The 115,343-nt window shown below is 62.0% G+C and carries 102 protein-coding genes, 2 tRNA genes, 1 pseudogene and 2 riboswitches (1 of these 107 running past the window's edge); of the genes and pseudogenes, 45 read left to right on the top strand and 60 right to left on the bottom strand.

The window, feature by feature from the left end; all coding sequences use genetic code 11:
- On the top strand, positions 1-105 hold the final stretch of the coding sequence (locus ET418_RS14450) for a hypothetical protein (RefSeq protein WP_218043400.1). 501 nt of this gene lie to the left of the window's left edge; the window shows 105 of its 606 coding nt (coding positions 502-606); the start codon falls outside the window, past its left edge; its stop codon occupies positions 103-105.
- 136 nt (positions 106-241) lie between these two features.
- Here ET418_RS14450 and bamD read toward each other — a convergent pair whose 3' ends face one another.
- The 14 genes from bamD to ET418_RS14380 form a co-directional block, all read right to left on the bottom strand.
- Positions 242-1,540 carry an outer membrane protein assembly factor BamD gene (bamD, locus tag ET418_RS14445; protein ID WP_149308728.1) on the bottom strand — a complete coding sequence of 433 codons (1,299 nt, stop codon included), beginning with the start codon at positions 1,538-1,540 and terminating at the stop codon, positions 242-244.
- A gap of 6 nt (positions 1,541-1,546) precedes the next feature.
- A complete protein-coding gene (gene rpoD, locus ET418_RS14440) occupies positions 1,547-3,295 on the bottom strand; it encodes an RNA polymerase sigma factor RpoD (protein WP_149308726.1) in 1,749 nt (582 codons plus the stop codon).
- Between the two features lie 26 nt (positions 3,296-3,321).
- Positions 3,322-5,073, bottom strand: coding sequence for a DNA primase (dnaG, locus tag ET418_RS14435; RefSeq protein ID WP_149308724.1), 1,752 nt, complete (start codon positions 5,071-5,073; stop codon positions 3,322-3,324).
- A complete protein-coding gene (locus tag ET418_RS14430; protein WP_149308722.1) occupies positions 5,070-5,561 on the bottom strand; it encodes a CvpA family protein in 492 nt (163 codons plus the stop codon). The genes dnaG and ET418_RS14430 overlap by 4 nt, the downstream gene beginning before the upstream one ends.
- Before the next feature lie 209 nt (positions 5,562-5,770).
- Positions 5,771-6,214: a GatB/YqeY domain-containing protein gene (locus ET418_RS14425; RefSeq protein WP_149308720.1), complete on the bottom strand. Its 444-nt coding sequence runs from the start codon at positions 6,212-6,214 to the stop codon at positions 5,771-5,773.
- 8 nt (positions 6,215-6,222) lie between these two features.
- Positions 6,223-6,420, bottom strand: a complete 198-nt coding sequence (rpsU, locus tag ET418_RS14420) for a 30S ribosomal protein S21 (protein WP_149209338.1) — start codon at positions 6,418-6,420, stop codon at positions 6,223-6,225.
- Between the two features lie 290 nt (positions 6,421-6,710).
- Complete coding sequence (locus ET418_RS14415; protein ID WP_149308718.1) at positions 6,711-7,037, bottom strand: phosphoribosyl-ATP diphosphatase; 327 nt, start codon at positions 7,035-7,037, stop codon at positions 6,711-6,713.
- Complete coding sequence (hisF, locus tag ET418_RS14410; RefSeq protein ID WP_149308717.1) at positions 7,034-7,795, bottom strand: imidazole glycerol phosphate synthase subunit HisF; 762 nt, start codon at positions 7,793-7,795, stop codon at positions 7,034-7,036. The genes ET418_RS14415 and hisF overlap by 4 nt, the downstream gene beginning before the upstream one ends.
- 1 nt (position 7,796) lies before the next feature.
- Positions 7,797-8,528, bottom strand: a complete 732-nt coding sequence (hisA, locus tag ET418_RS14405; protein ID WP_149308913.1) for a 1-(5-phosphoribosyl)-5-[(5-phosphoribosylamino)methylideneamino]imidazole-4-carboxamide isomerase — start codon at positions 8,526-8,528, stop codon at positions 7,797-7,799.
- Between the two features lie 172 nt (positions 8,529-8,700).
- Positions 8,701-9,327 carry an imidazole glycerol phosphate synthase subunit HisH gene (gene hisH / locus ET418_RS14400; RefSeq protein ID WP_149308715.1) on the bottom strand — a complete coding sequence of 209 codons (627 nt, stop codon included), beginning with the start codon at positions 9,325-9,327 and terminating at the stop codon, positions 8,701-8,703.
- Positions 9,324-10,880, bottom strand: coding sequence for a bacteriohemerythrin (locus ET418_RS14395; RefSeq protein ID WP_149308713.1), 1,557 nt, complete (start codon positions 10,878-10,880; stop codon positions 9,324-9,326). The genes hisH and ET418_RS14395 overlap by 4 nt, the downstream gene beginning before the upstream one ends.
- 134 nt (positions 10,881-11,014) lie before the next feature.
- Positions 11,015-13,078 (bottom strand): glycine--tRNA ligase subunit beta, encoded by a 2,064-nt coding sequence (glyS, locus tag ET418_RS14390; protein ID WP_149308711.1) that lies wholly within the window; start codon positions 13,076-13,078, stop codon positions 11,015-11,017.
- Positions 13,075-13,956: a glycine--tRNA ligase subunit alpha gene (gene glyQ, locus ET418_RS14385; protein WP_149308709.1), complete on the bottom strand. Its 882-nt coding sequence runs from the start codon at positions 13,954-13,956 to the stop codon at positions 13,075-13,077. Before glyQ ends, glyS begins: the two co-directional genes overlap by 4 nt.
- Positions 13,957-14,083: 127 nt before the next feature.
- The gene (locus ET418_RS14380) at positions 14,084-16,069 is read right to left on the bottom strand and encodes a proton-conducting transporter transmembrane domain-containing protein (protein ID WP_149308707.1); all 1,986 of its coding nucleotides are present in this window, start codon (positions 16,067-16,069) and stop codon (positions 14,084-14,086) included.
- 446 nt (positions 16,070-16,515) lie between these two features.
- On the opposite strand from ET418_RS14380, the gene rho reads away from it, so the two are divergent.
- From rho to prfA, 5 genes are all read left to right on the top strand, one after another.
- A complete protein-coding gene (rho, locus tag ET418_RS14375) occupies positions 16,516-17,763 on the top strand; it encodes a transcription termination factor Rho (RefSeq protein WP_149308705.1) in 1,248 nt (415 codons plus the stop codon).
- A gap of 260 nt (positions 17,764-18,023) precedes the next feature.
- Positions 18,024-18,224 carry a 50S ribosomal protein L31 gene (gene rpmE / locus ET418_RS14370; RefSeq protein WP_149308703.1) on the top strand — a complete coding sequence of 67 codons (201 nt, stop codon included), beginning with the start codon at positions 18,024-18,026 and terminating at the stop codon, positions 18,222-18,224.
- A 126-nt stretch (positions 18,225-18,350) separates the two neighbouring features.
- On the top strand, positions 18,351-19,043 hold the full coding sequence (gene thyX / locus ET418_RS14365) for an FAD-dependent thymidylate synthase (RefSeq protein ID WP_149308701.1): 693 nt from the start codon (positions 18,351-18,353) through the stop codon (positions 19,041-19,043).
- A 222-nt stretch (positions 19,044-19,265) separates the two neighbouring features.
- On the top strand, positions 19,266-20,192 hold the full coding sequence (locus tag ET418_RS14360; protein ID WP_149308699.1) for a DUF1385 domain-containing protein: 927 nt from the start codon (positions 19,266-19,268) through the stop codon (positions 20,190-20,192).
- A 137-nt stretch (positions 20,193-20,329) separates the two neighbouring features.
- Positions 20,330-21,397, top strand: coding sequence for a peptide chain release factor 1 (gene prfA, locus ET418_RS14355; protein WP_149308697.1), 1,068 nt, complete (start codon positions 20,330-20,332; stop codon positions 21,395-21,397).
- Between the two features lie 139 nt (positions 21,398-21,536).
- Here the strand turns inward: prfA and ET418_RS14350 are convergent, their stop codons facing one another.
- From ET418_RS14350 to ET418_RS14340, 3 genes are all read right to left on the bottom strand, one after another.
- Positions 21,537-22,151, bottom strand: a complete 615-nt coding sequence (locus ET418_RS14350; protein WP_149308695.1) for a trimeric intracellular cation channel family protein — start codon at positions 22,149-22,151, stop codon at positions 21,537-21,539.
- A 177-nt stretch (positions 22,152-22,328) separates the two neighbouring features.
- Entirely contained in the window at positions 22,329-24,467 is a 2,139-nt protein-coding gene (ldhH, locus tag ET418_RS14345) for an L-lactate dehydrogenase (quinone) large subunit LdhH (protein ID WP_149308693.1), read from the bottom strand.
- Entirely contained in the window at positions 24,464-25,018 is a 555-nt protein-coding gene (locus tag ET418_RS14340; protein ID WP_149308691.1) for a LutC/YkgG family protein, read from the bottom strand. Before ET418_RS14340 ends, ldhH begins: the two co-directional genes overlap by 4 nt.
- Before the next feature lie 342 nt (positions 25,019-25,360).
- On the opposite strand from ET418_RS14340, the gene ET418_RS14335 reads away from it, so the two are divergent.
- The 4 genes from ET418_RS14335 to ET418_RS14320 all read left to right on the top strand — a co-directional run bounded on the left by ET418_RS14335 (position 25,361) and on the right by ET418_RS14320 (position 31,328).
- Positions 25,361-27,310, top strand: a complete 1,950-nt coding sequence (locus ET418_RS14335) for an L-lactate permease (protein ID WP_149308689.1) — start codon at positions 25,361-25,363, stop codon at positions 27,308-27,310.
- Positions 27,311-27,386: 76 nt separating this feature from the next.
- Complete coding sequence (locus tag ET418_RS14330) at positions 27,387-28,757, top strand: FAD-binding oxidoreductase (protein WP_149308687.1); 1,371 nt, start codon at positions 27,387-27,389, stop codon at positions 28,755-28,757.
- A 388-nt stretch (positions 28,758-29,145) separates the two neighbouring features.
- Positions 29,146-30,366 carry a (Fe-S)-binding protein gene (locus ET418_RS14325; RefSeq protein ID WP_246153107.1) on the top strand — a complete coding sequence of 407 codons (1,221 nt, stop codon included), beginning with the start codon at positions 29,146-29,148 and terminating at the stop codon, positions 30,364-30,366.
- Between the two features lie 242 nt (positions 30,367-30,608).
- Entirely contained in the window at positions 30,609-31,328 is a 720-nt protein-coding gene (locus ET418_RS14320) for a FadR/GntR family transcriptional regulator (protein WP_149308683.1), read from the top strand.
- Here ET418_RS14320 and ET418_RS14315 read toward each other — a convergent pair.
- From ET418_RS14315 to thiD, 3 genes are all read right to left on the bottom strand, one after another.
- Entirely contained in the window at positions 31,309-33,417 is a 2,109-nt protein-coding gene (locus tag ET418_RS14315) for a coiled-coil domain-containing protein (RefSeq protein WP_149308681.1), read from the bottom strand. The two genes, ET418_RS14320 and ET418_RS14315, sit on opposite strands and share 20 nt — an antisense overlap.
- A 105-nt stretch (positions 33,418-33,522) precedes the next feature.
- A riboswitch (cyclic di-GMP riboswitch) is annotated at positions 33,523-33,597 on the bottom strand.
- A 105-nt stretch (positions 33,598-33,702) separates the two neighbouring features.
- Positions 33,703-34,989 (bottom strand): phosphomethylpyrimidine synthase ThiC, encoded by a 1,287-nt coding sequence (gene thiC / locus ET418_RS14310; RefSeq protein ID WP_149308679.1) that lies wholly within the window; start codon positions 34,987-34,989, stop codon positions 33,703-33,705.
- 33 nt (positions 34,990-35,022) lie between these two features.
- Positions 35,023-36,498, bottom strand: coding sequence for a bifunctional hydroxymethylpyrimidine kinase/phosphomethylpyrimidine kinase (gene thiD, locus ET418_RS14305; protein ID WP_149308677.1), 1,476 nt, complete (start codon positions 36,496-36,498; stop codon positions 35,023-35,025).
- A gap of 72 nt (positions 36,499-36,570) precedes the next feature.
- Positions 36,571-36,677: riboswitch (TPP riboswitch) on the bottom strand.
- 398 nt (positions 36,678-37,075) lie between these two features.
- On the opposite strand from thiD, the gene alr reads away from it, so the two are divergent.
- The 13 genes from alr to ET418_RS14240 all read left to right on the top strand — a co-directional run bounded on the left by alr (position 37,076) and on the right by ET418_RS14240 (position 50,354).
- Complete coding sequence (alr, locus tag ET418_RS14300) at positions 37,076-38,209, top strand: alanine racemase (protein ID WP_420819527.1); 1,134 nt, start codon at positions 37,076-37,078, stop codon at positions 38,207-38,209.
- A gap of 72 nt (positions 38,210-38,281) precedes the next feature.
- Positions 38,282-39,310 (top strand): selenide, water dikinase SelD, encoded by a 1,029-nt coding sequence (selD, locus tag ET418_RS14295; protein ID WP_149308673.1) that lies wholly within the window; start codon positions 38,282-38,284, stop codon positions 39,308-39,310.
- Positions 39,310-40,548, top strand: coding sequence for an ASKHA domain-containing protein (locus ET418_RS14290; protein ID WP_149308671.1), 1,239 nt, complete (start codon positions 39,310-39,312; stop codon positions 40,546-40,548). Before selD ends, ET418_RS14290 begins: the two co-directional genes overlap by 1 nt.
- Positions 40,549-40,647: 99 nt before the next feature.
- A complete protein-coding gene (gene purH, locus ET418_RS14285) occupies positions 40,648-42,204 on the top strand; it encodes a bifunctional phosphoribosylaminoimidazolecarboxamide formyltransferase/IMP cyclohydrolase (protein WP_149308669.1) in 1,557 nt (518 codons plus the stop codon).
- Positions 42,205-42,288: 84 nt separating this feature from the next.
- Positions 42,289-43,563 (top strand): phosphoribosylamine--glycine ligase, encoded by a 1,275-nt coding sequence (gene purD / locus ET418_RS14280; RefSeq protein ID WP_149308667.1) that lies wholly within the window; start codon positions 42,289-42,291, stop codon positions 43,561-43,563.
- Positions 43,564-43,657: 94 nt separating this feature from the next.
- Entirely contained in the window at positions 43,658-44,170 is a 513-nt protein-coding gene (gene purE / locus ET418_RS14275; protein WP_149308665.1) for a 5-(carboxyamino)imidazole ribonucleotide mutase, read from the top strand.
- A gap of 84 nt (positions 44,171-44,254) precedes the next feature.
- Positions 44,255-44,518: a cytochrome c3 family protein gene (locus ET418_RS14270; protein ID WP_149308663.1), complete on the top strand. Its 264-nt coding sequence runs from the start codon at positions 44,255-44,257 to the stop codon at positions 44,516-44,518.
- Between the two features lie 205 nt (positions 44,519-44,723).
- Complete coding sequence (resB, locus tag ET418_RS14265) at positions 44,724-46,088, top strand: cytochrome c biogenesis protein ResB (RefSeq protein ID WP_149308661.1); 1,365 nt, start codon at positions 44,724-44,726, stop codon at positions 46,086-46,088.
- 17 nt (positions 46,089-46,105) lie between these two features.
- Entirely contained in the window at positions 46,106-46,960 is an 855-nt protein-coding gene (gene ccsB, locus ET418_RS14260) for a c-type cytochrome biogenesis protein CcsB (protein WP_149308659.1), read from the top strand.
- Positions 46,961-47,050: 90 nt separating this feature from the next.
- Positions 47,051-48,025: a glycosyltransferase gene (locus ET418_RS14255; RefSeq protein ID WP_149308658.1), complete on the top strand. Its 975-nt coding sequence runs from the start codon at positions 47,051-47,053 to the stop codon at positions 48,023-48,025.
- A 40-nt stretch (positions 48,026-48,065) separates the two neighbouring features.
- Positions 48,066-49,010, top strand: coding sequence for a glycosyltransferase family 2 protein (locus ET418_RS14250; protein WP_149308657.1), 945 nt, complete (start codon positions 48,066-48,068; stop codon positions 49,008-49,010).
- On the top strand, positions 49,003-50,190 hold the full coding sequence (locus ET418_RS14245) for a glycosyltransferase family 4 protein (RefSeq protein WP_246153105.1): 1,188 nt from the start codon (positions 49,003-49,005) through the stop codon (positions 50,188-50,190). Before ET418_RS14250 ends, ET418_RS14245 begins: the two co-directional genes overlap by 8 nt.
- 89 nt (positions 50,191-50,279) lie before the next feature.
- Positions 50,280-50,354 (top strand) — tRNA-Gly (locus tag ET418_RS14240).
- A 343-nt stretch (positions 50,355-50,697) separates the two neighbouring features.
- Here ET418_RS14240 and ET418_RS18195 read toward each other — a convergent pair.
- Positions 50,698-50,865 carry a hypothetical protein gene (locus ET418_RS18195; protein WP_188055594.1) on the bottom strand — a complete coding sequence of 56 codons (168 nt, stop codon included), beginning with the start codon at positions 50,863-50,865 and terminating at the stop codon, positions 50,698-50,700.
- A gap of 278 nt (positions 50,866-51,143) precedes the next feature.
- Here ET418_RS18195 and ET418_RS14235 point away from each other — a divergent pair, with 278 nt between their 5' ends.
- A complete protein-coding gene (locus tag ET418_RS14235; protein WP_149308656.1) occupies positions 51,144-52,070 on the top strand; it encodes a glycosyltransferase family 2 protein in 927 nt (308 codons plus the stop codon).
- A 492-nt stretch (positions 52,071-52,562) separates the two neighbouring features.
- Here ET418_RS14235 and ET418_RS14230 read toward each other — a convergent pair whose 3' ends face one another.
- The 3 genes from ET418_RS14230 to ET418_RS14225 all read right to left on the bottom strand — a co-directional run bounded on the left by ET418_RS14230 (position 52,563) and on the right by ET418_RS14225 (position 53,884).
- The gene (locus tag ET418_RS14230) at positions 52,563-52,988 is read right to left on the bottom strand and encodes a hypothetical protein (protein WP_149308654.1); all 426 of its coding nucleotides are present in this window, start codon (positions 52,986-52,988) and stop codon (positions 52,563-52,565) included.
- 288 nt (positions 52,989-53,276) lie between these two features.
- Complete coding sequence (locus ET418_RS18565; RefSeq protein ID WP_274596135.1) at positions 53,277-53,408, bottom strand: hypothetical protein; 132 nt, start codon at positions 53,406-53,408, stop codon at positions 53,277-53,279.
- A 104-nt stretch (positions 53,409-53,512) separates the two neighbouring features.
- Positions 53,513-53,884, bottom strand: coding sequence for a pyridoxamine 5'-phosphate oxidase family protein (locus ET418_RS14225; protein WP_149308652.1), 372 nt, complete (start codon positions 53,882-53,884; stop codon positions 53,513-53,515).
- Between the two features lie 104 nt (positions 53,885-53,988).
- Between ET418_RS14225 and pdxR the strand changes: the two genes are divergently transcribed.
- Together pdxR and ET418_RS14215 are read left to right on the top strand one after the other, a co-directional pair.
- The gene (gene pdxR / locus ET418_RS14220; protein ID WP_149308650.1) at positions 53,989-55,392 is read left to right on the top strand and encodes a MocR-like pyridoxine biosynthesis transcription factor PdxR; all 1,404 of its coding nucleotides are present in this window, start codon (positions 53,989-53,991) and stop codon (positions 55,390-55,392) included.
- Positions 55,393-55,711: 319 nt separating this feature from the next.
- Positions 55,712-56,446, top strand: a complete 735-nt coding sequence (locus tag ET418_RS14215) for a Crp/Fnr family transcriptional regulator (protein WP_149308648.1) — start codon at positions 55,712-55,714, stop codon at positions 56,444-56,446.
- 187 nt (positions 56,447-56,633) lie between these two features.
- On the opposite strand, the gene ET418_RS14210 is transcribed toward ET418_RS14215, so the two are convergent.
- Positions 56,634-57,548: a hypothetical protein gene (locus ET418_RS14210; RefSeq protein ID WP_149308647.1), complete on the bottom strand. Its 915-nt coding sequence runs from the start codon at positions 57,546-57,548 to the stop codon at positions 56,634-56,636.
- Positions 57,549-57,747: 199 nt separating this feature from the next.
- On the bottom strand, positions 57,748-57,885 hold the full coding sequence (locus tag ET418_RS18190; protein ID WP_188055592.1) for a hypothetical protein: 138 nt from the start codon (positions 57,883-57,885) through the stop codon (positions 57,748-57,750).
- Between the two features lie 50 nt (positions 57,886-57,935).
- Between ET418_RS18190 and ET418_RS14205 the strand changes: the two genes are divergently transcribed.
- On the top strand, positions 57,936-58,406 hold the full coding sequence (locus ET418_RS14205; RefSeq protein WP_149308645.1) for a DUF2844 domain-containing protein: 471 nt from the start codon (positions 57,936-57,938) through the stop codon (positions 58,404-58,406).
- Positions 58,393-59,658, top strand: coding sequence for a DUF3443 domain-containing protein (locus ET418_RS14200; RefSeq protein WP_149308643.1), 1,266 nt, complete (start codon positions 58,393-58,395; stop codon positions 59,656-59,658). Before ET418_RS14205 ends, ET418_RS14200 begins: the two co-directional genes overlap by 14 nt.
- Before the next feature lie 193 nt (positions 59,659-59,851).
- Here ET418_RS14200 and ET418_RS14195 read toward each other — a convergent pair whose 3' ends face one another.
- The gene (locus ET418_RS14195; RefSeq protein ID WP_149308641.1) at positions 59,852-60,523 is read right to left on the bottom strand and encodes a response regulator; all 672 of its coding nucleotides are present in this window, start codon (positions 60,521-60,523) and stop codon (positions 59,852-59,854) included.
- Positions 60,523-61,974, bottom strand: a complete 1,452-nt coding sequence (locus tag ET418_RS14190; protein WP_149308639.1) for an ATP-binding protein — start codon at positions 61,972-61,974, stop codon at positions 60,523-60,525. Before ET418_RS14190 ends, ET418_RS14195 begins: the two co-directional genes overlap by 1 nt.
- 253 nt (positions 61,975-62,227) lie before the next feature.
- On the opposite strand from ET418_RS14190, the gene ET418_RS14185 reads away from it, so the two are divergent.
- The 7 genes from ET418_RS14185 (at position 62,228) to ET418_RS14155 (ending at position 69,059) form a co-directional block, all read left to right on the top strand.
- Positions 62,228-62,497 (top strand): hypothetical protein, encoded by a 270-nt coding sequence (locus tag ET418_RS14185; protein ID WP_149308637.1) that lies wholly within the window; start codon positions 62,228-62,230, stop codon positions 62,495-62,497.
- Positions 62,498-62,550: 53 nt separating this feature from the next.
- Positions 62,551-63,159: a Spy/CpxP family protein refolding chaperone gene (locus ET418_RS14180; protein WP_149308635.1), complete on the top strand. Its 609-nt coding sequence runs from the start codon at positions 62,551-62,553 to the stop codon at positions 63,157-63,159.
- 73 nt (positions 63,160-63,232) lie between these two features.
- On the top strand, positions 63,233-63,607 hold the full coding sequence (locus ET418_RS14175; RefSeq protein ID WP_149308633.1) for a PDZ domain-containing protein: 375 nt from the start codon (positions 63,233-63,235) through the stop codon (positions 63,605-63,607).
- A 222-nt stretch (positions 63,608-63,829) separates the two neighbouring features.
- Positions 63,830-64,459, top strand: coding sequence for a CerR family C-terminal domain-containing protein (locus ET418_RS14170; RefSeq protein WP_149308631.1), 630 nt, complete (start codon positions 63,830-63,832; stop codon positions 64,457-64,459).
- Between the two features lie 15 nt (positions 64,460-64,474).
- Positions 64,475-65,683: a macrolide transporter subunit MacA gene (gene macA / locus ET418_RS14165; protein WP_149308629.1), complete on the top strand. Its 1,209-nt coding sequence runs from the start codon at positions 64,475-64,477 to the stop codon at positions 65,681-65,683.
- Positions 65,684-65,685: 2 nt separating this feature from the next.
- A complete protein-coding gene (locus ET418_RS14160; RefSeq protein ID WP_149308627.1) occupies positions 65,686-67,644 on the top strand; it encodes a MacB family efflux pump subunit in 1,959 nt (652 codons plus the stop codon).
- A gap of 5 nt (positions 67,645-67,649) precedes the next feature.
- The gene (locus ET418_RS14155; protein WP_246153102.1) at positions 67,650-69,059 is read left to right on the top strand and encodes an efflux transporter outer membrane subunit; all 1,410 of its coding nucleotides are present in this window, start codon (positions 67,650-67,652) and stop codon (positions 69,057-69,059) included.
- A gap of 113 nt (positions 69,060-69,172) precedes the next feature.
- Here ET418_RS14155 and ET418_RS14150 read toward each other — a convergent pair whose 3' ends face one another.
- From ET418_RS14150 to ET418_RS14135, 4 genes are all read right to left on the bottom strand, one after another.
- Positions 69,173-71,593, bottom strand: a complete 2,421-nt coding sequence (locus ET418_RS14150) for a transporter substrate-binding domain-containing protein (RefSeq protein ID WP_246153101.1) — start codon at positions 71,591-71,593, stop codon at positions 69,173-69,175.
- Between the two features lie 83 nt (positions 71,594-71,676).
- Positions 71,677-72,483, bottom strand: a complete 807-nt coding sequence (locus tag ET418_RS14145) for a hypothetical protein (RefSeq protein ID WP_149308623.1) — start codon at positions 72,481-72,483, stop codon at positions 71,677-71,679.
- 224 nt (positions 72,484-72,707) lie between these two features.
- On the bottom strand, positions 72,708-73,949 hold the full coding sequence (locus tag ET418_RS14140) for a DUF1015 domain-containing protein (protein WP_149308621.1): 1,242 nt from the start codon (positions 73,947-73,949) through the stop codon (positions 72,708-72,710).
- Between the two features lie 261 nt (positions 73,950-74,210).
- A complete protein-coding gene (locus tag ET418_RS14135) occupies positions 74,211-75,080 on the bottom strand; it encodes an NlpC/P60 family protein (RefSeq protein WP_149308619.1) in 870 nt (289 codons plus the stop codon).
- 267 nt (positions 75,081-75,347) lie between these two features.
- On the opposite strand from ET418_RS14135, the gene ET418_RS14130 reads away from it, so the two are divergent.
- Positions 75,348-75,746, top strand: coding sequence for a hypothetical protein (locus ET418_RS14130; protein WP_149308617.1), 399 nt, complete (start codon positions 75,348-75,350; stop codon positions 75,744-75,746).
- A gap of 85 nt (positions 75,747-75,831) precedes the next feature.
- On the opposite strand, the gene prfB is transcribed toward ET418_RS14130, so the two are convergent.
- From prfB to ET418_RS14085, 9 genes are all read right to left on the bottom strand, one after another.
- A protein-coding gene (gene prfB, locus ET418_RS14125) for a peptide chain release factor 2 (RefSeq protein WP_188055590.1) occupies positions 75,832-76,951 on the bottom strand; the annotation gives its coding sequence in 2 pieces (ribosomal slippage) (positions 75,832-76,881 and positions 76,883-76,951; 1,119 coding nt in all).
- Between the two features lie 168 nt (positions 76,952-77,119).
- Entirely contained in the window at positions 77,120-78,676 is a 1,557-nt protein-coding gene (gene lnt / locus ET418_RS14120; RefSeq protein ID WP_149308614.1) for an apolipoprotein N-acyltransferase, read from the bottom strand.
- Entirely contained in the window at positions 78,673-79,530 is an 858-nt protein-coding gene (locus ET418_RS14115) for a hemolysin family protein (RefSeq protein WP_149308612.1), read from the bottom strand. Before ET418_RS14115 ends, lnt begins: the two co-directional genes overlap by 4 nt.
- A gap of 14 nt (positions 79,531-79,544) precedes the next feature.
- Positions 79,545-80,216 (bottom strand): diacylglycerol kinase, encoded by a 672-nt coding sequence (locus ET418_RS14110; protein WP_275937961.1) that lies wholly within the window; start codon positions 80,214-80,216, stop codon positions 79,545-79,547.
- 35 nt (positions 80,217-80,251) lie between these two features.
- On the bottom strand, positions 80,252-80,671 hold the full coding sequence (gene ybeY / locus ET418_RS14105) for an rRNA maturation RNase YbeY (RefSeq protein ID WP_149308608.1): 420 nt from the start codon (positions 80,669-80,671) through the stop codon (positions 80,252-80,254).
- Entirely contained in the window at positions 80,613-83,069 is a 2,457-nt protein-coding gene (locus tag ET418_RS14100; RefSeq protein ID WP_149308606.1) for an HD family phosphohydrolase, read from the bottom strand. The genes ybeY and ET418_RS14100 overlap by 59 nt, the downstream gene beginning before the upstream one ends.
- Positions 83,070-83,201: 132 nt before the next feature.
- Positions 83,202-83,483, bottom strand: a complete 282-nt coding sequence (locus tag ET418_RS14095; protein WP_149308604.1) for a DUF503 domain-containing protein — start codon at positions 83,481-83,483, stop codon at positions 83,202-83,204.
- A gap of 10 nt (positions 83,484-83,493) precedes the next feature.
- The gene (locus tag ET418_RS14090) at positions 83,494-83,781 is read right to left on the bottom strand and encodes a hypothetical protein (protein WP_149308603.1); all 288 of its coding nucleotides are present in this window, start codon (positions 83,779-83,781) and stop codon (positions 83,494-83,496) included.
- 179 nt (positions 83,782-83,960) lie between these two features.
- Positions 83,961-84,347 (bottom strand): carboxypeptidase-like regulatory domain-containing protein, encoded by a 387-nt coding sequence (locus tag ET418_RS14085; RefSeq protein ID WP_149308601.1) that lies wholly within the window; start codon positions 84,345-84,347, stop codon positions 83,961-83,963.
- Positions 84,348-85,029: 682 nt separating this feature from the next.
- On the opposite strand from ET418_RS14085, the gene ET418_RS14080 reads away from it, so the two are divergent.
- Together ET418_RS14080 and metH are read left to right on the top strand one after the other, a co-directional pair.
- Entirely contained in the window at positions 85,030-86,676 is a 1,647-nt protein-coding gene (locus ET418_RS14080) for a methyl-accepting chemotaxis protein (RefSeq protein ID WP_149308599.1), read from the top strand.
- Positions 86,677-86,795: 119 nt separating this feature from the next.
- The gene (gene metH, locus ET418_RS14075) at positions 86,796-90,257 is read left to right on the top strand and encodes a methionine synthase (RefSeq protein WP_149308597.1); all 3,462 of its coding nucleotides are present in this window, start codon (positions 86,796-86,798) and stop codon (positions 90,255-90,257) included.
- A gap of 88 nt (positions 90,258-90,345) precedes the next feature.
- Here the strand turns inward: metH and ET418_RS14070 are convergent, their stop codons facing one another.
- Both ET418_RS14070 and ET418_RS18560 read right to left on the bottom strand, forming a co-directional pair.
- Positions 90,346-90,996 carry an outer membrane protein gene (locus tag ET418_RS14070; protein WP_149308595.1) on the bottom strand — a complete coding sequence of 217 codons (651 nt, stop codon included), beginning with the start codon at positions 90,994-90,996 and terminating at the stop codon, positions 90,346-90,348.
- A 139-nt stretch (positions 90,997-91,135) separates the two neighbouring features.
- A complete protein-coding gene (locus ET418_RS18560; RefSeq protein ID WP_188055588.1) occupies positions 91,136-92,860 on the bottom strand; it encodes an Ig-like domain-containing protein in 1,725 nt (574 codons plus the stop codon).
- Positions 92,861-93,226: 366 nt separating this feature from the next.
- Here ET418_RS18560 and ET418_RS14060 point away from each other — a divergent pair, with 366 nt between their 5' ends.
- Positions 93,227-94,018, top strand: coding sequence for a formylglycine-generating enzyme family protein (locus ET418_RS14060; protein WP_188055586.1), 792 nt, complete (start codon positions 93,227-93,229; stop codon positions 94,016-94,018).
- A 168-nt stretch (positions 94,019-94,186) separates the two neighbouring features.
- Here the strand turns inward: ET418_RS14060 and ET418_RS14055 are convergent, their stop codons facing one another.
- The 7 genes from ET418_RS14055 to ET418_RS14025 form a co-directional block, all read right to left on the bottom strand.
- Entirely contained in the window at positions 94,187-95,674 is a 1,488-nt protein-coding gene (locus ET418_RS14055) for a sensor domain-containing diguanylate cyclase (protein WP_188055584.1), read from the bottom strand.
- A 360-nt stretch (positions 95,675-96,034) separates the two neighbouring features.
- Entirely contained in the window at positions 96,035-96,397 is a 363-nt protein-coding gene (locus tag ET418_RS14050) for a nitroreductase (RefSeq protein WP_149308587.1), read from the bottom strand.
- 74 nt (positions 96,398-96,471) lie between these two features.
- The gene (gene arsS / locus ET418_RS14045) at positions 96,472-97,431 is read right to left on the bottom strand and encodes an arsenosugar biosynthesis radical SAM (seleno)protein ArsS (protein ID WP_246153097.1); all 960 of its coding nucleotides are present in this window, start codon (positions 97,429-97,431) and stop codon (positions 96,472-96,474) included.
- Between the two features lie 307 nt (positions 97,432-97,738).
- On the bottom strand, positions 97,739-98,215 hold the full coding sequence (locus tag ET418_RS14040) for a DUF4124 domain-containing protein (RefSeq protein ID WP_149308585.1): 477 nt from the start codon (positions 98,213-98,215) through the stop codon (positions 97,739-97,741).
- Between the two features lie 55 nt (positions 98,216-98,270).
- The gene (locus tag ET418_RS14035) at positions 98,271-98,570 is read right to left on the bottom strand and encodes a hypothetical protein (protein WP_149308583.1); all 300 of its coding nucleotides are present in this window, start codon (positions 98,568-98,570) and stop codon (positions 98,271-98,273) included.
- Positions 98,571-98,726: 156 nt separating this feature from the next.
- Positions 98,727-99,164 (bottom strand): bacteriohemerythrin, encoded by a 438-nt coding sequence (locus ET418_RS14030; protein ID WP_149308581.1) that lies wholly within the window; start codon positions 99,162-99,164, stop codon positions 98,727-98,729.
- A 135-nt stretch (positions 99,165-99,299) separates the two neighbouring features.
- Positions 99,300-99,500: a hypothetical protein gene (locus tag ET418_RS14025; protein WP_149308579.1), complete on the bottom strand. Its 201-nt coding sequence runs from the start codon at positions 99,498-99,500 to the stop codon at positions 99,300-99,302.
- A 385-nt stretch (positions 99,501-99,885) separates the two neighbouring features.
- Here ET418_RS14025 and ET418_RS14020 point away from each other — a divergent pair, with 385 nt between their 5' ends.
- Positions 99,886-101,313 (top strand): putative bifunctional diguanylate cyclase/phosphodiesterase, encoded by a 1,428-nt coding sequence (locus tag ET418_RS14020; RefSeq protein WP_149308577.1) that lies wholly within the window; start codon positions 99,886-99,888, stop codon positions 101,311-101,313.
- Between the two features lie 162 nt (positions 101,314-101,475).
- Here ET418_RS14020 and ET418_RS14015 read toward each other — a convergent pair whose 3' ends face one another.
- From ET418_RS14015 to ET418_RS13985, 7 genes are all read right to left on the bottom strand, one after another.
- Positions 101,476-101,667, bottom strand: coding sequence for a hypothetical protein (locus ET418_RS14015; protein ID WP_149308575.1), 192 nt, complete (start codon positions 101,665-101,667; stop codon positions 101,476-101,478).
- 241 nt (positions 101,668-101,908) lie between these two features.
- Entirely contained in the window at positions 101,909-104,365 is a 2,457-nt protein-coding gene (locus ET418_RS14010; protein ID WP_149308573.1) for a methyl-accepting chemotaxis protein, read from the bottom strand.
- A gap of 68 nt (positions 104,366-104,433) precedes the next feature.
- Positions 104,434-105,204, bottom strand: coding sequence for a substrate-binding domain-containing protein (locus ET418_RS14005; protein WP_149308571.1), 771 nt, complete (start codon positions 105,202-105,204; stop codon positions 104,434-104,436).
- A gap of 183 nt (positions 105,205-105,387) precedes the next feature.
- On the bottom strand, positions 105,388-107,082 hold the full coding sequence (locus ET418_RS14000) for a DUF6178 family protein (protein ID WP_149308569.1): 1,695 nt from the start codon (positions 107,080-107,082) through the stop codon (positions 105,388-105,390).
- A 174-nt stretch (positions 107,083-107,256) separates the two neighbouring features.
- Entirely contained in the window at positions 107,257-108,216 is a 960-nt protein-coding gene (locus tag ET418_RS13995) for a Tim44 domain-containing protein (protein ID WP_149308567.1), read from the bottom strand.
- 28 nt (positions 108,217-108,244) lie between these two features.
- Positions 108,245-108,478 (bottom strand): DUF6290 family protein, encoded by a 234-nt coding sequence (locus ET418_RS13990; RefSeq protein WP_149308565.1) that lies wholly within the window; start codon positions 108,476-108,478, stop codon positions 108,245-108,247.
- A 590-nt stretch (positions 108,479-109,068) separates the two neighbouring features.
- Positions 109,069-109,551, bottom strand: a complete 483-nt coding sequence (locus ET418_RS13985; protein ID WP_188055582.1) for a cohesin domain-containing protein — start codon at positions 109,549-109,551, stop codon at positions 109,069-109,071.
- A 316-nt stretch (positions 109,552-109,867) separates the two neighbouring features.
- Here ET418_RS13985 and ET418_RS13980 point away from each other — a divergent pair, with 316 nt between their 5' ends.
- The 4 genes from ET418_RS13980 to ET418_RS13965 all read left to right on the top strand — a co-directional run bounded on the left by ET418_RS13980 (position 109,868) and on the right by ET418_RS13965 (position 113,598).
- Positions 109,868-111,271, top strand: a complete 1,404-nt coding sequence (locus ET418_RS13980; RefSeq protein ID WP_149308562.1) for a ParA family protein — start codon at positions 109,868-109,870, stop codon at positions 111,269-111,271.
- A gap of 160 nt (positions 111,272-111,431) precedes the next feature.
- Entirely contained in the window at positions 111,432-111,722 is a 291-nt protein-coding gene (locus ET418_RS13975) for an ArsR/SmtB family transcription factor (RefSeq protein ID WP_149308560.1), read from the top strand.
- Positions 111,723-111,882: 160 nt separating this feature from the next.
- Positions 111,883-112,743, top strand: coding sequence for an SDR family oxidoreductase (locus tag ET418_RS13970; RefSeq protein WP_149308558.1), 861 nt, complete (start codon positions 111,883-111,885; stop codon positions 112,741-112,743).
- A 180-nt stretch (positions 112,744-112,923) separates the two neighbouring features.
- Entirely contained in the window at positions 112,924-113,598 is a 675-nt protein-coding gene (locus ET418_RS13965) for a Rossmann-fold NAD(P)-binding domain-containing protein (protein ID WP_218043399.1), read from the top strand.
- A gap of 45 nt (positions 113,599-113,643) precedes the next feature.
- Here ET418_RS13965 and ET418_RS13960 read toward each other — a convergent pair whose 3' ends face one another.
- Both ET418_RS13960 and ET418_RS13955 read right to left on the bottom strand, forming a co-directional pair.
- Positions 113,644-114,150 (bottom strand): hypothetical protein, encoded by a 507-nt coding sequence (locus tag ET418_RS13960; protein ID WP_149308556.1) that lies wholly within the window; start codon positions 114,148-114,150, stop codon positions 113,644-113,646.
- A 145-nt stretch (positions 114,151-114,295) separates the two neighbouring features.
- Entirely contained in the window at positions 114,296-114,487 is a 192-nt protein-coding gene (locus ET418_RS13955; RefSeq protein WP_149308554.1) for a putative signal transducing protein, read from the bottom strand.
- A gap of 434 nt (positions 114,488-114,921) precedes the next feature.
- Here ET418_RS13955 and ET418_RS13950 point away from each other — a divergent pair.
- Positions 114,922-114,996, top strand: a tRNA-Glu gene (locus ET418_RS13950).
- 154 nt (positions 114,997-115,150) lie between these two features.
- On the opposite strand, the pseudogene ET418_RS18320 reads toward ET418_RS13950, so the two are convergent.
- Positions 115,151-115,343, bottom strand: a pseudogene (locus ET418_RS18320) (hypothetical protein); the annotation flags it as partial.

Below are 115,343 nucleotides of genomic sequence, written 5' to 3'. Positions count from 1 at the left end.
AACACGACCATGCTGATCGTCCTCGGCGCGATGTTCGGCGTGCCCATGCTGGTACGTTATTTCCGTTCAAGACGATTGTCCCTTCAAGGGGCCGGGGTAGAGTGATTCGGATCCAGGCCCGGTTCGTCTGCGGGTAAAAGACAACAACCCGCAATTGTTCCGTGGACATAACGCAAACGACCTCCGGGGGGAAGCCACCCCGGAGGTCGTTTGGTATCATGTTATGGTAGTTGTTATGCGATTATTTCCCCTGCACCACGGCGGCGCTGGAGGCGAAGGTTTCCTTGCGTTGCAGTTGCCCGTTGAACACCTCCACCCGGTACCGCACCTCCTGCCCGATGGCGCTGTCGCCACGCACACGCAGGTTGAGGTAGTATTCCGACATCTTGCCGGTTTCCAGGGGATCGATCTTGAACGACAGGGCATCGGCCCCCTCCCGGTGGAACTGGGGGTTCTCGGCGTCCGGGAATTCGAACTGGGGCGGCAGGAACAGCCGTCCGGTCAACTCCTGGGCCGTTTGGGACCCGATGTTCAGCACGGTCATGCGGTAGCGGACCTGTCCGCCCGGAACGATGCTCTGGCTGGCCGGTCGGGCGACGACACGCACCAGCGGCGCGGTGATGGTCACCAGGGTCTCCTTCGTCAGAGCAACATCGTCGAAGCGTGCGGAAACCGCCTTGAGCGACACGCTCTTGCGTTCGCCATCCACCCGGTCGGAGGGGATATGGAACGAGATTGCGCCCTTGAAGGATTGCCCCGCCGCGACGGTCACACGGCCTGGCGCCGCGCCCGGCGTCGTCTCGGCCGACAGTTGTGCACCGTATTCCGCGGGGGCGCTGACCTCCAGGAGGTACTCCTCGCTGTTGCCGGTGCGGTTGGCGATCTCGAAGGGGAGCGTCCCGTTCTGGCCCGCCTGGGCGATCCGGCTCTTCTCCACAGTGATGGCGGTGGCGGTGCGGATCGTCTCCTTGGCGGCCTTTTCAGCCGCAATCCGTTCCCGCTCCCTCCGTTCCAGTTCGGCCTTCTCCCGGGCGATGCGTTCCTGTTCGGTCTTGAGCCGGGCCAGGCGTTCCTGTTCCTGCCGTTCGGCGATGGCCCGCTCGATGGCGAGCTGCTCGTTGCGCACCTTTACGGCGGCCATGTGCAGCGCCCTGTTCTCCGTGAGTTTTTCGCCCTTGTGCAGGCGAGCCCCCAGGGTGAGCAGGTCGTCTTCGATGCTCGACCGCAAGGGGGTAGCCGGAAATTCGCTGGTGAACTGGTTGACGGTTCGGGCTGCCAGCGCATTGTCGCCCGATTTCAGGCCGGAACGGGCCAGGAGCAGCAGGGAAACGTCCTTGAGCGGGGTATCGGGGAAGACCAGGGTAAGCTGTTTGACCTTGTCGATGGCCAGGAGGTAATCCTTCTTCTGGTAGGCGTTGAAGGCCTCGACAAAGAGGTTGGAGTCGTCAAGCTCCGCCGCCGGGGCGCAGAGCGCCCCGGCGAGCAGAAGGAAAAGGGCCAGCGCCGGGATGACGAGGGAGGTGATCGCTGAACGACGCATGGGCAGTTACTCCACGAAGCTTTTGAGTTTTTTGCTGCGGCTGGGGTGGCGCAGCTTGCGCAACGCCTTGGCCTCGATCTGGCGGATACGTTCGCGGGTGACCTCGAAATCCTGGCCGACCTCCTCCAGGGTGTGGTCGCTCTTCTCGCCGATGCCGAAGCGCATGCGCAGGACCTTTTCCTCGCGGGGGGTCAGGGTTGACAGCACCCGGGCCGTCTGCTCGGAAAGGTTGGCCTTGATGACCGCCTCGATAGGCGATATGACGGCCTTGTCCTCGATGAAATCCCCCAGGTGGGAATCCTCTTCCTCGCCGATGGGGGTCTCCAGGGAGATCGGTTCCTTGGCGATTTTGAGCACCTTGCGCACCTTGTCCAGGGGCAGTTGCATCCGCTCGGCGATCTCCTCGGGGGAAGGCTCGCGGCCGTTCTCCTGGACCAATTGGCGGCTGGTGCGGATCAGTTTGTTGATGGTCTCGATCATGTGGACCGGGATACGGATGGTGCGGGCCTGGTCCGCGATGGCGCGGGTGATGGCCTGGCGAATCCACCAAGTGGCGTAGGTGGAGAACTTGTAGCCGCGCTGGTATTCGAACTTGTCCACCGCCTTCATCAGGCCGATATTCCCCTCCTGGATCAGGTCCAGGAACTGAAGGCCGCGGTTGGTGTATTTCTTGGCAATGGAGACCACCAGGCGCAGGTTGGCCTCGATCAGTTCCGACTTGGCGATCCGGGCCTTGGCCTCACCCTGCTCGATGGCTTTCAGGGCGGTGGAGAGGTCGCTGGCCTTGAAACCGGACTCCTGCTCCACCTTCTGCAACTTGCGGGCCGCGTTGCGCAGGCGTTTTTCCAGCTTCTGGGTCTCCTCGACCCCCAGCTTGAGCTTTTTGAGCTCGGAGATGGCCTTCTCGTCCTCCTGGTGGAGTTTGTCAACCAGCACCCTCAGCTTCTCCGCCGGGATGATGGTCTCCAGATCGATGAGTTCCGTCCCCAGTCGCTCCACCTTGATGGAGAGCTCCTTGAGGCGCTCGGCGATCTTGTTGATGTGGCGGTCCTTCAGGCGCAGGGACTTGAGCAGGTCGGCCTGCCGTTCCTTGGCTTCGCGCCCCTTTTTCTCGAACTCTTTTTTCTTGGCCGCCGACTTGGCCGCCCCCAACTGCTCGGCCAGTTCGGTCAGAAGCTGGTCCTGGGCAGCGATCTCATCGATGACCGCAAGGATGCGCGTCTTCTGCACATCCTCCTCGTCCTCCTCCAACTCCTCTTCCTCGACCTCCTTGCTGATCTCGGAGGCGTTCATCTGGAATTTGCGCAGTTTGTCCCCCAGTTGCAGGACCTCGCGCACGGTGATGGGGGTATTGAGGATGATGCCGGCCACGTCCCGCTCGCCGTCCTCGATGCGCTTGGCGATCTCTACCTCTCCCTCGCGGGTGAGCAGGGAAACCGAGCCCATCTCGCGCAGGTACATGCGCACCGGGTCGCTGGTCCTGCCGATGGAGCCGGGCTCGAACTCGACCTCTTCGGCCTCCCCCTCGGCATCCTCGTCCTCTTCAAGGTCTATCTTCATCTTGGGGATCTTGACTTTTTGGGCGGAGTCAACAATTTCGATATCCATATCCCCGAACATGCCCATGACGTCATCGATCTGATCGGTGGCGATATCGGGCGGGAGTATGTCATTGACCTCGTCGAAGGTGAGGAAACCCTTTTCCTTGCCGAGGTCGATCAATTGTTTCACATCGTCCATGTTCTTCTTTGCCATTTTTCACCTCAAATGCAGCCCGTGGGCTACAGCTTCGATTTTCTGGTACGCAAGGCGTCGGCCTGCTGCAAGAGCGCTCGGTATGCGTCGCTGTCCGGATCCAGGACCGCCAGTTGTGCGGCGATGTCGCGGATGGAGTGGAGCGCACGCTTCTCTTTGTTGCGCTTGTAGTTGGCAAGGACCGTTCGCCAGTCTATATCAGCCAGGTGATCGTCGTTCACGAGCACCTGGGAGAGAATCCGCCTCTGGTCGGGATCTTCCAGCCGATCCAGGAGGTTCTGCACATCACTCGAATCATCGTTGCTGTCGAGCGAAACGAGTACCGCTTCGGCCACCTGTCGGTGCGGTTCCTCGAAAAAGTTATCCACCCCGAATGCGCGGATTTCGCCCCGCGCCTCGGGATACCTGATCAATAGGGCCAGCAGGGTGTCCTGGGAACGGTCCCCCTGATGTGCCGGGGGTTGGCTTCCGGCGGGCATATCCCGTGCCGTGACCTGCATCCCTCCCTGGCGCTTGCGGAAGGCGTGCACCGTGATGCCCAGCAGGCGGCAGATTTCCTTCTCGTACAGGTCCCGCTCCACCGGATCGGCGATCTTCTTGAAGCGGGGGATCACCTCGTCGATGACCCGCACCTTGTTGTCCACGCTGTCCGGTGGGATGCGGACCAGCAGGGAGCGGACAAAGTGATCGAATATGGGCCGCGCCTTGTCCCGGCAGGTCGTGAAGGCCTCCACAGGGTTTTTGGCCAGAAAACTGTCCGGGTCGTCCCCGCTGGGCAGGGTGATGACGTAGGCCGGCATGCGCTGGTCGAGAAACAACTCCATGGAGCGAAAGGTCGCCTTGAGGCCGGCGGCGTCGCTGTCGAACAGGGTGTAGACCCTTGCCGCGTGGCGCTTGATCAGCCCCGCATGGATTGTCGTCAACGCCGTGCCGCAGGTGGCGACCACATTGCGTATCCCGGCCCGGTACAGGGCCAGGTGATCGAAATACCCCTCCACGATGATGACGCTGTTCTCGGTTCTGATGGCCGGCAAGGCCATGTCCAGGCCGAACATCACTGCGCTTTTGTGATACAGCGGCGATTCCGGCGAGTTGATGTATTTGGGGAGCGACGTATCCAGCACCCGTCCGGCAAAGGCTATGACGCGCCCCTTATGGTCGCGGATCGGGAAGATCAGGCGATTGCGGAACAGGTCGTGCCAGCCGTTGTCCCCTTTACGTAGTATACCCAGTTTTTGGGCAGTTTCCAGGTCCGCGCCATGGGTTTTGAGATGTTTGGCCAAGCCGTCCCACCGGTCCGGGGCAAAGCCGAGCCGGTAATCGGCGGCCAGGGCCTCGTCCACGGCCCGATCCTTGAGATAATTCCTGGCAGCCTGTCCCGCGGGCTCCTTGAGGAGCACCGTCCGGAAATACTCTTCGGCAAGCTCGTTGATCCGCTGGAACTGCTGCCGTTCGTCCTGGGCGTGCCGTTCGGCCGGGGTCAACTGCCGTTCCTCGATCTCGATCCCGGCCTTCCGGGCCAGGAGCTTGACCGCTTCCGGGAACCCGACCCCCTCCATTTTCATGACAAAGGAGAAGGCGTTGCCCCCCTCGCCGCAGCCGAAACAGTGAAAGATCTCCCGGGCGGGGTTGACGTTGAACGATGGGGTCTTTTCCCCGTGAAACGGACACAGCCCCACATAATTCGCCCCGGCGCGTCTCAGTTGGACGTAATCCGAGACAACCTCAAGTATGGAGACGCGTTCCGCAATCTCCCGCACCTTTTCTTCGGGGATCATTGTTGTGTGGTGGCTCCGCTCCGCCAGTGTGAGAGTATTTTATCGCCCGTCTGCGCCAGCATGCTGGCCGATTCCGTGTTCTTGATCCTGGCTTTCAGCTTTTCCGGCATGAAGCCTGCTGTGGCGGTGCTGAACAACAGGCTGAGCAACAGCACCCCCTCGGCCGTCCCGATCAACAGTCCTCCCACCCGGTTGAGGCCCCCCAGCATGACGAGGCGCAGGGCGGTGGTGACGATGTTGCCGACAACGTGGACGATGATGCCCGTTATCAGCAGGATCAGGATGAAGGCCAGAAAGGCGCAGATCTGCATCGGCAAATGCGTGATGGCCCGTATCGGCTGTGAAACGGCCGGATAGAAGTGATACGCCAGCCAGGCGCCCAGAAGCAGGCCGGCCAGGGAGGACGCTTCGTTGACGAGTCCGCGAGCCAGTCCCTTGAGAGCAAAAAAGAGGAGAACCGCTAGAATAATGATATTGAAAGCATTCATCGGGGAACCATGTGCCGGCTGTCGGGCAGAGATATCGGCCTGTGCGCGTCCTCCCGGTGGTTGTTGCTCATGGGGGGCGTCACATTACTCCTGATTGGTACAGACGTCATTGCACAGACAATTGTTACACGGAAGGGGCGATCAAAAGATAGCCCCTTCCGTGTAACAGAATACAGAACTTCGATCACCGGAAACCACCGGCAGGCACATCAGGAGAGGAGCCGCCTGACCGTGTCGCTGACGGTCTTCCCGTCAGCCCGGCCCGCCGTCAGGGGGGTAAGGGCCTTCATGACCCTGCCCATATCCTTGATGCCGTGGGCTTCTGTTTCCCCGATGACCTTGGCCACCAGTTCGGCGATCTCGTCGCCGGTCAGTTGGGCAGGAAGGAAGCCGAGCAGAACCGCCAACTCAGCTTCCTCCTTTGCCACCAGATCGGGACGGTTGCCCTCGCCGTAGAGCCGGATCGACTCGCGGCGTTGTTTCACCATGGAGGAGATGACCTCAATGACTCCCTGATCGTCCAACTCCCGCTGCTGCTCGATCTCGCGGTTCTTGATCGTGGAGCGGACCATGCGAACAGCCGAAAGGCGCAGGTCATCCCGCGCCTTCATGGCTTGTTTCATCGCTGTATCAAGTTGTTCCTTGAGTGTCATGTCTTGTCCTAATCTACCATCTTACGCTGTTTCTTGAGGGCGCGCTTACGTGCGGCGATCGCCTTTTTCTTCCGTTTGATGCTTGGCTTCTCGTAGTGCTCGCGTTTGCGAACCTCCGAAAGAATCCCCGCCTTTTCGCACTGTTTCTTGAACTTCTTCAGGGCGAGTTCAAATGGTTCATTTTCCTTGATCTTTACTCCCGGCATCCATAATCCCCCCCCTCATTGTAAAGTGGCACATCCTGATACGTATGAGGCCGTTATGTAAGAATTTCGCAAGATTGTTATCATAACAGCAAATATTCCATTGTCAATATAAAAGTCGATACAACGACCTGACACGGGGAAAAGGTCAACATCCGCCACAGAGACACAGAGACACGGAGAACGTCAAAGGCATAACCTTTTTTCAGGGGGGGGCCGGCGCTTTTCCCCAGTTTTGGGTTTTCCTCTGAGTCTCTGTGTCTCTGTGGCAGATTTGAGATTTTATCGGGATGTTATGCCGGGCGGGAGTTCTTCTCCTCGATGCCCGACATGCCGAAACGCCGGCGCAGCTCGGCGAAGATCTCCTCGGGGGGGATGTCGCAGTACCCCAGAAGGACCAGGAGATGGAAGACGAGATCGCTGGTCTCGTAGACGATCTCATCGCGCTTGCCCCCTTTGGCGGCGATGACCACCTCGGTCGCCTCTTCCCCGACCTTCTTGAGGATCTTGTCGATCCCCTTGTGCATCAGGGATGCGGTATAGGAGTTCTCCGTGGGGTTGTTCTTGCGGTCGAGGATGACCTGGTACACCGCCTGGATGATGTCGTCGCGTTCGTTCATAATCTTACCGCCACCCCTTTATCGTGAAGATACTGTTTGGCCTCGCCGATGGTGTACTCCCGGTAGTGGAAGATGGAGGCGGCCAGACAGGCCCCGGCCCCCGCCTTCACGAAGCCGTCGTACAGGTGTTCCAGGTTTCCCACGCCCCCCGAGGCGATGACCGGTATGGAGACCGCGTCCACGATGGCCCGGGTCAACTCCAGGTCGTACCCGTCCTTGGTGCCGTCCCGGTCCATGCTGGTGAGGAGGATCTCACCCGATCCGTACTCCTCCATCCTCACGGCCCATTCCACGGCGTCGATGCCGGTGGGCGTGCGGCCGCCATGGGTGTAGACCTCCCAGCGCTGTTCTCCCGGCACGCGGCGGGCGTCGATGGCCACCACGGTGCATTGAGAGCCGAAGCGCTCGGCCGCCTCCTGGACGAATTCCGGCCGCTGCACGGCGGCGGTGTTGATGGAGGTCTTGTCCGCCCCGGCGTTCAACAGGCGGCGGATGTCGTCCACGGTGCGGATGCCGCCACCCACGGTGAGCGGCATGAAGACCCGCTCGGCGGTGCGGCGCACCACGTCGATGATGATGTCACGCTCGTCGCTGGAGGCGGTGATGTCCAGGAAGGTCAGCTCGTCGGCCCCCTGCCGGTCGTACATCTCGGCGATCTCCACCGGGTCCCCGGCGTCCCGCAGTTCCAGGAACTGTACCCCCTTGACGACCCGGCCCCCCTTGACGTCCAGGCAGGGGATGATGCGTTTGGTCAGCATGTCAGGCCTCTCCCTTGGTGATGGCGATCGCTTCGGCCAGCTTGATGGCGCCGGTGTACACCGCCTTGCCGGTGATGACCCCGGTGACGCCGCTCTTCTCGATGGCCATGAGGTTTCTGATGTCCTCCAGGCGGGAGACCCCGCCCGAGGCGATCACCGGGATGGCGACGGCTTCGGCCAGAGCCCTGGTGGCCTCCAGGTTGGGCCCCTGCAACATGCCGTCGCGGCTGATGTCGGTGTAGATGATGGCCGCAACCCCGAACCCCTCGAATTTCCGGGCCAGGTCGGCGGCGCTGATGTCGGTCACCTCGGCCCACCCCTGGACCGCCACCATGCCGTTCTTGGCGTCGATGCCCACCACGATTTGACCGGGGAAGCGGCGACAGGCCTCCTTCACCAGGTCCGGGTTGCGCTGGGCTGCCGTGCCGATGATCACCCGGGACAGCCCCAGGGCCAGATAGGCCTCGATGGTGGCCAGATCGCGGATGCCGCCCCCCAGTTGGGCCGGGATGGCGATCGCCTTGATGATGGCCTCGATGGCCGACCGGTTCTTCGGCTCGCCGGCAAAGGCGCCGTCCAGGTCCACGATGTGCAGCAGTTCGGCTCCCTGGCGCTGCCACTCCAGGGCCTGGGCGGCCGGGTCGTCGTTGAACACCGTATCCTTATCCATCAGCCCCTGTTCGAGGCGGACGCAACTTCCTTCCTTGAGATCAATGGCGGGTATGACGATCATGGGTACCTTTCGTTCGGCAGGTTGTTGAAAAACAGCCATCTCGCCGCCGTCCTCGAACGCCCTTTCGTGCGGCGTAGCGCTGCTACGCCTCCTCAGGGCCTTCTGCGGGTGCGACGATCTGACTATTTTTGAACAACCTGAGTTTTCACAACTTAATTAGACGTTAATCAGATCAATCCTTCATCGCGGCGAAGTTCCGCAATATCCGCAACCCCACGTCCTGGGACTTCTCCGGGTGGAACTGGGTGGCGACGATGTTGTCCCGCCAGACCGAGGAGCAGAACTGGATGCCGTAGTCGGTGGTGGTGGCGGTGACGCCGTCGTCGTCCGGCTTCACGTAGTAGGAGTGCACGAAGTAGACATTGGCGTTGTCGGCGATCCCCTCGAAGGCGGGGGGGCGGCGCTTGAAGGAGAGCTGGTTCCACCCCATCTGGGGGACCTTGAGCTTTTCCCCCCCTGCCTCCATCCCTTCGGGGAAACGGAGCACGTGGCCGGGGATCACCCCCAGGCCCTTGTAGAGGCCGAATTCGGTGCTGTCGGTGAAGAGGAGTTGCATGCCGACGCAGATCCCCAGAAAGGGGCGCCCCTGGGCGATGACCGAGAGGATCGGCTCCACGAAGCCGGCGGCCTCCAGGTTGCGCATGCAGTCGCGAAAGGCGCCCACCCCCGGCAGGACGATCTTTTCGGCTTCCAGCACCACCCGGGGATCGGCGGTAACCACCGCCTCGAAGCCGACCTTTTCGAAACCCTTCTGGACGGAACGGAGGTTGCCCATCCCGTAGTCGATGATTGCTATCATTTTATTCCGCTCGCAGTGAGGTGGGGGCCGTACTTCCGGTCGACACCCTTGATGTGGTTGATGAGCCAGTCCTGGAGGAACACGATCACGTCCTGGGTCAGGAGGGTCTCGCCGGCGTTGAACTTGCGTTGGAGATCGAGCACCTGGTCCACCAGTTTGGTATGGTGCTGTTTGTGCTGGGCCGCCTCGGGGTAGCCCGACGTGCGGAAGGCATCTTCCTCGGCGCCGAAATGGGAAGCGGTGTATTCGATCAGGCGGCCGAGGATCGAGCCGATGGCCTCCTTGCTCCGTTTTTGCTGCATGGCGTCGTGCAGTTCGTTGACCATGTCGAACAGCTTCCGGTGCTGCTGGTCGAACAGGCTGACCCCGGTGGCGAAGCTGCTGTCCCACTCCATGACCTTGGCGAGGCGGAAGTGGCCGACCAACTGGTGCAGTTCATCCACCTGCTCCGCAAGCTTGCCGGTGGCCGCGGTGGTGCTCCGGGCGTTCTCTACGTTGCCGTTGACCACGTCGGTGATCATCTGGATGTTGTTGGTGATCTCCTGGGTGGTGGCGGTCTGCTCCTCGGCCGCGGTGGCGACCTGGCTGATCTGCATGGTCAGGTCGTTGATCCTGTTGAGGATGTCCTCCAGCGCCTCCCCGGAGCGGGTGGTTTCCGCGGTGCCCCGCTTCACCTCACCGACCCCCTCGGACATGGAGCCGACGGCGGCCTGGGTTTCCTCCTGGATGGACTTGATCATGGTGCTGATCTCTTTGGTAGCTTTGGTGGTGCGTTCCGCCAGGGCCCGCACCTCGTCGGCCACCACGGCGAAGCCGCGTCCCTGCTCCCCGGCCCGGGCCGCCTCGATGGCGGCGTTCAAGGCCAGCAGGTTGGTCTGGTCGGCGATGTCCTGGATGGTGTTGACGATGGCCCCGATCTGGTCCGAGCGTTGCCCCAACCCCTCAACGGTGGTGGACGATTCGTTGACCCGCTGGGCGATGTTGTCCATCAGCCGGGCGCTGTTCTGGACCAGTTGGGCGCCACTGTGGGTCTGGTCCGTGGCCTTTTGGGCGTTTTCGGCGGCGAACAGGCAGTTGCGGGCGATATCCCCCGACGTGGCGGACATCTCCTCGCTGGCGGTGGCGATGGTACTCGCCTGCTGGGCCACATCCTCGGCCGCCAGGGCCATGGAATGGGTCGTGGAGCTGACCATCTCCACCGAGTCCCGGACCAGGTCCGCCACGGAGAAGAATTGCCGCATGGCCTTGTTCATGTCGGTCATCATGCTGTTGAAGGCAACGGCAAGACGGCCCAGTTCGCCGTCGCCCGTGACCTCCGCGCGCACCGACAGGTCGCCATCTGCGGCCTTTTCCAGGGCGCCCACCAGGCCGGCCAGGGGGCTGAAGGCGCGGCTGCTGATGATGCCGAGGACCAGTGACGTGGCGGCCACCATGGCCAGGCCGAAGAGGATGTCGAGCCAGAGCGCATTTCCGGTATTCAGGGTGACCATGGCCGTTACGCCCAGCAGGATGACGATGGTGTTGCCGATGATGACGCGTACGATAAATGACATAGGTACCAAGCTCCTTGGGGGATGATTGCACAGTTCAACGCGTTGTCACCGGCGTCGTTGCCAGTGATGCTAATAATAGTGGCTTCATAGGACCTATGGGACTCATAGGACTTATGAGTCCCAGAAGTCTTTTGCTACGCGATGCGGGAAAAGTCGGCGACCTGCCCGAACATGCGGGCGATGGCCGTTAAAAGGGCCAAGCGGTTGGTCCGTATCCGCTCGTCCTCGGCCATGACCATGACCTTGTCGAAGAAGGCGTCGATGGGGCCGCGCAGGGTGGCGATCTCGGCCAGGGCCTCCTGCCAGCGTCCAGCGGCAATGCCCGCCTCCGCCGAGTTCTTCACCGTCTGGAAGGCCGTGTACAACCCGGTTTCCGCGCTGTCCTGGAACAGGGCCGGATCGACCGGCGCGTCCAGCCCCTCCTTGATGATGTTGCCGACCCGCTTGAAAGCCCCGGTCAGCGGCTCGAAATCGGGGTGGGACTTGAATTGGGCCAGGGCCGCGATGCGGTCCCGGACCTGCACGAGATCATCGAAGCCCGCAGATACCGCCGCCTCGATGACATCGGCGGGGTAGCCGCCCGCCAGCAGGTTGACGAAGCGGCCGCGGAAAAACTCCCCGACCTCGGCTGCAGCCTGTTCCTTGGGACGCGTCAGTTTGGCGGCCAACAGGTCCAGTGCCCGGTCGATCAGGGCGGTCAGAGAAAGGCGGTAGCCCCTGTCCAGGATCGTGGCGATGATGCCGATGGTGGCGCGCCGGAGGGCATAGGGGTCGGCGGCGCCGGTGGGGATGAGCCCCACGCTGAAGCAGCCGCAGACCGTGTCCAGCTTGTCGGCAATGGAGACAAAGGCGCCGATGTCCGAGGCGGGCAGTTCGCCGCCGGCCTGGATCGGCAGGTAATGCTCGGCAATGGCGCCCGCCACCGCCGGTTCCTCACCCTCCAGCAGGGCGTACTCGCGCCCCATGATCCCCTGGACCTCCGGGAACTCGCCCACCATGCCGCTCACCAGGTCGGCCTTGCAGAGCCAGGCGGCGCGTGCCGTCTGCCCCTGGACCGCCGGGTTGAGCTGCCCCGCCAGCCCTTGGGCCAGGGTGCGGAAGCGTTCCATCTTTTCGAAGGAGGTGCCCAGTTTCTGCTGGTAGACCACCTTCTTGAGCGCCTCCACCCGGTCGTCCAGCTTGACCTTCTGATCTTCCTCGAAGAAGAAGCGGGCGTCGGAGAGCCGGGCCCGCAGAACCCGCTCGTTCCCCTTGACCACCACCGAGGGGTCCTCGGTCAGGGTGTTGTTGATGGTGATGAAGCCGGGCAACAGCTTGCCGCCCTCGTCCACGATGGAGAAGTAGCGCTGATGGCTGCGCATGGAGGTGATGAGCACCTCCTTGGGCACCTTGAGAAACTCGGGGGAGAAGGTGCCGTGCACGGCGCTGGGGTACTCGGCCAGGTAGACGATCTGGTCCAGCAACTCCTCGTCCGGCAGGAGGTGGCCGCCCGCGGCCTTGGCCACGCGGTGCGCCTCGCGGCGAATGATCTCCTTGCGCTTTTCCGGGTCCGGGATGACGAAATGCCGCTCGCATTCCTCCAGGTAGTGGGCAAAGTTGTTCACCGGAAAGGTGGTGTTGGCCATGAAACGGTGGCCGCGGGACAGGGTGCCGCTCTCCACGATGCCGAAGGAAAACGGCACGACGACGCCGTCGAACAGGGCCACGATCCAGTGGATCGGCCGGGCGAAGCGCACGTCCAGGTCGGCCCAGCGCATGGACTTTTTGAAGGGGATGTCGGCGATCAGCTTGGGCAGAATCTCGGACAAAAGCTCGTGGGTCGGCCGGCCGGTCACCTTTTTCGTCACCGCCAGGTACTCGCCCTTCTCGGTGACAACGGTCGTAAGCTCACCGACATCGACCCCCTGCCCCTTGGCAAAGCCTTCGGCGGCCCTGGTCGGTTTGCCGTCGGCGTCGTAGGCGGCCTTCACGGAGGGACCGGTAGCGGTGATCTCGGCGTCGGGCTGCAGGGAGGGAACCCCCTTGACCACCAGCGCCAGACGGCGGGGCGTGGCCAGGGTCTGCACCATGTCGAAGGTAAGACGGGCATTGGTCAGCTCCCGGCTGATCATGGCCTCCATCTCGGCCAGGGCGCGGGGGATGAACCCGGCCGGGATCTCCTCGGTGCCGATTTCGAGAAAAAGTTCTTTGGCGCTCATCGTGCGGCACCTCCTTTCAAGAGCGGGAATCCGAGACGCTCTCGCATCCGCAGGTATTCTTCCGCACAGGTGCGGGCCACGTTGCGTACCCGGCCGATGTAGGAGGCGCGCTCGGTGACCGAGATGGCGCCGCGGGCATCCAGCAGGTTGAAGGTGTGGGAGCACTTCATGACAAAGTCGTAGGCCGGCAGCACCAGCCCTTTTTCCGCCAGGCGGAGGCACTCCTGCTCATACTTGCTGAATTGTTCCAGGAGGAGGGACACATCGGCCTCCTCGAAGTTGTAGCGGGAAAACTCCACCTCGCTCTCGTGGTGGATGTCGCCGTACTTCACCCCTTCGGTCCACACCAGGTCGTAGACATTGTCCACCCCCTGCAGGTACATGGCGATCCGCTCGCAGCCGTAGGTGATCTCGCCCGAAACCGGCTTGAGGTCGATGCCCCCCGCCTGCTGGAAATAGGTGAACTGGGTGATCTCCATGCCGTCCAGCCACACTTCCCATCCCAGTCCCCAGGCCCCCAGGGTCGGCGATTCCCAGTCGTCCTCCACGAAGCGGATGTCGTGCTTGGCGGGGTCGAGGCCGATGGCCCGCAGGGAATCCAGGTACAGGTCCAGGATATTGATGGGGGAGGGTTTCTGGATTACCTGGAACTGGTAGTAGTGTTGCAGGCGGTTGGGGTTCTCTCCGTAGCGGCCGTCGGTCGGCCGTCGGGAAGGCTCCACGTAGGCCGCCTTCCACGGCTCGGGCCCCAGAACCCGCAGGAAGGTGGCCGGGTTGAAGGTCCCGGCCCCTTTTTCCGTGTCGTAGGGCTGCTGGATGATGCACCCCTGCTTGGCCCAGTAACCTTGCAGGGAGAGGATAAGATCCTGAAATGTCACGATTATGCCTCCGAAAGGGGAAAAGATTAAAAAGAACCGTTAAAATAGCAGGTATGGGGGCGCCGGTCAAGGATGAGCATGTGGGCCACTGTCGGTAATTCGCCGGGATATGGCGCCGCGGAAGGCGTCAATAGAAATAGGACAACGACAGGACGGCGATCAGCGCCACGAAGATATAGAGGATGTAACTGTTCAACTGGCCGTTCTGCAACCTGCGGATGAGGGCGAGACGCCGGTCCACGGCGCCAAGGAACGGGAGGATCCCCTTGTCCAGCACCACCTCCGGGACGTGGGACTCGAAGCGCTCCGGGCCCGGGAACAGCTTGTTGGTGGCCGGTTCGTGGCGTTCGGGGCGCAGAATCGCGGCGAAGATGCCCACCAGCATCCCGGCGAAGGATGAGGCCGTATACTCCATGGCGGCGGAGGGGGCGGCATAGCCGCAGTCCCACGTGCCGGTCTCCTCCAGCGGTTTCGCCTTGAGGCGGTTGATGTAGAAGACCGTCAGGAGGCAGACGAGCAGGAACAGGATCGCCGCCCCAATGCTCAGCCCGACCAGGCCGGCGGTGGTCTGGATCGACGGGAGCAGGGCGTCCCGTTGGGGGAACAGGGCGGCGATGACCGGCTCCAGGATGCGGGTGGCGCTAAACGGCAGCACCCCGATCAGGAGGCAGCAGACGGCCAGGATACCCATGGCGCCGGTGGCGGCCGGGTGCTCGTGGCGGGGGGGCAGGGGGCTGCGGGGCAGGCCTAGGAACACGGTGCCGTAGACCTTGACGAAGCAGGCCAGGGCCAGGCCGCCGGTCAGCGCCAGCGCCGGTACGGCCAGGGCCAGAAAGGCGGCGCTGCTGCCGGGCGAGGTGGCGAACCCGGTGAACATGCCGAGGTACAGGAGAAATTCGCTGACAAAACCGTTCAGGGGGGGCAGGCCGCAGATGGCCACGCTGCCGGTCAGGAAGGCCGCGGACGTGATGGGCAGGGCCCGGGCCAGGCCTCCCATGCGGTCGATGTCGCGGGTACCGGTGCCGTGCACGACGATCCCGGCCCCCAGGAAGAGCAGCGACTTGAACAGGGCGTGGTTAACCACGTGCAGCAGGGCTGCCGCCATGCCAAGGACGAACATGATGCGGTTGCCGGTGGCAAGGCCGCACAGGGCGACCCCCATGGCCATGACGATGATGCCGATGTTCTCGATGCTGTGATAGGCCAACAGGCGCTTGATGTCGTGCTGCCCGATGGCGAAGAGGACGCCGGCGACGGCGGAAACGATCCCCAGGCAGAGGAACAGCGCCCCCCACCAGAGGGGGGGCTGCCCGAAGAAGGAGAGTACCCGGATCAGCCCGTAGATCCCCAGCTTGAGGACGATGCCCGACATGAGCGCCGAGATGTTGCTCGGGGCGTTGGCATGGGCCCCCGGGAGCCAGACGTGGAGCGGCATGATGCCCGCCTTGATGCCGAAGCCCAGGAGGGCGACCAGGAGGATTGCCGTGGCCGCCGAGCCGTTCGGGTCGAGGGAGCCGGGGGGAGGGAAGAGCGAGCCGCCCATGGTGGGGGACAGGGCGAACAGGACGAACAGGGAGATGGTGGTCCCGTGGCTGGCCACCAGATAGTGGAGGCCGGCCCGGCTGACCTCCGGTTTGTCGTGTTCCAGGCACATGGCCAGGAACGTGCCAAGGGCCATGGCTTCCCAGAAGAACAGCAGCGTGATGCCGTTGGCGGCCAAAAGCAGCATGACGATGGCCGCCACAGCCACGCCGAAATAGAACGTGACAAGGGATTCGCCCCGGTTGTCCGGCGTGGTGGAGCAGTAACCGCAGCCGTAGAGGGAGATGCAGGTGGCGACGATGAAGAGGGGGATGAAAAAGAATGCCGACAGGGGGTCGAGGCGAAAGGCCAACTCGCCCATGGGGAAGTGCCACGCCAGTGCGTAGGCGCCCCCCGGCCCGTCTTTGAGAAGGACCCACAACGCGGCGCCCAGGCCGGCCAGGGCGCCGGCCGCCATGAAGCCGCCTGAAATTCTGCGGCCGGTAAAGAGCGGTACGCGGGGCCACAGGGCCGGGATGCCGGAAAGAAGGCAGAAAAGGGCTGCGACCAGTGCCAGTTCAAGGGGACTCATTAAAAGCGCCAATCCTTGCACAGAGGGCTTCTGCAATGAATAGTATACTGTTTTATAGCGCCTCCCTCTCGTCATGGTCAAGACAATTAACGGAGAAATAAGAGGTTTATCGTTTATTTTATTGTTGACAAGGCCGAGTTTTTAAGGCTAACGTTTTTTAAACCTCTAACTCGTTTCCTAAAGAAGAAAAAACTCGACCTCATATAAAAACAAAATCCCGTTTACGTAACTTATTTGTGCGAATCTCCGAGTGAATCCTTAATCAATTTAGCTGGTTCCCAATTTGTAGGAAGTTTCCTGCCCAGGCACGTTCCTTCCAGAGCCGCATTTGAGGTCAATTTTTCGAATTGGCGCTAGTGTGATTATAGTGAAAATCCCCGAAATCCATTGAACCCCATTTTATCCCACAGCCGCACGTATGTGTCGCGTTACACGCAGGAGAACCGATGAATTTACAGGAACTTAAAGGCAAAAAGATCAACGAGCTCAACACCATTGCCCGTGATCTCAACATTGAGGGTGCGTCCAGCCTGCGCAAACAGGATCTGATCTTTGCCATCCTCAACGCCCAGACCGAGCAAAACGGCATGATCTTTGGCGAAGGGGTTCTTGAAACCCTGCAGGACGGTTTCGGCTTTCTGCGCGCCACGGACTACAACTACCTGCCGGGCCCGGACGACATCTACGTCTCCCCCAGCCAGATTCGGCGCTTCAACCTACGCACCGGCGACACGGTCTCCGGCCAGATCCGCCCCCCCAAGGAGGGTGAGCGCTATTTCGCCCTGCTCAAGGTGGAAACGGTCAACTTTGAACCCCCCGAGGTCGCCCGGGACAAGATCCTGTTCGATAACCTCACGCCGCTCTATCCCGATGAGAAGCTCAAGCTGGAAACCGCCGGCGACAACCTCCCCATGCGGGTCGTGGAACTGGTGGCCCCCATCGGCAAGGGACAGCGCGGCCTGATCGTGGCCCCGCCCCGCACCGGCAAGACCATGCTGATCCAGAACATCGCCAACTCCATCGCCACCAACCACCCCGAGGTGTACCTGATCGTCCTTTTGATCGACGAACGCCCGGAGGAGGTAACCGACATGCAACGCTCGGTCAAAGGCGAGGTGGTTTCCTCCACCTTCGACGAGCCGGCGACGCGCCACGTCCAGGTGGCCGAGATGGTCATCGAGAAGGCCAAGCGCCTGGTGGAGCACAAGCGTGACGTGGTCATCCTGCTGGACTCCATCACCCGCCTGGCCCGCGCCTACAACACCGTCATTCCCCCCTCGGGCAAGATCCTGTCCGGCGGCGTGGACTCCAACGCCCTGCACAAACCCAAGCGCTTCTTCGGCGCGGCCCGCAATATCGAGGAGGGCGGCTCCCTGACCATCATCGCCACGGCCCTGGTGGACACCGGCAGCAAGATGGATGAGGTCATCTTCGAAGAGTTCAAGGGCACCGGCAACATGGAGTTGCACCTGGACCGCAAGCTGGTGGAGAAACGCACCTTCCCGGCCATCGACATCAACAAGTCCGGCACCCGCAAGGAAGAGCTTCTGATCGAGAAGAGTTCGCTCCACCGCACCTGGATACTGCGCAAGGTCCTGCACCCCATGAACGTGGTGGACAGCATGGAGTTCCTGCTGGACAAGCTCTCGGAAACCAAGAGCAATCAGGACTTCCTGGACTCCATGAGCAAATAGTTTCCGCCCGGAAAGGGTTCTTTTCCGCCCATGCGGCGTCAATCTTCGGGCTTGCTTCGTGCGGCGTACTGATGTACGCCTCCTTGCAACCCCTTGATTTCCTTGCCTGGACGCAAAAGCCCTCCTTTCCGAATCGGAAACGGGAAAAAAGTGTTGCAAAAATGAATCTGAATCATTACGATTATAGTTTGCGATAGAAACCGCCGACGACATCCATTTCTATACTGAGACTGAGAAGCATTCTTGAGGAGGAAGAGAAGATGAGAGAAGGTATCCACCCAATGTATTCCGAGGTGACCGTGAAATGCCTGTGCGGCAACACGTTCCAGACCCGTTCCACCAGCAAGGAGATCAACACCGAGATCTGCTCCGCCTGCCACCCGTTCTTCACCGGCAAGCAGAAACTGGTGGACACCGCTGGTCGCGTCGAGCGGTTCAAGAGACGTTACGGCCAACTGTAGTACACCATCGGCCCAATGCATTGAGGGGATATTGTCGTCAGGCAAATCCCCTTTTTTGTATTTTCGTATCCAGGGCGAGCCGTTAGCCCCGGGACACGAGTAACCTTACGCTCCGGGCAGGACACCATGAACGTTACCCTGATAGAACATACCCCCAATCCCGAACTGACGGTGGCCCTGGCGGCCCGCCTCTGCTATTCCCCCACATCCATCGGCGAATTGCGCAACAAGCTGGAATCGACGGACATCGAGAAGTTCCTGAACAAGATCATGTCCCTGGGACATTACTCGGTGCTGGAGCACATCTCCTTTACCTTCGGCATCGAAGGGATCTCCCGGGTGACCACCCACCAGCTGGTGCGCCACCGTATCGCTTCCTTCTCCCAGCAGTCCCAGCGCTACGTGTCCCACAAGGACGAGTTCACCTCCATCATGCCGGACAGCATCGCGGAGAATGCCGACGCGCGGCAGATCTTCGCCTTCATGTCCGAGACGGTGCACAAGGCGTACGCCCAACTGGTGGAGATGGGGATTCCCCCCGAGGATGCCCGCTACATCCTGCCCAACGCCACCGAATCCAAGATAATCATGACCATGAACGCCCGTGAACTACTGCACTTCTTCGCCCTGCGCTGCTGCCAGCGGGCCCAGTGGGAGATCCGGGAGATGAGCATCGAGATGCTTCGACTGGTGAAGAAGGCCGCCCCGATCATCTTCCGCGAGGCGGGACCGGGCTGCGTAGGGGGACCCTGCCCGGAAGGGCAGTTCTGCTGCGGCCAGACCGCCGAGGTGCGGGAGTTCTTCGCCACGCTGGAGTAATCACAGATATGGAATCTTAGAATCTGCCACGGAGACACAGAGAAAAACAGAGAAAAACAGAAGAGGTAAAAAACGAAAGCGAAGTATATGCCCCCGGTATTCATGTTTCAACTTTTTGCCTTTCTCTGTGAACCTCTGTGTCTCTGAGTCTCTGTGGCAGATGTATGATTTTGCTCTGCTTCCCCTGTCGCTCTATGGCAGATTTGCTTTAGGAAAGGTATTATGGAAAAGATAAATGTAGGCGGCCAAGCGGTTATTGAAGGCGTCATGATGCGCGCGCCCCGTTCCATGGCTATTGCCGTGCGCCGTCCCAACGGCGAGATCGTGGTCAAACGGGAACTGATTGTGCCGCTCTCCGAACGGTACCCGGTGGTCAAGCTCCCCATCGTGCGCGGTGCGGTGGCCCTGTTCAGTTCGCTGATCATCGGCATCAAAGCGCTCAACTTTTCGGCTAACGAGTCCATGTCCGAGGAGGAAAAGGAGGGGGACAAGGACAAGGGGAAGGGTGAACTCTCCTCCTGGGCCATGGCCGGCACCATGACCGTGGCCTTCGGCTTCGGCATCTGCCTGTTCTTCCTGTTCCCGCTCTACCTGACCAAGCTGATGACGCCGTACATCGGCACCAACAATATCGTCTTCAACCTGGTGGACGGCGTGATCCGGGTGATCGTCTTCCTGCTCTATATCTGGGGCATCTCCCGCATGGGCGATATCCAGCGGGTCTTTCAGTACCACGGGGCCGAGCACAAATCGATCTTCGCCTTCGAGGCGGGCGAGGAGCTGAAGGTGGAAAACGTGCGCCGCCACAGCCGCCTGCACCCCCGTTGCGGCACCAGCTTTCTCTTGATCGTCATGCTGGTGAGCATCGCCGTGTTCTCCCTGATCCCCAAGCTCTGGCCCTTTTACCTCAAGGCCGGTTCGCGCGTCGTGCTGCTGCCGCTCATCGCCGGCATCTCCTACGAGTTCCTCAAGTGGAGCGCCAAGAACGACGGCCATCCCCTGGTGAAGTTGATCATCGCCCCCGGACTGGCACTGCAACGCCTGACCACCCGCGAGCCGGACGACCAGCAACTGGAAGTGGCCATCCGCTCCATCAACGAGGCGCTGGAAGTGAACGCCGGGTACTCGGATGACCGCCTGGTTGTGTAAATAAAATTAAAACCTGCCACGGAGACACAGAGACACGGAGAACGCCAAAGGCACAACACTGCATGGTTTTCCTCTCCCGCTTTTTTCTGTGTCTCCGCGTCTCTGTGGCAGGTGTAAGAATCTAAGAGGTTTTAAACATGTTCGACAAGATAGAAGAACTTGAACGGCGCTACCAGGAAGTCGAGGCGCTGCTGTCCGATCCGGAGGTCATCTCCAATCAGCCGGAATTCCGCAAACTCTCCCGCGAGCACGCCGACCTGAGCCAGCTGGTGGCGGCCTATCGCCGTTGGCGCAAGGTGATGGAGGAGATCGGGGAGAACCGGGAGCTGTTGTCCGATGCGGACATGAAGGAGATGGCCGAGGAGGAGCTGAAGAGCCTGGAGGCGGAAAAGGAGCAACTGGAAGCCGATATCCAACTGCTGCTGCTGCCCAAGGACCCCAACGACAACAAAAGCGTTATCCTGGAGATCCGGGCCGGCACCGGCGGCGACGAATCGGCCCTGTTTGCCGGGGACCTGTTCCGCATGTATTCCCGCTTTGCCGAAACCAACCGCTGGAAGGTGGAGACCGTCTCGGCCTCCGAGTCGGAGCGGGGCGGCTTCAAGGAGGTCATCGCCTCCGTGGAGGGGGAGGGGGTCTTTGCCAAGCTCAAGTACGAATCCGGCACCCACCGGGTGCAGCGCGTACCCGAGACCGAGGCCCAGGGGCGCATCCACACCAGCGCCTGCACCGTGGCGATCATGCCCGAGGCCGAGGACGTGGATATCGACATCAGGCCCGATGACCTGAAGATCGACGTCTATCGCTCGTCCGGCGCCGGCGGCCAGCACGTCAACACCACCGACTCGGCCGTGCGCATCACCCACCTTCCCACCGGCACGGTGGTGGCCTGCCAGGAAGAACGCAGCCAGATCAAAAACCGGGCCAAGGCCATGAAGGTCCTGAAGTCGCGCATCCTGGACCACATGCTTCAGGACCAGAACGACAAGCTGGCTGCCGAGCGCAAGCAGCAGGTCGGTTCCGGCGACCGCAGCGAACGCATCCGCACCTACAATTTCCCCCAAGGGCGCATGACCGACCACCGCATCGGCCTGACCCTCTACCGTCTGGATTCCATCATGGCGGGGGATATCGCCGAGATCGCCGATGCCCTGCGCGCCCATTACCAGATGGAGGCGCTGAAAGCGCAGAGCGAAGGGAACTGACCAGGGTTTCGGTTCATATGATGGAGAAGGGGCGCTGCCGGTTGGTAGCGCCCCTTTGTGTTGTATGCGGAGTAACGCGGTTTTTTGTCTAATGTTTGAGATCACACCGGTGCGCCCGGTGGTCACCGGCGTTGGCCATTCATGTTGTCCTGTGTGCGGCCCGCGGCAGCGACCAGTTGTATCTCACCGCCAACAAGCGCAGGATAATGACGGTCGAGGCCGAAACCAGCGCTGCCGCGTCCGGCGGCACGGCGGTCCGTTGCAGCACGTACAGCAAGGCTCCCCCGGCCAGGCAGGCCGAAGCATAGACCTCCTTATGCAGAATCATCGGCACTTTGGCTGAAAGCAGGTCGCGGAGCATGCCTCCCGCCGTAGCAGTCATCACTCCCATCATGACGGCGCCGAAAAAACCGAGCTTAAAGGCAAGGGCCTTGTGGGTGCCGATCACCACAAACGTGCCTAATCCGACAGCATCGAAGTAGGTTAACGGATGGGACAGGAATATCAGCCGCCGGTGAAAGAGAAATACCAAGAGGGACACTGCGACCGAAAGATAGAGGTACGTCTCGTCCTTGAAGATGAAGGGCGGGGTGTCGCCCAGCAACACATCGCGCAGCGTACCGCCGCCGATAGCGGTGACGAGTCCCAGCACCAGCACGCCGAAGACATCCATATCCCGGCGAATCCCGGCTAACGCCCCTGATGCGGCAAAAGCGGCGGTTCCCAACAGGTCGAAGGTGTACAGCAGATTCATGTTAAATGCGCTCCGTATGTCTACCCATAAATAGAAAACTACATCGATATATACGCAAGCTTTGCGAAACTGCAAAGAGAAATCCACCGGGAGAGGCCGTGATTGCAGAAGGCCCGCTTTCGTCGTCAAACGAAAACGGGCCTTCCGGTACCTGCACACTATCCTGATAACCCCCCGCTAGCTCTCCAACTGCTCCGCCAGCAGTTCCGCCGTATGTTTTACCTTCACATCGGCCCGGTCCTGGTCGAACCCGCCCCTGATCTGCATGACGCAGCCGGGGCAGTCCATGGCCACGACCGGCGCGCCGGTCTCCTTGATGTTGTGGAGTTTGCGTTGCAGGATCGGCGCAGAGATCTCCGGCAGCTTGAGGGAGTAGGAGCCGCCCATGCCGCAGCACATGTCGCACTCGAACATCTCCTTCACCTCGTACCCTGCCTTTTTCAGCAACTCCCGCGGCGGCTCCGTGGCCCGCAGGGTCCGTTTCAGATGGCAGGAGTCGTGGTAGGTAAGGGCGCCGAGTTGCTGCCCCTCCTTCAGGGGGAGCCGCCCCGCGTCCACCAGCCGCTTCACCAGGGTGGAGAAATCCACGGTCTTTTCCGCCAGCGCCGTGGCCTGGGGCAGCCATTCCCTGTGGCCCAGGCTCTCCAGGGTGTCGCCGAACTCGTGGGCCAGGGCCACGGTGCAGGTGGGGCAGGCGGAGACCACATACTCCGCTGTGTCCGCCAGCAGGGCCTGGATATTGTCCACGGCGTTCTGGCCCGCCACCTCGTAGGCCCCGCTGTACCGGGCCGGGGCGCCGCAGCAGGTCTGTGCCTGGGGGAATACGACCCGGATGCCGGCCTTGTTCATGATTCTGACCAGCGCCTCCCCCATCTCCGGGTAGGCGAAGTCGATGAGGCAGCCGGCAAAGAAGACCGCCGTTTCCCGGCAGTCGGCGGGTTGTTGGATCGTGGGGAAACGGTCCCGGAACGGTTTCGCGGCAATGGCGGGGAGGCTGCGGCCATCGGTCAGGTCGGACAGGAACAGGGGGAGGTGGCGGATGAAGCCGCCCGAGTTGAACGGCTTGCCGGCGATGGAGGCGGCCCACAGCATGCCGTGGAAGAGCGAGCGGTTGTTGACGATCCCGAAGATCGCCTTCTGGGCCAACGGTTGCCCCTTCTCCATGACCAGGCGCCGCCTGATCTCCATGATCATCTCCGGGATGTCCAGCTTGCCGGGGCAGATCTCCTTGCAGTTGCCGCACTGGATGCACAGCCCCTGGATATCCTCGGAGTTGTGCAGCTCCTCGAACCAGGCGGTGAGGATGGTGCCGATGCCGCCGGTGTAGATGCTGCCGAAGACGTGCCCCCCCACCAGGCGGAAGATGGGGCAGACGTTCAGGCACGAGCCGCAGCGGATGCACTGGAGCGCCTGCTTGAACTTGGGGTCGTTGGCCATCTCGCTCCTGCGGTTGTCCATGAGGACGATGTGCAGATCCTTGAGGGCACCGTCGGTGGCGGGTGTGGGGCCGCTGATGATGGAGACGTAGCTCGTGAGCAGTTGGGCCGTGGCGCTGCGGGGGAGCGCCGTGAGGATCGGCACGATGTCCTCGAATTTTTCCACCAGCTTTTCGATGCCCACCAGGGCCACGTGGACTTTGGGCAGGGTGGTGACCAGCCGGGCGTTCCCCTCGTTGGTGACCAGCACGAGGCTGCCGGTCTCGGCCACGGCGATGTTGGCGCCCGAGATCCCCATGTCGGCCGCGAGGAACTTGGCGCGCAACTCCTTGCGGGCGACCTTGACCAGCCGCGGGATGTCGTTCTCGATGCGCTCGTCCACCTCCTTGCTGAAGAGGTCGGCCACCTCCTCCTTGGTCATGTGGATGGCCGGCATGACCATGTGGGACGGCTTCTGGCCGGCGAGCTGGATGATCCATTCCCCCAGGTCGGTCTCGCCCACCGCGATGCCCGCCTTTTCCAGAAAGGCGTTGAGATGGATCTCCTCGGTGGCCATAGACTTGGACTTGACCACGCTTTTCACGTCGTGTGCCTTCGCCACCTTCAGGATGTATTCCTTCACCTGCTCCGGGTCATTGGTCCTGAAGACCTTGGCGCCCAGGGCCGTGGCGTTTTTGGCAAAGGTCTCCGCCAGGAGTTCCAGATTGGCGGCGGCATGGGACTTGCGCTCGGCGATGGTGTCCCGCAACGCCTCGAAATCGATCCCTTCGTAAGCCTTGGCACGGTTGACCTTGTAGGCCTCGGAAAACTTCCCCAGCGCGCCGGTGAGGGTGGCGTTCCCCACGGCCCTGCCTATGGATTCCCTGAATTCCTTTTTCATAGGGTCGCCCCTCCCATGTCATCCACGCAGACGATCACGAGCCGCTCCGGGCCGTGGACGCCGATGGTCAGCACCCGCTCGATGTCGGCGGTCCGGCTCGGGCCGGTGATGAAGGCGATGTAGCGGCTGGCCCTGGGGTCGATCTTGCTCAGCAGGGCGGTTTTGTCGGGGAGGATGTTGCCGGTGGGGACCAGGGCAATATGGATGTCGGTCAGGGAGGAGGCCAGCCGCTGCTCCACGGCTGTCTGGTCCTGTACCAGGGTTCCGGTATCGGCCAGGGCCCACTCGGCCTGGGTGATACCGATGCGGGCGTCGGCCGCCGTTTCCCGGTTCACCTCGAACCTAATGCCGGCGACCTCCCGGAGCGGCTCCCAGTCCAGGCCTTCCAGAAAGGGGCTCTCGGCCCAGACGGCGCAGGAACGGCGGGGGGTGGCGGCGCCCCCCTCCTGGTGCAGGAACGGCAGGATGAACGCCAGCGCCCCATCCCGGTCTTTGAAACGGTAGACCTCCGCGCCAACCCCTTCGGCCCTGGCCTTGAATTGCTCGTACATCGCTTCGGTCTCCTTGTCTGCGGTCGTCTCTTGATGCCCTTTGGCGTCGCCGCCGTTGGGGAAACGCTGTATCGTTGCGCGGTCGTATCTTGTGATTTGAAATTTGTAAAACCAAATTATATATAAACCTAATTCATCTTAACTACCCTTGTCAACAGGCTTTATATGCAGATATAAAAAATAGTTGACAGAGGGTTTTAAAAAATATAATTGGTAATACAAGTTTACAAAACCTCATTTTATTTTTGTTCGCTCTCGTCAAACATCCAGGACAGGCGGACAGATGATGCCATTCAGAGAACGTTTGCAGACCATACCCGCGCAAGGAAGGAGTCGTTTGTCATGCCCTGGATTCAGACCTACACACCAGTAGCAGGCAGCCTGGGGATGTCGGCCCTGGTGGCCGCCGTCCCGCTCATCGTCATCTTCATCTGTCTGGCCGTGCTCAAGATGAAGGCCCACATCGCCGGCCCCCTGGCCGTGGTCTCGGCCCTGGCCATCGCCGTCGTTGTCTGGGGGATGCCGGCCAAGCTGGCCGGGCTGGCCTTTGGCCAGGGCGTCGCCTTCGGTCTCTTCCCGGTGTTCTACATCGTCATCACCACCCTGTTTCTCTATAACCTCACCGTCAAGGGGGGGCAGTTCGAGATCATCCGGGCCTCCCTGGCCGGGGTGACCGCGGACCGCCGCCTCCAGGCGCTCCTGATCGCCTTTTGCTTCGGCGCGTTCATCGAGGGGGCCGCCGGTTTCGGCACACCGGTGGCCATTGCCGGCGCCACCCTGGTGGGGCTCGGCTTCCGGCCGCTCTATGCCGCCGGGGTCTGCCTGGTGGCCAACACCGCGCCGGTTGCCTTCGGCGCCATCGGCATCCCGGTGGTGGCCCTGGCCGGGGTCATGGGCTACGACGATGCCGGCCTCATGAAGCTCTCCACCATGGTGGGACGCCAGTTGCCGTTCATCTCCCTGTTCATCCCCTTTTACGTGATCATGATCATGGTCGGCTTCAAGAAGACCCTGGAGGTCCTGCCGGCCATCGTCGTCTGCGGCGCGACCTTCGCCCTTGCCCAGTGGGGCACCGCCAGCTACCTGGGGCCGTACCTCCCGGACATCACCGCCTCCCTGCTCTCCATGGTGGCCCTGGTACTCCTGCTGCAGGTCTGGCACCCCAAACAGGTCTGGACCTTTGACCACGAGACCGGGGACGCCGTCAGGGAACAGCACAACTACACCGCGGGCCAGGTCTTCCGGGCCTGGGCGCCGTACCTGGCGCTGACCGTCATGGTGCTTTTGTGGGGCATCCCCTCCATCAAGACCGAGCTGGACAAGAGCGCCGTCCTGATTACGGTGGACGGGCTCCACAACGGGATCGTCAAGAAGGTCTCCAAGCCGGAAGACGGGCTGAAGAAGATCGCCAAGGTGAACGAGGAGATCGACCGGCAGGTGGCCCAGCTCTCCCCCGCCGACCCGAAGCAGGCCGCCCTGGCGGCCAAACTGACGGAGTTGAAGGGGCTTGAGGCCGCCTTTGCGCCGGTGGAACAGGGATTGACAGGCAAAGGGGCGGTCCTGAGCGACGAGCGGCTGAAGAGCTGCGACCTGGTTGCCAAGAAGATGACCGAGACCCAGAAGCTGTGCAAGGAGCTGGTGAAGGTCAACGCGGTTCCCAAGGACCGCTTCAAGCCGCTGGACAAGGCTGTGGCCGACCAGTTGCCCGTCAAGCTGGCCGCCAAGTACAATTTCAACTTCATGTCGGCCGCCGGTACCGCCATCCTGATTGCGGCGTTCCTCTCGGCCCTGATCTGCGGCGTGGGGATGGGCGACACCTTCCGCATCCTGGGCAAGACCCTCTACGACATGCGCTACCCGGCGGTGACCGTGGCGTCGGTGCTCGGCCTGGCCTATGTCATGAACACCTCGGGCATGACCAACTGCCTCGGTCTGGTGTTCACCAAGACCGGCCACTGGTTTCCCTTCATCGCCCCCTTCCTCGGCTGGCTGGGGGTCTTCCTGACCGGGTCCGACACCTCCAGCAACGTCCTGTTCGGCGGTTTGCAGAGGGCTACGGCCGAGCAGTTGGGCTTAAGCCCGATCCTGACCGGGGCGGCCAACACCAGTGGCGGGGTCATGGGCAAGATGATCTCCCCCCAATCCCTGGCCGTGGCCACCGCGGCCACCGGCATGGTGGGGGAGGAGGGGACCCTGTTCCGTTTCACCCTCAAGCATTCCCTGTTCCTGACGGTGGTGGTGGGGGTTATTGTGTACTTGCAAGCCTATGTGTTTTCGTGGATGATACCTTAAAGGCTGTAGGACTTATAGGACCAATGGGACTTATATAAGTCCTATGAGTCCCATAAGTTCTACAAAAGAGGCTACAATGGAACAATCCTTTATCAATGAGCTTAAGAGCATCGTCGGCGAGCAGTACACCCTGACCGACCGGGAATCCCTGGCGGTGTACGGCTACGATTCCACACCGGAACTGGAGAGCAGGCCCGCTGTGGTCCTTTTGCCCGGCTCGGCCGAAGAGGTGGCCCGCATCATGGCCCTCTGCCACGGTGCCGGGGTCAGCGTGACCCCCCGCGGCTCCGGCACCAACCTGTCCGGCGGCTCCCTGTCGGGGGGCGGGGTGGTGGTGCAGACCAGCCGCATGAATCGTATCGTGGAGGTGGACGAAGAGAACCTGACCGCCACGGTGGAGCCGGGGGTGATCACCAGCGCCCTGCACCGCGAGGTGGAGGGGCGCGGCCTGTTCTATCCGCCCGACCCGGGGAGCATGAACATCTCCACCATGGGGGGCAACGTGGCCGAGAATTCGGGCGGGTTGCGCGGCCTCAAGTACGGGGTGACGGCGGACTACGTCATGGGGCTGACCACGGTCCTGGCGGACGGGGAGCTGCTGCGCACCGGCGGCAAGACGGTGAAGGACGTGGCCGGTTACAGCCTGAACCCGCTCCTGGTCTCCTCCGAAGGCACCCTGGGGTTCTTTACCTCCATCACGGTCAAGCTGATACCCAAGCCCCGGGCCAAGATCACCATGCTGGCCCATTTTCCCGAACTGCAACAGGCCGCCCTGGCGGTGTCGGCCATCATCGCCGCCAAGGTCATTCCGGCCACCCTGGAGTTCCTGGACAAGGTGACCATCAAGTGCGTGGAGGATTATTCCCACGTGGGGCTCCCCCTGGATGTGGATGCGGTTCTGCTGATCGAGGTGGACGGCCACCCGGCGGTGGTGGCCGAGGAGGCCGCCAGCGTGGAGGAGATCTGCAAGCGCCACCGCAGCTCCTTCTTCCAGACCGCCAAGGACGCGAACGAGGCGCTCAAGCTGGCCACGGCGCGGCGCACCGCCCTGTCGGCGCTGGCGCGGCTCAAGCCGACCACCATCCTGGAGGACGCCACCGTGCCGCGCAGTTGCATCGCGCCCATGCTTCAGGTCATTCAGGAAACGGCCCGCAAGTACAACCTCACCATCGGCACCTTCGGCCACGCCGGGGACGGCAACCTGCACCCCACCTGCCTGACCGACGAGCGGGACAAGGACGAGATCGCCCGGGCCCACGCCGCCTTCGACGAGATCTTCGACGCCGCCATCGCCATGGGGGGCACCATCACCGGGGAACATGGGGTGGGGCTGGCCAAGAAGCGCTATCTGCCGCGGCTCGTGGGGGAATCGGGGATTCGGGTCATGCGGGGGATCAAGCAGGCATTAGATCCGAAGGGGATACTCAACCCGGGGAAAGTATTCTGATGTAGGACGGGCGAGGATTTTGCGCGATCTCTGCGTTGCCCTTCGGAAACTCGTTGTGCGGCGTAGCGTTGCTACGCCTCCGCCGGTTTCCTCGGGCGCCTTGACCTCGCACAAACTTCTCGCCCGGTAGGAGAATCAATCCTCGCCCCCCAGTCGGGGGCAGGGACGTCTTCTGCTTTTGACCTTAGTTTTCTGATGTAAAGGTGTCTGTTTGTTCCTGCCGGTTGTGGAGTTCCGGGTTCTGGCAAGGCGGACAAGGAGGCCCGAGGAGGCGTAGCAGCGCTACGCCGCACGAGAGGACTCCGCCGGCCAACGCCGCCAGGTTCCGGGAATCCGCAACCGTCCCCATAGAGGTAAATTAATGGACTATGTAAAACTGATAAATTGTATGCGCTGCGGGATGTGCCTCCCTGCCTGCCCCACCTACAAGGAAACCTTCCTGGAGACCGCCTCGCCGAGGGGGCGGGTGGCGCTGATACGCAAACTCCAGGAAGGGGAACTGGACCAGTCGGAGCGCCTTCTGGAATACCTCTCCCTCTGCCTGGACTGCCAGGCGTGCGCCTCGGCCTGCCCCTGCGGGGTCAATGCCGGGGAGCTGGTGGCGGAATTCACCTGCGAACGCAAGGGAGGGGAGGGGCTCTCCTTCATGGAGGATCTGATCCTGCGCCGGCTGGTCCCCCACCCCGACCGTCTGGAGGCGTCCCTGGTCCCCATGCGCCTCTACCAGCGCACCGGCCTGCAAAAACTGGTGCGCAAGCTGGGGGTCATGAAGCTGTTCCCGGAGCCCCTGGAACGCATGGAGGGGCTGCTCCCGAACCTGCCCGCCCGGCCGCTGCGCCAGACCATCGCAGAGGTCACGCCGGCCCGGGGTGAGGAGCGGGGGACCGTGGCCTTCTTCCTGGGGTGTGTCATGAGCCTGATCTTCAGCGAGGCGAGCCGGGCCACCGTCCGTCTGCTCTCCGAGCTCGGCTACCGGGTCGTCACCCCCCGCAACCAGGTCTGCTGCGGCGCGCCCAACATGCTCTCCGGCGACCTGGCCGGCCTGAAGGAGGCGGTGCGCAGCAACGTGGCCGTCTTCGGCGGGATCGAGGCGGATTTCATCGTCACCGACTGCGGCGGCTGCGGGGCCGAACTGAAGCACTACGGCCATCACCTGGAAGGGGACCCGGAGGCTGCGGCGTTCAGCGCCAAGGTGCGGGACATCTCCCAGGTCCTGGCGCTGCACCAGGAGGAGTTGCGCGCCAAACTCAAGCCGCTCCCCCTGACGGTCACCTACCACGACCCGTGCCACATCGCCCACTGTCAGGGCATCCGCCGGGAGCCGCGGGACCTGCTCCGACTGATCCCGGGGCTGGAGTACCGGGAGTTGGAGGCGGCCGACGCCTGCTGCGGCAGCGCCGGCACCTACAACATCGCCAAGCCGGAGATGGCCGACCGCATCCTGGCCCGCAAGATCGACACCATCCGGGCCACCGGGGCGGAACTGCTGGCGACCGGCAATCCCGGCTGCCTGCTGCAATTGAAGAAGGGGCTGGCGGAGCAGTTGCCTGGTGTGGGGATCGTGCATGTGACGGAGCTTCTGGCGCGCAGCCTGGACGGGGCCGCCTAAAGCCGGCAGGGTTGCAAACCTGTGTCATCTGTAGTAGATAGAAGGGGGGCCGTATACGGTTCCCCTTTTAGGTAACCGGAAAGAACGTCAACTTCAAATCCGCCACAGAGACACAGAGACACAGAGAACGTCAAAGACACAACCATTTTACAGGGATGAATCTAAAAACAGTTTATCCCTCTGTTTCTGATTTTTCTCCGTGTCTCTGTGGCGGATTTTAGTTTCAGCATGATCGGACCCCCATGAAATTTCAGCCCATAAAGCCCAAGAAGGTGTCGGCCCAGATCGCCGAACAGATCCGTTCCTCGATCCTGTCGGGGGAGTTCTCCCCCGGCGACAAGCTGCCCCCCGAGCGCGAACTGGCCGAGATGTTCGGCGTGTCCCGCCCGTCGGTGCGCGAGGCGCTCAATATCCTGGCTGCGGCCGGGCTGGTCATGTCCTATCAGGGAGGGGGGACGGTGGTTCTGTCCCTGGTGGAAACTTCGGGGGGGAACCCGCTCTCCGAACTGATCCGGTCGGAGCAGGAACGGGCGCTGGACGTGATCGAGGTGCGCAAGGGGATGGAATCCTGGACCGCCTTCTATGCGGCCCAGCGGGCGCTGCCCGAGGACCTGCGGCGCATGGAGGAGATCATAGGCGGCATGGAGCGCAACCTGGACGGCCTGAAGCCTTCCGAGGATCTGGATGCCAATCTCCACATCGTGATCGCCCGCGCCACGCACAACATCGTTTGGCTCCACCTCATGCAGAGCCTGTTCGACGCCATGAAGGAGTTTCAGCAAACCGTCTGGCGTGCGGTCTACCTGACCAGCGACGATCACCACCTGCTCTTCAGCCACCACCGCCGCATCTTCGAGGCCATCAAGGCAAGGGACGCGGAAACCGCCCGGGAGGCGATGATCGCCCACCTCACCTTCGCCGAGCAGCGCAGCAGCGCCTACGTCACGCGGCAGCAGGTATAGCAGCCCCTCCATCCCCGTCTTCTTTTGCCTCGACTGCCGGTTCCTCCATCCTGCAGATACCGATCTTTTCCAGTGCCTTGATCTGCCGCAGGGAATTGCGCGACAACTCGAAGCGGTCCATCATGAACCCGATGCTTTCGAAGTAGAAGATGGCGTCCTGCAGGGCGAGGGCGTAGTCTGCCGTCGCTTCCGGCTGCTGTTCCGGCAGGCAGATCAGGACCTCGCCGCTGTCGATCAGGTGCCAGGCGAGGTTGATGGTCGCCTTCCCCTCCCGCTCAACCACACAGACGTAGGCGCCGCAAATCTGTGACCGCCTCCCCTCCGGCGCTGCCTGGACCACGTTGGCCGAACCGTAGAGCTCAACAATGTCGTCGGCTGAATGGTAGGAGATGACCGCCACGTCCGGGGCATAGCGAAAGGTTGCCCCTCCTCCCCCGGCTGACGGGCCGCCGAAGCCGCTGAACCCGGAAAAGTCCGAGCCGGTATCCACCAGCCCCAGGGCCGCAAAGGGCGATTCCACGTGGCGCTCCACGGTCAGAGGCGCTTGGGAAGCGGAGAGAGGGTACACGGACGTGACCGGTGGCGGGGGAGGAGCAAGAGGAGCGGGGGCGTGCTCCAACTCTTTCAGTCTTTCCTCCAGGGCCTGTTTTTCCCGCTTGAGGCGTTCCACCGCCTTGTGGGCCTTTTTCTTGAAGTTGCCGGCAAGGGTGTCCCACACCTTTTTCTCGCCCATCACCTGTTCCAGCTTGGACGCAAGGGATTTCTGTTCGGCTTGGGCGCCTTTCAGCTCAAGCTCCCTTTCGGCCAGGAGCGTCTCGAAACGCTGTTGCTCCTCCCGTTTGCCCTTTTCCAGCCGCTTGACGCTTGCGTGCAGATCTGCACGTTCCTGTTCCAGGGCCTCCCGATCCTGCTGCCATGCGATGCCCGCGCTCTCCTTTACGACTGCCAGTTCGGCCCTGAGCGCCTCGCGTTCGTTGACCAGCACCTGTTGTTCCTTCATGACGTTCATCAGTGTGCCCTGCACGACACCGTTCTCGTGGCGGGCGGCCGCCAGTTCATCCCGCAGGGCCTGCTCCCGCTCCGTTGCCGCAAGCTCTTCCGCGGCCCGTGAGGCGGCCTCCTTGGAACGGTGCTCCTCGGAGCTCGAACGTTCGGCCGCGGCGTCCTGGTGGAGTCGGTCCAGTTCCCGGCGCAGGTCGGCCGACTCCTCTTCGGCCCGTTCCCGGCGGCGGTCCAACTCCTCCACTCTGGTCTCCGCGTCCCGGCGCTGGGCGCTCTCTTGGGTGAGGAGATCCTCAAGGGTGCGCAGCGCCTCGGCCTTGCCCTGCAACTCTGCATGCAACCCGGCAGTAACGCCGCTCTCCGGCGCGCCCTCCGGCTCTCTGCCGGCCAACTCCTCCCGAAGCGCCTTCTCCCGCTCCCGGTGCGAGGCGGTGTTCCTCTCCAGTTCCTGCTTTATGGCCGTGACGGTCTGCTCGGCCATCCGCTCGGTTTCGGCCTTGGCACGCTCCATATCCTTCAGCGCCGTCCTGAGGTCGGCAATCTCGGCGGAAAGTGCCGCAACCTCGGTCGACGGGACATCGGGCACGGGCGGTGCGGCTGGTGCGGCTGGTGAGGGCGATGCGGCTGGTGAGGGCGATGCGGCTGGTGAGGGGGGCTCCACGGCTGGTGCGGCGTTTTTGGCTGGTTGCTTCCCGCCGCGGGGCGGGGCGGGTGGGCGCATGACGCTGATGCCGTGTATGATGACCTGGCGCATGGCCGAGCTATAGTCGAGTTTCACCGGTTCCATGTCGAAACCCATGGACTTGGTGAACTTCAGGGCTTCGTTGACGAGGCGTTTCTGGTCGGCGTGCTTACGGGTATCGCAGGTGGTGGAAAAGATGACGGGGCGGTGGGTGGTCGTATCGAAGAAAGCGACATACGCGGAAAAGACATCGTTTTCCCGGGCGGTGCAGACGTAGGCCTCGCACAGGTGCCCCTGACACTGTTCCTCGGTTGGAACGGCGCTGTTGGAGGAACGGTAGATCTCGGCGACATGGGGCTCTTTGATCTCGATGTGGCTGAGGGATTGATTCAGGGAAAACGCCATACAGCACCCCCATGTAGTGCCGTTTCCCCAAGGGAGAGAACGGCCGGAACCGGTTTTGACCCCCCTTGGCCACCACAACATACACGGGTGCCCAGGATCTGATCTTTCGGCACCCGGCTGTCTCCGTGAGACCCATAGGCTATCCGTCCCGTCATCGCTGGCGGTTTAGTAGTATCGCTTATCAGATGGTCAGTAAATTACTAATTTATGTGGAATTAATTCTAAGCGTGGCCGCCGGTTTGTCAAGTGATATTTGGCAGTTCGGTGAATACGGCAGCCGGGCGCTCAGCGTTTCATTGCGTCGTCCATGACCTTGTAGGCGCAGAACTCTCCGCACATGGTGCAGGCCCCGTGGTCGGCGACCGGCGAGTTGGCGCGGAACTCCCGGGCCTTGTCCTCATCCAGCGCCAGGGCGAATTGCCCTTCCCAGTCCAGCTTCTTCCGGCACGTGGCCATCTGGATGTCCTTGTCCATGGCCCCCCTGACCCCCTTGGCGATGTCGGCCGCGTGGGCGGCGATGCGGGAGGCGATCACGCCGTCGCGCACGTCCTGCACGTCCGGCAGGCGCAGGTGCTCGCTGGGGGTGACGTAGCAGAGGAAGTCGGCCCCGGCGGCGGCCGCAATGGCTCCGCCGATGGCGCAGGTGATGTGGTCGTATCCCGGCGCGATATCGGTGACCAGGGGCCCCAGGACATAGAACGGCGCGCCGTGGCACAGGCGCTTCTGCAGCAGGATGTTGGCCTGGATCTGGTTCAGGGGCACATGCCCCGGCCCTTCGATCATGACCTGTACCCCGGCCTCCTGGGCGCGCTGGGTCAGTTCTCCCAGAATGATCAGTTCCTGGATCTGGGCCCGGTCCGTGGCGTCGGCCAGGCAGCCCGGGCGGAAACCGTCGCCCAGGGAGAGGGTCATGTCGTATTCCTTGGTGATGTCCAGGAGCTTGTCGAAGTGTTCGAAGAGCGGGTTCTCCTGGCGGTTGTAGGCCATCCACTCGATGGTGAAGGCACCCCCGCGGGAGACCACGTCCATGAGGCGCCCCTCGTTCTTCATCCGGTCCACCGTGGAGCGGGTCACGCCGCAGTGTACGGTGATGAAGTCCACGCCGTCCTCGGCATGCTTGATGATGCCGGCGAAGATGTCGTCCACCGTCATGTCCACGATGGCCTTCTTCTTGACCCGCACGGCGTCCAGGGCGGCCTGGTAGAGCGGCACGCTGCCGATGCAGGCGTTGGTCTCCGCCACCACGGCCCGCCTGATCTCGTCCACCGGCCCGCCGGTGGAGAGGTCCATGATGGCGTCGGCGCCGTATTTCACGGCGGTGCGGGCCTTCTCCAGCTCCTTCTGCATGTCGGTATCGTCCGAAGACGAGCCGATGTTGGCGTTGATCTTGGTGCGCAGGCCGGTCCCCACCGGCAGCGGGTTGCCGTTGGCGTGTTTGATGTTGTGGCAGATGACGATGGTGCCGGCTGCCAGGCCGTCGCGGATGAATTCGGGTGGGACCCCCTCCGCTGCGGCTGCGATCTGCATCTGTTCGGTAATAAGGCCCCGGCGGGCGTATTCGAGTTGGGTCATTGCGTGCTCCGTATCAAGGGTTGATGGTATGGGTCAGCGGTCGCCTTGCTGGGCGGCGGCAAAATGATTCACCGGGCTATGCCCCTTGCCCAGGGGATGGGCCAGGCGGATGGCGGCGGAGATGAACTCCTTGGCCTTTTCCACGGCGCTCCTGAGCGGCTCCCCTTGGGCGAGGAAGGCGGCGATGGCCGAGGCGTAGGTGCAGCCGGTGCCGTGGGTGTTGCTGGTGAAGACCCGTTCTGCCGCATATTCCCGGCATTCGTAGCCGTCGAAGAGGATATCCATGGATTGGCGGCCGGCGAGATGCCCCCCTTTGAGCAGAACGTTGGCCGGGCCGAGGGCGTGCAGGTCGCGGGCGGCCTGTTCCATATCCGCCTCGCAGCGGATCGCTCTCCCCAGCAGGCGCTCGGCCTCGGGGATGTTGGGGGTCAGCAGGTAGGCCTGGGGCAGCAACTGCTCCTGCATGATGTGGAGCGAGTCCCGATCCAGCAGGGCCGTGCCTCCCTTGGATACCATGACCGGGTCGATGACCAGCGGGATATAACCGGTGCGCTCCGCCAGCAGTTCGGCCAGGGCCGAGACGATGGCCGAGGTGTGCAGCATGCCGGTCTTGATGACGTCCACCGGGATATCGGCCAGCACGGTCGTGATCTGATCCACCACAAAGGAAGGGGGGAGGCCGTGGATGGCCGAAACCTCCTTGGTGTTCTGGGCGGTCAGGGCGGTCAGGGCGCTGGCGGCGTAGCTCCCCAGCAGGGTAATGGTCTTGATGTCGGCCTGGATGCCGGCTCCGCCCCCCGAGTCGCTGCCGGCCACGGTCAGGACCGAGCCGCGCGGGTAGGGGCAGGTACGGTTGAAGAGCAGTTTCAGTTCGGCGGCGGCGATATCGGGACGGGGACTGGACAGGACCGACGAGATCACCGCCACGGCGTCGGCGCCGGCGTCGATCACCCGGCAGGCGTTGCTGGTGGTGATGCCGCCGATGGCCACCACCGGGAGCTTGATGCGGTCGCGGATGGCACACAGGCCGCTGGTGCCCGGCATGTGGGTGATGACCTTGCTGTCGGTGGGGTACATGGCGCCAAAACCGATATAATCGGCACCCTCCTGTTCGGCCTGGAGGGCCTCGTCCAGGTTATGGGTCGATTTGCCGACGATCTTGCCCGGGCCGAGCAGTTCCCGTGCCTCGGCAATGCCGCCGTCGTCCTGGCCCAGGTGGACGCCGTCCGCATCCAGTTCCTTGGCCAGTCGAATGTCGTCATTGACGATGAAGGTCACCCCGAAGCGCTTGCAGAGCTGCTTCAGCTCGCGCCCCTCCTCCAGGCGGGTCTCGTGGCTTTTCTCCTTGGCGCGGTACTGCAGCACCGCCACACCGCCACGCAGGGCGATCCCCACCCGTTCCACCAGCTTGTCATCCTGGTCGGTGATCAGATACACGCCCCCAACCGGCGGGAATGTTTGCGCCGTATTGTTGATGACGAGACGAAACCGTTTGCTGCAGTCGCCCATGGCATATCCCTCGTGATAATAAAAAAGCCGCACTGTTGTGATACAGGCGGCCGGGTTCATGGATAAGATGAACAGTCGTGCAAGCCGCTTTCCTACGCCGGAATTAACCGGATCAGGTTCAAAGGGTCTGATTCCAAAAGGAACCATCTCAGCTCTTGCGAACTCCCCCAGGGCCTTGTAATTGTGTCTACGGTACTGGATTTAACCGTTCCTGTCAATCCCCATGACAGCAGCGGCAGGCTGGAGGCGGTGCGGCGGCTATCGGAAACAATTTCGTTTCCCTGCTTTATAGGAGACCGATGGTGACCTTGACCTTGCCGGTCAGCGCGATGGTGCTCTTGGGCATGGAGTCATCCATGTAACCTGAAGATATGCCTTAAAATTTGAAATAAAGTTAAATTTATTTCATGGTCTGCCGTGCCCGTCCGGCTCGTAACTGCAACGACAACGCCGATAGCCGGCACGGCCCCGGAAACGGCGGCCCCCTTTCACTTTACAGCCAGGGCCGGACGTGGTAATAACCCCTTCTAAAGACATTGTCTCGCCTTTGATTCCGAAACCAAGGAGTGTCATGGTCGTGTACGACAGCCGTCCCACATTCGCCGAGATCGATCTCGACGCACTGCGCCATAATTTTGAGCTTATCCGCGCTTCCATTCCCCGCCGGACCGAGATGCTGGCGGTGGTCAAGGCCGACGCCTACGGCCACGGCTTCATGGACATCAGCCGCGAACTGGAGGCGCTGGGGGTGAACGCCTTCGGCGTCGCCTTCCTGGCCGAGGGGATTCAATTGCGCAAGAGCGGCATCGACAAGCCGATCCTGCTGTTGGGCGGGGTGTATCCGGGTCAGGAGCGCAAATGCATCGGCTACAACATCTCCACCGCCCTCTTTACCCTGGAGCAGGCCCAGGCGCTTAACTTGGCCGCCGGCAAGCTCTTTCGCAAGGCCCAGGTCCATCTCAAGATCGACACCGGCATGGGGCGCCTGGGGATCACCTACGCCGAGGCCCCCGCGTTCCTGAACGAATTGAAGAAGCTGCCCAACATCACCCTGGAGGGGATCGTCTCCCATTTCGCCAGCGCCGATGAACTGGACGAATCGGGCCAGCATTTCACCCGCATCCAGGCCGAGCGCTTCTCCTGGGTGGTCGCCGAGGCCCGCAAGGCCGGCTTCTCCCCGCGCTACGTCCACATCGCCAACAGCGCCGCGGCCCTGCTCCGGGACAATGCCGGCTGCAACCTGGTCCGTCCCGGCATCGTGCTCTACGGCGCCATCCCTTCGCCCGATTTCCAAGGGAAGCTGGACCTCAAGCCGGTCATGCGCCTGAAAAGCAGCATCGCCATGCTGAAATGGGTGGAGCCGGGCACCACCATCAGCTATGCCCGCCGCTTCACCGCCGCCGAGCGGACCCTGATCGCCAGCGTGCCGGTGGGGTATGCCGACGGCTATCCCCGCACCCTCACCAACCGGGGGGAGGCGTTGATCCGGGGCCAACGGGCGCGGGTGGCCGGGACGGTCTGCATGGACTGGATCATGCTGGATGTGACCCATATCCCCGGCGTGGCCGTGGGGGACGAGGTGGTGCTGATGGGGACGGACGGGGCGGGGAATTGCATCCACGCCGAGGAGTTGGCCACCCTGGCCGGCACCATCCCCTACGAGATCTTCTGCGGCATCAGCAAACGGGTGCCCAGGATTTACCTGAAATGATTTAGCTGGGACCCATAGGTCCTATAAGACTCATAGGTCCCATAGGACCGATAGCACAAACAAAGGAAAGTCATGATCAAGCTGACGCAACTGGTAAAAGCCGCCGGTTGAGCCGCGAAACTGGGCCCTGCGGGCCTGGCGAAAGCCCTGGACGGGCTTTGGGATTACCGCGACGAAAACCTCCTTGTAGGTCCTGAAACCTCCGACGACGCCGGGGTCTACAGGATTGCGCCGGAGTGCGCCCTGGTGGAGACGGCCGATATCATCACCCCTCCCGTGGACGATCCCTTTACCTTCGGCCGCGTCGCCGCCACCAACGCCATTTCCGATGTGTATGCCATGGGCGCCCGTCCCGTGACCGCCATGAACCTGGTGTTCTTTCCCGCCTGCTCCCTGCCGGGGGAGATCCTGGGAGAGATCCTGGCCGGGGGGAACAGCGTGCTGAAAGAGGCCGGGGTCTGCCTGGTGGGGGGGCATACGGTGGAGGACGACGAGCTGAAGTACGGCCTCTCCGTGACCGGCCTGGTGGATCCCGCCGCCATCATCCGCAACTCCACCGCCCGGCCGGGGGATCAGTTGATCCTGACGAAGCCCCTGGGCAGCGGCATCATCGCCACCGCCGTCAAGGGGGAGATGGCCCCTGATGGGGCGGTGACCGACGCCGCGACCTGGATGACCATCTCCAACCGGGCCGGCGCGGAGCTGATGCGGGAGTGCCACGCCTCCGCCGCCACCGACGTTACCGGCTTTGGCCTGATCGGCCATTGCAGCGAGATGGCCCGCGGGGCCGGGGTAACCGTCCGCCTGCGGCTCGACGCCATCCCCCTCATGTCCGGCGTGACCGAGTTGGCTGGCGACGGCATGGTGCCGGCCGGCTGCTACCGCAACCGGGACCACTACGCCCCCCTGGTGAGCGGCCGGGACTCCCGCGACGAAGCCCTCCTGCCGCTCTTCGACCCCCAAACCTCCGGCGGGCTCCTCGTCGCCCTGGCGCCTGATGATGCGGCCCGATTCCTGGCCCAGGCCGGGGAACGCGGCATCTTTGCCCGCCAGGTCGGCCTGGTGTTGCCCCGGCAGTCCCATCCCATCGAGATCGTCTGATGCCCGGCTACGCCCTTGCCGTGGACCTGGGGACCACCACCCTGGCCGCTTCGCTCATGGATCGCGCCACCGGCCAACGGCTTGCCATGACCGGCAGCATGAATCCCCAGCGCCGGTTCGGGGCCGACGTGGTGTCGCGCCTGGCAGCCGCGGTCCACTCCGAAGAGGCGTTGCAGGAGATGGCTCGCCTGATCCGCGCCGAACTGCTGCGCCTGGCCCATGAACTCTGTACCGGTAGCGGCGTCCCGTGGGGCGAGGTGAAACAGGTCGCCATCGCCGGAAATCCGGCCATGCAGCATCTGCTGCTGAAGCTGCCGGTGAAGACGCTGGCCTTTCCCCCCTACCGCCCCCTGTTCACCGGCGGCAAACGGGTGACGGCAGGGGAGTTGGGGTGGGACGGCGCGGCCTCGGTCTATCTGTTCCCCATGCCGGGCGGGTTCGTGGGCGGGGACACGGTCGCCTTCCTCTACGGCGTCCAGCCGGGAGAGGCCGCACTCTGTCTGGACATGGGCACCAACGGCGAGATGGCCCTGACCGCGGGCGCAACCATCTGGGCCACCTCGGCCGCCGCCGGACCGGCCTTCGAGGGGGGCAACCTCTCCTGCGGCATGGCCGCCCTGCCGGGGGCCATCATCTCCATCCGCATCGAGGGGGAGCGGGTCAAGATCGCCACCCTGGGCAACCGGGAGCCGGTGGGCATCTGCGGCTCGGCCGCCATCGAGCTGGTCACGGAGCTTTTGGCCTGCGGGGTTCTGGAAGCGGGGGGGAGGCTGCGCGCCAGCGCCGAGATCCCCTCGAACCTGGGGCAGCGGGTGATCGAACAGGGAGGGGAGAGCGCCTTTGTGATCCACCGGGACGCCCGGGGGCTATTGCTCCTCACCCAGGGGGACATCCGCCAGATCCAGTTGGCAAAGGGGGCCATCCGGGCCGGCATGGAGGTGCTGGCCGAGCGTTCCGGTATACCTTTTCCGGGCCTGCGGGATGTGTTTCTGACCGGTTCTTTCGGTGCCGTTTTGCGCCCATCATGGCTTAAAACCATTGGAATTTTCGATGCAGGCATGGTACAAATTTCACAGTTTACCCCCGAAGGGGCGCTGGCCGGTGTCGAACGGGCCCTGGCGGCGAACGACGGCTTCGAATCCGTGGAACGGCTCGGCACGCGATTTCGGGTGGTGCCGCTCTCGGGTACGCCGCTGTTCGAGACCATGTTCATGAAACATATGGATTTCCCTTATTAGATTTTGCTACAGGGACAGGGAAAAACTGGGACTTATAGGACTCATAGGTCCCATAAGACTCATAAAACTTATAGGATAATAAACAAGGAGTTAGGTACCATGGCTAAGATCACCAGGGCGCTCATCAGCGTTTCCGACAAGAACGGCATCGTAGAATTCTCCAAGCAACTGGCCGACTACGGGGTGGAGATCCTCTCCACCGGCGGCACGGCCAAGCTGTTGCGCGAGGCGGGGCTGACCGTCAAGGACGTGTCCGAGTTCACCGGGTTTCCGGAGATGCTCGACGGCCGGGTCAAGACCCTGCACCCCAAGGTGCACGGCGGACTGCTCGGCATGCGTAGCAACCCGGCCCATGTGGCCATGATGAAGGAGCACGGCATCGAGAACATCGACATGGTGGTGGTCAACCTGTACCCCTTCGAGGCCACCGTGGCCAAACCGGGGTGCCTGCTGGCGGACGCCATCGAGAATATCGATATCGGCGGCCCCACCATGCTCCGTTCGGCCGCCAAAAACTACCCGGACGTGACCGTGATCGTGGACTGCACCGATTACGCCACGGTCCTGAAAGAGATGAAGGAGTCCAAGGGGGCCGTCTCTCCGGCAACCAACTACGGCCTGGCGGTCAAGGTCTTCCAGCACACCGCCGCCTATGACGGCGCCATCTCCAATTACCTGGGGGCGCGCCTCGGCGAGGAGCCCCAGGAATACCCGGCCACCTTCACCATCCAGGTCAAAAAAGCTCAGGACCTGCGCTACGGCGAGAACCCCCAGCAGTCGGCCGCCTTCTACGTGGAGAAGGACATTACCGAACCGTGCGTCTCCAACGCCGTGCAGTTGCAGGGCAAGGAGCTTTCCTTCAATAATATCATCGACCTGGATGCCGCCATAGAGACGGTCAAGGAGTTCGAGCAGAGCGCGGCGGTCATCATCAAGCACACCAACCCCTGCGGCGTGGCCCTGTCCGATACCCCGCTGAGCGCCTACCTCAAGGCGCGGGAATGCGACCCGGTTTCGGCCTACGGCGGCATCGTCGGTTTCAACCGCCAGGTGGATGCGGACATCGCCCGGGAACTGGCTTCCACCTTCCTGGAGGCGGTCATCGCCCCCGGCTACAGCGACGAGGCCCTGGAGATCTTCAAGGCCAAGAAGAACGTGCGGGTGATGCAGATCCCGCTCCTGGGAGAGTACGATGTCCGGGGGTACGACCTCAAAAAGGTGGTGGGGGGCCTGCTGGTCCAGGGGCGCGACCGGGGAATGGTGCGGGCGACCGACTGCCGCGTGGTGACCGAACGTACCCCGACCGCCTCGGAGTATGCGTCCCTCGATTTCGCCTGGCGGGTCTGCAAGCACGTCAAGTCCAACGCCATCGTCTTTACCAACCGTGACCAGACCGTGGGGATCGGGGCCGGCCAGATGTCCCGGGTCGATTCCTCCAAGATCGCCGTACAGAAGGCCCTGTTGCCGACCCAGGGCACGGTGCTGGCCTCCGACGCCTTCTTCCCGTTCCGGGACGGGGTGGACGCCGCAGCGGAGGCCGGGGTCACGGCCGTCATCCAGCCGGGCGGGAGTGTGCGCGACGAGGAGGTCATCAAGGCGGCCAACGAGCACGGGATCGCCATGGTGTTCACCGGCATGCGCCACTTCAGGCATTAAGAGCAATTCATAGGACCTATGGGTCCTATAGGACTTATAAGTCCTATTCAACCCAAGCAAATTTTCCGATTGAGGTGTAACCCTATGAAAGTTCTAGTGGTTGGCGGCGGGGGCAGGGAGCATGCGCTGGTATGGAAGATCGCCCAGTCGCCGCTGGTGACGAAGGTATTCTGCGCCCCCGGCAATCCGGGAATCGGCGAGTTGGCCGAGAATCTCCCCATCCGGGTGGACGAACTGGACAAGCTGCTCGCCTTTGCCCGGAGCGAGGGGATCGGCCTCACGGTGGTGGGGCCGGAACAACCGCTCTCCCTGGGTATCGTGGATCTCTTCGAGGAACATGGCCTCAAGGTCTTCGGCCCCCGGAAGAACGCCGCCATCATCGAGGCCAGCAAGGCGTTCTCCAAGGATCTGATGCAGAAATACGGCGTACCCACCGCGGCCTACGGCGTCTTTACCGAGGTCGGTCCGGCCGAGGCGTTCATCGACCGGACCGGGGTGCCGATCGTGGTCAAGGCCGACGGCCTGGCCGCCGGCAAGGGGGTCATCATCGCCCAGACCCGTGACGAGGCGGTGGAGGCCGTGAGGGATATGTTGAGCGGCAACGCCTTTGGCAGCGCCGGCTCCCGGGTGGTCATCGAGGAGTTCCTCACCGGGGAGGAGGCTTCCTTCCTGGCGATCACCGATGGTACGAACATCATCCCCCTGGCCAGCGCCCAGGACCACAAGGCGGTCTTCGACGGCGACAAAGGCCCCAATACCGGGGGCATGGGCGCCTATTCCCCCGCGCCGGTGGTGACCCAGGCGGTGCACGACACGGCCATGGCCGAGGTTCTCCGCCGCACGGTGGACGGCATGGCCGCCGAGGGACGCCCCTACCGCGGCGTGCTGTACGCCGGGCTGATGGTGAAGGACGGTCGGGTCAAGACCCTGGAGTTTAACGCCCGTTTCGGGGACCCGGAGTGCCAGCCGCTCCTGATGCGCATGAAGTCCGACATCGTGCCGGTCCTGATGGCCGTGGCCGAAGGGAACCTTGCGGGACGCTCCATCGAATGGCACGACAAGGCGGCGGTCTGCGTGGTCATGGCCAGCGAGGGGTATCCGGGCGATTACCGCAAGGGGGACGCGATCAGCGGCCTGGACAAGGCGGCCGAACTGGACGACATGGTTGTCTTCCATGCCGGCACCGCAGCCAAGGACGGCGCGTGCGTCACCAGCGGCGGCCGGGTCCTGGGGGTCACCGCCCTGGGGGCAACGGTGCAGCAGGCCATTGAACGGGCCTACCAAGGGGTCGGACGGATCACCTGGCAGGGGGTCCAGTACCGCACCGACATCGGGAAAAAGGCGCTCAACCGCGGGTAAATCATAGAACCCATAGGTTGTATAGGACGTATAAGTCCCATAGGACCCATAAGTCCTATGGAGTAAAGCATTTATTGGATTCTGGAGGAATATAATGACAGATTCACCAAAAGTCTTGCTTATCATGGGGAGCGATTCCGACCTGCCGGTCATGCAGACGGCCGGCGAGGTGCTTCAGAAATTCGGCATCCCCTATGAGATGCATATCGCCTCGGCCCACCGCTCCCCGGCCAAGGCCATGGCCCTGGCCTCGGAAGCTGCCGGGCGGGGCATCGAGGCGATCATCGCCGGAGCCGGGATGGCCGCCCACCTAGCCGGGGTCGTGGCCGCCAAGACCATCCTGCCGGTGATCGGCGTGCCCATGCCGGGCGGGGCGTTGAACGGCGTGGATGCCCTCTACTCCACGGTGCAGATGCCGGGGGGGATTCCGGTGGCCACCATGGCCATCGGCAAGGCCGGGGCCAAGAACGCCGGGCTGTTCGTCGTCCAGATGCTGGCCCTGAACGATGTGCGGCTTGCCGGAGCGCTGAAAGAATACCGCCGCGAGATGGAAGACGAGGTGGAACGCAAGGACGCCGCCCTGCAGGCGGCGGGCCGGGAGGCGTGAGCCGGAGGGCTTTTTGCTTGACATCCTTTTTTGCCATGTAGTAGTTTTAGCGAGTTTTTTACCATTTTCCCCAGGAGGAATAAAATGAAAAAAGTTGTTGTTGCGCTGTTTGCCTTGGTTGCGTTTGCGGGCACCGCCTTCGCCGCTCCTGAATTCATCGAGATGAAAAAAGGGGTTAAGTTCCCCCACAAGGCCCACGTTGCTGCTGTCGGCAACTGCAAAAAGTGCCATGAAACAAAACCGGGCAAGATCGAAGGCTTCGGCAAGGAATGGGCTCACAAAAACTGTAAAGGCTGCCACGCCGAAGGCAAAAAAGGCCCCACGAGCTGCAAAGAGTGCCACAAGTAATCATTCGGATCGTATCGTTTTAACGTAGCTTTGAGAGGGATAACGCTAGCCTGTTGTTATCCCTCTTTTTTTATGCTCAGGGGTGTAAATCGGAACGATTCCGAAAAAAAAGAGTACATTTTTTATTGTTCTTGCGCTAAAGTTACCTGCATCAAGCCTGCCGCCCGGGGCGGCGGGCCGTTGACATCATGATCGGGAGAGACCATTGGCAACCACCAACCGCAGCTTCGCTCAGGCACTTTGGGATTTTTTCTGTTCACTCAAACTCACCATTTCCCTGCTGATCTCCCTGGCCCTTACCTCCATCATCGGCACGATCCTGCCCCAGGGTAAACTGCCGCCGGAGTACGTGGCCTCGATCAGCCCCGTAAAGCTCCAAATCTATTCCAAGCTCGGCTTTTTCGACATGTACCACAGTTGGTGGTTCATTCTGCTGCTGTACGTCTTCAGCGTCAATCTGATCTGCTGTTCCATCAAACGCCTGCCGCACGTCTTCAAATTCATCAGCGAACCGAACCTAGTACTGGGCGAAAGTCAGCGCAACGGCTTTTCCCTGAAGCAGGATCTCAAGATTACGGCGTCGCTCGACAAGGGACGCGAGGCCCTAGCGGAGTTTCTCGGCAAGGAGTTCGGTCTTCCGGTCGTGACTGAGCAGGACGGTGAATACCATCTCTTTGCCCAGAAGAACGCCTGGTGCCGCCTGGGTGTGTATGTCGTCCACCTGAGCATCCTCGTCATCTTCGTCGGCGCCATCCTCGGATCGCTGTTCGGATATAAGGGGTTTGCCGCCATCGTCGAAGGCACCGGGATATCGAGCATCCAGACCAACAGCGGCGCCGAGATCCCCCTGGGGTTTGAAGTCCGCTGCGAGAAGTTCAACGTCACCTTCTACGACTCCGGTGCGCCCAAGGAGTTCAAGAGCATCCTGACGGTCCTGGAAAACGGCCAGCCGGTCAAGGGGCTCACCAATGTCCGGGTCGTGGTGAACGAGCCGCTCTCCTACAAGGGGTTCACCTTTTACCAGTCCAGTTACGGCCAGGCCACAGAGAGCAGCGACCACACCTTCTCGGTGCAGGCGCGCGCGGGCGGTTTTAGCGACCACCTCACCCTGCGGGATGGGCAGGCGACCGTCCTGAAGGACGGCACCACCTTCAAGCTGCTGGAGACGACCCCGGATATCCGCCAGTTCATGCCCAATTTTTCCGGGCCGGCCGCCAGGATCGAGGTAACTCAGAAGGGCGGGGTTCCCCAGACCTATATCGTGTTCAAGGACTTCCCCGATGCCAATGCCCAGCGGGGCGACGCGTTGCAGGTCGTGTACGAAGGCTCCAACGCCAAGATGTACACCGGCCTCCAGGTGGCCAAGGACCCGGGCGTCTGGGTGGTCTGGCTGGGATGCACCCTGATGGTGTGCGGCCTGTTCATCGCCTTCTTCATGTCTCACAAACGGGTCTGGATTGTCGTCTCCAAGGGGTATGCCCGCATGTACGGCAACGCCAGCAAGAACCAGGCAGCATTCCAGATGCAGTTCGAAGAGCTGTCCGACAAGTTTAAAAACCTGAAAATCTAGCGGAGGTTACCTAGTTTATGACAAGTTCACTGCTCTTCAACGTGACAACGCTCGCCTACATGGCGTCCATGGTTGTCTTCTTCGCATTCCTCGCCAGCAAGAACAAGGCCATCGGCCTGACCGGCAGCCTGCTGGCCTATGCCGGCTTCGCCGTCCAGACCCTGGCCATTGCCCTGCGCTGGAAAGAGTCCTACGACATGGGGTACGGCCATGCGCCGCTCTCCAACCTGTACGAATCGGTGGTCTTTTTCTCCTGGACCATCATCCTCATCTACATGTTCATCGAGTTGAAGTACAAATACCGTATCGTCGGCGCTTTCGTGGTCCCCTTTGCCCTGTTGGGCATGGCCTGGGCCCAGCTCGGCATGCACAGCGGCATCGAACCGCTCGTCCCGGCGCTCCAGAGCAACTGGCTCCTGTACCACGTCGTCACCTGCTTCTTAGGCTATGCGGCCTTCGCCGTGGCCTGTGGCATCTCCATCATGTACCTGGTCAAGGCCAAGAGCGAAGAGAGCGGGGGCGGCGCAGCCGGCGGCCTCATGGGCATGTTTCCGCCCATCCGGGTGCTCGACGACCTGAACTACCGGGCGATCATGATCGGCTTTCCGCTCCTGACCCTGGGTATCATCACCGGCGCGGCCTGGGCCAACTACGCCTGGGGCACCTACTGGAGCTGGGACCCCAAGGAAACCTGGTCCCTCATCGTCTGGTTCGTGTACGCCGCGTTCCTCCACGCCCGCTTCACCCGCGGCTGGGTCGGCAAGCGCGCCGCCTGGCTCTCCATCATCGGGTTTGCCGCCACCATCTTCTGCTACCTGGGGGTCAATCTGTTCCTGTCCGGGCTGCACAGCTACGGCAGCACGAAGATGTAAAACCGCCATTGTGTTGTTTCGGCAACATTTTTGGTGATTTTGTCCAGCGACTGTGATTATATGAGCCGGGAAGTAATTCCCGGCTTTTTTATGAACAAACCAACCATTTCCATCATTATTCCGGTCAAGCCGGGTTTCAGCGTAACGGCCGCCCAGCGGCTGGCAGCGGTGGAGTACCCGCGTGACCGCTATGAGATCATCGTGGCCGAGGGATACAGCCCGAGCCGCCAGAGGAATGCTGCGGTGGCCCAGGCCCAAGGGGAGATCGTCTGCTTCCTGGACGACGACTCCCTCACCGCCCCCGATTATCTCACCGTGGTCGCCGGGCACTTCGAGAGTCCCCGCGTGACGGCCGTGGGCGGCCCGTCCCTCACCCCGGCCAGCGACTCCATCCTGCAACGGAGCATCGGCACGGCCTTGGCCTCGGCCTTGGGCGGCGGCGGGATGCGCAACCGCTACCGGGCCCAGGGGGAGGCGCGTCTGACCAACGACAGCGAGCTGATCCTCTGCAACCTGAGCTTTCGCCGGGAGCGATTCCTCGCTTTCGGCGGCCTGGATGAACGGCTCTATCCCAACGAGGAGAACGAACTCCTGGACCGGATGCAGCATGCCGGGGAGGGGCTGATCCACGACCCGCGCCTGGCGGTCTTTCGCAGCCAGCGGCCGACTTGGCGCCTGCTCTGCCGCCAGTTTTTGAACTACGGCCGGGGCAGGGCCGAACAGACCATTATCAGCAGGCGTGTCCGGCCGGTCAGCCTGCTGCCGGCCCTGTTCCTGGCCTACGCCTTGCTCGTGCCGCTTTTCCCGGGGTCGCTGTTCCTGCTGCCCCTGGCCTGCTACGGGCTCCTGCTCCTGGTCGTTTCCGCCGGGGAGGCGGCCCGGGCGCGCAGCCTGGGAATGTTCCCGCGGCTGCCGCTCATCTACGCCATCATCCATCTGGCCTATGGGGCCGGCCTCTGGTGGGGGGCGCTGGGCGCCCTGGCGGGCAGACGGCCCAAGCCGGGGGGTGAGGTGGCCCTGCGGCAGGTGAAGGGGCTGAACGACCCGCCAGTCGCCGCAGAATGACTATTTCAGAACGCTTGGATACAAGGGGGACACGGTGAGTATGGAGTTGAGCATTGTCGTGCCGATCTACAACGAGGAAGAGAACGTGGCGGCGCTCTACGAAAGCATTCGTGACGCCCTGGCCCGGACCTCCCTGGAATACGAGACCATCTTCGTGGATGACGGTTCGAGCGACAGCTCGTTCACGCTGTTGAAGGAGATTGCCGCCCAGGACCAGCGGGTAAAGCTCCTGCGCTTCCGCCGCAACTTCGGCCAGACCGCCGCCATGTCCGCCGGCTTCGACGCGGCCAAGGGGGATGTCATCATCCCCATGGACGGCGACCTCCAGAACGACCCGGCCGACATCCCCCGCCTCCTGGCGAAGCTCCACGAGGGGTACGACGTGGTCTCCGGGTGGCGCAAGGACCGCAAGGACACCTTCATCACCCGCAAGATACCCTCCCTGCTGGCCAACGCCCTCATCTCCCGGCTGACCGGCGTGCATCTGCACGACTACGGCTGCACCCTCAAGGCCTACCGCCGCGAGGTGCTGGACGGCATCAACCTCTACGGCGAGATGCACCGCTTCGTGCCGGCCCTGGCTTCCCAGGTGGGGGCAAAGGTCGCGGAACTGCCGGTCAACCACCGCCCGCGCCTGTACGGAACGAGCAAGTACGGCATCTCCCGCACCCTGCGGGTCGTGCTGGACCTGATGACGGTCAAGTTTCTCATGGCCTACTCCACCAAGCCGATCCAGCTGTTCGGCAAGTGGGGGATCTACACCCTGCTGGCCGGCTGCCTCTCCGGCGGCACGACCCTGTACATGAAGATCTTCGACAACATGAGCATGAACCGCAACCCGCTCCTGATCCTCACCGCCTTCCTGCTCTTCATGGGGGTCCAGTTCATCGTCCTGGGCCTTCTGGGGGAACTGAACGCCCGGACCTACTTCGAATCCCAGGGCAAGCCGATCTACGTGATCCGGGACCGAGTCAACCTTGGCTGATGGCGGGCTGAGAATCCTCATGGTGGCGCCGACCCCCTATTTCGCGGATCGGGGCTGCCATGTGCGCATCTACGAGGAGGCCCGCGCCCTCCGCGCCCTGGGCCACGACGTGCGCATCGTCACCTACCACATCGGCCGGGACCTGCCCGGCATCCCGGTACTGCGCATCCCCCGCATACCGTGGTACAATCGCCTGGAAGCCGGCCCCTCCTGGCACAAGCTCTACCTCGACCTTTTGCTGCTCGGCAAGGCCACAGCCTTCAGCCTCCGCTTCCGCCCTCAGGTCATCCACGCCCATCTGCACGAAGGGGCCGCCATCGGCTGGCTGCTCAAGCTCGTGACCCGCGCCCCGTTGATCTTCGACTACCAGGGGAGTCTCAGCGGCGAATGCATCGACCACGGTTTTTTCCAGGCCGACTCCCGCGCGGCCCGCATCTTCCGCCGGGTGGAGCGGTTCATCAACAATAGCGCCGACCGGATCGTCACCAGTTCCAGCGCTGGGTACGCCGATCTTCGGGCGAACTGGGGGGTGGCCCCCGAACGCCTCGTTTCGGTCATCGACGGCGTGGATACGGACCAGTTCCGCCCCCATGACCGGCAGGAGGCGCGCAGCCGCCTGGGGATCGCCCCTGATGTGCCTGTGGTGGCCTACCTGGGCCTCATGAGCGCCTACCAGGGCACGGACCTGCTGTTGGACGCCATAGCGCTCCTGAAGGCCCAGGGGGCGCAGGCACGCTTCCTCATCATGGGTTTCCCCGTGGAGCGCTACCGGGCCGCGGCCGAGGCGTTGGGGATCGGCGACATGATCACCTTCACCGGCAAGGTGGACTACCGGGATGCGCCGCTCTTCCTCTCGGCGGCGGACCTGGCCGTGTCCCCCAAGCTGTCGTTGACCGAGGCCAACGGCAAGCTCTTCAACTACATGGCCTGCGCCCTGCCGGTGGTGGTCTTCGACACCCCGGTCAACCGGGAGATTCTGGGGGATACGGGCGTCTATGCGCCCCTGGGGGATACCGCCGCCTTCGCCGCCCGCATCGCGGACCTGCTGGCGGACCGGGACGGGTTGAAGGAGTGGGGGGAGCGGGTCCGGGCCAAGGCGGTCCAGGACCACGCCTGGCAGGCCAGGGGCGCCCGTCTGGCCCAGGTTTACCGGGCCGTTACCGGCGCGCCGAGGGCCTGACGGAAAGGGTTTTGTGTTTACATTGAAAAAAATTGTACAAAAAATGTTGACACACGGGCCTGATTTTGGTAGAAAACAAAACTCACCAAGCGGGAATAACTCAGTGGTAGAGTGCAACCTTGCCAAGGTTGAAGTCGCGGGTTCGAATCCCGTTTCCCGCTCCATTTAGAGCGCACAAGCCAGGCCAAAAGCCTGGCTTTTTTGCGTCCTGCGTTTGACTCTCCTGCGTTGTTTGTTGTCTTTTGAAAGCCGCTTCCCCGCGTAATCCGCGTCACAATCAAAAATGTTTGTATCGAAATGAAACATTTGAGGGAATTATGCTGTTCAATTTCTGTGTTTTCTTATGTGAAAACGGGGGGATGGGAAGATCGCCCACGGAGTGTTAATTTTTTTAACACTTTGAAATTGCATTGAAAAGTTGTTTTTTGTGATGTAGAAGAGGAAAAGGGTGTGTTTGGGTATTTGCCATGTTTGCAAAAGACGCGGCCAGAACTGAAGGAACAATAATTAAGTATCCTGTTCCTGGAATTGCCAACGAGATAAAGATTTGGGAACGCGCGTTAGAAAGATGGGAACAAGGCTGGGATTGTAAATTGTGTAGGTCTGATAATCATAGTTTTTCCAAAGGGCAATGAGTGGGGGTTTATCTTGTGCCCATTTTTCAACGGCAAACATGGGAACTCCTGATTATTCTTTTCTAATGTCGGCATACATGGTATACGAAGTTCCATGTATTTCCAAGCTCCCGTGTTGCTGAAACGGGGTCTCAAGGTGGCTTAACATAAAACTTCCGGAATTATGCAGTTGTGGTATATCCACCCTACATTTGGGGAATATACAACAATCCTGGGGCAGAATGTGCTGCAGATACAGCCATTTTGGTGTTTTAGAGCGAGAAACATGATAATTATAAAAAATAATAGCTGCTGTATATCCCCTGTTATGCGAGAAAAATGCAAAGAGATATGCTTTCGATATCAGTCATTGTGCCTTGTAAGGATGAAGAGCATATTCTTCCTCTGACGCTAGGCGCACTTATTAATGAAACTCGAAATGGCTATATTTCTGAGATTATATTGGTTGACAATCAATCAACTGACAGCTCAGTGGATATAGCAAGGAGTTTAGGAGTTAAAGTTTTCTCCTGTTCAGGTAATGTGTCGCAAGTCCGCAATTATGGTGCTCAGAATGCTGCAAATGGAATAATTGCTTTTGTAGATGCTGATGTAGAAGTAGTTGCAGGTTGGAGCTCATGGATAGTTAACTACTTTAATAGCTTCAAATACCCCAATAATATAATTATAGGTGATGTATATGGTGTGCGGAATGGTTGTTCTTGGGTCGAGAGAATATGGCATAAAAGTCTAAAAGAGAGACAAATTACAAAATACATAAATGGTGGAAATATTGCGTTAACAAAAAGATGCTTCATCAAAACAGGAGGATTCGATTCAAGCTTAGTTACTGGAGAAGATGTAGATTTTTGTCAAAGAGCCTCAGATAATGGCATAGATATAGTTAGAACTGAAAGCATGAAGACGATTCATCATGGATATCCTAATGATCTCAGATCTTTTTACATATGTGAACGATGGCATGGATTAGGAATGGTCAAATATTCAAAAACGATTATATCTAAGCCACTTCTCTTATCTTATTTTGTGCTAAGTATGCCAATATCTATTCCTTTATACTATAAATTATTTGGCCCTAATGCTCTGATCGTTCTTCCACTCCCAGCATTTATTTTAAGCTCAAGAAGACTTAAAAGTTCAAACTTATTTGACAAGTTAAAGCTAATGATATTGTTCATTATATATGGCTTTGCTAGAGCACACGCACTATTTGATATATTTAAGGATCGCATAACTAAGCGCTAGACCTGACCGGAAAAAGCCACGGCAGGTCAGCCCCCAACAGTTGGCCAAAGAGAAAATAAAAATTGATATGTTACGGAATTTCGCACGAAAAATGGGAAGGACCTTTATTTTTATACAAAAGACCGATCCTAAACCGTTCCCATACCACTTGAATTGATACGAATTTACTTGTACTTAACTGGACTTTGGACACACCGAAGAGATTAGTAACTGTCTATTATAATGTAATTAATTGCTTTCAAGACGTGTAACCATTGAGTTCTATTTGCTTTCGAATCCCGTTTCCCGCTCCATTTAGAGCGCACAAGCCAGGCCAAAAGCCTGGCTTTTTTGCGTCCTGTAGATCGGCTTCGGAGTTTAAGCTACATCGACGTCTGGTTTGACCCATCCCTTGTCGTAATATCGGTGTGTTACGATTGGTAGTTGGGTCACCCTTGACGCCGATGTAGGTCGGATTTAAAATCCTGTTTACAGTTATGATCGAAGCGTTACTTACGGTAATGAAGTAAAAGTGCCAGAAAAATGATCGTCAGCTAAACCGTAAGTATAGAAAAATTTGATGTGTTGCAGTAGCTCTTTGTTTTCAACAGGAATGTCTAATCTGAACGGTTGCGATCCTACCAATGGTCCTGGGGCAACTTTAAACGTATCTTTAGCTAAAGTATTTCCCCTCTCATCCAGAAGTGTAGCTGTCAGTTCAAATCCTTCGTAGGGTGTATCTATGCGGGTGTTGGTGAGGGTTCCTACAATGCGTATATCCGTATTGTTTTTTTCAGCCCTCCAAACCATACTTATATCGTGGTGGTTGTATTGGTGATCGGAAAAAGCCGGATTAATGTCGTGCGTTGTGCGGGTAGAGGTACATGCTGGAAGGAAAAATAGTAATAATGCCGAATAGTACATGATTTTCCGTAACATAGCGCCACCTCCTTTTTCTTTAACTTTATCACCGCGAGGAGGGATTGCAAGGTAACGCTTGATATAAAATAAATTGATATTAATGAATAGAATTTTTCCCGGTGCCGTGTTTGCCCTTCAGGGGAAGCGAAAAAACAGTAATTAAGACACGAATGAAACCTGCCGCACATTGGGCACCGGCCTCGCGCCCCGATAACGTGGATAATTGCTTTTGGCCGAAACAGCCAAAGGCGGCACTCAGGAGAGATAACGAGTTGTGCGGCGGCATCGGTACCGCGAAGCATTCGCTCACCACAAGCGACTCACCAGAACCATCAGCAGCGGCCCGGCTACGCAACAGGCGGCGATGAGGAGCAGGCCGATGAAGGCGATGGCCATGCCGTGCACTTCGTGGACAGGTCTTTCGTGGCAGGTCGTCATTGCTGTGTACCTCCTGATGCCAGTATAGCGCAAACGGTGCCGCAGCGGGGAGAGGTAAAAAGCCTGACCTGCCAGTCCCCTTGGTGACTGGCCTTTTTTTGTGCCTACAGGGTCTGGGCCGCCGATGCGATGGTGACCGCCAGGGTGGCCCGCGCCCAGGGGAAACGCGCCTTGATCACGTCGAAATCCGGGCCCGCGGTCACGAAGGCGGCCGTGCCCTTGATCAAGAAGCCGGTGCCGGGCCCCTGCTTCCCGGCCACCTTGGAGCTGCCCAGGGTGATCAGGACCTGGTCGTTGAAGGCCACATTGGCCTCAGTGCGCTGCATGTACCCGGCCGGGATCAAGAGCCGTCCCTCCGGGGAGACGATCAGGTAGCTGTTCCAGGTGTTGACCATGTGCGGCCCGTCCGGGCCCAGGGTGGCGATGGCCACTACCCCGTCCTGTTTCATCACTTCCACTAATTTTTCCGGAATCATGTGTAACCTCCTTGTTGGGTATAGTTTCCCTTTGCCGCCCCCCGAAGGGATGCGGTATACTGCTGTCTCTATGATGCAACTCATCCTTGATCCGCGGGGGCGTTATGTTCATCCTGAACCTCCATGACCAGACCCCTCTGTACCGGCAATTGTACCACCAAATCAGGGAACGGGTCCTGTCGGGGGAGTTGCCGGCCGACAGCCGGCTCCCCTCGGTCCGGGACCTGGCCGCCGAGCTTGCCACCAGCCGCACCACGGTGGAGAGCGCCTACCTGGAGCTGTACGGCGAGGGGTACATCTACAGCAAGCCGCGCAGCGGCTACTTCGTCTCGGCCCTGGACAGCGAGGCCGCGCCCCGCTCCCTCATCCCGGCCGCGCCCCGGCAGACTCCACTCCAGGACCCCCCGCACCCCTGCGCCTTCGACTTCCATCCCGCCCGGCTCGACCCGGCGAGCTTTCCGGCCGCCATCTGGCGCCGGCTCTTCCTGGAGACCCTGCGGGACAACGTCCGCGAACTGACCCACTATGACGAGCCCCAGGGGGATTGGGGGCTGCGCGTCGCCATCCGCGCCTACCTGGAACGTTCCCGGGGCGTGGTGTGCGACCCGGAGCAGATAGTGATCTGCGCCGGCCTGCAACAGAGCCTGGATATCGTGGCCGTTCTGCTGAAGGACGGCCACTCCGCCGTGGCGGTGGAGGACCCGGGCTACCCGTTGCCCCGCTCCCTCTTCCGCAATCACGGCTACCGGGTCATCCCCCTGCCGGTCGGGCCGGGGGGGCTCGACCTGGCGGCCCTCCGGGGAAGCGGCGGCACTGTCGCCTACGTTACCCCGTCCCATCAACTCCCCATGGGGTATGTCATGCCGGTGGCCAACCGGTTGCGGCTGATTGAGTGGGCCGCAACCGGCGGCAGGATGATCATCGAGGACGACTACGACAGCGAACTGCGCTATCACGGCAAGCCGATCCCCTCGTTGCAGGGACTGCGTCCGGACGGGAACATCATCTACCTGGGGACCTTCTCCAAGATCCTCTCCCCGACCCTGCGGGCGAGCTACCTCGTGTTGCCCCGGACCCTGCTCGCCCCTTACCACCACCGCTTCAGTCATTACTTCTCGACCGTGCCGCTCTTGGAGCAGAAGACCCTGGCCGCGTTCATGGAGCAGGGACACTGGGAACGGCACATCCGGCGGATGTGCATCATCTGCAAGCGAAAGCATGATGCCCTGCTTCACGCCCTGGAACGGCACTTCGGAAACCAGGCCGCCATTATCGGCCAGGGCGCCGGACTCCACGTGGCCGTACAGCTCTTGGGCCCTGGCCCGGACGAAACGGAGCTGATCGACCGGGCCCGCCACAGGGGCGTCCGGCTGTTCCCCTTTTCCGCGACCTGTGACGTCCCCCGGAGCGGCCCGCCCATGGTGTTGCTCGGCTTCGGCGGCATGAACGGCGACGAGATCGAACAGGGGGTCCGACTCCTTCTCCAGGCATGGCAGAGCAGCCCCTGACATCCCCACTATAAGGGAAAACTGCCCGTGCTGACAGGTGCAGTTATGAATATTTTTACCGGGGCAGATGGGGGCACCGGGGTGGGCCGGAGAAAACGCTGTTGCCGGTGCCAGGTGACCATGCCCGGAAACTGCACTTGCGCATGAGCCGAACAGCCCCCCATCCCTCCATAACGACTTGATTTTATAGTGGCTCCCCCCAGGGTGGCCGCCGATATCCGGGGCCGGCAAGCCAACCGGCAAAACTTTGCTATACTTATCATGTGTGAGCTACGAAAACGGCACCCCGGGGCGGGGATGCCCGGACAAGGAGCGAGTGATGATCAGAAGAGCGTTCGACCCGGAGTTGGCAACCAAGATCGTCAAGGAAGTCCCGCTGTTTATCAGCTTCTCCGACGAGGAAATCGCCGAGTTGCTGGAAAAAACAGCTATCTACAGCTATCACAAGGATGAGATCATAATCAGCGCCGACGAGCAGAACGAGCAGATGTACATCATTCTGAAGGGGCGGGTCAGGGTCGTTGACCTGTCGAGCAGCGGAGAAGAGCGGGTCATGGCGTTCCGTCACCGGGGCGATTATTTCGGCGATATGGGGCTTCTGGACGGCAAAACCGATTTTGCCACGGTGGTCGCCACGGAGCCGTGCAAGGTCCTGCTGATCAGGAAGAGCGCGTTCGACGAATTCTTCCTGAATAACAACAAGGCGCTGCGTCAGGTCATCACCGTGCTGTGCCAGCGTCTGCGGGAAAGCTGGCTCTTCCATAACGTCATCGGGATCAACGATGCCGAGTCCAAGATCAGGGCCACCCTGGCGCACTACAGCACGACGCTGGGGACCAGGAACAGCCACGGCATCATCATCAATTCCATCTTCTCCCAGCAAAGCATCGCCGACCGGGTTCAGATCACCCGGGAAACGGTTACCAGGGTGCTGCGGAAGATGAAGGAGCAGCACGAGATCGAGATGGTCGGGCGGCACTTCAAGCTGATGCCCACCTTTTTCGACAAATACCGCCAGTCCCAACTGTACAAGAACCTCTCCTCGGACTTTTAGGTCAGACGCAGGAAGGGGCCGGATCGCTTGATCCGGCCCCTTCGCTTTTTCTGTTCCCCGCCTCTTCTGTCTGCCAGCGATTGTTCAGAATTGCAAATGCCTCGGTCGGTCGGCATTCTTTTCAGGCTTCCTCAACGAGGGCCAGCCGGTTGATGGCGATGGCGGGACGGGATGTTCATTCTGCTGCCTAAACGGTTGCCGATGAAATCTGGGAGGTGTTTTCCGCATCATGGGCATAGCTGTTCGAACTGAGCTGCAGGTAGTCCTTCAGCGCCGAGCTGAGCAGCGCCTGCAGGCTGGCGACGGAATTGTCGCTGCCGGTGTCCGTCGTGGCTGACGCTGTTGCGGCGGACGACGAGGAAGCCCTGTCCAGAGCATCCAGCAGCGCCTGGAGCGTTTGGGCCACGGTATCCTGGGTATCGCCGCTGGTCTGGGTCGAGGATGGTGGGGGCGCGACACCCTCGGGCTGTTCCGGCGGCGGGGACGACAGCTTGTCCTCGATCCGGGAGAAGACCTGCTGGGCATCGGTCAGGTTGCCGGATTGCAGGGCGCTGCCCAAGCTCTGGATATCCTGGCTGAACGGGTCATCGCTCTGGCCGCCGTTCTGCGATGAGACATCCTGCTGGAGCGTTGCAAAGGCCGTCTGGGCGTCGGACAGGTTGCCCGACGTCAAGGCCGCGCTCAGGGCCTGGAAGTCCTGCACCAGGGGATTTGTGTCCGAAGAACTTGTGGAATCGGCGGCAGCCGTCGAGTCGGTGGAGAGCAACGAGGCAAGGTCCATCTGCTGCTTGGCAAACTCACCCTGTCCCTCCATGTGCTGCTGAATTTTGTCGAGGGCGTTCTGGGCATCGGTCAGGCTGCCCGATTGGAGGGCGCTGCCTAAGCTCTGGATATCCTGGGCCATGGGGCTGTTGCTATCGTTGTCAACGCTGTCCGTGCTGCTCGTGCCCAATTGCGCTGCCTTATCCGAGGCAAGCGCGGCGTATGCCTGTTGGGCGTCGGTCATGTTGCCCGACTGGAGGGCGGTGCTGATGTCCTGGAAATCCAGGGCAATCTTGGCAAAAAAACTGGAACTGCTGGAAGAGATACCTGCAATTGACATATGTAGACCTCCTTGTGGTATGATGAACCGGGTTGGAAGCGCCGGCCTGGATCAACGGGGACTCGTGACGCGGTTTGTTTGCACTATCCGTCCATAGGGGCTCCTTTCACGGTTGGGACGCCCGACCCGCGCCCTTCCCGGAGGCGGGTCAGACGTCTTTTCCGCATGGTACGTATCGTGTGTACGCGCGAAATGAGGATCAATTGTGAAGGAAAAGAGAAAGTTTTTGTGCAATCTGTCGCCATAGTGGCCACTTTTCCTTGATTGCTGCATATTCCATCCATAATCCTTCGCTATCCTCATGGCCAGCATCGTGAATTTCCGCCGCAACCGGCACAAACATCCCCTGTCATACGTTGTGATGACAGGGGAGAAAAGGTGGTTCCCATGAAACGCAGTACCCGGGGCCGATGGGCCTGTTTTGGCGTGGCCGTAAGTATGCTCGTTCTTCCCCGGCTGGGGGAGGCCGCGCTCGGTGGAACCGCCGCTTCGGTCGCGGCGGACCGCGCGGCCCTTGCGGCCGTGCATCGGGCCACCACGACCCGTAGCGCCTACACGGTCCAGGAGTTCCGGTCCGATTCGAGCACCGTACGGGAATACGTCTCCGTATCCGGTGTGGTGTTCGCCGTTGCCTGGAATGGCCGGACGCATCCCGACCTCACCACCCTCCTCGGTTCCTATTCCGGCGAATATCAGGCAGCCCTGCGGCAAACCGCGCGCCCACGTGGGCTCCGGCGCCAGCAGGTGCAGTCGGATGGGGTCGTTGTGGAGAAGTGGGGGCACATGCGGAATCTGCAGGGCAGGGCCTATGCCCCGGCATTGATCCCAACGGGGGTAACCATCGATGAAATCAAGTAACGTAGGCATGATGCTCCTTGTCATGGCCCTTGTCTCCGGCTGCGGTTCGGGCGGCACCTCCGACACCGGCAGTACCACGACCGGCACTACCAGCAGCACCTCCGGCACCACCAGTACCTCGACCGGCACCACCGGAACGACAACCGACACCTCCGGGAGCAATGTGCTCGCCGTCACCGTCAACGGCTCCCTCTGCTCCGGCAGCACCTCCGGCTCCTACGTCAACAAGCCGTGCGTCAGCGTGACGATCTGCACCCCCGGCACCTCCACCTGCCAGACCGTCAGCGACATCCTGCTGGATACCGGCAGTTACGGGTTACGTATCTTCAGCACCGCCCTGACCGGGGTGTCCCTTACCCAGGTAGCCAGCGCCAGCGACGGGTCGTTGGCCGAATGCGTCCAGTTCGGGGACGGGTCCGCGTTGTGGGGGCCGGTCATGACGGCGGATGTGGTCCTGGGTGGGGAGTCCGGCGTGCAGATGCCGATCCAGGTGATCAACTCCAGCTTCGGTTCCCCTCCCCAAGCTTGCAGCAGTGCCGATGCCAGCCCCACGGCGGCGGGATTCAACGGGATACTGGGGGTGGGGCTGTTTGCGCGGGATTGCGGTGCGGGTTGCGTCGACACGGCCGATAACGGGATGTACTACTCCTGCAGCGGATCGAGTTGCACCGCCACGACGGCGGAACTCGCCAAACAGGTGCCCAACCCGGTGGCGCTGCTTCCGCTGGACAATAACGGCGTGATCGTGCAACTCCCCACGGTCGCCACGAACGGGGCCGCCTCAGCCACAGGCTCGCTCACCCTGGGGATCGGCACCCGGTCCAACAACGTCCCCTCGTCGGTAACCACGTACCCTGCCGATGCGTCGACCGCCGAGTTCCTCACCACCTATAACGGCACCGCCTACAACAGCTTCCTGGACACCGGTTCCAACGGCCTGTACTTCCCTGCCACAAGCCTCTTATCCGCCTGCACCGTCTCCGGTTATTCCTCCTGGTTTTGCCCCGCGACGACCAAGAGCCTGAGCGCCGTCAACGCCGGGTATAACGGTTCGCCCTTCGGCACCATTGATTTCACGATCGGTAGCGCCGTCACCATGTTCAACTCGTCCTACATGGTGTTTCCCGCCCTTGGGGGCGCCATGAGCGGCGGCTTCGACTGGGGCCTCCCCTTCTTTCTGGGGAGAAACGTCTATGTAGGGATCGACGGAAAGGGCTCCATCCTGGGAACCGGGCCGTACTGGGCGTACTGATTGTCTTGGGTGTTCCTGGGAAAATGGAAGCCTGCGGGTCTCGTTTGCCTTCCCCCTTTAGTAAAGGGGGAAGGCGGCCCCGACACCTCTTCGGGCAGAGTCCCTCTGTAGAAAGTACAAACCCCACCGCAGCTGTCCGCCACGGTGGGGTTTGTTGTTAGGCGGGCCCGTCGCCACCCGGCGGCATGATCCGTTACAGCACCTCGAATTTGTACCCCACGCCGTACACCGAATGGATCAACTCCGCCTCGGGATCGACGCTGGCGATCTTTTTCCGCAGCTTCTTGATGTGGCTGTCGATGGTGCGGTCGCTCACGGTGCGCTGGTCGTGGTAGATCTGGTCCATGAGTTGCTGCCGGCTGTAGATGCGCCCCGGGCTGGCGACGAGGAACTGCAGGAGTTTGAATTCAACCGCCGTGAGATCCAGGTCATTGCCGGTGAGGGTGGCCCGGTAACGCGGCTCGTCCAGGACGAGCCCATGCGCCTGGATCGTCTGTTCGCTCCCGGCCCGGCGCAGGACCGACTTGACCCGCGCCACCACCTCCCGGGGACTGAACGGCTTGCAGATGTAGTCGTCGGCCCCCAATTCGAGCCCGAGCAGACGGTCGATCTCCTCGATGCGGGCGGTGACCATGATGATCGGCACGCTGGAGAAGGTGCGGATGTCCTTGCAGATCTCGATGCCGTCGCGGCCCGGCAGCATCAGGTCGAGGAGAATGAGGGCGGGCGCATGTTCCCGCACCCAGGCGACAACCTCCAGGCCACTGCCCAGGCGGTGGGCGTCGTAGCCGTTCTGTTGCAGATAATCGTGCAGCAGCGCCGCCAGTTTCTCTTCATCTTCTACAATCAGTATCTTGCCATTCATCAGCATCTCCCCGTCAACGGTAGTTCTATTCTGATCCAGATTCCCCCAAGCGATGAGGGGTGGGCGGTAATGGTCCCTGCGTGGGCCTCGACGATATTGCGGCAGATGGCCAGGCCGAGTCCGGCGCCCCCGGCGGCCCGGTTGCGGGAGGCCTCCACCCGGTAGAGCCGTTCGAACAGCCGTTCAAGGTCGCCGGGCGGTACGCCGGGGGCCGAATCCTCGATATCGATGGCGGCAAGTTCTGACTGGTACGTCAGGCGGACGGCGATCGTGCCGCCCGGATCGGTATATTTCAGGGCATTGTCGAAGATATTAACGAAAAGCTGGCGCATGCGCTCGGGATCGCCGAACACTACGTCCGTTCCCTCCCCGAGGATCGTGGCGGCCACGGTAATCCCCCGGGCGGCGAACTGGGGGCGGTAGGTGGCGAGCACCGCTGTCAGCAGGGCGTCCAGTTCCAGCTCCACCTTGCGGTAGGTCAATGCGCCCACGTCGGAAAGGGAAAGTTGGTAGAGGTCGTTCACCAGGTGCTCCAGGCGCAGCACCTCCCCGTGGAGGGAGTCGATGGCGTCCGGGGTTGTCGGGCGGATCCCGTCCTGGATCGCCTCGATTTCGCCCCGCAGGATGGCCAGGGGGGTGCGCAGTTCGTGGGAGATGTCGGCAACCCACTGGCGCCGCGTCTGCTCGTTCTTCTCCAGGGTCAGGGCCAGGGAATTGAACCCCCGGGCAAGCTGACCCAGTTCATCCGTCGATGTTATGGGCACCCGGGTGGTGTACTCTCCGGACGCAAGCCGGTCGGTGGCCGCGGCCAAGGCCTTGATCGGCCGGACCAGGCGGTTGGCCAGGGGGAGGGCGAGCCCCGCGGCCAGGAGCACGATGGTTCCGGCTATCAGGCTCAGAGCGGATTGGACATCCTTGAGAAAGCGGCGCTGGAAGTCGTCCGTGAGCCGTTTGTGGGGCAGGAGCCCCAGGTAGCCCACGGTCCTGTTGTGGTATTGGAGCGGCTTGAGTGTGGTGTCGACCGGGATCTCCGCCGGGGCGAATACCGGCTGTTTGTTCCCGTCCAGCAGGAGGAACATCCTGCCGATCTCCCGGGGCGGACGGCCCATGGGTGGTGGAAAAGGCCGCGGCTCCCGGTCATGCTCCCCGGGCCGGGGGCCTCCCAGGGGCTGTCCCTCGGGGGGCCTGGGGTGACCTTGGGGGAATGTTTCCGCAATGAGCCGGAACCACTGCTCCGGTTCGTTCTTCAGGTAATCCCAGCCTCCCTGGGCGGCATAGCCCGCCTCCAGCCGCACCGCCAGCCGCGCGAACTGGGTCTGCTCCACGTTGTGCAGGTAGCGCCGAAACCCATGTTCCACGCTCCACTGCATGATGAAGAACGTACTGAGCACGGTCAGGATGGCGGCCGCCAGGATCACCAGGAACAGGCGGTAGGTGATGCGGATCTTCATCGACCAAAATCCCCTTGTCATCGTTACGGCGGTCCAGCGGGCCGACCATAAACAGGATAGGCGATTATTATCACAAACCGTGGGCGAGGACCATCTTCAGAATTGTATGTCCGCTTTTTTCATAATTGTTACATATTTCAACCATATTGGCTTGCTAGCCTTTTCCCATGGTTACGAATGCTTTTTGACGGCGGATCGACGGTTGCGCCGATGGCGTTGGCGGAACACTACCAGTCGCGGAAAGGAGTGAAGTATGGGAATACGCAGTATGAAACGGCTAGGCGCCCTGCTCGTGACGGGCGTCATGGTTTCGGCCCCGGCATGGGCCAGTGTGGGGCCTACCCCGGGCGAGCGCCGGGAGCCCCCCCAGGCGGCATTCGATGCCTGCAAGGACAAGAGTGAAGGGGCCGCAGTGGAGATCGTCACCCCCAATGGTGGCACGATCAAGGCGACCTGCAGAAAGTTTGCGGATCAGTTGGTGGCGGTCCCTGAAGACGCACCGCCCCCTCGGCCTCAGAACTAAACGGCAATGACGACAACCAACTAACGGTAGGAACAGGCGAGGGGAGAATCCTTATGAAACGGCAGATCATGGTGTGCGTCATGCTGGCGGCAACGGCACTAGGCGCTAATGGTGGCTGGGCCGGGGCGACGGGCGAAGGCGGACACAGGGGGATGGATGAGCGGGGCATGGGGGGGCCGGGGATGATGCCGCCGCCTCCGTCCGAGGAGATGGTTGTCCACATGGCGCAGCGGCTCAAGCTGACCAGCGACCAGCAGGTGAAGGTCAAGGCGCTGTTCGTGGCAGAGCGGGAAAAAACGGCGCCGCTGATGCAGAAGATGGCGGAATATCACAAGCAGCTGCGCGATGCCTCCCGTGCCGCAACGTTCGATGAGGCGGCCATCCGCGCCATTGCAACAAAGAAGGCCCAGGCCGAGGTCGAGCTGCTCGTTTCGTTCGAGCGGACGCGCAGCCAGGTCAATGCCCTGTTGACCCCGGAACAACGAGCCCTTGCCGACAAATGTCCACCACCGCCTCCTCACCGCGGCCATGGGCCTGAGGGGAGGTGCGGCTGTGGGCACGGGCCGGAGCAGATGCCGCCGCCACCCTGCGATGACGGCCCCGGCAAGGACGGTGACCGGATGCCGGGACCTGGTCCCGGCCCTGGCGAGGGACAGAGATAGGTGACGTGGGGATGGCCGCCACGAGGAGGCTGTCCCCATAATCCTCTACGAACAGCAGGTACGGGAGGCTGCGATGGCATTACCTTATCTTCGAGAACAGGTGCGGGAAACATGCCCGGTCAAGCTTGATATCCTGGGCATGGCCGTCACGGAAATAGATCATGTCTCCGCCCTGCGCAGCGGGATGGAATTGGTGGCCGGGATCATCGTCATGGCGGTCAGGTGGGGCGGCGCGGCCGACCTGGCCGGGGTGGCGACCGGCGACATCATCTCCGAGGTAGACGGAAGACCTACCAGAACCATCAAAGAGCTGAAGGATACCCTGGCGGCCCACGAGGCCCAGACGCCGATCAGGTTGCTGTTCCGGCGCGTCGGCGCGTGGCGATATCTTGCCCTGCCGTACGAAGAAGAGAGCCCTGGAGGAGATGGAGGCTCCTGTTGCTGCTGATCCCCAATCCGCACCAAGACGCTCGCTTCGTTGGCTCGTCTTCGACTCCCCCAACGGACCGGGCGCTTTGTTTTCTCACCGGTTTGCGCCGGGTATACCGGCCCCCTCGTGGCGACCTTGAACGCCTTCTCATCAACGCTGAAATAATCTCTTGACAGTTTTAAATGATAGTTTTAAATTAATGTTTGAAATGGTAATTTCAAATAAGAGTCGAGGCGTGCCATGGCCGGAAGAGATCCCGTCAAAACCAAGGAAAGACTCCTGGATGCCGCAACTGCAGTGTTTGTCGAAATGGGCTACCGGGATGCGACCGTGGCCGAGATCTGCAACAGGGCCGAGGCCAATATCTCCGCCGTCAATTATTATTTCGGCAGCAAGAAGGCCCTGTACCGGGAAGCGTGGCTCCATGCCTTTCGCGAGGCCATGCAGGTGCATCCGCCCGATGGGGGCGTGACTGCGGCCGCGCCTCCTGAGGAGCGGCTGCGGGGGCAGGTCACGGCGATCATGGCACGGATTGCCGACGAGAAGTGCCGGGATTTCGCCATCTCCCAGATGGAACTCACCAATCCCACCGGCCTTCTGGAGGACCTCATGCGCTCGGAGCTCGATCCCCTGCGGGAGAAGACCCTGGCCGTGGTGCGGGAACTGCTCGGGACCCACGCCTCCGATGTCCAGGTGCAGTTCTGCGAGGTGTGCATCCTCAGCATGTGCGTCAATCCGATGTTGATGAAAAGGAACAGACACGGGGGGGGCGGGAAGGCCGCTCATCCCATGGACGACCTCGAGGCGTTTGCGGATCATGTGGTGAAATTTTCCCTGGCCGGGATGGCAGCCATTCGCGGCCAGGCATAGAAACGGATCGATTCAATGACAAAGTTAGCGCGTAAACGAATTATCATCGCCCTGGGCATCGTCGCGCTCCTCGCGGGGGGCGGTTTTGGGGTCAGGCATTTTTTCTTCGCCAAGCCCAAGGTCACGTATGTCACCGCAAGCGCCTCCAGGATGGACATCGAGGAAAGCGTCCTGGCCAGCGGCATCCTGAAGGCCTTCAAGACGGTCGCGGTCGGCGCCCAGGTGTCCGGGCAGTTGAAGACGCTGCACGTGGCCCTGGGGGACCGGGTCAAAAAGGGGCAGTTGGTGGCCGAGATCGATTCGGTGACCCAGTTGAACTCCCTCAAGGATGCGGAGGCCCAGGTGGAGAACCTGCGCGCCCAGAAGCGCTCCTCCCAGGCGCTCCTGAAACAGTATGCCCTGGCCTGGCAGCGCCAGAGCCAGATGGCGTCCCAGGACGCCGCCTCCCATGCGGACCTGGAAAGCGCCCAGGCGTCGCTCGACAGTACGCGTCATACCATCGCCTCCCTGGATGCCCAGATCAAGAAGGCGATCATTGCCGTGGATACGGCCAAGGCCAATCTGGGGTACACCCAGATCAGCGCCCCCATGGACGGGACCGTCATCTCCATCGATACGGACGAGGGGCAGACCGTGGTCTCCACCCAGTCGGCCACCACCATCATCACCCTGGCTACCCTGGATACCATTACCGTCAAGGCCAAGATCTCGGAAGCGGACGTTATGCGGGTCAAGCCGGGCCTGACGACCTATTTCACCCTGCTGGGGGATGCGGACACCAGGTACTACAGTAAATTGCGGGCCATAGAGCCGGGGCCGGTTTCCAGCAGTACCAGCAGTACCACCACCAGCAGTAGCAGCAGTTCCACCAGCAGTTCGGCGGTCTATTACTACGGCCTGTTCGAAGTTCCCAACCCGGATAACAAGCTGCGGGTCTCCATGACCGCCCAGGTGTCCATCGTTCTGAACGAGGCGAAACACGCCCTCTGCATCCCCACTTCGGCCCTGGGGGACAAGCTGAAGGACGGCCGCTATACGGTGCGGGTCCTGAAAAACGATGCGCCCGATACCCGCACCATCCGGGTGGGCATCAATAACAGCGTCTACGCGCAGGTGCTGGAGGGATTACGGGAGGGTGACAAGGTCGTGGTGGGGGACAGCACCTCCGTGCCGGCGACCACCACCAGCCAGCACCCCGGGCCGCCGCCGGGCGGGAGACGCTGAGCATGGACCGGCCATTACTCGAACTCTCCCAGCTGGGACGCCGGTTCGTCACCGGAGGGCAGGAGATCCCGGTGCTGAAGGGGATCAATCTGTCCATCCATGCGGGCGAGATGGTTGCCATCGTCGGCGCCTCCGGCTCGGGGAAGTCCACCCTGATGAATATCCTGGGCTGTCTGGACCGTCCCAGCGAGGGGAGCTACCGGGTCAACGGCCAGGAGACCGGTGCCCTGTCCAGCGACGAACTGGCCAAGCTGCGCCGGGAATACTTCGGCTTCATCTTCCAGCGCTATCATCTCATGCCCCACCTGAGCGCGACCCAGAATACCGAGATTCCGGCGGTCTATTCCGGGGTCAAGAAGGCCCCGCGCCGGGCCAGGGCCCATGAACTGCTGGCCCGCCTCGGTCTCGAAGACCGCTGGGACCACCGCCCCAATCAGCTCTCGGGCGGACAGCAGCAGCGGGTGAGTATCGCCCGGGCGCTCATGAACGGGGGCGACGTCATCCTGGCCGACGAGCCGACCGGCGCCCTGGACAGCAGGAGCGGCCAGGAGATGATGAACATCCTCCACGAACTGCACGGCCGGGGCCACACCATCATCCTGGTCACCCACGACATGCAGGTGGCCAACAACGCCGAGCGCATCATCGAGATCAGCGACGGCGAGATCATCCGGGACCAGCCCAACCCGAAGGCTCCGGCAAAGGATAAGGCCACCCTGCCGGAGAAACCCCTTGGGGACGAGCCGGGCAACCCGCTTCAGGCCCATTGGGGGCGTTTCGCCGAGGCGTTCAAGATGGCCCTCATCGCCATGTCATCCCACCGGATGCGGACGCTGTTGACCATGCTGGGCATCATCATCGGCATCACCTCGGTGGTCTCGGTGGTGGCGTTGGGGCAGGGGGCGCGCCAGAAGGTGATCAACGACATCAGCTCCATGGGCACCAACGTCATCGATATCTATCCCGGCAACGATTGGGGGGACGAAGACGCCGGCAGCATCTACACCCTGGTCCCGGCCGATATGGAGGCGCTGAAGTCCCAGGTCTATGTGGACAGCGCCACGCCGGGCACCAGCGACAGCGAATTGGTGCGCTACCGCAACATCAAGGCCAGCGCCTCCATCAAGGGCGTCGGCGAACAGTATTTCCGCGTGCGCGGCTACGAGATTGCGCAAGGTTCGGCGTTCGATGCCGGGGATGTGAAGCGGCAGGCCCAGGTGGTGGTGATCGACCAGAACACCAGCAAAAAGTTCTTCGCCAAGGAGGACCCCATCGGCAAGATCCTCTTCCTCGGCGCGCTCCCCTGCCAGGTCATCGGCGTGACCAAGGAGAAGGAGAGCCCCTTCGGCAACAACCAGAACCTGGAGCTCTGGATGCCCTACAGCGCCGCCATGAGCCGGCTTTTGGGGCAGACGTACTTCAGCTCCATCACGGTCCGGGTGAAGGAGGGGGTCTCCAATCAGATCGCCGAGCAGAGCATCATCAAGCTGCTCAAACAGCGCCACGGCACCAAGGACTTCTATACCAACAGCAGCGACAGCATCCTCAAGACCGTGAAGAAGACCACCGCCACCCTCACCCTGATGATCTCGGCCATTGCCGTCATCTCGCTCATCGTGGGGGGGATTGGGGTCATGAACATCATGCTGGTTTCGGTCACGGAGCGTACCCACGAAATCGGCATCCGCATGGCGGTGGGCGCCCGGCAGAACGACATCATGCAGCAGTTCCTGATCGAATCGGTCCTGGTCTGCCTGATCGGCGGCTCCATCGGCATCGTGCTTTCCTATGGCGTGGGGATGATCTTCCACATGTTCGTCACGAGCTTTACCATGAAATTTTCCATCTTCTCCATCGTTTCGGCATTTCTCTGCTCATCCATGATCGGGGTCATGTTCGGTTTCCTGCCGGCGCGCAACGCCGCCCGGCTCGACCCGATCGAAGCGCTGGCACGGGAGTAACGACCATGATGACCGGATACCGCGCACCGCACTGCCGGGCGCTCACCCTGCTGCTCGCCGCTGCCCTGTTCACCGGCGGGTGCAGCCTGCTGCCCCGCAGCGACTATACGCCTCCCCAGGTTACCCTGCCCCACCAGTGGCAGGGGCAGGCCACCACCGGCACCGGGGTGGCAAGCGGCAAACAGTGGTGGAAGGGGTTCGACGACCCGCTGCTGGACGAGTTGATCGAGCGGGCGCTCACTACCAACAACGACCTGGCCGCGGCCGCCATCAAGGTCCGCCGAGCCCAACTCACCGCCCGCCTGACCAACACCAACCTGACCCCCTCCGTGAGCGTCGGGGCTACGAGCAGCATCAGCCGCGACCTGAAGAACCATGCCGACACCCAGACCCATAGCGTGACCGGGTCGTTGAGCTACGAGGTGGACCTGTGGGGCAGGCTTGACGCCACGCGGGACGCCAGCCGCTGGGAGGCCGAGGCCACGGAGGTGGACCGGCGGAGCACGGCCCTGTCGCTCATCGGCACCACGGCGGCGGATTACTGGCAGGTCGCCTACCTGAACCAACTCATCGCCACCAGCGAGGCGAGCATCGCCTATGCGGAAAAAAGCCTGGAACTGGTGGAGGTGAAATACCGTGCCGGCGCCGTTTCCAGTCTGGACCTGGTCCAGGCCCGGCAGGCCGTGGCCACCCAGAAAGCCGATCTCGCCTCGCTTGTGCGCCAGCGGGCCGAGGCGCGCAACGCCCTGGCGATCCTGTTCGACCAGGCGCCGGAGAACAGCGTGCCCGAGCGCACGGCGTTGCCGGACGGCCCGCTGCCCGCCGTGGCGGCCGGCCTGCCGGCCAGCCTGTTGGGCCAACGTCCCGATGTGCACGCCGCCGAACTGCGCCTGCGGGAATACCTGGCCAACGTGGACAGCACCCGGGCCAGCTACTATCCGGCGCTCACCCTGACCGGCAGCCTGGGCAGCAGCAGCACCAGCCTGGCGAACGTGCTGCAAAATCCGGTCGCCGCCCTGGGCGCCGGCCTGACCCTGCCGTTTCTCCAGTGGAACACCATGCAGTTGAATGTGAAGATCTCGGAGACGCAGTACGAGGAGGCGGTGGTCTCCTTCCGGCAGACCCTGTACGCCGCCCTGAGCGATGTGGAAAACGCCCTGGCGGGGCGCACCCAGTATGAAGCGGAGGGGAAACGGTTGGAAGAGGCGCTGGCGCTGGCGAAGCGGTCCGAGGAGTTGGCCGAGATCCGCTACCGCGCCGGCTATACCGCGGTGCAACTCTGGCTGGATGCCCAGGAGAGCCGGCGCAGCGCCGAGAAGAGCCTGGCGGCGAACCGCCTGAACCGGCTCAAGAACCTGATGACGCTCTATCAGGCATTGGGTGGGGAGACGGGGAATGCGTCACAGACGCAATGACCCCCCAAAAAAGAGCTTGTCCACGAAAAACACGAGCGCAGCTCAACGGGATAGGAACCATAATCGATGTGACGGAACGGTGAGGGGGCTGTCGACCAATCCGGGTAAATGTTTTAAATCCCCTGTAGAGCCTCCTGCAACGCCGACAACCGGTAGGGTTTTTGGATGAAGCCCGCCAGCCCCTTGCCCGCAAACTTCCGGGTAACCTCCTGCTCATTGTAGCCGCTGGATATGATCACCTTGACATCGGGCCGTATACGCCTGAGTTCGCGAAAACACTCCTCGCCGTTCATGTGCGGCATGGTCAGGTCGAGAATGACGAAGGCGATGTCGGGGGTCTCTTTGAAGATGGCTACCGCCTCCCTGCCGTCCCTGGCGGTGGTGGTGCTGAAACCCAGCTCTTCAAGCATTTCCGATCCGATGCCGAGGATGGTCTCATCGTCATCCACGATCAGGACCTTTCCCGCACCATGCCAGTCGTTCCGGCCGCTGTCGTGACCGGCCGGTTCGGCAGGGCGGCTGTCGGCAGGCAGCAGGATCTTGAAGGTGGTCCCTTTGCCCGGCTCGGTGTAGATTTTGATGGCGCCCTTGTGGCCCCGCAGGATGCCGAGGACGGCGGCCATGCCGAGGCCGCGGCCGGTGAACTTGGTGGTGAAAAAGGGGTCGAAGATCCTGGCGAGGGTCTCTTTGTCCATGCCGCAGCCGGTGTCGGCAATTTCCAGGTAGACATAGGGCCCTGCGGTGATGTCTTCATCGAGCCAGGTGTCTTTTAAATAACCGGGATCACAGTCCATGCAACCGGTGCTGACGGCGATGACGCCGCTTGTATCGCCGATGGCTTCGGAGGCGTTGATAATCAGGTTCATGATTATCTGGCGCATCTGGGTGGTGTCGGCTTCCACGAGCGGCAGGTCCCTGGCGAGGTCGAGACGCAATACGGCGCTCTTGGAGATGGATACCTCAAGCATGTGCAGCATCTCTGTCAGGAGGGAGTTCACGTTGATGTGCTCGACAACGAATTTTCCCTTGCCCGAGTAGGCGAGCATTTGTTTGGCAAGGTCGGCCGCCTGGGCGGCGGCATTCTCTATCCGGCGCAGATTCTCGACGGCGGGGGATTCGGCGGTGATGCGCATCAAGGCCAGATCGGCGTTGCCCATGATGGTCATCAGGATGTTGTTGAAGTCGTGGGCGATGCCGCCGGCCAATACCCCCAGGCTCTCGAGTTTCTGGGCGTGGAGGAGTTGCTGTTCCAGCTTCAGGCGCTCGCTTTCAACCCTTTTCCGGTCCTCGATGTTTCTCGATATGGCGATGATTCCATTGATATGGGGGTTGGAAAGCTGGTTGCAGGCGCACCATTCCACCCAGGTGTAGCTGCCGTCCTTGTTCCGGTACCGGTACTGCACGTTTGCGATCTTCTCCGGGGTTTTCAGGAGTTCCTTGAAGACGCGATCGACGCGCTCCCGGTCTTCCGGGTGGGCGAGGTCAAGGGGCGTGAGCCCCAACATCTCGTCTTGAGCATACCCGTGAATTCGCTCGGCCGACGGCGAGTTGTATTCAAAAGCTCCATCTTTACCGATAATACTGATGATGTCGGGTGACAGGGACATAATACTGCGGAAGCGCTCCTCGCTCCCCGAAAGCTCCCGGGTTTTCCTGGAAACGGCTCTCTTCAGCAACCTCAACCACACCAGCAGCCCGGCCACGAGGGCGGCAATCACCAGGGCCGAATAGCCCACATATCGGACGTACGGCGAAGCGCTTATGGGTATCCCCATCCATTTTTTATCGATGGCGCGGTATTCGGCAGGCGTGATGCCGGCAAAACCTTTCTCGACCATGGCCAGCAGATCGTTCCGGCCCTTGGGCACCGCACGGCGAAATTCGCCGCTGTAAAGCGGTGCCGTCTCCCGAAACTGATCCTGAATCCCCATTTTGTTCAAATGATATAAAGCCGGCGGGCGGTCGACGGTAAATACCTTCACCTTGCCGTCATAAGCCGCCTCAATGATCTTCTCGTAACTGGGGTATTCCACGATGTTGGTGACGCCATGTTTCCTGAGAACGTCAAGGACATTGCCGCCCGCCTTGGCGGCAACCATGAATCCCCTGGCGTCATCAGGCCCGCTGATGCCGGAGATATCTTTGTGGAAAAACAGCGGTACGGGGATAACCGCGTAGGGTTTGGTAAAGTCATATACTTTCTCGCGCTTCTCGTTGCGGAAGATCGTATCGATCACATCGAACTCGCCCGCGTCCATTCTGCGTTGGGCATCGCTCCAGTCGGTTCCGGTCAGTTCGACATGGATTCCGGTTCTCTTCTCCCAAAGGTTCCACTGGTCAACGGTAATGCCTTTCAATTGCCCCTGGTCGCCTTTAAAGACATACGGCGGGTAATTGTTGTCCATGACAACGCGGATTGATGTGGGGGAGGCGACGGAGTTCCCCGGGGAGGAGGCCATGCAGGTGGAAGCGGCGAGCAAAAAGGTCGATAATGCAAAGAATCGCAGAACGTAAGACGCAATGGGGATGATCATGGAGTTCACACGCCTCCTGGAGAATGTCGTTGCATGGCATGATTCAGGGCATTTGTGCTCAAAACGCGCCATATCTCCCGCTATCAGTGCTGGACGAATGCGAAACTGCCCCCCAGGGCGGTATAGGCATCCATCATCCTGCCCAGTCCCTTCTTCTCCGCATCCGTAATCGCCCGCACCCGCTCGTCCGATTTCCCGATGCAGGTGAGAGTCGCCTTGCGTGCCTTGATCAGGGCGCGCATGGCGTCGTAGGAGAGTTGGTCCACCGGGGCGTCGAAATACTCGGCCACCTTGCCGGGGGACTTCTCCTGCTTGACGGCCGTGGCAGGTATGGTGAAGGTCTTGGCGTCCGCCTTGATCCTGAAGCCGGTGATGTCCAGGGCCCGTTTGCCCACGGACTGGATGCAGAACTTGGGCCAGACGCTCCCGGACACCTCCACCAAGTAGAGGAAAAGGCCTTCGCCGAACCTGTCCCGGGGGGTCGATTCATCCAGATAGCGCAAGGGGCTTTGGGTCGTGTCCGCCTCTTTCCTGATACCGGGCAGTTTGCGGGCGCGGGGGTTGGAGGCCAGCAGCTTCCGCAACTCCTCGTATTCCGCCGAGTCCTTGGGCGCCTTGCTCAGTTGCAGGTGCGCCGTGGAGTAGTCCCCCTGGCTCACCGCATCGCGGACGGTATCCGCGACCGATTTTGAGGTGGCCTTGGATATGATGTCCGCCTTTTCCGACTCGGAGACGATGACCGCAGGTTCTTTCTTCTTGCCGGACTGGAGCGTCGAAGAGTCCCCTTGGAAAAAATGGTTGAGGGCGAAGAACAGGAGGGGGGACAGGAGTACGATGCCGACAAAGATGATCGTGTAGCGGGTTTCCTCGGGCAGCGGTTTCTTGAACATTACCGGTTCCTTCTTTACGGAAGATGTCACACGCTCAATCGGTTATACGCTTAATGGAAAAAATATCCAGAGGAATGGGAGGAGGGGAGGGGCGGTCCCGGCAGGCTCAAAGACCTTCTCCAATCTTGCGGAGCACCTCGATGGCCGAACACCCCCAGCCTTTGGCCGGGGGTGTTCGAAATGCTCGGGATGGGGCCGCCTTCTCGGAGGGGATGCCCAGCCCGTCAGGAAAGCAGGTGCACGAAGAGGCCGCTCCGCAGTTTGGGCTCGAACCAGGTGGATTTGGGGGGCATGATCCGGTCCTGGTCGGCCAGTTCGATCAGTTCGCGGATCGAGGTCGGGTAGAGGGAGAAGGCCACGGCGTACTCGCCCGAATCCACCAGCTTCACCAGTTCGTCGTTCCCCCTGATGCCGCCGACAAAATGGATGCGCTTGTCGGTGCGGGGATTGCCGATGCCCAGGATGGGGTCGAGCAGGCGGTCCTGGAGGATTGACACGTCCAGGCGGCCGACCGTGTCCGACTCGTCCACGATGGTGTCGCGGGCATGGAGTTGGTACCAGCGGCCATCCAGGTACATGCCGAACTGATGGCGCTCGCACGGTATGACCGGCACCGGGGACGGGAGGAGCGTGAAGGCCTCCTCCACCCGGGCCAGGAATTCGGCCGCGGTCCGGCCGTTCAGGTCCTTGACGGCACGGTTGTAGGGCATGATGTTGAGCTGGGTCTCGGGGAAGATGACGGTGAGGAAGACGTTGTACTCCTCCCGGCCGGTGTGGCCCGGATTCTTCTCCCGGCGCAGTTCGCGCACCCGGCCGGCAGCGGCGCTGCGGTGATGGCCGTCGGCCACGTACAGGCGGGGGATGGCGGCGAACAGGCCGGTCAGCCGGCCGATGAGCGTCTGGTCGGCGACGATCCAGAGGGTGTGGCTCACGCCGTCGTCGGTGGTGAAATCGTATTCGGGGGGGGCGGCCGTGATCCCCGAGATGATGGTCTCGATCTCTGCGCTGGAGCGGGAGAGGTAGAAGACCGGCTCGTCGTTGGCGTCCAGGTAATCGATGTGCTTGACCCGGTCATCCTCCTTGTCGGCCCTGGTGAGCTCGTGCTTCTTGATCACGCCGGACTGATAGTCGTCCACGCTGGTGCAGACCACCAGGCCGGTCTGGGTGATCTCCCCCATGCGCTGGCGGTAGACGTAGAAGCATTCCCGGTCGTCCTGGACCAGGATGCCGCGCCGGATGAATTCTGCCAGGTTTTTCCTTCCCTGCACATAGACCGGCTCGTCGTGGGGGTCGGTGCCGGTGGCGAGGTCGATCTCGGGCCGGGAGACGTGCAGGAAACTGGCGGGGTTGCCGGCCGCCATCTGGCGGGCCTCTGCCACGTTCATCACGTCATAGGGGAGGGCCGCTACCTTGTCGGCCAGATCTTTGGGGGGGCGCAACGCCCGGAACGGTTTGATAAATGCCATGGTAAAACCTCGTGGTCGTAGTCTGAATCCGATGATCCCGTCACGGATTCCATAGGAAGCTGAATCCGTGACGCCCGAACGGTTCCGCTCGCTTGGCATGCCTCAGTCCCGGCGCTGTGGGCCCGGGCTCCGTCGTGGCGGAGTACCCGCGACACGTGCGGCATGATACTTCCGGGCGGCGTTGGACTCCGGCATGACGCTCGCTCCGCCGTTCAGACGTCACGAATTCAAGGGCGTGGAACTTGTTCGTAATTGTTATTGTTATTGAAAATACCTGCGTGCGCCGATAAAGTGCCGCTCGAAATAACTTTCGTCAACAGCGGATACCTTGATGTCCTCGCCGCGGCGGGGGGCGTGCACGAACCTGCCGCTCCCCACGTAGATGCCCACGTGGCTGATGCTGTCGGCCGATGAGCCGAAAAAGAGCAAATCTCCATCCCGCAGGTCATCCTTCGCTACCTGGTCGCCGGCCTTGAACTGGTCCCGGGAGGTCCGGGGAATGCTGAGGCCGCACAGGTTGTAGACCGCCCGCACAAAGCCGCTGCAATCCATGCCGTCCACCACGTTCTCCCCGCCCCAGCGGTAGGGGATGCCCACGAAACGCTCGGCGGTGCGGGCGGCGATGGCCCCCATGTCCCGGTCGCCCCGCGCCGGTCTCGGCTGGACGCTCTCCGCGATCTTACCGGTCCGGGGCGTGCCCTTGTCCCGCGCCATTTTGGAGCTGTCGCTTAAACGGGGTGAGGTGATCTCTTCCCCGGCCGGTTTCTGCCACCCCGCTTCCCGGGGGCGGGCAAAGACGATCTCGTTGGGAGGGGCGATATAGTAGCCGCCGATCAGCCGGTCCGCCACCAGTCGTTTGGCCGCGGCGCGGGCCTTGTCCTTCGTGGCGAAGTCGCCGAAGCGCACGGCATAGATGCCGTTGTCCTTGCGGAAGTAAAAGGCCTCGATCCCCTTTTTCTGGAGGGTGTCGGTAAAGCGCTCCGCATTCTTGACGTCGGCAAAGGCGCCCATCTGGATGGCGTAGCCCAGGCGGTCGAGCCCCGATGGAGAGGCCGCGTGTCCGCAACCCGGGCTGGAAAGGAGTACGATGGCGAATAAAGCGATGATGGCTGGTTTGCAGGTAGAGAACATGGCTCGAAGATGGTCTTTGTTGTGACGTGATGAAAAGGGTCGAATGGAACTAGTATCCATAATTGACCACAGGGAGTAAAGAACTTTTTGCCCCGGTCGCCCGGCTGGCTCGTCCCGATGCGGGAGACTTGCCCCTCGTGACCCTGCAAGCAATGTTGCTTTGTGTAAAAAAATAATTGCAGTTGCAAATCGCCTGAAATATCATATAATAACAAACATTGGACAAAAGCTTGTTTATGTGCCTTGCCCTGAAGAGGGGGAAACACCATGACGACATATCCGATAACAACGGGGGGGACGGCGGCGGCAACGGACACGGCGATGGTTGTGAACCCGGTGTCAGGCGGCGTCGAAGCGGCCAATTCGACGCCGGATAGCCTGGCGGTCACCCCGGAGGCGAAAACCGCCGCGGCTGATACGGTAACCCTGCTGGGCAAGGACCGGTCCCAAGCCCAAGCCGCCATGAAAGACGCCTCGCGGGGCAAGAGCGACAAAATCGGCAGCCGGATCGGAGCGGTGCTCTTTACCTATAACTCGAAAGGCGACCTGCGCATCAGGTTCATGGACAGCACCAACACCCTGGTGTACCAGACGCCGCCGGTGATGATGGCGCGCATGATGGATCTCATGCTGCGTTCCGACTCTTCGGTGAGCGCCCTGGTCTAGACCCTGCCTGTCAGATAGAGTACCTAAAAAGCCGTTCTCCGGTCACCCCGGCAGAACGGCTTTTTTGTGTCGGCGGGCCGGCGTGCTAGTCCACATCGGCCGTCTGGCGGCGCACCCCCATGAGGTAGGCCACCACGAAATCGTCCAGGGCCCCGTCCAGCACCGCGTCCGGGTTGCCCGATTCCACGCCGGTCCGCAGGTCCTTGACCATCTTGTAGGGGTGCAGCACGTAGGAGCGGATCTGGCTCCCCCAGCCGATCTCCTTCTTCTCCGCGGCGATCTCCGAGGCCTTGGCGTTCCGCTCCTCCACCTCCCGCTCGTACAGTTTGGCCCGCAATACCTTCATGGCCGTGGCCCGGTTGAGGATCTGGCTCCGCTCGCTCTGGCAGGCCACCACGATGCCGGTGGCCAGGTGGGTGATGCGCACGGCCGAGTCGGTGGTGTTGACGTGCTGGCCGCCGGAACCGCTGGAGCGGTAGGTGTCCACCCGCAGGTCCGAGTCGGAGATCTTGATGCTGATATCCTCCTCCTCGATCTCGGGAAAAGCGTAGACCGAGGCAAAGGAGGTGTGGCGGCGGGCGTTGCTGTCGAAGGGGGAGATGCGCACCAGGCGGTGGATGCCCGCCTCGGCCTTGAGGTGGCCGTAGGCGTACTCGCCGCTAACGCTGAAGGTGACGGATTTGATGCCCGCCTCGTCCCCGGCCTGGAAGTCGGTGATGGCGGTCTTCCACCCCCTCTTCTCGCAGTAGCGCAGGTACATGCGCAGCAGCATCTCGGCCCAGTCCTGGGATTCCGTCCCCCCGGCCCCGGGGTTGATGGAGATGAAACAGGAGTTGCGGTCATGGGGGCCGGAGAGCATGCGCTGAAACTCGGCCGCCTCGACACCTTGCTGGAGGAGGTTGTTCATCTCCCTGACCTCGGCAAGGGTCGCCTCGTCCTGGGCCTCTTCGCCCAACTCGATCATTACCCGCACGTCGTCCAACTGCCGGGCGAGGGTATCCCAACTCTGGAGGAGCTTTTCCAGGGCGGTGCGCCTGCGGAGGACCTCCTGGGATTTGTCGAGTGCATCCCAGAAACCGGGTACCGCGATCTGCGCCTCGATCTCCTGAAGCGCTTCCCGCTTGTCATCTATGTCAAAGAGACCCCCGAAGTTTGGCGATCCGTTCTTCAAAGTCCTGCATTTTTGCTATTTCTTCACGAAACATGTTCTCGTACTCCTTGATGATTAGTTAATCCTTGTAAAAACAAACCGAGAGGATGGCTACCACCCCCGACCCTTTAGGCCCCAGAGGGTCCTCCTAAACTAGGAGGGGGGAAAACGCCCAGTTCTCCCCCTCCTTGATAAGGAGGGGGCAGGGGGTGGTTGATTGATTTTACTGTCGCTCCCGCCTGAACCGGGCCAACAGGACCACGCCCAGGGTAAGCATAGCACAGAACCAGGCCGGCGAGTCGCCTATTTTCAGATACAGAGAGTCGCCGCTCCCCGGCTGGATCTCGCCGGTGCACACCTCCTCCTGGAAGATGGTGCTCATGGCGCGGATGTGGCCGTTCTGGTCGATAATGGCGCTGATGCCGGTGTTGGCGGCCCGGATCAGCGGCGTGCGGGTCTCCACGGCGCGGAACACCGCGATGGAAAAGTGCTGGTAGGGAGCCGATGAACGGCCGTACCAGGCATCGTTGGTGATGTTCACCAGGATGCGGGCGCCGTTATTCACGTATTCCCGGGCCAACTCGGGAAAAACCCCCTCGTAACAGACCAGAAGGCCCGCCCGGGTCCGGCCCACATCCAACGGAGCGGCGCGTTCGCCGGGGGAGAAGTCGCCGATCCCCACCACCAGCTTGCTGACGAAGGGGAGCAGACGTTTGAGCGGCACGTATTCCCCAAAGGGGACCAGGTGTATCTTGTCCCCCCTGGCGCTGGTTTCGCCGTTGGGGGCAACGACGAAGGCGCTGTTGAGGAAGGTGCGGGTGCCGTTACGCAGTTCGTGGGCCGGGCTGCCGAAGAGCACGTAGGCGTTGATCTCACGCGCCAGGGAGCGGATCCGCTCCGCCTGCCGGAATTCGTCCTGGAAGAAGAACGGTGCGGCGCTTTCCGGCCAGACCACCAGATCGACCCCCCCACGTGCGGCCTCGCGGGTGAGCCGCTCGTAGATATCCATGGTCTGCCCCTGAAAGGCCGGGCTCCATTTCACATCCTGATCGATGTTCCCCTGGATCAGGGCCACCCTGAGGGGCGGGGCGGCGTTCTTTTCCTCACCGTTCAGACGGTTGAAGCCGTAGAAGAGGGTGGCGGTGAACAGGAGCAGGAGCAACAGGGCGCTCTTGGCGGGGTAGGGGACGTTCGCCCCGGAAACCGCACGCAGCACCCGGTAGAGGACCACATTGGTCAGCACGATCAACAGGGTGATGCCGTAGACGCCGCTCAAGTCCGCAATCTGTATCAGCGGCAGGATGCGGTACTGGGAGTGTCCCAGCATGGCCCAGGGAAAGCCGGTGAGCAGAAAGGAACGGAGAAAATCCAGGGCCACCCAGGCCACCGGCAGGGTGAATACCAGTTTGATCCTCCCCTGTTCCCCATAGCGGGCGATCAGGGTGGCCAGCCCGTAAAACAGGGCCAGCCAGGCCGCCAGGGCGAGGTAGAGCGGGATGCTGACCGCCCAGGGGAGATGGCCGAAGTGGGTGACGACGATATTGATCCAGTAGAGGATGAGGATGTAGGCGGCCAGGCCGCAGGTAAAGCCCAGGCGAAAGGCCTGGCGCAGGGATGCCCCTTCCAGGGAGATCAGGAGCGGTATCAGGGCGATCCAGGCCAGGAAGGAAAATCCGGCCGTGGGAAAGGAGAGGGCAATCAGGACCCCGGAGGCGATGGCAAAGAGCCCCGGCCGGTCGAGGACCGCTGCCAGTTGGGTACGCAGGGATGAAGTTTTCACTCGTCACCCTGCGCTTTACCGGCGATCGCTGCCTGGCGTGCGATGCGGACCTGTTTTACCTTGCGCTCGTCGGCGTCCAGAATGGTCAGGTGCAGGCCGGACCCTTCCATGGTGTCGCCGACGGCGGGGATCTTGCCGGTCAGGTGGAAGATCAGGCCGCCCACGGTGTCGAACTTGTCCCGTTCGATCTCCACGTCGAAGTGGTCTTCCAGATCCTCCACCGGCATGCGGGCGTCGGCGGTGATGGAGCCGTCGCTGTTGGCGGTGAAGAGCGCCTCTTCCCGGTCGTACTCGTCCTGGATGTCGCCCACGATCTGTTCCAGCAGGTCTTCGATGGTGATCAGCCCCGAGGTGCCGCCGTATTCGTCGATGACGATGGCCAGGTGGACCCGTTTGCGCTTGAACTCCTGGAGCAGTTGTTCCAGGTCCTTGGTCTCGGGGATAAAGTAGGGGGGGCGGATGATGGTGCGCACCTGGAGCTGCTCCTGGCCGTTACCCCAGAATTTCAGCAGGTCCTTGGCGTAGAGCAGGCCGATGATATTGTCGGTGGTGTTCTCGTAGACCGGGATGCGGGAGTGGCCGCAGGCGATGATGGTTTCCAGCATCTCGGGGATGCCGTCTTCAATGTTGACGCAGGCCATGTCGGTACGAGGGACCATGATCTCGCGCACCACCGTCGTGCGCAGTGAGAAGATGGAGCGGATCATCTCGCTCTCCTCCTCGTTGACCAGCCCTTCCTCCTCGGTGGCCTCGATAAAATCGTGGATCTCCTCTTCGGTGATCTTTTTGCGTCCGGTCACGAACCGGCTCACCAATTCGATAAAACCGGACCTTTTACTGCCGCCCTCTTCCAATGCTCTTTCCTCCTTTATGATCCAAGAAACTTAAATACGTAGAGAACGATAAACGTGAGCCCCGCCCCGAGGCATGAACCCGCCACCACCTCGCCCATGGTGTGGATGCGCATGAACAGCCGCGAGTGGCTGACCATCAGCGCCAACGCGACGGACAAGAGGGAGGTCAGCGGGTCCCGGGAGTTGAGCGATGCCGCCGTGGCGATGGAGAAGGCGATGGCCGCATGGCCGCTGGGGGCCCCGCCGTGCAGGGGACTCCCCTTGCCGAGCAGGCCCTTGAGCATGATCACGACGATCGTGACGATCAGGATCGAGACCATGGTACCGATATCCGAGGGTGCGCCGAACATTGCAAGGACCTCCCCGTAGAGCGGCAGGATGTATTTGGCCAGGATCAGGTAGCCCATGATGGCGGCCCCGCAGGCGGCGACCAGGACCGCTCCGGCCGCGGTATCCTTTGCTATTTTTGCCAAATGGTTGTAGCCGGGCGAAACCAGGTCCACCACCGCCTCCACCGCCGTGTTGATCAGTTCCGCGAAGAGCACGAACAGGATCGACAGCGCCAGCAGGGCGAATTCCAGGGGATTCACCCTGAGGAAAAGCGCCACAAGGAGCACCACCCCGGCGGAGATGAAGTGGTTGCGCATGTGCTTTTCAGTGCGGGTCGCGTGGATGATGCCCGCGATGGCACAGTTGACCGAATCGATGAACCGGTCGGGTTTTACGGGTTCAGGAACCCTTCCTTCTTCAGAAGATTGAATAATTCACTCTCCTTTTTTTCCATCCTTGCCGCTTCGGCCTCGCCGCTCCGTTCGTGGTCATAGCCGCGCAGGTGCAGGATGCCGTGCAGCAGCAGAAAGCAGATCCGATCGAAGGTTTCCATCTCCCCCTCCTCTGCCTCCCGGGCAGCGGTATCCGCCGAGATGACCACATCACCCAGGGCATGGGGCGCGATGCCGGCGTATTCCCCCTCCTGGAGGGAGAAGGAGATGACGTTGGTGGGACGGTCCTTAGCCAGGTACTCCCGGTTGATGATGCGGATGGCGCGGTCGCCGACGATGGAGACGGACAACTCGGTCTCGTCAGAACATGCCAAGGCGCTTAAGATCCTCTCCGCCACCTTTCTTAGGCGGGTCGCCATGATCCGGTGTCGTCTCTGGCGGTTGTTCAACTGTATCAGCACTTGCTTGGTCTCCGTTTCCCGGCTTGCCGTGCTCGCCGGAACTGGTTTTATGCTCGGCCTTCTTCTGGCCGCTGTTTCCACCCTTGTAGACCGGTTCGGGATAATCGACCCGGTGGTGGAAGATGCCGTTCAGGATGCGGTTGAAGCTTTTGGCGATCTCGTGGAGGTTCTTGAGGGTCAGTTCGCACTCCTCAAGCTGGCCGTCCATGAAGATATTGTTGATGATCTTCTGCACCATCCCCTGGATGCGGTCCGGGGTGGGATTGACGAGGGTGCGGGAGGCCGCCTCCACGCAGTCGGCCAGCATGACGATGCCGGCTTCCCTGGTCTGGGGTTTGGGGCCGGGGTAGCGGAAATCCTTGTCCTCCACCGTCTGGCCGTTCGCCTCTGCCTGGGTCTTGGCCCGGTCGTAGAAGAATTTGATCAACCCTGTGCCGTGGTGCTGGCGGATGATGTCGGTGATCGGCTGCCCCAGGTGCCGTTCCCGGGCCAGCTCGGCCCCCTCCTTGATATGGGAGATCAGGATCAGGGCGCTCATGCTGGGGGTCAGCTTGTCGTGGCGATTTTCTTCGCCCCCCAGGTTCTCGATGAAATAGAGCGGCTTGGAGATCTTGCCGATGTCGTGGTAATAGGCGGCCACCCGTGCCAGCAGGGGATTGGCGCTGATGGACTCGGCGGCGGACTCCACCAGATTGCCCACCACCACGCTGTGGTGATAGGTGCCCGGGGCTCGCACCATCAGATCCCGCAGGAGTGGGGAATTGAGGTTGGCCAGTTCCAGGAGCTTGATGTCGGTGGTGTAATGGAACAGCGTCTCGATGAGCGGGATGAAGCCGGAAACGAGGCCGGCGCTCAATACGCCGCTCACCAGGGCGAAAAAAACCACATAGATCGTCTGCATGCTGAACAGGGTGGCGCTGGAGGTCTGAAAGGAGAGGGCCATGGCCAGGTTGACCACCGACACCTTCAGGCCGGCGGTGTAGATGGTGCTCCGGTCCGAACACTGGCGCACCCCGTGGGCCCCCACGATGCTCCCCAGCATGGTATAGATCACCACCGTCATGTTGCTGTCGAACATGATCCCCAGGAGGGGGGCCAGGATGGCGCAATAGACCAGGGCCACCTCGGAGTTGATGAAGATGCGCACGATCATGGGGCCGGCGGCAAAGGGGAACAGGTAGAAGAAGGAGGCGGTGTCGATATCCGGGAAGACCGGGCCGATATTGTGGGTGATCAGGATCGCGATCTTGAAGAGCAGGAAGCTGCCGATAATCAAGAGCGATATGATCAGGATGTCCTTATTGGTCGGATTGAACTTGCGGATGTTCTTCAAGGCGAAACGGTAGGGGAAATAGAACAGCACCACGATCAGGGCGAAGATGCCGATGGCCGAATAGATACGGCTGCCGCCCCGGTTTTCCTGGAAGATCGTTTGCAGCTTATGGGCCTGTTCGGGGCTGATCCGCTCCCCGACCCGCACGATCATCTCCCCCTTCTGGACCTTGAAGAGCACCGGCCTGACCGATTCCGTGGCCGCCTTGGCCCGGGCCTCCGACGCCTCGCGGTTGTAGAACAGGTTCGGCAGGAGGATGCGGGCGATCACGCGGGCAATGGCACTCCCGTCGGTACGGTCGTTCTGGCCGGAAAACTGCCAGGAAGTCACCAGCCTGCGGGCCTCCCGGATCTCGGTGTACTCCAGGGCCACGTCGCTGTCCTCGACGAGTTGGCCGTTGTCGTTGATCAGCTCCAAGCCCCTTCTGGTGTCGGTCTGAAAGGCCTTGCCGTCGAGGACGATCCGGCGGCGGTACAGTTCGTTCACCATGCGGGCGGCGTCCGCCAGAAAAACCTTGTCCGAGGCGATATGGGTGAAGGCGTGGATATCCGCTGCGTTCAGTTCCGTGTCCAAAAGCGGCGTCAGCAGGGTCCGCCATTCGTGCGTACTCTTCTGGCTCTTGGCCGCACGTTCCTTGCGGACCGCGCCGACCACCTGCTCGAGCTTGCCGATGATGTAGGAGGGGACGCGGTCGCTGACGTTGTAGACCACCGGCGCGCTGTTGCCGGCCTCTTTGCGGCGCTGCTCGGTCAGGGCGTGATCTTCCACCAGGTAGTCCTGGGGGGCGCGGATATCGGAGGTGGCGATGTCGCCCGGCTTGAATTCGGCCGAGTGGAACCGCTGGCCGGGGAGCAGGATGAGGGTCAGCAGGAGGGCGGTCGTAACAAGGAGGATAAACCTGTTCCGACGGGCTGTCAGGGGGTTGGAGAACCGCTTCACGACCACGTCCAGGAGGTTCGATCCCAGTTTGCTCAGGTATGTCAGCGTATGTTGGCCCTGATTATCGGCAGGTTGGTCAGGCATAGGGGGTCATTGGTCCGGCTGGCCCCACTCTGGGGTCCATGCAATATAAGTATTTGAAATAAGATTTAAATATACCCTGCATGGACCACAGTGTCAATATAGCTCTTATTAATAGGGGGTTCGGCCCGATTTTCACACCTCGCTGATATCGGATGCCACGATCTCCACATCCGGCCATCCCTCGTAGATCCACTCTTCGATCCGCTCCAGCACCTGCCGGGCAATGACCTTGTTCGGGCTGACCGTTACGAAGGCCAGCACCGCCGCTCCGGGCGCGTCCTGGCGGTCAACCTCGGCGCAGGCGGTATTGAAACGGTTGCGGCAGCGCCCCAGGATGCTCTTGACGATGCCCCGCTTCTCCTTGAGGGAGCGGGCGGGCAGGTCCAGATGGAGTTCGAGACAGAAGATGAACATGGGGCTGGCTTCAGTCCTCCTTCAGCATCGCCCGGCACTTGGGGCAGCGGCGCAGTTGGCACAAGGATGAATAAAATGCCTGGGCCAGGGTCGCCTCGCATTGGGGGCAACGGAAAACATTCCGGGCGACGAGGATGATCACGGCCAGAGAGGCGAACTTCAGCAGGTTGGATCGATTGGCGTTCTGGTCGCCCGGCACGGCGGTCAGGCGAAAGACGATGGCGAGGACGACCATGGCCGCCATCAGCACGAGGTAGAGGGTCTTCCTCTTTTTGTACTTGCTTTGTATCTCATCCATTGGGGCGTATCTCCATCTCCCTTACCTGTCAAACCACTGTGCATCTATCTAGCAGACTTCGATGCGCCTGCAAATGTTTTTGTCACAACGTGGTTGAAACGGATAGAAAGACGGAGGCCGCCGGTTGGATGCAATTGTGCCGTCGGCCGGAGTCTCACGCCGGGCGGGCATGGGGGGCATTACCTTTTAGAGGCAATGATCTCGTGCCAGTTGTCCCGATTGAGCTCGACCAGAATGGTCTTGCCACCGGCGTATTCGGGGGAATCGATCTCTATGGTGTAGTCGTCGCGGAAAAACGGCCCCGCCAGGCTGAAGTTGCCGATATGGTCCGTGTCGGCAGTTGATACGACCGACGCTTGCGTTTTTCTCTTGAGTACGACATGCACGCCGCTGATGGGGGTAACGCGGTCCTCCTGCAAGACCGTGCCGCTTATGAGGGTCGGCTTTATTTCCGCTGCCGTCGCATTGCTCGCGGGGCTGAGGGCGTCGTCGCCCTTGCCGATGCAGCCGCTCAACGATATGCAGGAGATGCAGAAAAGTGTGGCGATAATGAATTTTCCGAACATAACGCTTCCCCTTGTCCTCCGGCCGGATTCTGTCTCTTCCCGGATGAACACGCACGCATGCAGCATGGCTGCTCTCCTGCGTCACTCTCCTTGATGCTTGAAGCCCATCCGGTGAGGTATCCGGGAATTCCGCAATTCGATGACGCGGCTGTGTGTAGGGGGATGGGGATGATCTGCTGGGATTTCTATTTTCATTAGAAATATATACCCCTATTGCTCCGAGGTAAAGCATATTTCAATAGCAATTTCAGTATGTTAAAAATATTAACATTTTCCCGCGAGGTGTTAAAAAAAATAACACTCCCGAGTGGTTTTAAAACTTGCCGTTATCACGAGATAAATTTATATTACAGCCCCTCCGGGTCTCCTTGTTTGTGTCAATTTGTCGCACTGCCGCATGACCGGGCTCTGTGCGGGCCGGATAACCATGGCCAATCCCTGCGACATTTTTTGCCGGTGGGTACATGAGTTGACTCAAATAATGTGCGTCATTTCGCTGCTTTGGCTATCTGCTGGGCACAACAGGCAACATCAGTCGCAGGCGTATACAATATATCCACTGTGTAACATTTTGGAATGATTTACTAAAATGGTTCTGCCCGTTTGGCGCGCGGATTGCTAACCGCAATGGGCACCAAAGGACCAATAGCGTCGTAATTATCATAAAACTGCGGGGGTCGAGATGAGTGTGTGGGCGGATATGAAGGTGAAGGCGAAGATCATGACGCTGGTGCTGGCGAGCTGTGCCGCGCTGCTGCTGGTGGGGGGCTTCGGGGTGGCGAACATGTCCAGCATGAACGGCGACGAGGCGGAGCTCAAGGACGGCATGCAGCAGACCGCGCTGCTGCAGGACCTGAAAAACTGCTTCCTGGCCATGCGTCTGGATGTGGTCTATATGCTGGCGCTCAGGGACGCGGACCAGATCGCCGAAAAGGGCAGGGACTTCTCCGTCCAGATCGAGAACGTCCGGACCAAGCTGGGCACGTACGAGAAGAGTTCCATCACTGCCAAGGAAAAGGAAGAGATCGGGGCGTTCCGTCAGGGATTCGAAGCCTATGCCGTGGAAGGGACCAAGCTGGCCGCGATGGCCAAGGCGGCCCACGCCTCGGGAGATGCGGCGGCCATTGGGGCGGCCCTGGCTTTTGCCACCGGCAAGGTGGCGCCCCTGTACGCCAAGCCGGCCCAGACCATCGCCGACATGGTGACGGACAACGTCAAGAGTGGTGAAGAAACCTACCGGCACAGCAGCGATACCTTCCGGCGTATCCGGCTGGTGCTCCTGGCGGTGGTGGCCCTGGTGGCGGTGATCTCCCTCCTGGGGGGCAACCTGATCGCCAACTCCGTATCCCGTCCGCTCCAGGCGGTCCTCGGCACCCTCCAAGAGGTGGCCGGGGGCAACCTGATCGTCCGTTCCCCCATCGCCAGCAAGGACGAGATGGGGATGCTGGCCCGGGAGGTGAACGGCACCGCCGAGAAGCTGCATACGATCATCTCCATGGTGGCGGGGAACAGCACCCAGGTGGCTTCCGCTGCGGCCGAACTGCACGCCACCGCCGCCGAGATGGCCACCGGGGCCGAGCAGATGGCGGCCCAGGCCGGCACCGTGGCCACGGCCAGCGAGGAGATGTCGGCCACCAGCGGCGATATCGCCCAGAACTGCCACCATGCGGCTTCCGGGGCGCTCCACTCCAGCCAGGCCGCCGAGAGCGGCGCGGGCGTCGTGGAGAACACCGTCCAGGTCATGGGACGCATCGCCAGCCGGGTGATGGACACGGCCAAGACCGTGGAGAGCCTGGGGGCGCGCAGCGACCAGATCGGCGCGATCGTGGGGACCATCGAGGACATTGCGGACCAGACCAACCTTTTGGCCCTGAACGCGGCCATCGAGGCGGCCCGTGCCGGCGAGCAGGGGCGCGGCTTCGCCGTGGTCGCCGACGAGGTGCGGGCGCTGGCGGAGCGGACCACCAAGGCGACCCGCGAGATCGGCGAGATGATCAAGGCGATCCAGGGCGAGACCAGGGGCGCGGTGGGGGCCATGGAAGAGGGGGTCAGGGAGGTGGAGAGCGGCACCAGCGAGGCGGCCAAATCGGGCGCTGCGTTGCAGGCGATCCTGGAACAGATCAACGCGGTGAACATGCAGGTGAGCCAGATCGCCACGGCGGCCGAGGAGCAGACCGCCACCACGAGCGAGATCAGCAGCAACATCCAGCAGATCAACGAGGTGGTGCAGCATACGGCGCGGGGGGCCAGCGAGTCGGTCATCGCCGCCAACCAGCTTTCCACCCTGGCCGAGGAGTTGCAACGGCTGGTGGGGCAGTTCAAGCTGTAAAGAGGTCGCAAGCCAATGGTAGTTTATGGGTAGTTTATGGGACTTATAGGTCGTATGTGACTTATAAGTCCCATTTGTGTTATAACGTCTCCTTATACCCCCGCTTAAAGGAGCCCCGCATGTCCCATCCGATCATCTCCGCCCTTGCCGAACGCATCCTGGTCATCGACGGCGCCATGGGCACCCAGCTTCAGGAACGGAACCTCACGGCCGACGACTTCGGCGGCCCCGCCTATGAGGGGTGCAACGAGCATCTGACGTTCACCCGCCCCGACGTGATCAGCGCCATCCACCGGGATTACCTGGCGGCCGGGGCCGATATCGTGGAGACCAATACCTTTGGCGCCACCGACATCGTCCTGGCCGACTACGGGCTTGAGGGGCAGGTCTTCGAACTGAACCGCCAAGCCGCCCAACTCGCCCGGGCCGCCTGCGACGCCGCGGCCACGGCCACGAAACCGCGCTGGGTGGCAGGCTCCATGGGCCCCACCACCCGCACCATCTCCGTCACCGGCGGGGTGACCTTTGCGCAGCTGGTGGAGGCATTCCGCGTGCAGGCCCTGGGGCTTCTGGCCGGCGGGGCCGACCTGCTGCTTCTGGAGACCGCCCAGGACACCCTCAACATCAAGGCGGGAGCCGAGGGGATACGCCGGGCGTTCGGGGAGCAGGGCCGCCGGGTGCCGCTGATGATCTCCGGCACCATCGAGGCCAGCGGGACCATGCTGGCCGGCCAGGGGGCCGAGGCGCTCTACGCCAGCCTGGCCCACCTGGAGGATCACCTGGGCATGATCAGCATCGGCCTCAACTGCGCCACCGGCCCGGAGTTCATGGCCGACCACCTACGGGCCCTGTCCGAGCTGGCCGCCTGCCATGTGTCGGTCTATCCCAACGCCGGGCTGCCGGACGAGCATGGCCGGTACGCCGAGACCCCCGCGTCCCTGGCCCACAAGCTGGCCCGGTTCGTGGACGAGGGGTGGCTCAATCTCGTGGGGGGCTGCTGCGGCACCACCCCGGCCCACATCGAGGCCATCGCCCGGATGGTGGCGGGGAAAGCGCCCCGCCGCCCCGGAAAGGGGCGCAGCCGGGTCATCGCCGGGATCGAGCCGTTGTTCGTGGAGGATGACGTGCGGCCGGTGCTGGTGGGGGAACGGACCAACGTCATCGGTTCGCGCCGGTTCAAGAACCTGATCGTCGCCGAACAGTTCGAGGAGGGGAGCGAGATCGCCCGGGCCCAGGTAAAGGGGGGCGCCCAGGTGATCGACGTCTGCGTGGCCAACCCGGACCGGGACGAGGCGGCCGATCTGGAACGCCTGCTCCGCTTCCTCCCCCGCAAGGTGCGGGCACCGATCATGGTCGACAGCACCGACGCCCGGGTGATGGAGCTGGCCCTGCAACGCCTCCAGGGGAAGTCCATCCTCAACTCCATCAATCTGGAGGACGGGGAGGAACGGTTCGCCCTGGTCGCGCCGCTCCTGCAACGCTACGGCGGGGCCGTGGTGGTGGGGTGCATCGACGAAGACCCGCAGCACGGCATGGCGGTCACGAGCAAACGCAAGCTGGAGATCGCCCGGCGCTCCCACGATCTCCTGGTGGGGCGCTACGGCCTGCGCCCCGAGGACCTGATCTTCGACCCGCTGGTCTTCCCCGTGGGGACCGGCGACGAGAACTACATCGGCTCGGCCCGGGAGACCATGGAAGGGGTGCGCCTGATCACCGAGGCCTTTCCCCGGTGCGGCACCATCCTGGGGATCTCCAACGTCTCCTTCGGCCTCCCCCCGGCCGGGCGCGAGGTGCTGAACTCGGTCTTCCTGCACCACTGCGTCAAGGCGGGCCTGACCTATGCCATCGTCAACACCGAAAAGCTGGAGCGCTACGCCGGCATCCCGGCCGAGGAGCTGGCGTTGGCGGAAGACCTGCTCTTCTGGCGCGGCAGCGACCCGGTGGCCGCCTTTGCCGCCCATTTCCGCCAGCGGGTCGCCGCACCCCGGATAGCGGCCGCGGCCCTGCCGTTGGACGAGCGGCTCCCCCGCTACATCATCGAGGGGAGCAAGGACGGCCTGGCAACGGACCTGGATGAGGCCCTGGGCCGGGGCGACAAGCCGCTGGACATCATCAACGGGCCGCTCATGGCCGGCATGGCCGAGGTGGGGCGGCTGTTCAACGACAACCAGATGATCGTGGCGGAGGTGCTCCAGTCGGCGGAGTCCATGAAGAGCGCGGTGGCGCATCTGGAACCGCATCTGGAGAAGGGGGACAGCGCCGCCAAGGGGAAACTGCTGTTGGCCACGGTCAAGGGGGACGTGCACGACATCGGCAAGAATCTGGTGGAGATCATCCTGGGCAATAACGGCTTTCAGGTGGTCAACCTGGGGATCAAGGTGCCGCCGGAGGAGCTGATTGCCGCGGCGCGGCGGGAAAACCCCGATTTCATCGGCCTCTCGGGGCTCTTGGTCAAGAGCGCCCAGCAGATGGCCGTCACCGCAGCCGACCTGAAGGCGGCCGGGATCGACGCCCCCCTGCTGGTGGGCGGGGCGGCCCTGTCCCGCCGCTTTGCCGACAACCGCATCGCCGCGGAGTACGGCGGCCCGGTGCTCTACGCCAAGGATGCCATGCAGGGGCTGGACATTGCCAACCGGCTGAGCGACCCGGCCCTGCGTCCCGCGCTGTTCCAGGAGCTGGGGCAGCGCCAGGAGGAATCGCGCCGGGAGGCCGCGGCCCGGCCGGCGGTCGCCCCTGCGGCCCCGTCCACCGTTCGCTCGGCCACGGCCGTGGATGGCCCGCTCCCGGCGGTCCCGGATTTCCAGGAACATATCCTCCGGGAGATCCCCCTGGACCACGTGCTCCCCTACATCAACCGCCAGATGCTCTACAGCAAGCACCTGGGGCTGATCGGCGTACTGGAGAAGCTCCTGGCCGATAAGGACGAGAAGGCGCTCAAGCTGCACGCCGAGGTGCAGGAGGCCATCGCGCTGGTCCGGGAACAGGGGCTGATCCGCCCCCACGCCCTGTACCGCTTCTACCCGGCCGCCGGGGAGGGGAACGACCTGATCCTCTACGACCCGGCAGGCTCCGGGGCGGAGGTCATGCGCTTCACCTTCCCCCGCCAGCCGGGGGAGGAACACCTCTGCCTGGCCGACTACGTGCGGCCGGTTGCCAGCGGGGAAAAGGACAGCGTGGCCCTGTTCGTCACCACCGCCGGCGCTGGGGTCCGCCGACAGGCCGAGATCTGGAAGGGGGAGGGGCTGTACCTGAAGTCGCATCTGGTGCAGGCGTTGGCGCTGGAGATGGCCGAATGCACGGCCGAATTCGTCCACCGGCGCATCCGGGACGCCTGGGGGATCAGCGACGACCCGGCTCTGTCCGTTGCCCAAATCATGGACGGGGGGTATCGCGGCATCCGGGTCTCCCCCGGCTACGCCTCCTGTCCCGAGATGGCCGACCAGGAGAAGATCTTCGCCCTGCTCCGCCCCGAGCGGATCGGCATGCAGTTGACCGAGGGGCACATGATGGACCCGGAGGCGAGCGTCTCGGCCCTGGTGTTCCACCATCCCCAGGCACGGTATTTCACCATCGGGCGGTGAAGCGGGGGGGGAATCGGATAGGACTTATGGGACTTATAAGACATATAGGTCCCATAAGTTTTATAAGTCCTATTTCAAACCTCTCGCCTCAAAACCCCACCCGCACCCCGAGCACCACGCTGTGGTTGTAATAATCCATCCTGAACGCCGTCCCGTCGGCCTCCCGGAGCTTGGGGCGGATAGCGCCGAAAAAACGATACCCCAGATCCAGGTTCAGCCGGTCGGTCAGCGCGAAATCGACCCCCAGCCCCGCCTGGTAGGCAAAGACGAAGGCCGAGTCGTCGCTCAGGGACCCGCCGGTCACCCGCAGGTCCGAGGCCTCGATGCGGGCTGCCCCCAGGCCGAGCCCCAGGTAGGGGGACCAGAACCGGTCGCCGAACAGGATGCCGTAGAAGTTGACCAGCAGGCTGTCCGCCGTGACGCTGCCGCTCGCCGGCACGCTCCCATCGGCAAATTTGGCCTTGTCGAGCCGGTTGCCGCGGTGGCTGTATTCCAGCTCGATGCGCCCCTCGCCCGCGCTGTTGCCCGGCTCGAAGTCCCACCCCAGGACGGCGCTGCCCATGAGGCCCGGGTCGAATTTGAGGCTGAAGTCCCCCTGGCTGTCGGAGCCCTTGGCGGACATCAGGGCGTTGCCCCCCAGGAAGGCCCCCGCATAGGGGCCCGCGTGCTGCGCCCAGGCCGGGCCGCACACCAGCAGCGGCAGGCCCAGGGCGATGATCATCCGGCAGATTCGTTTCATATGGTTCCTTCCTTCATAACTGGTGGTATCGGGCTCAAGTACCTTGAGGGCGGCGGGGGGTAGCTTGTAATCCCCGGTGATTATCAACCACCCCCTGACCCCCTCCTTATCAAGGAGGGGGAACCTTCCGAATACGTGATTAGGGCACCTTGACCGTCACGGTCGGGGCGGTAATGCCGCCGAAGGTGGCGGTGAGGGTCGCTGTGCCGCTATCGACCCCCATGATCTGACCCGGCAGTTGCTGGCTGTCGGCCTGGATGGCCACGTTGGCGTCGGAGATCGTCCAGACCGTGTCCTTGGTCACGTCCGCGGTGGTGTTGTCGCTGTAGGTGACCGTGGCGGTGAAGGGTGTGGCGGAGCCGACAGCCACCACGTTCGTCGTGCTGCTCGGGCTGATGTCCAGGCTTTTGGGGGTCTTGGCCGTGACCGTGACGGTCGCCGTGATACTCGTGCCGCCGTAGGTGGCGGTGATGGTGGCGGTGGTGCCGGCGGCCACGGCGGTGACCTGGCCGCTGGCCAGCCCGGTGGTGCCGACCGTGGCGACGGAGGTGGCGTTGGAACTCCAGGTGGTGGGGCTGCCGGCGCTGCTGCTGTCGGTTACGACCTGGGACGTGCCGTCGTTAAAGATTGCGGTCAGGGCGAAGCGGCCGGTGGACCCCTTGGTCAGGCTGAGGCTGGCCGGGGAGATTGCAAGGTGATTGAGCGACGGGGCGGTGACCGTCACGGTGGCGGTCTTGCGCAGGGAGGCGGAGTCTGCCGTAATGGTGACGGCGCCGCTCGCCAGGGCGCTTGCCCACATCACATTGCCCGACGGCGTGGTCAGCGTGGCGCGGCTCGTGTTGTCGACCGTCCAGGTGAGCGCCCCGGTGATGTCCCGCGTCGTGCTGTCGCTGAAGACGCCGGTGGCGCTGATGCGCCCCATGGTCCCCTTGACGAGGGTCTGGCTGTTCGGGGAGATGCTGAAGCTCGTCAGGGTGCCCCCCGTCACCTTGAGGGTGGCTGCCCCGCTGACGCTGCCCAGGGTGGCGCTGATGGTGGTGGTGCCGGGGGCGGAGGTTACGGTGGTCCCGGCGGCGGGGGCCGGCGCCGCGTTGGTGTTGGATGAGCCCCAGGTGACCTGGCTGGTGATGTCGCCGGTCGTTCCGTCCGAATAGGTGCCGGTGGCCGTAAAGGCCGTTTTGGTCAGGGAGAGGACCGAGGGTTTGGCCGGCGAGACCGCAATGGATTGCAGCACCGGGGCCGTGGCGGTGAGGAGCGCCGTGCCGCTGATGCCGCCGAAGGTGGCGCTGATGGTCGTGGTGCCGGCGGCCAGGGCGGTGGCCAGCCCCTTGGTGTCGTCGGCCGCGTCGCTGACGGACGCCACCGTGGCGTCGCTGGAGGCCCAGGCGGCGTCGAAGGTCAGGACCTGGCTGCTGCCGTCCGAGAAGGTGCCGGTGGCCGCGAACTGCGTGGTCAGACCCTTGGCCAGGGTCGGGGCGGCGGGGGCGACCGTCACGGCGGTAGGGGTGGCCGAGCTGACCTTCATGGCATAGGTGGCCGACACCCCCCCCAGGGTCGCGGTCAGGACGGCGCTGCCCGCCAGCTTGCCGGTCACCCGGTTCGGGTTGGCCGTGGTCGCGAAGGCGGCCACGGTGGGCGTATCGCTGGTCCAGGTCACCTTGTCGCTGATGTCGCGGGTGAACAGGCCCGAGTAATTGCCCGTGGCCTTGAGCTTGGTGGAGGTGTTCAGGGCGATGGTGGAGTAATCCGCCGTGATCGTAATGGCGGTGAGGGGGGTGATATCGTTCTCCCGGGTCGCGGACCCATCCCAACCGCAGCCGGAGAGCAGCACCATAAGAACACCTGGCCAGAACAGGTTACGCATATACTTCCTCCCAAAATAGGTGTGAACCGTGTGAACGATGGAACTCATATCCCGGCCTGACCGGGGCGGAGGGAACAGATTATGCCGAAATCGCCGGTTTGGCAATGGCGGCGTGCGTAATCAGTCGTTACGGGCTGATGTGGCGATGTTTGGCCGGTAACTATCGCTGCCCACGACCCGGTTGCGCCCCTGGGAATAGCCGTCGGCTTGCGTGGATGAAGAGCACCAGGCCCGCTTCTGCGCCGATGGACGGTTGCCCGCACCGTAATCCGTGATTTTTCATTTGAAATTGGGTGGTTTCGCGGTATATTCCAAGCCAGGATGGCTACAAACAATGTCGAACATCGTCAGTCTGGGGGGATACGCATGAAGATAATGGGCCTGGTGTTGTTTTTGCTCTGTTCCGGCTGTGCCGCCATGGATGCCGGTTTGCAACCTGCCAGTGGCGGTTCCGGCGCTCCCGGCCGGGCTGCATATGTCGATACCGTTACCGGTATGGAGTTTACGGCGGTTCCCGGCGGCTGTTTTTTGATGGGGGATGTGCTGGATATCGGTGATAGCTACGAGCGGCCGGTTCACGAGGTCTGTCTGAAAGAGCTCAGGATCGGAACCTATGAGGTTACCCAGGCCCAGTGGCAACGTGTGATGGGGGACAACCCTTCCCGGTTCAAGTCGTGCGGCCAGTACTGTCCGGTAGAAAATGTCAGCTATTCCGACGTGCAGGGTTTCATCGAAAAACTTAACGCCCAAAGCGGCCGGAACTACCGTCTGCCCACCGAAGCGGAATGGGAATACGCCTGCCGTGGCGGAGGAAAACCGGAAAAATTCTGTGGCGGCGCAGATGTCGAAGACGTGGCCTGGTATGCCGCCAATTCCTTTTCATCGCCCCAGCCGGTGGGCCAGAAGCGCCCCAATGGCCTTGGCATTTACGATATGAGCGGCAATGTGTGGGAGTGGGTGCAGGATTACATGTATAACTACCTGCCGAACAAAGCGGACAACCCCACCGGACCGTCGGCGGGCACCTTCCACATCGTGCGCGGCGGCGCCTGGGATGTCACCGCCGACGCTACACGCAGCTCGTATCGCAACTATGTCGCCTCGGAGAGCCGCAAATCCGATCTGGGATTCCGGTTGGTGGCTCCCCTGACCCCGTAGCCGGCACCCTGCCATTGCTGCGGCGAGCCGTTCATGATCAGCGTGGTCGCGGAGATGGAAGAGCCGTAGCGGGATGAGGTGAGCCGAACGCCGCAGGCTAGGCAATACAAAGGGGCGGTCCATGTATGGGACCGCCCCTTTTTTCATCGTCTGGCCGCACCGCGCGGCCTATGCCACGTGGACGCGGTTCTTGCCGGTTTTCTTGGCCATATACAGGGCCGCGTCCGCCTTGTTGAAGATGATCCTCTTGTCCCAATCCCCATGGTCGGAGCAGTAGCTGGTCACGCCGACGCTGATGGTGGCGGTGATATTCCCGGCCGAAGCCTCTATGGAGCGCCTGATCTGCTCGGCAACGATGCCTGCCTTGGAGGCGTCCGTTTCCGGCAGGATAATGCCGAATTCGTCGCCCCCCAGACGGGCGAAGATGTCGGTGGCCCGCACCTTTTTCTGCACCAGCCTGCTGACGTTGACCAGCACCTGGCTCCCCACGAGATGCCCGTGGGTGTCGTTTATCTCCTTGAGCTGATCCAGGTCGAACAGGACAAGGGAGAATTCCCGCCCGTAGCGCTGGGACCTGCTGATTTCCTGTCCCAGGGCCTCCTGGAAGAAGCGGTAGTTGTACGCCTGGGTCAGGTCGTCCTTGTAGGCCATCTCCCGGTGCCGTTCGTTGCTCTCATGGAGTTCCTGGGCCAGGGCCTCGGCCTTTTCCCGCGCCTGCTTCAATTCCAGCATCATCAACTCGTAGGAATGGTACATTGCGCCCAGCTCCTCGTTGGCTTCCTGCAGGATCTGGGAGAGCGGCTTCATGGTCGCGCCGTTGATGCCGAAGGCGACGAACATCTCCCCGCTCTTGCGGGCGACCTCCTCGATCAGGCTGTCGGCGGCATGCTCCTCGAAGCCCAGGCCCGCGGTGAGCAGGTGTTTGGCCCGGGTAATCTTGGCGACGTCGTGGCTGTCGTTGTAGAAGCACGAAAGGACGTTGGCGGCCTCCAGTATGTCGATGACCAGGCGATACTGTTGCGGCGCGTCGTCGCCGCAATGGTGATACCGTATGGGGAGGCAGATCGCTTCGGGGAAGTTCCAGCTCTTGAACAGTTCCGCGCCCGCCGTCTGATGGTCGAACCCGAAGAGGTCGCGCTCCAGGTGGTGCAGCGGGGTGCGCCCGTTCAGGGCGGTCCTGGAGATCTGCCGGTAGTCCGTGGGCCGCCAGTTGCGCATGAGCAGGGCCCCTATGTCCTGGAGCAGGGCGATGAGGAACAGGTCGCCGCCCGAACCGGTAAGGGCGGTGGCGATCTGTTCGGCAGCCACGGCCGAGGTCAGGGAGCGACGCCAGAAGAGGTCGATGTCGAACGAGCCGTCCTCCTCCACCTGGAACTCGCTGTACACGACAAAGGAGAGGGCGATGATCTTGACGATGTTCACCCCCAGGATGGCGACCGCCTTCTCGACACTGGTAACCGAACCGGAGAGGTTGTAATAGGGGGTATTGGCAACCTTCAGGAGTTTGGCGGTCAGGGAGGGGTCCGCGCCGATGATTTGGGCCAAGTCCTGAAAGGTGAAATCGTCCTCGCGCACCAGGTCGAGAATATTGATGCAAATCAAGGGGGGCGAAGGAAGTCTGGTCTTCCCGGTGATCACGGTTTGAATCGAATCCAATCTGAGTTCCTCGTTTTCTGCAAGGGGGATGGCGCTATTCGTCCGATGAGCAACCGCCGCGATTCGTTCCCGGCAGCCCTCTCCGAATGGCGAACGCCTCGACCATCTCCTCCGCTGTAACAACTCCCGTTCCCGTCATCGCATCGTTGCATCGTTGCTTTGCTTCTGTCCCCTGAGGCGCTCTTCCGCCCGGGGATACTCGGCAGGGAGAGTCCCTCTTCGCCACGGCCCGTATCACCAGCATCGGTAAATCCGTTATACATAGCAAAAAGATCGCGGGACTGTCCATCAATTTCGGGATGCCGAACCGTAATTCTTCAGGAGAGTGCCGTGCCGTGATCGCGGTGCGGCGGTGCCCTCCTATTCCCGGGGCTTTGGCGCCATCATCTCCGTGGCGCGGCGCTTGGCCTCGTCCAGTTCCGCACGCGTGAGCATGGCGTTGCGCATGGCGCCGAAGCGCGGGCCGATGCGGTCATTGAGAAAGCGGAACAGGGGTGACTTCTCCTCCAGTTCCGCCTTCATGAAGCGGACGCAGCCGTGGCATTCGGGGTTGCTCACCACGTGCCTGCGGGCGTCGATCCCGTGGCGGAGGGACAAGAGGCGCATGCCCCACACCAACGGCTCCCGGACCAGGCGGAACCACCAATGCCTTCCATAGCAGCGCCGGACAAGCAGGAGTGCGCAGTTCTTGCAGACAACGGGGGATAATCGTTCCTGGGGCATGATCGTATCTGCTCTCTTGGTCGCGTCGGTGCGGGGTGGCGCCCTTGGGGGCCGCCCCGCAAGCCGGGGCGGGGCTAGGCGCTCAGGCTCCCCTGGCAACTGCTGCCCGCCCCGGCGGTGCAGGCGAAGCAGTGCTCACCCGACGCGATGGCGGTGCCGATCAGGTCGTCGGCGCGCACATTCCCGATGTAGCCGTCGGCCACATCCAGGGGGAGCCGCAGGATATGGTTGAAATCGCAGTCATACACCTGCCCCTGCCAATCCACGCTGACCATGTTCCGGCACATCACCCTGGCCAGGTTGTCGGGGTTGAAGCTCGCCGCCAGCAGGTCCAGGTAGGGCTGCAACTGCCCGTGCCGCTCCAGGTCGCTGCGGAAGCGGCCGATGGGCATGTTGGTGATGGTGTACAGGCTGGTGAACGTAATGCCGAACCGCTCGCCCAGATGCTCCTTGTAGGCGGCCTCCAGGGCCGGTTGCGGGCCGGGCAGGAAATCCCCCCCCGGGTTGTAGACCAGGTGCAGGCCGGGGCCCGTGGTGCCGTAGCCGATGCGGTTCAACTCCTGCAGGACCGCGATGTTGGCCTCGTAAACGCCGGGGCCGCGCTGGGCCGCCACGTTTTCCTTCAGGTAGCAGGGCATGGAGGCAACGATCTCCACGTTGTTTCCCGCCAGGAAGGAGGGCAGGTCGGCATAGTCAGCCTCGGCCAGGATGCTGAGATTGCTCCGGAGCAGGATCTTTTTCAGGGAGCCGATCATGCGCAGCCGCTTGATCAGGTAGCGCAGGTGGGGATTCATTTCCGGCGCCCCGCCCGTGAGGTCCACCACGTTGACCGCACCCTGCTCCACAAAGCGGAGACAGTGCTCCATCACCCGCTGGTTCATCTCTTCCGTGCGGTGAGGACCCGCCCCCACGTGGCAGTGGTTACAACTCAGGTTGCAGGCATACCCCAGATTCATCTGCAGGCACTCCACGGAATCCCGTGTCAATACCTGTCCGCTCTTCTCCATATAGTTGTCGAACGTCGTAGTTTCCAAACGATTGCCTCCCGGGCAGCGACCCGCTTCGCGCTGACCTGCCGCATGATGTCCGGTACTGTACCATGCGGACGATTGCGCATGCAACTGTGCTGAATCAGCCGGCAATGGCGATGATTGGCTGAAATGAAACGGATCACATGCCCGGGAATCGGGGTGATCTATTATTGTTTCGATAATCGGTGATCCATGTGAAAACGAAAGGGGCGGGAGGGATGCCGTAATTACCGGAGGGGGCAAAGAAACAGCCGGCACGTGATCCTGGAACACCGTCAAAAGGGGCCTGGGGGAAACCCGGGGAGGCGGGCTACTTCGTCCCTCCCTGTTGCATCCGCTTCTCGATCTGCTGCACCCGGGGATTGGTGAGCAGCTTCATGAACGCGGGGTTGTTCATCAGGGCGCCGTAATCCCCGGTCTGGACCGCGCGCAGCACCGCCGGGTCGCTCAACAACGCCTGAATCTGCGGATCGTCTTGCAGTTGGCGGATGAGCGCCATGCTCCCTTCGTCATTCTGCAACCGCCCCTTCACCTCCTCCAGCCGGGCGGCGACGGAGCCGCTTTCCGGGGTGCCCTGCCGAGTGGCGGGGGAGGAGCCGGCCGCGGGGCCGCTCCCGCTCCCGGTGGTAACGTCGATCCCCAGAGGGGTGGCGTTCTTCCGGTAGGGCGCCGGGATCACGGCGCGGGATTCGGAGAAGTGGACGGTCCCTTCCCCGTCGGTCCATTGGTAGGTTTCCGCCTGGGCGACGGACGCCGCCAGCAGCAAGATGATAAGGAGTTTTTTCATGCCGGTTCCTGTCGTCTGCGGGAGCCTCGCGTCGCTGCGTGGCGGGTGCCGGTGCTCATTTGTCCCTGTTTTCCGGGACAATCGAAGGGTCCGCGCCGATCAAATCGGCGGTTGTGAACGCCTCTTCCAGCATGTACGTGAGGTGCTCGATCTCCCCCGGCGAATAGACCGTGGTTCCGACCTCGAGAGCCGCCTTCAAGCGCGCGATCTTTTCGACAATATTGTAGTAACTCCGGCCGGTACAGTTGCTGATATCCAGCAGGCACAGGTCCTTGCCGGTCCCGGGCGCCTGCTCGGCAAAAGCGGCGGAAGCGGCACCCAGGGTGATCGCAATGATGATGGGCGCTAATCTCATGTCAGTTTCCTCTCTGGGGGATATGTCCGGCATGTGCTCCGCCGCGTCCCGGCAACGGCGGGGGAGGCGGATAGGTGCACCGTCCGGGCGGTCAGCATACCACCTGTCGGTGCGTTTGTGAAGGCGCAGGTACCGGCTGCCCAGCAAAAGGTTTCGTCACGCGCTGTCTTGGGAGGGGAGGGGTTCCGGGGCGGCCGGGACGTTGGCGGCGAGATAGCCGGCCAGTTCCCGGTCCGTCACGAGGATGTGTTGCATCAGCCACTCCTTCAGAAAGATCACGATCTCAAGGTTGTGCAGCGGCTCGCGTGCGTGCAGCCGGCTCTGCAGGTCGCTGATATGGCGAAAGAAGTGGCCGTGCTGTTCCATGTGGGACGCCTGGGACGGATAGCCGCACTGGCGCATCAGGTCCGCTTCGGTCTTGAAATGGTAGGTGGCGTAATCGAGAAGCTCGCCCACGATACGCACCATGCCGTGGCTGTCGTTCAACTGAATGGCGTCGTAGGCCGCGTTGATGAGGCTCACCAGCCGCTGGTGGTGTTCGTTCATAACCCCTACTTCAAGGTTGAAACTGGTCTCCCAGGTACAAAGGGGCATAGGCTTTCGTTCCGTTTCGTTTGGCGTCACAGGCAATGTGTCGAATTATAATAGCAGTGCCCGGATATTTCAACCGAATACCCGATAGGGGCATATATCGGGACGGATGCGGTGACCATCCCCCCATTCCGTGTCTCATTGTCCCGGGAGCGGCGGCTCCCCGTGGGGCGCCGCATGGGTTCCGTACCCCGCTTCCCCGCTGTCCCGTTGCCCCTCGTTCTCCCGTTTTTCCAAGGTGGCCTGTCCCAGCTTCCAATAGAATACGAACAGGACGCAAACCATCGCCACCCCTATGACTGCAAGTTCCAACCCCGATTTGAGCGTAATAATATCCACGGTGCGCCTCCTTTTTGGGTTTCCGCCCGGTTGACTGAGCGTGGGGGAAGCTTATACCCGGAATGTTCCGGCACTATCCTGGCCCGGTTACAATGGGGCAAAAAGTCGGCCTGCACCCAAGAGAAGCGGGGTCGATGGCCCCGGAGTGCGTACTCCTAGCCGCTGGTGGGCGCCAAGGCCGGATTGACGCGGGACCCGTCGACGCTGTTTGCTTTTTTCTTGCACATTTCAGCCTCTCTTATCCCTTGTAATTATTAGAAAAAGGGTGTAAGGAGTATTCTCATCCGGGTATGTGTGTTGTTTGCCGGATCGATGCGGCCAGAAGCACCCTTCCGGCGTTGGATGTTCGACTTTCGTTTGTCACCATGACGGCACGGGACTCCTAATGCACGATGCAAGCAGGACGCGGCGGCAGCTCCAAAGAGAGATAGACGCCTTGCGCGGCCGGGTTGTTCTCCTGGAGGAAACGGTGACGAAGATGCGCCACCGGGGCGAAAGCCACGGTGCGGCGTCTTTGACGGACCGTCTGACCGGTTTGCCGAACCGGGCCATGTTCTACGATACCCTGAATAACGCCCTTTCCTCAGCCAAAGAGAGCGGCGGCAAGCTTGCCGTCATCTTCTTTGCCCTCGATCGTTTCAAACTCATCAACGATACCCTTGGCCAGTTCGTGGGGGACGCGCTCCTGCAGGAGACGGCCGTACGTCTCGACGCCTGCCTCGCGCCCCGCGACACCCTCTGCCGGCCGGGGCGGAACGAGTTCTTGCTGCTCCTTCCCGGCATGGGCTGCCGGGACGACGTCCAGCAGGTCGTGGCGGACGTTTTCGACGCCATGGCGGATTCCTTCCTGTTGGCGGACCAGGAGCTTGTCATCAACGCCAACATGGGGATCTGTCTCTACCCGGAAGGGGGGGGCAGCGCCGACGCCCTGATCAGAAACGCCTATGCCGCCCTCTTGAAGGCAAAGGATTTCGGGAAAAACAGCCACCGCTTCTTTTCCCCGCAAAGTTATGAATCGGAATTCGGCCGGCTCCTGTTGGAGAACGACCTGCGCCGGGCCGTCAATCGCCAGGATTTTTCCCTGCACTACCAGCCCCAGGTGGACCTGCAGGGGGGCCGGGTCGTGGGCGTGGAGGCCCTGGCGCGCTGGGAGCACCAGACCCTGGGGAACATCTCCCCGGACCAGTTCATCCCGCTCGCCGAGGATATCGGCGTGATGGCGCCCCTGGGGGAATGGGTGCTCCGAACCGCCTGCGAGCATCATCTCGCCTGCAGCAGTTCCGGTTGCCAGCCGGTCAGGTATGCGGTCAACCTCTCCCCCACCCAACTCCACTCCGGCAACCTGGTGCCCTGGATCTTCTCGGTCCTTGAAGAGACCGGACTGGACCCGAACTTTCTGGAGCTGGAGATAACGGAAGGCGCCCTCCTGAAGAACAGCAAGGCCACGGTGGCGGCCTTCAACACCCTGCACGCCGAGGGGGTGCGGATCGCCATCGACGATTTCGGCACCGGCTACTCCAGCCTTGCCTACCTGAGCCAGTTCCCCATCAGCAAGCTGAAGATCGACAAGACCTTCACCAGCGCGGTCACCACGGACGAGAAGTCCGCCGCCATCTCCCGGGCGATCATCTCCCTGGCCCACAGCCTCGACATGCGGGTCATGGCCGAAGGGGTCGAGACCCGGGAACAGTTGGACTACCTGCGGGACCTGGAATGCGACGAGATCCAGGGGTACCTGGTATCGTGCCCGCTGCCCGCCAACGAGACCATGCAGTTCCTGGCACGGCACTCCCTGTCCGAATTCCCCCTGTAGCGAACCGTTCAACCTCCCGGCAGGAAAAACCTCGCAACGGCAGTTTTGCCACAAAGGCGCAGAGCAAAACGCGGCGTTTCTTCGAAAAAACCGTATATTTTGTCGTCCCGGTTGCGTGGCGCATGCCTTTTCCCGGTTGCAGCGTCGTGGGGCCTGCCGATATCAGGAGGGTTCGACGTTCCGCAGTTCCACCCGCAGGGGGGCCGAATCCCAGGTAACGTGGGGGTAGAGGGATTTGTCGAGGCGGAGGTAGGTCCCGTCGAGCCCCGAAGGGGCCCACCAGCATTCCTTGCCCCGTTTGGGCAGTTCGCAGAAGAGGTACAGGTCGTTATTCTGGTCTCTGGCGATGTACATGGCAGTTCTCCCGGTTGCATCATGATGGCGTGCCCCCCGACAGTAGCAAGCTTTGACCCGATGCTCAAGGAAAAGCGCCACGGGGGGCCGGCGTTTCATGGGGGGCGGCTGCCGGCCTTCCCCTTTCCGGGGCCGGGACGAAACGAGCCCACCAGAAGGATCTGGTGGGCTCTGCAGTCTGCAAGCGGTCGTGTTCTTTCGTCCTGTCGCTTCCGTCCGTGGAGGAACCGTACGCCGCACCTCAGGCAAGCTTGAATCGACCGACGAGTACCTGCAGTTCCCGGCTCAGCCCCGAGAGCCGTTCCGCCTCCCGGGATGAGTCGTGGGCGTAGCGGGACGTCTCCTCCACCACATCGGATATCTGGTGGATATGGGTGCTGATTTCATGGGTGGTGGCGGTCTGCTCTTCGGCGGCCGTTGCGATGTGGCTGACATGATTGACCACCAGGTCGATCTGGCTGAGGATCTCCTGCAAGGCGGTATTGGACCGGGCGGAATCCGCCGTACCGCGCTCCACCACGGTGACCCCCTCCTCCATGGCACCGACCGCGTTGCGCGACTCCTGCTGGATCGAACCGATCATGGCCTCGATCTCCTTGGTCGCCGTAGCCGTGCGGGCGGCCAGCCGGCGCACCTCATCGGCCACAACGGCAAACCCGAGGCCGTGATCCCCGGCCCGGGCCGCCTCGATGGCGGCATTGAGCGCAAGCAGGTTGGTCTGGTCGGCGATATCCTGGATGGTGGCGACGATCTCTCCGATCTGATCGGAGCGCGAACCGAGCTTTTCCACCGTTACGGCTGAGGATTTGACCATGTCGCTGACGACCGCCATCCCCTTGATGGTCGCCTGCACGGTGGCGGAACTGGTCATGACCGAGGCGTTGGCCTGTTGCGACTCGTTGTGGGCGGTTTGGCAACTGCTGGCGATCCCCAGCGCGGTGGCGGCCAATTCTTCGCTTGCCGTGGCCACGGTTCCCGCCCGCTCCAACATCCTTTGCGATGCATCGACGGTGTGGCTCGCGCTGTTGGAAACCTCCGCCGAGGCTTGATTGATGGACTCGGAGGCCTCTTTAACCTTGGTGATGAGCTCCTTCAGGTTGAGCGACATGCGCTGCATCGCCCCCATCATGACGCCCAGTTCGTCCCGCCGGCCGGTTTCCACGGTGATAGTCAGGTCGCCGTCGGCGATCCGGTTCATCACCCCTACCGAGGCGATCAAGGGGCGGTTGATGGAGACAAAGATCAGCACCCCGAACAGAACGCCCAGGGCTGTGGAGGCCAGGCTGATGGCTATGATCAGCAGGGAGCTGGTGCGGACCATCCTGTTGACCGAGGAGATGGCCTTCTCCTGGTCCCCCTGGGCCTGGCTCACCGTCTTGTCCCCCTTGTCGGCCTCCTGTTGCACCACCGCCTGGAGCTTGAGCGTTGCCGCCGCCGCCCGTTCCTGCATCTCCAGGCTGCGGCGGATCTTGGCGATCACGCCGTTCTGGTCGAACAGCATGCCGTGGGTGGCGGCGAAGTGCCTGGTCACCGTCTGCAGGGTGGCGCGCTCCCGGGCGGCATTGATCGTTTTGAGCGATTCGCCCACGTTCTTCTCCGCCGCGCCCAGCCTGTCGAATACGCCGCGCAGGGAGGCCTCGACCGCGGCAACGTCCTTGGTGGAGGTGAGGGTGAACAGCTTGGTTGTCAGAGCCTCCACGAAGATCCCCTGGGCCACCAGGTCGGCATTGTCGGCCAGCACGCCGGTGGCAAGCCTGGACTGGTTGTACAGGGAACCCTGCTTGCCGGACTCGCTGCCGTAGTTGGAGTTGGCCGTGGCCACCTCCTGCTCCACCGCCAGTTGCAGCGAGGTGACCTTCTCCTGCAACTCCTTGTACAGCGCCCCGTACCGGTTCTTCGTCTCCGGGTCGGCCTGTCCCAGCAGCGATTTCTTGAGGTTGGCCAGTTCGATGGAACTGTCGCCCAACTGATTGATGGAGGGCCGTAGTTCCTGCATGTCCGCCAGAAAGGCGCTCTTGGTGATCTTGGCCATGACGGTGTTGAATTTGCCCCGGGCGATCAGCAGCTTCTTGGCATCGGTGGCGCGGTCGATCAGGGCCACCATCTGGGCCAGCTCCTTGATGACGACGCGGAACGATTCCGCATTGCGCAGGCGGGTCTCGATGTTCCTGGTCTCCACGGTGGAGGTGCTGTAGGAAGCGGAATGGCTGTTCTGCAGGCTCCTGACCTTGGCGTCCAGCCCTTTGAGCTGGCTGGTGACGTCGCGCAGCCTGGCGTCGATGGCGGTCGCGGCCTCCTTCAATTCCGCTTCGGCCGTGATACGCGCCTCGGTCACGCCAAAGAGTTCGTTGCCGATGCGATTGAGGTCGTCATAGGCCTCGACCTTTTCCGCCCCCCCAAGGTCGTTCAGCGCATCCTGGGCGCGCTTCACCCCGGCGATCGATTTCTCGGCCGCTCCCCGGGAGGCGGCGTACTCCGCCTTGGAGCGGACGGAACCGGTCCTGACCAAGTCGGCCGCCGCACCCTGGAGCACCCGCTGCATCTCTGCCGTGCGAAGCTGGTACGGGGTGCTCCGGGTGGTCAGGTAGCCAAGCCGGTCACGGATGAAACGCATGCCGAACAGGCTGGTGCCCGAGACCGCAGCGATCATGATGATCGCGCCGATGATATTGAAGATGAGTTTGGTTCTGATGGTCATGGAAATTCCCTGTGCAGGCGGATGCCGGGCAGCGCTGGCCCAGCCCCTCGCGCCGGAGATGGTACGATCTATTCTGTCGCCTTGATAAACTTCCGGCCGTCCTTGTTGATGAATTCGAGGAGTTTCAACAGCGCATTCGGCGGGTTGGCCCGTGAAATGAGGGTGATGTCCCGGGAAAGCAGGGGGGTCTCGGGGGAGGCGACCGAGTCGTCCAGGGCACCGGCGGGGCCGATGCCGATTGCCGACGGGTTGGCGGCGATGTTCGTCCGCACATCCTCGGCCGTTGTCGCGTCGAGCACATCGCTTACCAGCGGTTTCCCGGCCAGGAACGCCGAAAGGAACATGGCGTTGGTGTCCTGCATCAGGCTGCCCCAGACCACCATGATCGGCATATCGGCGCCGCCCACCTGGTTCCAGTTCTCGATCTCGCCGCTGAAGATACCCCGCAACTGTTCGGCGTTCAGTTTTTTGACCGGGTTCTCTTTGCTGGTGATGACCACGATGTGGTCTTTGCCGATTGTTACGGGTTGGAAAACCGCGGGGTCCTCGATCTCGACCCCTTCGCGTTTCATGAGCTCAAGCCAGGCAGGGTAGCCGATCCCGGCAGCCGCGGCATCCAGGCTGGCCCGATTCAGATCGGCAAAGGCGACCTTGGCGCCCGACTCGATCACGATCAACTGGACGTTGTTGGCGCTCTCGAAGGCCTCCTTGATGGGCTTGAGGATGTTTTCCGCCGCCGCATCGCCGGCGCCGATCTTGAGCTCTTCCGAGCTGCCGCTGGAGATGCCCGTCCACAATACAACGACAAAGAGGCCCGCTACGAAACCCAACCGCAACATATGTATCTCCGCTTGTTTCTGCATTTACTAGACAGATACACGTGTCGTACGACATTCGGAAGGCGTTTGTGTTACAAGTTTTGAAAATGCTACAGGGGTGTTTCTCTCGATCGGCTTCGTGAGGGGATGGGTCGGTCCGCCATAGCCGGCAGGGGGGGCTCCCTGCCGGCTATGAACAGCTATTTACGGCAGGTCGCCCCGGAACCGTTCCTGCAGGGCGGCGGCGAAAGCGTGGATGCGCCCGATCTGCTCTCTCCGGGAAATGAACTCGTCGTCGCGGCTCGTCTCCCCGTCCTGGCCGGCGGCGAGGGGGGGGAGGGAGGGGCACTCGTCCAGCAGCGTCTGCAGGGCATGGATGGTCGCCTGGTCGAAGACGCACTCCAGGGCCGTCAGTTTCTTGCGCGAGTTCCAGGGCCTGTCCTGGGCGAGGTCCAGCTCCATCTGCCTGCACAGCCCCGCGACGGCCTTTGCGGCCCGGGCCGTGCGGGGAGGCGGGGCAGGGGCGTGCAGCCAGAGGCGCAGGGCGGCGGTCAGGGCCGCGCCGACCTTGAGCGCAACCTCGCGGTAGAGGATATTCCAGCCGATCTTGAAGAGCTTGACCATGTCGTGGTCCGCCAGCACCGGGCCGGGGAGGGGACCCCCAGGGGCTGCGGGGCGCACGGACAGCAGGTATTCCAGGCCCAGGTTCCCGGTCGCCAGAACGATCTCGGCCGCTTCGCTCTGCCGGAGGCTGCGGGAATGGTAGCCGCAGCCGGAGATGAGGATGTTCGCCAGGTAGTTCAGTTCGTGCATGCGCAACGAGTAGAGCTTCCCGTCCGCCTCCCTCAGTTCGAACATGGCATCCCTGATGAGGCGGTTTTCCCGCCCCTGGCGGCCGGTTCTGGATTCCTCCAAAAGTTGCGTCTTTTCCGGGGCGGGTATGGCATCGATCTCGCCGAGCAGTTGTATGAACTGGACCATCTTCTCCGTCGGGGTGGCGTCGGCCCCGCCCGAGGCCCCGGGCGCGGGTTGGCTGCCGGCGGCGGCCAGGCTGTCGTTGGCCCACGCCTCGTTGATCGTGCGGAAGTATGATTTGGTTATGGCGTCCACGGTCCCGGATTCCATAAGCTCGTCCACCCCGGCCCGGCGCGCCAGGTTCAGGAAGCCCAGGGCCGCCGTTGGCGGCACGAACCCCGCCTGTTCCCGCCTCTCTTCCCGGCCGGCGGCGACATCGGAGGAGAGTTGTTCGCTCTTGGTGAGGACGTTGTAGAGCCCGCCGTTATCCTCGATATACTCGAAGGAAAGATGGCAGCAGCGCTCCAGGATGCGCATGAGGTAGCTGTGGTGATGCGCATCCAGGCTGGCCATGGCCCGGACGATGGCATCCCATGAGTCGAGGCTCTTGGAGATCACCAGGTATTTGCCGAACTCGCAGTTGAGGCTGCCCTCGAGGGCCGTTTCCAGAAACCGGTCATCGAACGGCTCGTCTTCGGTTCTGTTCAGCATCCGCAGGGTCAACTCGTCCAGGTCCACGACCAGGGTCTGTTGGGACAGTGCCATGGTGATGAAATCCTCGTCCATCCCGGCCAGGGTCCGGGCGACGAAATCCGGGCCGGTCTCCTGCATGATCTCGAGCCACAAGGCAAAGCGGCGGGAATCGAACGTCTCCTCGTCGCCGGGGTGGGCGCCGCGCCACAGGTCTTCGTCGAACACCTGCTCCAACTGGCCGGTGGTGGCCAGGGCGATGATCTCCCCGCAATCTTCGATGCCGATGTGGTGAATGAGTTTGTTGAGGGCGCGGCCGTTCAGCTTCTGAATGACGGCGATGAACTGGGGCTCTTCCAGGATTCGGTTGAGCAGCCGGTTGGAAGGTATGCTCGTAACTAATTTGCCGGTCATGACGTACCTGTCCTTGGAGGGGGCAGAGGAACGGGGTCGCCCCCTCTGCTTCCCGTATCGTTGTGTCTATCGAATGATTATAGGACGAGTGCCCCCCGGGGTCCATTCATTATGTTTCGGCACGTCCCCCCTCCCGTGGCGGGAAGGGGGACGTGCCCGATTGCTGCAAGCCGGCTATGCCTGGTTGATCGCCGACAACCGCCACGGGTTGGCGCCCACCACCCGGGTGAAGGTCCAGAATTCCTCGAATTTGACCGGCTCCGCCTTGCTGCCGGACACCACCGCGCCGGTCGTCTCGTCGGTGGTATAGTCGAGCAGATTCGCATAGATCGAAGCGGTGATATAGTCCTGTCCCGCCTCCTGCCACGCCTCGGCGATCTTCACCTCCCTGACGGCGATATTCTCCAGCCGGTTGATCTGCTTGTCCCGCAGCAGCCGGTCCAGGTCCGTCTGGAAGATCCCCCGCATCTCGTCGGTCAAAAGCCCCGCCACCGGCGACAGGCCGCGATTCATCCACGCCCCCTGAATCTTGAAGAAGGTATCCATGGCCGCATCGGTGAAGCGGTTTTCGTCGAACGAGGGGTCCATCCGGCGGATATGGGACAGGCCGGCCCCCACATCGTCCGCTGCCGGCTGAGTGCCCAGCTGCGCAGTGGGCAGGGGGATTACGGTTCCGCCCCCATACCCCCCCTGCCCGGAGAAGGTGGCCGCGCTATCGGCCCGCTTTTTTTTTATATAGCGGTAGATGAGATAGCCGACCCCCGCCAGGAGGGCGATCTGCACCAGGCCCATGCCTCCGCCGCCCATGCCGCCGACTCCCGATCCCGCCCCGGCAAGGCTGCTGAACAACATGCTGCCCAGCATGCCCCCGGCGAGGCCGCCGGCCATGCTCCTCAGGAACCCGCCCCCCTGCGGTTGCTGGAAGGCGCCGGGCGCGGGCGCGGCCTGCCGCTGCGACGTGCCGCCGTAGGTGGATGAGGGGGAGGGGCTGGCGGAGCGGGAATAGCTGCGCGAACCGCCGCCGAAAGAGCGGCCGCCGCCGGCCCGGGCGTCGGCGTTGAATTCGAATGCGGTGACACTGAGGAATACTATGGCCGCCATAATGGCGCCCGCCTTGATAAGGTGGTTCTTCATTCGGTTCTCCTTGTGGTTTGTGGTACGGTCAATCCAGGCACAGCTTGCGCCGGTTCTGGCTCCACTGGGCAATCGCCTCTCGCATGATCTCGGAGATGCTCTTGGACGTGGACTTCGTCAGCTTTTCCAAAGCACGTTTCTCGTCGTCGTTGATGCGCAGTGAAATGATATTCTGCAGTTGGTCCATCCGTTCCTTTTTCTTTTTCAGACTCTTTTGGGATGGTTTCGGCTCCCTGGTAACAACACTCCTTGGGTATGACATGGTTTTCTCCTTTGCTGGGGCGTTCCCGATGGGGAGGCTCCGGGTGGAAACGAGAGCAGGTGTGTCAATGGGTTCGGGTTACCGGCGATTCGGTGTGTACGATACGCGCCTCCATGGGGTGACGGGTGAAAAAAGCGGCATCGGGCCGCCGCCGGCCGGTGGGGCGGGGCGCCGGACATCGGGCGTTCCCGCCGGGAAACCGGCATGGTTGGCAGTTCGTGATGATCGATACCGTAGTGGCAAGGATGGGACAGTGAAGGGTGGTTGTGAACAGGGTGCAGGTGCATGGTACCTCCGGCGATTCCTTCTGCGCCGGGGTAAATGAAAAAGACCTTTACCCACGGCATGAAAACACAGTGGATAAAGGTCTTGCTGGCGATATATATCGTTCCCGGTCCGAGCCTTGCGGCTGTGTTGACGAACCCGGGATCAACCATGTCTCCGGTTGATAGCTACTCCCCTTTATGAGGAGCGGAGTGTACGGGCGCTGCCGTTCCGTGTCAAGCTATTTTTATCTGGCACTGTTTTCGGGGAGCGGCGGAGCGGGGGGCGCGCCGTGCTGTTCCATGTGGTTGAACTCGCAGGTCCTGTCAGGGCACCGCCACGCCATTGCCGTCGATCAATTCCACCGAGGCCAGGGAGGCGTTTCCTATCCCGTTGACCGTTGCAAAGGAGACGGCGGCGATCTCGCCGTTGCCCGCCAGTGCCGTATTGCTCACGATGGCGAGCTTTATGGTCCCGGCGTACTGGGTGTTGGTCGCCATGACCGAACCCGCCGTGAGGCCCCCCTGGGTTACGGTGGGGGCCGCCAGGACCGAACTGTCGTACGTGATGGTCAGGGCTATGCCGGCAACCCCGTTCATGTTGTTCCCCTGGATGATCAGCCCGCCGTCGCCGGAGGGGACCAGGGACACGAATGCGTTTTTGCTGGCGGCGGTGCTGGATTGGGAGGCGCTGCTGGTGGCCGTCGATGCCGCATCCCCGCCGTTTCCGCACCCCCACAGCACGGCCGCCATGCCCAGCAGCACCGCGATCCGAAGCCAGTTTCCCCTTTTGTTGCCTCTACCTCTCATGTCCATTGTTCCGATTCTTTCCTTTCTGTATCGTGCCGGAGTGATGCCGTACCTGCAATCCGAACACTATAGCGAATTGCCGGAAAAGATGTAAAGGGGTTTATTTGTCCTATTTGTGATGCGAATCACCGAAAGCCGGTAAACGGGTATCGGTTGCAGGACCATGAACGGGTTTATTTTGTGAAAATAATGTGGAATTTGCCCTGGGATTGAAAACGGGCATAGCATTCGATTTACCTGCTGCGGTATACTGCCGATAAGGAACAGCAGGCATCGAAAAGCCGCATGTCAGCGGCAAGGAGTTTGGGCGCGCCCCATGCAGCCGTACCCCTACGTCATAACCATCTCCTCGGAAAAGGGAGGGGTCGGCAAGACCACCCTGGCCTGCAACCTGGCCGTGTACCTGCGCGCCCTGCGGGAGAGCCTGCCGGTCACCATCCTCTCCTTCGACAATCACTTCACCATCGACCGCATGTTCGCGCTGGAGGGGCAGAAGCTGCACGGCACGGTCCGCGAGATGTTGGAGGGGCAGCCGGCCGGCGCCCTGGCGCACACCGGCCAGTACGGGGTCGGCTATATCCCCTCCTCCACCGCCGAACGGCTCAACCCCCTGCTGGAACGCTTCCGGGACCCCCGGACCCTGGCCGGCCTCCTGGGCGAGTCCGGGCTGCCCGGCGTCGTGATCATCGATACGCGTCCCGACCTGAACGCCCTGACCAGAAACGCCCTCTTTGCCGCCGATCAGGTGCTGGTGCCGGTCAAGGACATGGCCAGCATGGAAAACTGCAAGAACATCATCGCCCTGGCCGAGCAGCGGGGCATGGACCGGAACGCCCTGGCCCTGATCCCCTGCCTGGTGGACGAGCGCATCAAGTACGACGGGGAGTTTCGGGACCAGAAGACCCTGCTGCGGAGCTTCGCCGCCGAGCGGGGCTACCGCTGCCTGGATACCTTCATCTCCAAGAGCCCCAAGGTGGAGAGCCTCACCACCAACCCGGACGGCAAGATCTACCCGATCCTGACCCACGCCCGGGGCACGGAGGTGTACGGCCAGTTCCGGGAGATCGCCCTGGACCTCCTCCGGGTGCTGGACGCCGTCCCCGAGCCCCGCGCCTCCTTCCTGTACCTGCCCCGGGCGGAGGAGCGGGAGCCGCCGGAGATGGCGGACTCCCTGGCGCGTCGGGAGGGGCTGGCGGATCACTGCCTGATCTGCGGCGCGCTCCTGGCCGAGCATGCCGAGGGGCGCGGCTTCTATTACGAGACCTCGGACCGGGCCAGGCGCGGTTTCCTCCACACCTCCTGTTTCGTGGACCTGCTCTGCGCCGCCCTGTACGGCATGACCAGGGATTCCCAGGGATACGGCATCGCCCGTCTGGTGGCGGGCGAACAGGCGCGCAAGCTGGTCACCGTGATCAGCCCGGCCATGGTCAACGGCTCCCACCGGGTGGATTTCAGCCAGTTCGACGCCGAGGGGGAGCTGTTGTTCCACCGGGAGGTGGCCATGGATAGGGGCGGGGAGGACGAGGCGGAAAAGGGGATCAACGATCGCCTGTTCCTGATACTGAACGAGGCCCTGCCGGTCCGGGGGGCGGGCAAGGGCCCCTGGCTGGCGGTGCACCCGGTCGATCCCGAACACCCCGAAGCGGTTCTGGAGGAAGAGCGCTACCGCGCCGTGCACCACGTGCAGAGCCTCATTCACGGCAGGGCCGGGCAGTTCTGAACATGTACCGCACCCCAAGCAAATCCCCCCTGGCCCCCCTTTTATAAAGGGGGGAATGAGCCCCACCCGTTCTTGGGGCTCTCGTCCCGAGAAATAATCCTTGACCAGGGCAATCATCCGCGCTAACATTTTGACAGTTATCGAAGTTTAGGGAGCAGTCATGGACATCAAGCAGGCGGCAAAGATATTCAAGGCCCTTTCCCATCCCAACCGGCTGGAGATCTATCTCAGCATCGTCAAGGGGGAGCAGGGGAGTTTCAAGACGGCGGCGTGCGAATGCGGCGTGGCGGAGTTGATCGCGACGCTGAAGATCGGCGCGCCCACGGTCTCCCATCACCTGAAGGAGTTGGCCAATGCGGGGCTCATCACCACCGAGCGCCAGGGGAAGTTCCTGGTGGCCCGCCCCCTGCCGGAGACCTGGGCAGAGGTGAAACGACTCCTGCCGGAGTAGGGGCAGCGGGTTTGCAAGAGGGTAGGGAGCCTGGCAACGGGCTTTTTCTTTCGTTGATAAATTCGATAGATGTGAAATTGTATAAGTGTGGAATAATTGTGGGGGCTCGTCACGCACCGGCGCGGGACCTGTCACCACAGCGCAGGCGAGGAGGCCAGACATGAAGAACACCATCTTGATCACCGGATGCTCGTCCGGTTTCGGCAGGGCCACCGCCCGCCTGTTCGCCTGGGAGGGGTGGAACGTGGTTGCCACCATGCGCCGCCCGGAGGAGGAACGGGACCTGACCGCGCTCCCCAACGTGCTGGTCACGCGGCTGGACGTGCAGGACCCCGCGACCATCGCGTCTGCCATCGAGGCCGGGATCGCCCGCTTCGGCCGTATCGACGCCCTGGTCAACAACGCCGGCTTCGGCCTCTTCGGCCTGTTCGAGGCGACCCCCCCGGAAAAGGTCGCCGAGCAGTTCGACGTGAACGTCTTCGGGGTGATGGCGGTCACCCGCGCCATCCTCCCCCACTTCCGCGCCAACAAGGGGGGGCTGATCCTCAACGTCAGTTCGGGGGCCGGGGTGTTCACCCTGCCCATGCTCTCCCTGTACTGCGCCAGCAAGTTCGCCCTGGAGGGGTTCAGCGAGGCGCTCTCCTATGAGCTGGCCTCCCAGCGCATCGTGGTCAAGATCGTCGAGCCGGGGGGAGTCCTCAGCACCAACTTCGGCCGGCGCAGCGGCGCCGAGGCCGCCTGCAACGCCGCGCTGGCCGACTATGCCCCCTTTGTCGCCCGGACCCAGGAGGCCTTCGCCGGCCTGCGCGCCGCGCGGCTGGCCACGGAGGATCACGTGGCCCAGGTCATCTTCGATGCCGCCACCGACGGCACGGACCGGTTGCGCTACGTGGCCACCGAGGATATCGAGACCCTGGTCATGGCCCGGCGGGAGGCCGGCGAGCAGTCGTACATGGCCCTCATGCGGCGCCGCTTCGGGGGCGGGGCAGTGCCGTGCGGGAAGGGCCTGGAGGAGTGCTGAATCTTTGAACGATAGTTGTGCCAAAACCGAGAACCTGCCACAGAGACACAGAGCCACGGAGAACATCAAAGTCACAGGCTGTTTTTTACATGGTTGTTTCTTTGTTTTTGACGTTCTCTGTGTCTCTGTGGCAGATGTTCTTGTGTTGTGAAGAGTTATCATAACGATGGGAGAAATGGGATGAGCGGTATGAGGGTGCTGATGTTCGGCGCCACCGGCATGGTGGGGCAGGGGGTGCTGCGGGAATGCCTCCTGGATAGCGGGGTGGCCTTCGTGCAGACCGTGGGGAGAACGCCAACCGGTCTGGCGAACGCGAAGCTGCGGGACTTGATCCACCCCGACCTGTGGCACTACGGGGCGATCGAGGGGGACCTGACCGGCTTCGACGCCTGCTTCTTCTGCCTGGGCACGGCGTCGGCCGGCAAGGGGGAGGATGAGTATACCCGCGTCACCTACGACCTGACCATGGCCGCCGCCCAAGCCCTGGCGCGGCTCAACCCGCACATGACCTTTGTCTATGTCTCCGGCGCCGGGGCCGACGGTTCGGAACAGGGGCGGGTCATGTGGGCGCGGGTGCGGGGCAGGCTCGAAAACGCCCTCCAGCGCCTCCCCTTCCGCAGGGTCTACATCTTCCGCCCCGGCGTGATCCAGCCGTTGCACGGCATCCAATCCAAGACGAAGAGCTACCGCCTGCTCTACCGCCTGTTGGGGCCGGTGCTGCCGCTGTTGCGCCGGGCCTTCCCCGGCCGCATCACCACCACCGAACGGATCGGGCGCGCCATGCTCCGGGTCGCGCGCTACGGGGCGGACAAGCAGATCCTGGAATCCCGGGACCTGGAGGAGCTGTCGGCCTGAGCGCGCCCTTCTCTCCGGGGCTCCGGGCGGAACCGCTGGTGCGGTTCAGATCTTCCTGCTGTCGTAGGCCCAGTGGAGCAGCGCCTGGCGCTGCTTTCTCCGGCAGGCCAGGTGCCCCTCGGGGCAGTTTTTGCGCAGCTGGGCGATATGTCGCGCCATGGCCCGCCATCGCTTGATCTGCCGTGGGTCGTCGGCGCACCGCCTCCCCAGGTAATAGCGGCAGTACCACTGGAACCATCCCCGCGGGTCGTCGCTGTGAATCCACCCTTTTTCCCGCCAATAGGAGAGCGGCTTGGAGGCGTTGACGCCGAAGAAGTTCAGTTCGGGCACGTGGCGCTCGTGGCAGAGCCGGGCGTTGGCGAACCACTCCTCGGGGAACTCGCCCCTGCAGTCGGTCAGGTATTTCCCCCCGAAGACCCCCAGTTCCAGCATCTCCCGCGGGGTCAATTCGGGCCGGAAGTCGGGATGGAAGTTTTCCCCCACCGGCTCCGTCAGGTAATAGACGTAATCCGTCTGCATCAGGTCGTTGACGCATATGCGTATCTTTTTCATAGGGGCACCGGGAGGCCGCTTCGGTTGTCCGGCGGCCTTGCGAGGCTATCGGTTTCCTGAATTTGCACTATCACACGAAAAAGGACACCCGGATCATCTCCGGGTGCCCTCCTGTTACGTTACTGCGCGAACATCACCGGTCCCGCTACGCCTCCCCGCGGGTGGGGCTGCACAAGATCCGTTCCGCGGCTTCCAGATCCTCCGCGGCTACCATGATTTCCCTCTGGTGCGACCCTTCCGGCGGAATCCCCTGGGGATATGCGATGCCCCTCTCTTTCAAAAGGTCCACCATCCGGTTTGCCTCTGCGTTGCCCATGGAGTCAAAAAAGCGTGCCATATACTACCCCCGTTTCCCATGATCCCTCATGAACGTTACCTGCACGCCTCGTGTCCGCACCTCTTTTCGTCCCTGAATCGGCCCAGCGCCCCACCAGCGGCCCTGCGCCATTTCTTTGAACCTCCGATCCTTCTGCGGCCCGGGCAGATGGGCACCATAGCCTGATCTGCCTTGGAAGGCAACCCCCTTCCGTGTTGCGGTGTTACGCATAGAATTCATTAATAAATTACCTGTCTATTTGTACCTCACAAAGGCACTATTTGCAATCGCAATTCTTTTTTTTTGACCGGTCGGCATTCGTCGGAAATTGTATGGTGCCGCCTTTTGTCTTCGGTGTCTCGGTGCCTCTGCGGCACGATTCGTTGACTTTGTGGGGAGGTTGCTGTACAAACGATTGCAACGACAATGAACACGCTTGTCGCCAGTACCCGGACAATCCCATCGTCTAGTGGTTAGGACGCTGGCCTCTCACGCCGGTAACAGGGGTTCAAATCCCCTTGGGATTACCATCTTCACCACACAGTCGTCTTCTTGCGGATACTTCAAAGGCTTACGGATTTTTCCGTAAGCCTTTTTTGTTTTCTACGGCAGGTGCCCCCTGCGCGTGCCCTGGTCCCCGCGTTGACTCATATTAAAAGGTAACCGAAGGCTTGATACGTTGCCTCATATTGTAGGTAACCTGACGATGTGGAAGATTGCCTTGAGCTTTGCTTCAATCTTCGCTTTCAGTGTAAAGGGATTGAGTGAATTGTAAAGGGCTTCCAGTGTTGTCTTTGCCTCATCCGTGATGTCAACTGACGCAGCGAGTCTTTGATAAGGTGTTCTTGGCGGTTCGTATTTCCGGACATATTTCGAG

The sequence above is a fragment of the Oryzomonas rubra genome, assembly GCF_008369015.1.
GTDB classification, from domain to species: domain Bacteria; phylum Desulfobacterota; class Desulfuromonadia; order Geobacterales; family Pseudopelobacteraceae; genus Oryzomonas; species Oryzomonas japonica.
The sequence above is the reverse complement of the archived record's forward strand: the minus strand, read 5'-3'. Positions and strand labels throughout refer to the sequence as shown.

Excerpts from the sequence above, each read along its gene's own strand:
- bamD (WP_149308728.1), bottom strand. The coding sequence starts at position 1,540 with ATGCGTCGTTCAGCGATCACCTCCCTCGTCATCCCGGCGCTGGCCCTT.
- rpoD (WP_149308726.1), bottom strand. The coding sequence starts at position 3,295 with ATGGCAAAGAAGAACATGGACGATGTGAAACAATTGATCGACCTCGGC.
- dnaG (WP_149308724.1), bottom strand. The coding sequence starts at position 5,073 with ATGATCCCCGAAGAAAAGGTGCGGGAGATTGCGGAACGCGTCTCCATA.
- ET418_RS14430 (WP_149308722.1), bottom strand. The coding sequence starts at position 5,561 with ATGAATGCTTTCAATATCATTATTCTAGCGGTTCTCCTCTTTTTTGCT.
- ET418_RS14425 (WP_149308720.1), bottom strand. The coding sequence starts at position 6,214 with ATGACACTCAAGGAACAACTTGATACAGCGATGAAACAAGCCATGAAG.
- rpsU (WP_149209338.1), bottom strand. The coding sequence starts at position 6,420 with ATGCCGGGAGTAAAGATCAAGGAAAATGAACCATTTGAACTCGCCCTG.
- ET418_RS14415 (WP_149308718.1), bottom strand. The coding sequence starts at position 7,037 with ATGAACGAACGCGACGACATCATCCAGGCGGTGTACCAGGTCATCCTC.
- hisF (WP_149308717.1), bottom strand. The coding sequence starts at position 7,795 with ATGCTGACCAAACGCATCATCCCCTGCCTGGACGTCAAGGGGGGCCGG.
- hisA (WP_149308913.1), bottom strand. The coding sequence starts at position 8,528 with ATGATCGTCATACCCGCCATTGATCTCAAGGAAGGAAGTTGCGTCCGC.
- hisH (WP_149308715.1), bottom strand. The coding sequence starts at position 9,327 with ATGATAGCAATCATCGACTACGGGATGGGCAACCTCCGTTCCGTCCAG.
- ET418_RS14395 (WP_149308713.1), bottom strand. The coding sequence starts at position 10,880 with ATGTCATTTATCGTACGCGTCATCATCGGCAACACCATCGTCATCCTG.
- glyS (WP_149308711.1), bottom strand. The coding sequence starts at position 13,078 with ATGAGCGCCAAAGAACTTTTTCTCGAAATCGGCACCGAGGAGATCCCG.
- ET418_RS14380 (WP_149308707.1), bottom strand. The coding sequence starts at position 16,069 with ATGAGTCCCCTTGAACTGGCACTGGTCGCAGCCCTTTTCTGCCTTCTT.
- rho (WP_149308705.1), top strand. The coding sequence starts at position 16,516 with ATGAATTTACAGGAACTTAAAGGCAAAAAGATCAACGAGCTCAACACC.
- rpmE (WP_149308703.1), top strand. The coding sequence starts at position 18,024 with ATGAGAGAAGGTATCCACCCAATGTATTCCGAGGTGACCGTGAAATGC.
- thyX (WP_149308701.1), top strand. The coding sequence starts at position 18,351 with ATGAACGTTACCCTGATAGAACATACCCCCAATCCCGAACTGACGGTG.
- ET418_RS14360 (WP_149308699.1), top strand. The coding sequence starts at position 19,266 with ATGGAAAAGATAAATGTAGGCGGCCAAGCGGTTATTGAAGGCGTCATG.
- prfA (WP_149308697.1), top strand. The coding sequence starts at position 20,330 with ATGTTCGACAAGATAGAAGAACTTGAACGGCGCTACCAGGAAGTCGAG.
- ET418_RS14350 (WP_149308695.1), bottom strand. The coding sequence starts at position 22,151 with ATGAATCTGCTGTACACCTTCGACCTGTTGGGAACCGCCGCTTTTGCC.
- ldhH (WP_149308693.1), bottom strand. The coding sequence starts at position 24,467 with ATGAAAAAGGAATTCAGGGAATCCATAGGCAGGGCCGTGGGGAACGCC.
- ET418_RS14340 (WP_149308691.1), bottom strand. The coding sequence starts at position 25,018 with ATGTACGAGCAATTCAAGGCCAGGGCCGAAGGGGTTGGCGCGGAGGTC.
- ET418_RS14335 (WP_149308689.1), top strand. The coding sequence starts at position 25,361 with ATGCCCTGGATTCAGACCTACACACCAGTAGCAGGCAGCCTGGGGATG.
- ET418_RS14330 (WP_149308687.1), top strand. The coding sequence starts at position 27,387 with ATGGAACAATCCTTTATCAATGAGCTTAAGAGCATCGTCGGCGAGCAG.
- ET418_RS14325 (WP_246153107.1), top strand. The coding sequence starts at position 29,146 with ATGCGCTGCGGGATGTGCCTCCCTGCCTGCCCCACCTACAAGGAAACC.
- ET418_RS14320 (WP_149308683.1), top strand. The coding sequence starts at position 30,609 with ATGAAATTTCAGCCCATAAAGCCCAAGAAGGTGTCGGCCCAGATCGCC.
- ET418_RS14315 (WP_149308681.1), bottom strand. The coding sequence starts at position 33,417 with ATGGCGTTTTCCCTGAATCAATCCCTCAGCCACATCGAGATCAAAGAG.
- thiC (WP_149308679.1), bottom strand. The coding sequence starts at position 34,989 with ATGACCCAACTCGAATACGCCCGCCGGGGCCTTATTACCGAACAGATG.
- thiD (WP_149308677.1), bottom strand. The coding sequence starts at position 36,498 with ATGGGCGACTGCAGCAAACGGTTTCGTCTCGTCATCAACAATACGGCG.
- ET418_RS14290 (WP_149308671.1), top strand. The coding sequence starts at position 39,310 with ATGCCCGGCTACGCCCTTGCCGTGGACCTGGGGACCACCACCCTGGCC.
- purH (WP_149308669.1), top strand. The coding sequence starts at position 40,648 with ATGGCTAAGATCACCAGGGCGCTCATCAGCGTTTCCGACAAGAACGGC.
- purD (WP_149308667.1), top strand. The coding sequence starts at position 42,289 with ATGAAAGTTCTAGTGGTTGGCGGCGGGGGCAGGGAGCATGCGCTGGTA.
- purE (WP_149308665.1), top strand. The coding sequence starts at position 43,658 with ATGACAGATTCACCAAAAGTCTTGCTTATCATGGGGAGCGATTCCGAC.
- ET418_RS14270 (WP_149308663.1), top strand. The coding sequence starts at position 44,255 with ATGAAAAAAGTTGTTGTTGCGCTGTTTGCCTTGGTTGCGTTTGCGGGC.
- ccsB (WP_149308659.1), top strand. The coding sequence starts at position 46,106 with ATGACAAGTTCACTGCTCTTCAACGTGACAACGCTCGCCTACATGGCG.
- ET418_RS14255 (WP_149308658.1), top strand. The coding sequence starts at position 47,051 with ATGAACAAACCAACCATTTCCATCATTATTCCGGTCAAGCCGGGTTTC.
- ET418_RS14250 (WP_149308657.1), top strand. The coding sequence starts at position 48,066 with ATGGAGTTGAGCATTGTCGTGCCGATCTACAACGAGGAAGAGAACGTG.
- ET418_RS18195 (WP_188055594.1), bottom strand. The coding sequence starts at position 50,865 with ATGTTTGCCGTTGAAAAATGGGCACAAGATAAACCCCCACTCATTGCC.
- ET418_RS14235 (WP_149308656.1), top strand. The coding sequence starts at position 51,144 with ATGCAAAGAGATATGCTTTCGATATCAGTCATTGTGCCTTGTAAGGAT.
- ET418_RS14230 (WP_149308654.1), bottom strand. The coding sequence starts at position 52,988 with ATGTTACGGAAAATCATGTACTATTCGGCATTATTACTATTTTTCCTT.
- ET418_RS18565 (WP_274596135.1), bottom strand. The coding sequence starts at position 53,408 with ATGACGACCTGCCACGAAAGACCTGTCCACGAAGTGCACGGCATGGCC.
- ET418_RS14225 (WP_149308652.1), bottom strand. The coding sequence starts at position 53,884 with ATGATTCCGGAAAAATTAGTGGAAGTGATGAAACAGGACGGGGTAGTG.
- pdxR (WP_149308650.1), top strand. The coding sequence starts at position 53,989 with ATGTTCATCCTGAACCTCCATGACCAGACCCCTCTGTACCGGCAATTG.
- ET418_RS14215 (WP_149308648.1), top strand. The coding sequence starts at position 55,712 with ATGATCAGAAGAGCGTTCGACCCGGAGTTGGCAACCAAGATCGTCAAG.
- ET418_RS14210 (WP_149308647.1), bottom strand. The coding sequence starts at position 57,548 with ATGTCAATTGCAGGTATCTCTTCCAGCAGTTCCAGTTTTTTTGCCAAG.
- ET418_RS14205 (WP_149308645.1), top strand. The coding sequence starts at position 57,936 with ATGAAACGCAGTACCCGGGGCCGATGGGCCTGTTTTGGCGTGGCCGTA.
- ET418_RS14200 (WP_149308643.1), top strand. The coding sequence starts at position 58,393 with ATGAAATCAAGTAACGTAGGCATGATGCTCCTTGTCATGGCCCTTGTC.
- ET418_RS14195 (WP_149308641.1), bottom strand. The coding sequence starts at position 60,523 with ATGAATGGCAAGATACTGATTGTAGAAGATGAAGAGAAACTGGCGGCG.
- ET418_RS14190 (WP_149308639.1), bottom strand. The coding sequence starts at position 61,974 with ATGAAGATCCGCATCACCTACCGCCTGTTCCTGGTGATCCTGGCGGCC.
- ET418_RS14185 (WP_149308637.1), top strand. The coding sequence starts at position 62,228 with ATGGGAATACGCAGTATGAAACGGCTAGGCGCCCTGCTCGTGACGGGC.
- ET418_RS14180 (WP_149308635.1), top strand. The coding sequence starts at position 62,551 with ATGAAACGGCAGATCATGGTGTGCGTCATGCTGGCGGCAACGGCACTA.
- ET418_RS14175 (WP_149308633.1), top strand. The coding sequence starts at position 63,233 with ATGGCATTACCTTATCTTCGAGAACAGGTGCGGGAAACATGCCCGGTC.
- ET418_RS14170 (WP_149308631.1), top strand. The coding sequence starts at position 63,830 with ATGGCCGGAAGAGATCCCGTCAAAACCAAGGAAAGACTCCTGGATGCC.
- macA (WP_149308629.1), top strand. The coding sequence starts at position 64,475 with ATGACAAAGTTAGCGCGTAAACGAATTATCATCGCCCTGGGCATCGTC.
- ET418_RS14160 (WP_149308627.1), top strand. The coding sequence starts at position 65,686 with ATGGACCGGCCATTACTCGAACTCTCCCAGCTGGGACGCCGGTTCGTC.
- ET418_RS14155 (WP_246153102.1), top strand. The coding sequence starts at position 67,650 with ATGATGACCGGATACCGCGCACCGCACTGCCGGGCGCTCACCCTGCTG.
- ET418_RS14150 (WP_246153101.1), bottom strand. The coding sequence starts at position 71,593 with ATGATCATCCCCATTGCGTCTTACGTTCTGCGATTCTTTGCATTATCG.
- ET418_RS14145 (WP_149308623.1), bottom strand. The coding sequence starts at position 72,483 with ATGTTCAAGAAACCGCTGCCCGAGGAAACCCGCTACACGATCATCTTT.
- ET418_RS14140 (WP_149308621.1), bottom strand. The coding sequence starts at position 73,949 with ATGGCATTTATCAAACCGTTCCGGGCGTTGCGCCCCCCCAAAGATCTG.
- ET418_RS14135 (WP_149308619.1), bottom strand. The coding sequence starts at position 75,080 with ATGTTCTCTACCTGCAAACCAGCCATCATCGCTTTATTCGCCATCGTA.
- ET418_RS14130 (WP_149308617.1), top strand. The coding sequence starts at position 75,348 with ATGACGACATATCCGATAACAACGGGGGGGACGGCGGCGGCAACGGAC.
- ybeY (WP_149308608.1), bottom strand. The coding sequence starts at position 80,671 with ATGGCGACCCGCCTAAGAAAGGTGGCGGAGAGGATCTTAAGCGCCTTG.
- ET418_RS14100 (WP_149308606.1), bottom strand. The coding sequence starts at position 83,069 with ATGCCTGACCAACCTGCCGATAATCAGGGCCAACATACGCTGACATAC.
- ET418_RS14095 (WP_149308604.1), bottom strand. The coding sequence starts at position 83,483 with ATGTTCATCTTCTGTCTCGAACTCCATCTGGACCTGCCCGCCCGCTCC.
- ET418_RS14090 (WP_149308603.1), bottom strand. The coding sequence starts at position 83,781 with ATGGATGAGATACAAAGCAAGTACAAAAAGAGGAAGACCCTCTACCTC.
- ET418_RS14085 (WP_149308601.1), bottom strand. The coding sequence starts at position 84,347 with ATGTTCGGAAAATTCATTATCGCCACACTTTTCTGCATCTCCTGCATA.
- ET418_RS14080 (WP_149308599.1), top strand. The coding sequence starts at position 85,030 with ATGAGTGTGTGGGCGGATATGAAGGTGAAGGCGAAGATCATGACGCTG.
- metH (WP_149308597.1), top strand. The coding sequence starts at position 86,796 with ATGTCCCATCCGATCATCTCCGCCCTTGCCGAACGCATCCTGGTCATC.
- ET418_RS14070 (WP_149308595.1), bottom strand. The coding sequence starts at position 90,996 with ATGAAACGAATCTGCCGGATGATCATCGCCCTGGGCCTGCCGCTGCTG.
- ET418_RS18560 (WP_188055588.1), bottom strand. The coding sequence starts at position 92,860 with ATGCGTAACCTGTTCTGGCCAGGTGTTCTTATGGTGCTGCTCTCCGGC.
- ET418_RS14060 (WP_188055586.1), top strand. The coding sequence starts at position 93,227 with ATGAAGATAATGGGCCTGGTGTTGTTTTTGCTCTGTTCCGGCTGTGCC.
- ET418_RS14050 (WP_149308587.1), bottom strand. The coding sequence starts at position 96,397 with ATGCCCCAGGAACGATTATCCCCCGTTGTCTGCAAGAACTGCGCACTC.
- ET418_RS14040 (WP_149308585.1), bottom strand. The coding sequence starts at position 98,215 with ATGAAAAAACTCCTTATCATCTTGCTGCTGGCGGCGTCCGTCGCCCAG.
- ET418_RS14035 (WP_149308583.1), bottom strand. The coding sequence starts at position 98,570 with ATGAGATTAGCGCCCATCATCATTGCGATCACCCTGGGTGCCGCTTCC.
- ET418_RS14030 (WP_149308581.1), bottom strand. The coding sequence starts at position 99,164 with ATGCCCCTTTGTACCTGGGAGACCAGTTTCAACCTTGAAGTAGGGGTT.
- ET418_RS14020 (WP_149308577.1), top strand. The coding sequence starts at position 99,886 with ATGCACGATGCAAGCAGGACGCGGCGGCAGCTCCAAAGAGAGATAGAC.
- ET418_RS14015 (WP_149308575.1), bottom strand. The coding sequence starts at position 101,667 with ATGTACATCGCCAGAGACCAGAATAACGACCTGTACCTCTTCTGCGAA.
- ET418_RS14010 (WP_149308573.1), bottom strand. The coding sequence starts at position 104,365 with ATGACCATCAGAACCAAACTCATCTTCAATATCATCGGCGCGATCATC.
- ET418_RS14005 (WP_149308571.1), bottom strand. The coding sequence starts at position 105,204 with ATGTTGCGGTTGGGTTTCGTAGCGGGCCTCTTTGTCGTTGTATTGTGG.
- ET418_RS14000 (WP_149308569.1), bottom strand. The coding sequence starts at position 107,082 with ATGACCGGCAAATTAGTTACGAGCATACCTTCCAACCGGCTGCTCAAC.
- ET418_RS13995 (WP_149308567.1), bottom strand. The coding sequence starts at position 108,216 with ATGAAGAACCACCTTATCAAGGCGGGCGCCATTATGGCGGCCATAGTA.
- ET418_RS13990 (WP_149308565.1), bottom strand. The coding sequence starts at position 108,478 with ATGTCATACCCAAGGAGTGTTGTTACCAGGGAGCCGAAACCATCCCAA.
- ET418_RS13985 (WP_188055582.1), bottom strand. The coding sequence starts at position 109,551 with ATGAGAGGTAGAGGCAACAAAAGGGGAAACTGGCTTCGGATCGCGGTG.
- ET418_RS13980 (WP_149308562.1), top strand. The coding sequence starts at position 109,868 with ATGCAGCCGTACCCCTACGTCATAACCATCTCCTCGGAAAAGGGAGGG.
- ET418_RS13975 (WP_149308560.1), top strand. The coding sequence starts at position 111,432 with ATGGACATCAAGCAGGCGGCAAAGATATTCAAGGCCCTTTCCCATCCC.
- ET418_RS13970 (WP_149308558.1), top strand. The coding sequence starts at position 111,883 with ATGAAGAACACCATCTTGATCACCGGATGCTCGTCCGGTTTCGGCAGG.
- ET418_RS13965 (WP_218043399.1), top strand. The coding sequence starts at position 112,924 with ATGAGCGGTATGAGGGTGCTGATGTTCGGCGCCACCGGCATGGTGGGG.
- ET418_RS13960 (WP_149308556.1), bottom strand. The coding sequence starts at position 114,150 with ATGAAAAAGATACGCATATGCGTCAACGACCTGATGCAGACGGATTAC.
- ET418_RS13955 (WP_149308554.1), bottom strand. The coding sequence starts at position 114,487 with ATGGCACGCTTTTTTGACTCCATGGGCAACGCAGAGGCAAACCGGATG.